General features: G+C 66.3%; 115 protein-coding genes and 1 other RNA gene (2 of these 116 cut by a window edge). 56 read left to right on the top strand and 60 right to left on the bottom strand.

What is annotated here, in order from left to right:
* Positions 1-215 carry the 3' end of an ammonium transporter family protein gene (locus FVF75_RS04570; RefSeq protein WP_148376668.1) on the top strand. The gene continues 1,111 nt to the left of window position 1, outside the view, so 215 of the gene's 1,326 nt are visible here — the last part of the coding sequence; its start codon lies beyond the left edge, outside the window; the stop codon is at positions 213-215.
* Positions 216-306: 91 nt separating this feature from the next.
* Here the strand turns inward: FVF75_RS04570 and FVF75_RS04575 are convergent, their stop codons facing one another.
* The 7 genes from FVF75_RS04575 to FVF75_RS04605 form a co-directional block, all read right to left on the bottom strand.
* Positions 307-1,491, bottom strand: coding sequence for an amino acid aminotransferase (locus tag FVF75_RS04575; RefSeq protein WP_148376670.1), 1,185 nt, complete (start codon positions 1,489-1,491; stop codon positions 307-309).
* A gap of 5 nt (positions 1,492-1,496) precedes the next feature.
* Positions 1,497-2,351, bottom strand: coding sequence for a 3-mercaptopyruvate sulfurtransferase (gene sseA / locus FVF75_RS04580; RefSeq protein WP_148376672.1), 855 nt, complete (start codon positions 2,349-2,351; stop codon positions 1,497-1,499).
* A gap of 61 nt (positions 2,352-2,412) precedes the next feature.
* Complete coding sequence (locus tag FVF75_RS04585) at positions 2,413-2,868, bottom strand: YaiI/YqxD family protein (protein WP_148376674.1); 456 nt, start codon at positions 2,866-2,868, stop codon at positions 2,413-2,415.
* The gene (locus FVF75_RS04590) at positions 2,865-3,791 is read right to left on the bottom strand and encodes an AEC family transporter (protein ID WP_148376676.1); all 927 of its coding nucleotides are present in this window, start codon (positions 3,789-3,791) and stop codon (positions 2,865-2,867) included. Before FVF75_RS04590 ends, FVF75_RS04585 begins: the two co-directional genes overlap by 4 nt.
* Positions 3,792-3,847: 56 nt before the next feature.
* Positions 3,848-4,828 (bottom strand): iron exporter MbfA, encoded by a 981-nt coding sequence (mbfA, locus tag FVF75_RS04595; protein WP_148376677.1) that lies wholly within the window; start codon positions 4,826-4,828, stop codon positions 3,848-3,850.
* Positions 4,829-4,915: 87 nt separating this feature from the next.
* A complete protein-coding gene (locus tag FVF75_RS04600; RefSeq protein WP_148376679.1) occupies positions 4,916-5,530 on the bottom strand; it encodes a PDDEXK family nuclease in 615 nt (204 codons plus the stop codon).
* 1 nt (position 5,531) lies between these two features.
* On the bottom strand, positions 5,532-6,236 hold the full coding sequence (locus FVF75_RS04605) for an NYN domain-containing protein (RefSeq protein ID WP_148376681.1): 705 nt from the start codon (positions 6,234-6,236) through the stop codon (positions 5,532-5,534).
* A 159-nt stretch (positions 6,237-6,395) separates the two neighbouring features.
* Here FVF75_RS04605 and FVF75_RS04610 point away from each other — a divergent pair, with 159 nt between their 5' ends.
* The 3 genes from FVF75_RS04610 to FVF75_RS04620 all read left to right on the top strand — a co-directional run bounded on the left by FVF75_RS04610 (position 6,396) and on the right by FVF75_RS04620 (position 9,070).
* Positions 6,396-6,650: an I78 family peptidase inhibitor gene (locus FVF75_RS04610; RefSeq protein ID WP_148376683.1), complete on the top strand. Its 255-nt coding sequence runs from the start codon at positions 6,396-6,398 to the stop codon at positions 6,648-6,650.
* An 80-nt stretch (positions 6,651-6,730) separates the two neighbouring features.
* Complete coding sequence (locus tag FVF75_RS04615; RefSeq protein ID WP_148376685.1) at positions 6,731-8,377, top strand: Y-family DNA polymerase; 1,647 nt, start codon at positions 6,731-6,733, stop codon at positions 8,375-8,377.
* Positions 8,378-8,725: 348 nt separating this feature from the next.
* Positions 8,726-9,070: a DUF2794 domain-containing protein gene (locus FVF75_RS04620; RefSeq protein WP_148376687.1), complete on the top strand. Its 345-nt coding sequence runs from the start codon at positions 8,726-8,728 to the stop codon at positions 9,068-9,070.
* Here the strand turns inward: FVF75_RS04620 and FVF75_RS04625 are convergent.
* The 3 genes from FVF75_RS04625 to FVF75_RS04635 all read right to left on the bottom strand — a co-directional run bounded on the left by FVF75_RS04625 (position 9,051) and on the right by FVF75_RS04635 (position 11,663).
* Entirely contained in the window at positions 9,051-9,941 is an 891-nt protein-coding gene (locus FVF75_RS04625) for a C40 family peptidase (protein WP_246137998.1), read from the bottom strand. The two genes, FVF75_RS04620 and FVF75_RS04625, sit on opposite strands and share 20 nt — an antisense overlap.
* Positions 9,938-11,323 carry a leucyl aminopeptidase family protein gene (locus FVF75_RS04630; RefSeq protein WP_148376688.1) on the bottom strand — a complete coding sequence of 462 codons (1,386 nt, stop codon included), beginning with the start codon at positions 11,321-11,323 and terminating at the stop codon, positions 9,938-9,940. Before FVF75_RS04630 ends, FVF75_RS04625 begins: the two co-directional genes overlap by 4 nt.
* Before the next feature lie 64 nt (positions 11,324-11,387).
* Entirely contained in the window at positions 11,388-11,663 is a 276-nt protein-coding gene (locus FVF75_RS04635; protein ID WP_246137999.1) for a hypothetical protein, read from the bottom strand.
* 250 nt (positions 11,664-11,913) lie between these two features.
* Here FVF75_RS04635 and FVF75_RS04640 point away from each other — a divergent pair, with 250 nt between their 5' ends.
* The 3 genes from FVF75_RS04640 to FVF75_RS04650 are packed head-to-tail and all read left to right on the top strand — an operon-like array spanning position 11,914 to position 14,182.
* Complete coding sequence (locus FVF75_RS04640) at positions 11,914-12,564, top strand: carbonic anhydrase (protein ID WP_148376690.1); 651 nt, start codon at positions 11,914-11,916, stop codon at positions 12,562-12,564.
* A 32-nt stretch (positions 12,565-12,596) separates the two neighbouring features.
* Positions 12,597-13,241 (top strand): lysophospholipid acyltransferase family protein, encoded by a 645-nt coding sequence (locus FVF75_RS04645; RefSeq protein WP_246138000.1) that lies wholly within the window; start codon positions 12,597-12,599, stop codon positions 13,239-13,241.
* On the top strand, positions 13,238-14,182 hold the full coding sequence (locus FVF75_RS04650; RefSeq protein ID WP_187392976.1) for a phosphatidate cytidylyltransferase: 945 nt from the start codon (positions 13,238-13,240) through the stop codon (positions 14,180-14,182). The genes FVF75_RS04645 and FVF75_RS04650 overlap by 4 nt, the downstream gene beginning before the upstream one ends.
* A gap of 63 nt (positions 14,183-14,245) precedes the next feature.
* On the opposite strand, the gene FVF75_RS04655 is transcribed toward FVF75_RS04650, so the two are convergent.
* From FVF75_RS04655 to FVF75_RS04720, 15 genes are all read right to left on the bottom strand, one after another.
* Positions 14,246-14,464 carry a hypothetical protein gene (locus FVF75_RS04655; protein WP_148376694.1) on the bottom strand — a complete coding sequence of 73 codons (219 nt, stop codon included), beginning with the start codon at positions 14,462-14,464 and terminating at the stop codon, positions 14,246-14,248.
* A gap of 49 nt (positions 14,465-14,513) precedes the next feature.
* A complete protein-coding gene (locus tag FVF75_RS04660) occupies positions 14,514-14,708 on the bottom strand; it encodes a hypothetical protein (protein ID WP_148376696.1) in 195 nt (64 codons plus the stop codon).
* An 81-nt stretch (positions 14,709-14,789) separates the two neighbouring features.
* Positions 14,790-14,963 (bottom strand): hypothetical protein, encoded by a 174-nt coding sequence (locus FVF75_RS17495; RefSeq protein WP_187392977.1) that lies wholly within the window; start codon positions 14,961-14,963, stop codon positions 14,790-14,792.
* A gap of 315 nt (positions 14,964-15,278) precedes the next feature.
* A complete protein-coding gene (locus tag FVF75_RS04665) occupies positions 15,279-16,913 on the bottom strand; it encodes a DUF4139 domain-containing protein (protein ID WP_148376698.1) in 1,635 nt (544 codons plus the stop codon).
* A 111-nt stretch (positions 16,914-17,024) separates the two neighbouring features.
* Positions 17,025-17,729, bottom strand: a complete 705-nt coding sequence (locus FVF75_RS04670; RefSeq protein ID WP_148376700.1) for an ABC transporter ATP-binding protein — start codon at positions 17,727-17,729, stop codon at positions 17,025-17,027.
* Positions 17,726-18,535, bottom strand: a complete 810-nt coding sequence (locus FVF75_RS04675; protein ID WP_166129447.1) for an ABC transporter ATP-binding protein — start codon at positions 18,533-18,535, stop codon at positions 17,726-17,728. Before FVF75_RS04675 ends, FVF75_RS04670 begins: the two co-directional genes overlap by 4 nt.
* Positions 18,532-19,503, bottom strand: a complete 972-nt coding sequence (locus FVF75_RS04680; protein ID WP_222861194.1) for a branched-chain amino acid ABC transporter permease — start codon at positions 19,501-19,503, stop codon at positions 18,532-18,534. The genes FVF75_RS04675 and FVF75_RS04680 overlap by 4 nt, the downstream gene beginning before the upstream one ends.
* The gene (locus FVF75_RS04685) at positions 19,500-20,366 is read right to left on the bottom strand and encodes a branched-chain amino acid ABC transporter permease (RefSeq protein ID WP_222861195.1); all 867 of its coding nucleotides are present in this window, start codon (positions 20,364-20,366) and stop codon (positions 19,500-19,502) included. The genes FVF75_RS04680 and FVF75_RS04685 overlap by 4 nt, the downstream gene beginning before the upstream one ends.
* Before the next feature lie 12 nt (positions 20,367-20,378).
* A complete protein-coding gene (locus tag FVF75_RS04690; protein ID WP_148376704.1) occupies positions 20,379-21,617 on the bottom strand; it encodes an ABC transporter substrate-binding protein in 1,239 nt (412 codons plus the stop codon).
* A gap of 74 nt (positions 21,618-21,691) precedes the next feature.
* Positions 21,692-23,185, bottom strand: a complete 1,494-nt coding sequence (locus tag FVF75_RS04695) for a class I adenylate-forming enzyme family protein (RefSeq protein WP_148376706.1) — start codon at positions 23,183-23,185, stop codon at positions 21,692-21,694.
* A 24-nt stretch (positions 23,186-23,209) separates the two neighbouring features.
* On the bottom strand, positions 23,210-24,016 hold the full coding sequence (locus FVF75_RS04700; RefSeq protein ID WP_148376708.1) for a thiamine pyrophosphate-dependent enzyme: 807 nt from the start codon (positions 24,014-24,016) through the stop codon (positions 23,210-23,212).
* Entirely contained in the window at positions 24,013-25,128 is a 1,116-nt protein-coding gene (locus FVF75_RS04705; RefSeq protein WP_148376710.1) for a thiamine pyrophosphate-binding protein, read from the bottom strand. Before FVF75_RS04705 ends, FVF75_RS04700 begins: the two co-directional genes overlap by 4 nt.
* Positions 25,125-25,415, bottom strand: coding sequence for a 4Fe-4S dicluster domain-containing protein (locus tag FVF75_RS04710; RefSeq protein WP_148376712.1), 291 nt, complete (start codon positions 25,413-25,415; stop codon positions 25,125-25,127). Before FVF75_RS04710 ends, FVF75_RS04705 begins: the two co-directional genes overlap by 4 nt.
* A complete protein-coding gene (locus FVF75_RS04715) occupies positions 25,412-26,008 on the bottom strand; it encodes a 2-oxoacid:ferredoxin oxidoreductase subunit gamma family protein (RefSeq protein ID WP_148376714.1) in 597 nt (198 codons plus the stop codon). Before FVF75_RS04715 ends, FVF75_RS04710 begins: the two co-directional genes overlap by 4 nt.
* A 198-nt stretch (positions 26,009-26,206) precedes the next feature.
* Positions 26,207-26,929 carry a TetR/AcrR family transcriptional regulator gene (locus tag FVF75_RS04720; RefSeq protein WP_148376715.1) on the bottom strand — a complete coding sequence of 241 codons (723 nt, stop codon included), beginning with the start codon at positions 26,927-26,929 and terminating at the stop codon, positions 26,207-26,209.
* A 140-nt stretch (positions 26,930-27,069) separates the two neighbouring features.
* On the opposite strand from FVF75_RS04720, the gene FVF75_RS04725 reads away from it, so the two are divergent.
* Together FVF75_RS04725 and FVF75_RS04730 are read left to right on the top strand one after the other, a co-directional pair.
* On the top strand, positions 27,070-27,819 hold the full coding sequence (locus FVF75_RS04725) for an SDR family NAD(P)-dependent oxidoreductase (RefSeq protein ID WP_148376717.1): 750 nt from the start codon (positions 27,070-27,072) through the stop codon (positions 27,817-27,819).
* A 25-nt stretch (positions 27,820-27,844) separates the two neighbouring features.
* On the top strand, positions 27,845-28,627 hold the full coding sequence (locus FVF75_RS04730) for a ferredoxin--NADP reductase (protein ID WP_166129474.1): 783 nt from the start codon (positions 27,845-27,847) through the stop codon (positions 28,625-28,627).
* A 77-nt stretch (positions 28,628-28,704) separates the two neighbouring features.
* Here FVF75_RS04730 and FVF75_RS04735 read toward each other — a convergent pair whose 3' ends face one another.
* Entirely contained in the window at positions 28,705-29,727 is a 1,023-nt protein-coding gene (locus tag FVF75_RS04735) for an aspartate-semialdehyde dehydrogenase (protein WP_148376721.1), read from the bottom strand.
* Between the two features lie 379 nt (positions 29,728-30,106).
* Between FVF75_RS04735 and FVF75_RS04740 the strand changes: the two genes are divergently transcribed.
* Positions 30,107-31,372, top strand: a complete 1,266-nt coding sequence (locus FVF75_RS04740) for a DEAD/DEAH box helicase (protein ID WP_148376724.1) — start codon at positions 30,107-30,109, stop codon at positions 31,370-31,372.
* An 11-nt stretch (positions 31,373-31,383) separates the two neighbouring features.
* On the opposite strand, the gene FVF75_RS04745 is transcribed toward FVF75_RS04740, so the two are convergent.
* The 4 genes from FVF75_RS04745 to ubiA form a co-directional block, all read right to left on the bottom strand.
* The gene (locus FVF75_RS04745; protein WP_148376726.1) at positions 31,384-32,568 is read right to left on the bottom strand and encodes an MFS transporter; all 1,185 of its coding nucleotides are present in this window, start codon (positions 32,566-32,568) and stop codon (positions 31,384-31,386) included.
* Between the two features lie 131 nt (positions 32,569-32,699).
* Positions 32,700-33,026 carry a hypothetical protein gene (locus FVF75_RS04750; RefSeq protein WP_148376728.1) on the bottom strand — a complete coding sequence of 109 codons (327 nt, stop codon included), beginning with the start codon at positions 33,024-33,026 and terminating at the stop codon, positions 32,700-32,702.
* A gap of 15 nt (positions 33,027-33,041) precedes the next feature.
* The gene (locus FVF75_RS04755; RefSeq protein ID WP_148376730.1) at positions 33,042-35,093 is read right to left on the bottom strand and encodes an OmpA family protein; all 2,052 of its coding nucleotides are present in this window, start codon (positions 35,091-35,093) and stop codon (positions 33,042-33,044) included.
* A gap of 65 nt (positions 35,094-35,158) precedes the next feature.
* A complete protein-coding gene (ubiA, locus tag FVF75_RS04760; protein WP_148376732.1) occupies positions 35,159-36,127 on the bottom strand; it encodes a 4-hydroxybenzoate octaprenyltransferase in 969 nt (322 codons plus the stop codon).
* Between the two features lie 14 nt (positions 36,128-36,141).
* Here ubiA and FVF75_RS04765 point away from each other — a divergent pair, with 14 nt between their 5' ends.
* Genes FVF75_RS04765 through FVF75_RS04780 form a run of 4 tightly spaced genes read left to right on the top strand, consistent with a single transcriptional unit; the run spans position 36,142 to position 39,655 of the window.
* Positions 36,142-36,861: a 16S rRNA (uracil(1498)-N(3))-methyltransferase gene (locus FVF75_RS04765; protein WP_148376734.1), complete on the top strand. Its 720-nt coding sequence runs from the start codon at positions 36,142-36,144 to the stop codon at positions 36,859-36,861.
* On the top strand, positions 36,861-37,721 hold the full coding sequence (locus FVF75_RS04770) for a GNAT family N-acetyltransferase (protein ID WP_148376735.1): 861 nt from the start codon (positions 36,861-36,863) through the stop codon (positions 37,719-37,721). Before FVF75_RS04765 ends, FVF75_RS04770 begins: the two co-directional genes overlap by 1 nt.
* Positions 37,718-38,230 (top strand): hypothetical protein, encoded by a 513-nt coding sequence (locus FVF75_RS04775; protein ID WP_148376737.1) that lies wholly within the window; start codon positions 37,718-37,720, stop codon positions 38,228-38,230. The genes FVF75_RS04770 and FVF75_RS04775 overlap by 4 nt, the downstream gene beginning before the upstream one ends.
* Before the next feature lie 54 nt (positions 38,231-38,284).
* On the top strand, positions 38,285-39,655 hold the full coding sequence (locus FVF75_RS04780) for a glutamate--cysteine ligase (RefSeq protein ID WP_148376739.1): 1,371 nt from the start codon (positions 38,285-38,287) through the stop codon (positions 39,653-39,655).
* 49 nt (positions 39,656-39,704) lie between these two features.
* On the opposite strand, the gene FVF75_RS04785 is transcribed toward FVF75_RS04780, so the two are convergent.
* The 7 genes from FVF75_RS04785 to FVF75_RS04815 all read right to left on the bottom strand — a co-directional run bounded on the left by FVF75_RS04785 (position 39,705) and on the right by FVF75_RS04815 (position 44,645).
* Positions 39,705-40,169: a DUF805 domain-containing protein gene (locus FVF75_RS04785; protein WP_148376742.1), complete on the bottom strand. Its 465-nt coding sequence runs from the start codon at positions 40,167-40,169 to the stop codon at positions 39,705-39,707.
* A 95-nt stretch (positions 40,170-40,264) separates the two neighbouring features.
* Positions 40,265-40,870 carry a glycerol-3-phosphate 1-O-acyltransferase PlsY gene (plsY, locus tag FVF75_RS04790; RefSeq protein WP_148376744.1) on the bottom strand — a complete coding sequence of 202 codons (606 nt, stop codon included), beginning with the start codon at positions 40,868-40,870 and terminating at the stop codon, positions 40,265-40,267.
* Between the two features lie 71 nt (positions 40,871-40,941).
* On the bottom strand, positions 40,942-42,204 hold the full coding sequence (gene pyrC / locus FVF75_RS04795; protein ID WP_148376746.1) for a dihydroorotase: 1,263 nt from the start codon (positions 42,202-42,204) through the stop codon (positions 40,942-40,944).
* Positions 42,201-42,734, bottom strand: a complete 534-nt coding sequence (locus FVF75_RS04800) for an aspartate carbamoyltransferase catalytic subunit (protein ID WP_148376748.1) — start codon at positions 42,732-42,734, stop codon at positions 42,201-42,203. Before FVF75_RS04800 ends, pyrC begins: the two co-directional genes overlap by 4 nt.
* Positions 42,731-43,150 (bottom strand): hypothetical protein, encoded by a 420-nt coding sequence (locus FVF75_RS04805; protein WP_148376750.1) that lies wholly within the window; start codon positions 43,148-43,150, stop codon positions 42,731-42,733. The genes FVF75_RS04800 and FVF75_RS04805 overlap by 4 nt, the downstream gene beginning before the upstream one ends.
* Positions 43,147-43,692 carry a hypothetical protein gene (locus FVF75_RS04810; RefSeq protein ID WP_148376752.1) on the bottom strand — a complete coding sequence of 182 codons (546 nt, stop codon included), beginning with the start codon at positions 43,690-43,692 and terminating at the stop codon, positions 43,147-43,149. Before FVF75_RS04810 ends, FVF75_RS04805 begins: the two co-directional genes overlap by 4 nt.
* Entirely contained in the window at positions 43,689-44,645 is a 957-nt protein-coding gene (locus tag FVF75_RS04815; protein ID WP_148376754.1) for an aspartate carbamoyltransferase catalytic subunit, read from the bottom strand. The genes FVF75_RS04810 and FVF75_RS04815 overlap by 4 nt, the downstream gene beginning before the upstream one ends.
* Before the next feature lie 127 nt (positions 44,646-44,772).
* On the opposite strand from FVF75_RS04815, the gene FVF75_RS04820 reads away from it, so the two are divergent.
* The 5 genes from FVF75_RS04820 to FVF75_RS04840 all read left to right on the top strand — a co-directional run bounded on the left by FVF75_RS04820 (position 44,773) and on the right by FVF75_RS04840 (position 51,671).
* The gene (locus tag FVF75_RS04820) at positions 44,773-45,558 is read left to right on the top strand and encodes a uracil-DNA glycosylase (RefSeq protein WP_148376756.1); all 786 of its coding nucleotides are present in this window, start codon (positions 44,773-44,775) and stop codon (positions 45,556-45,558) included.
* Positions 45,555-46,151, top strand: a complete 597-nt coding sequence (locus tag FVF75_RS04825; RefSeq protein ID WP_148376758.1) for a metallophosphoesterase family protein — start codon at positions 45,555-45,557, stop codon at positions 46,149-46,151. Before FVF75_RS04820 ends, FVF75_RS04825 begins: the two co-directional genes overlap by 4 nt.
* 9 nt (positions 46,152-46,160) lie before the next feature.
* Positions 46,161-46,703: a molybdenum cofactor biosynthesis protein B gene (gene moaB, locus FVF75_RS04830; RefSeq protein WP_148376760.1), complete on the top strand. Its 543-nt coding sequence runs from the start codon at positions 46,161-46,163 to the stop codon at positions 46,701-46,703.
* A gap of 104 nt (positions 46,704-46,807) precedes the next feature.
* Positions 46,808-48,280 carry an efflux RND transporter periplasmic adaptor subunit gene (locus FVF75_RS04835; RefSeq protein WP_148376762.1) on the top strand — a complete coding sequence of 491 codons (1,473 nt, stop codon included), beginning with the start codon at positions 46,808-46,810 and terminating at the stop codon, positions 48,278-48,280.
* A 1-nt stretch (position 48,281) separates the two neighbouring features.
* Positions 48,282-51,671, top strand: a complete 3,390-nt coding sequence (locus tag FVF75_RS04840) for an efflux RND transporter permease subunit (protein WP_148376765.1) — start codon at positions 48,282-48,284, stop codon at positions 51,669-51,671.
* On the opposite strand, the gene FVF75_RS04845 is transcribed toward FVF75_RS04840, so the two are convergent.
* Positions 51,668-52,474, bottom strand: a complete 807-nt coding sequence (locus tag FVF75_RS04845) for a protein-disulfide reductase DsbD domain-containing protein (RefSeq protein WP_148376767.1) — start codon at positions 52,472-52,474, stop codon at positions 51,668-51,670. The genes FVF75_RS04840 and FVF75_RS04845 overlap by 4 nt on opposite strands.
* 122 nt (positions 52,475-52,596) lie before the next feature.
* Between FVF75_RS04845 and FVF75_RS04850 the strand changes: the two genes are divergently transcribed.
* Positions 52,597-53,172 carry a YqgE/AlgH family protein gene (locus tag FVF75_RS04850; protein ID WP_148376770.1) on the top strand — a complete coding sequence of 192 codons (576 nt, stop codon included), beginning with the start codon at positions 52,597-52,599 and terminating at the stop codon, positions 53,170-53,172.
* Here FVF75_RS04850 and FVF75_RS04855 read toward each other — a convergent pair.
* Positions 53,169-53,648 (bottom strand): phosphatase domain-containing putative toxin, encoded by a 480-nt coding sequence (locus FVF75_RS04855; protein ID WP_148376772.1) that lies wholly within the window; start codon positions 53,646-53,648, stop codon positions 53,169-53,171. The genes FVF75_RS04850 and FVF75_RS04855 overlap by 4 nt on opposite strands.
* A 70-nt stretch (positions 53,649-53,718) precedes the next feature.
* Between FVF75_RS04855 and FVF75_RS04860 the strand changes: the two genes are divergently transcribed.
* The 13 genes from FVF75_RS04860 to FVF75_RS04920 all read left to right on the top strand — a co-directional run bounded on the left by FVF75_RS04860 (position 53,719) and on the right by FVF75_RS04920 (position 64,724).
* Positions 53,719-55,458, top strand: coding sequence for a DNA polymerase III subunit gamma/tau (locus FVF75_RS04860; protein WP_148376774.1), 1,740 nt, complete (start codon positions 53,719-53,721; stop codon positions 55,456-55,458).
* 78 nt (positions 55,459-55,536) lie between these two features.
* Positions 55,537-55,884, top strand: a complete 348-nt coding sequence (locus FVF75_RS04865; RefSeq protein WP_148376775.1) for a YbaB/EbfC family nucleoid-associated protein — start codon at positions 55,537-55,539, stop codon at positions 55,882-55,884.
* A gap of 7 nt (positions 55,885-55,891) precedes the next feature.
* Positions 55,892-56,488, top strand: coding sequence for a recombination mediator RecR (gene recR, locus FVF75_RS04870; protein ID WP_148376777.1), 597 nt, complete (start codon positions 55,892-55,894; stop codon positions 56,486-56,488).
* A 64-nt stretch (positions 56,489-56,552) separates the two neighbouring features.
* A complete protein-coding gene (locus FVF75_RS04875; RefSeq protein WP_148376779.1) occupies positions 56,553-57,482 on the top strand; it encodes an ABC transporter ATP-binding protein in 930 nt (309 codons plus the stop codon).
* Complete coding sequence (locus tag FVF75_RS04880) at positions 57,479-58,240, top strand: ABC transporter permease (RefSeq protein WP_148376781.1); 762 nt, start codon at positions 57,479-57,481, stop codon at positions 58,238-58,240. Before FVF75_RS04875 ends, FVF75_RS04880 begins: the two co-directional genes overlap by 4 nt.
* Before the next feature lie 73 nt (positions 58,241-58,313).
* Positions 58,314-59,111, top strand: a complete 798-nt coding sequence (locus FVF75_RS04885; RefSeq protein ID WP_148376783.1) for a S49 family peptidase — start codon at positions 58,314-58,316, stop codon at positions 59,109-59,111.
* 1 nt (position 59,112) lies between these two features.
* Positions 59,113-59,280, top strand: coding sequence for a hypothetical protein (locus FVF75_RS04890; protein ID WP_174770097.1), 168 nt, complete (start codon positions 59,113-59,115; stop codon positions 59,278-59,280).
* Between the two features lie 3 nt (positions 59,281-59,283).
* A complete protein-coding gene (locus tag FVF75_RS04895; RefSeq protein WP_148376787.1) occupies positions 59,284-60,315 on the top strand; it encodes a calcium/sodium antiporter in 1,032 nt (343 codons plus the stop codon).
* A 2-nt stretch (positions 60,316-60,317) separates the two neighbouring features.
* A complete protein-coding gene (locus tag FVF75_RS04900) occupies positions 60,318-61,100 on the top strand; it encodes an SDR family oxidoreductase (RefSeq protein ID WP_148376789.1) in 783 nt (260 codons plus the stop codon).
* Between the two features lie 289 nt (positions 61,101-61,389).
* Positions 61,390-63,267 carry an excinuclease ABC subunit UvrC gene (gene uvrC, locus FVF75_RS04905; protein WP_148376791.1) on the top strand — a complete coding sequence of 626 codons (1,878 nt, stop codon included), beginning with the start codon at positions 61,390-61,392 and terminating at the stop codon, positions 63,265-63,267.
* 110 nt (positions 63,268-63,377) lie between these two features.
* Positions 63,378-64,049 (top strand): CDP-diacylglycerol--glycerol-3-phosphate 3-phosphatidyltransferase, encoded by a 672-nt coding sequence (gene pgsA, locus FVF75_RS04910; protein ID WP_148376793.1) that lies wholly within the window; start codon positions 63,378-63,380, stop codon positions 64,047-64,049.
* Positions 64,042-64,290 (top strand): molybdopterin converting factor subunit 1, encoded by a 249-nt coding sequence (gene moaD / locus FVF75_RS04915; protein ID WP_148376795.1) that lies wholly within the window; start codon positions 64,042-64,044, stop codon positions 64,288-64,290. The genes pgsA and moaD overlap by 8 nt, the downstream gene beginning before the upstream one ends.
* Positions 64,290-64,724: a molybdenum cofactor biosynthesis protein MoaE gene (locus FVF75_RS04920; protein ID WP_148376797.1), complete on the top strand. Its 435-nt coding sequence runs from the start codon at positions 64,290-64,292 to the stop codon at positions 64,722-64,724. Before moaD ends, FVF75_RS04920 begins: the two co-directional genes overlap by 1 nt.
* 28 nt (positions 64,725-64,752) lie before the next feature.
* On the opposite strand, the gene rsgA is transcribed toward FVF75_RS04920, so the two are convergent.
* The 3 genes from rsgA to FVF75_RS04935 form a co-directional block, all read right to left on the bottom strand.
* Positions 64,753-65,805, bottom strand: coding sequence for a ribosome small subunit-dependent GTPase A (gene rsgA, locus FVF75_RS04925; protein WP_148376799.1), 1,053 nt, complete (start codon positions 65,803-65,805; stop codon positions 64,753-64,755).
* Between the two features lie 145 nt (positions 65,806-65,950).
* An RNA gene (gene ffs, locus FVF75_RS04930) (signal recognition particle sRNA small type) lies at positions 65,951-66,047 on the bottom strand.
* A gap of 38 nt (positions 66,048-66,085) precedes the next feature.
* Positions 66,086-67,966 carry a metallophosphoesterase gene (locus tag FVF75_RS04935; RefSeq protein ID WP_187392978.1) on the bottom strand — a complete coding sequence of 627 codons (1,881 nt, stop codon included), beginning with the start codon at positions 67,964-67,966 and terminating at the stop codon, positions 66,086-66,088.
* 175 nt (positions 67,967-68,141) lie between these two features.
* Between FVF75_RS04935 and nudC the strand changes: the two genes are divergently transcribed.
* Both nudC and FVF75_RS04945 read left to right on the top strand, forming a co-directional pair.
* A complete protein-coding gene (nudC, locus tag FVF75_RS04940) occupies positions 68,142-69,119 on the top strand; it encodes an NAD(+) diphosphatase (RefSeq protein ID WP_148376803.1) in 978 nt (325 codons plus the stop codon).
* A 49-nt stretch (positions 69,120-69,168) separates the two neighbouring features.
* Entirely contained in the window at positions 69,169-69,639 is a 471-nt protein-coding gene (locus tag FVF75_RS04945; protein ID WP_148376805.1) for an SRPBCC family protein, read from the top strand.
* 2 nt (positions 69,640-69,641) lie between these two features.
* Here the strand turns inward: FVF75_RS04945 and FVF75_RS04950 are convergent, their stop codons facing one another.
* Positions 69,642-70,481: a prephenate dehydratase gene (locus FVF75_RS04950; protein WP_148376807.1), complete on the bottom strand. Its 840-nt coding sequence runs from the start codon at positions 70,479-70,481 to the stop codon at positions 69,642-69,644.
* A 118-nt stretch (positions 70,482-70,599) separates the two neighbouring features.
* Between FVF75_RS04950 and FVF75_RS04955 the strand changes: the two genes are divergently transcribed.
* The 5 genes from FVF75_RS04955 (at position 70,600) to FVF75_RS04975 (ending at position 77,186) form a co-directional block, all read left to right on the top strand.
* On the top strand, positions 70,600-71,133 hold the full coding sequence (locus FVF75_RS04955) for a c-type cytochrome (protein ID WP_148376809.1): 534 nt from the start codon (positions 70,600-70,602) through the stop codon (positions 71,131-71,133).
* Between the two features lie 166 nt (positions 71,134-71,299).
* The gene (locus tag FVF75_RS04960; RefSeq protein WP_246138001.1) at positions 71,300-73,204 is read left to right on the top strand and encodes an extracellular solute-binding protein; all 1,905 of its coding nucleotides are present in this window, start codon (positions 71,300-71,302) and stop codon (positions 73,202-73,204) included.
* 21 nt (positions 73,205-73,225) lie between these two features.
* Positions 73,226-74,380 carry a microcin C ABC transporter permease YejB gene (locus tag FVF75_RS04965; RefSeq protein ID WP_148376812.1) on the top strand — a complete coding sequence of 385 codons (1,155 nt, stop codon included), beginning with the start codon at positions 73,226-73,228 and terminating at the stop codon, positions 74,378-74,380.
* 95 nt (positions 74,381-74,475) lie between these two features.
* Positions 74,476-75,582 carry an ABC transporter permease gene (locus tag FVF75_RS04970; protein WP_148377351.1) on the top strand — a complete coding sequence of 369 codons (1,107 nt, stop codon included), beginning with the start codon at positions 74,476-74,478 and terminating at the stop codon, positions 75,580-75,582.
* On the top strand, positions 75,579-77,186 hold the full coding sequence (locus tag FVF75_RS04975) for an ABC transporter ATP-binding protein (protein WP_148376814.1): 1,608 nt from the start codon (positions 75,579-75,581) through the stop codon (positions 77,184-77,186). Before FVF75_RS04970 ends, FVF75_RS04975 begins: the two co-directional genes overlap by 4 nt.
* A gap of 7 nt (positions 77,187-77,193) precedes the next feature.
* Here the strand turns inward: FVF75_RS04975 and hemF are convergent, their stop codons facing one another.
* Positions 77,194-78,084 carry an oxygen-dependent coproporphyrinogen oxidase gene (gene hemF / locus FVF75_RS04980; RefSeq protein ID WP_148376816.1) on the bottom strand — a complete coding sequence of 297 codons (891 nt, stop codon included), beginning with the start codon at positions 78,082-78,084 and terminating at the stop codon, positions 77,194-77,196.
* A 113-nt stretch (positions 78,085-78,197) separates the two neighbouring features.
* Between hemF and FVF75_RS04985 the strand changes: the two genes are divergently transcribed.
* Positions 78,198-78,563 (top strand): hypothetical protein, encoded by a 366-nt coding sequence (locus FVF75_RS04985; protein WP_148376818.1) that lies wholly within the window; start codon positions 78,198-78,200, stop codon positions 78,561-78,563.
* Between the two features lie 7 nt (positions 78,564-78,570).
* Here the strand turns inward: FVF75_RS04985 and FVF75_RS04990 are convergent, their stop codons facing one another.
* Genes FVF75_RS04990 through clpS form a run of 3 tightly spaced genes read right to left on the bottom strand, consistent with a single transcriptional unit; the run spans position 78,571 to position 80,795 of the window.
* A complete protein-coding gene (locus tag FVF75_RS04990) occupies positions 78,571-79,398 on the bottom strand; it encodes an SDR family NAD(P)-dependent oxidoreductase (RefSeq protein WP_148376819.1) in 828 nt (275 codons plus the stop codon).
* A 41-nt stretch (positions 79,399-79,439) separates the two neighbouring features.
* The gene (locus tag FVF75_RS04995; RefSeq protein WP_148376821.1) at positions 79,440-80,411 is read right to left on the bottom strand and encodes a class I SAM-dependent methyltransferase; all 972 of its coding nucleotides are present in this window, start codon (positions 80,409-80,411) and stop codon (positions 79,440-79,442) included.
* A 39-nt stretch (positions 80,412-80,450) separates the two neighbouring features.
* On the bottom strand, positions 80,451-80,795 hold the full coding sequence (gene clpS, locus FVF75_RS05000) for an ATP-dependent Clp protease adapter ClpS (protein WP_148376829.1): 345 nt from the start codon (positions 80,793-80,795) through the stop codon (positions 80,451-80,453).
* Positions 80,796-80,906: 111 nt separating this feature from the next.
* Between clpS and FVF75_RS05005 the strand changes: the two genes are divergently transcribed.
* Positions 80,907-81,620 (top strand): HAD family hydrolase, encoded by a 714-nt coding sequence (locus FVF75_RS05005; protein WP_148376832.1) that lies wholly within the window; start codon positions 80,907-80,909, stop codon positions 81,618-81,620.
* Positions 81,621-81,837: 217 nt separating this feature from the next.
* A complete protein-coding gene (locus tag FVF75_RS05010) occupies positions 81,838-83,310 on the top strand; it encodes a D-alanyl-D-alanine carboxypeptidase family protein (protein ID WP_148377352.1) in 1,473 nt (490 codons plus the stop codon).
* 7 nt (positions 83,311-83,317) lie between these two features.
* Here FVF75_RS05010 and hemE read toward each other — a convergent pair whose 3' ends face one another.
* A complete protein-coding gene (gene hemE, locus FVF75_RS05015) occupies positions 83,318-84,346 on the bottom strand; it encodes a uroporphyrinogen decarboxylase (protein ID WP_148376834.1) in 1,029 nt (342 codons plus the stop codon).
* Between the two features lie 100 nt (positions 84,347-84,446).
* Between hemE and hemC the strand changes: the two genes are divergently transcribed.
* Positions 84,447-85,403 (top strand): hydroxymethylbilane synthase, encoded by a 957-nt coding sequence (gene hemC / locus FVF75_RS05020; protein ID WP_148376836.1) that lies wholly within the window; start codon positions 84,447-84,449, stop codon positions 85,401-85,403.
* Positions 85,404-85,414: 11 nt separating this feature from the next.
* Here the strand turns inward: hemC and FVF75_RS05025 are convergent, their stop codons facing one another.
* Positions 85,415-86,821 (bottom strand): FAD-binding oxidoreductase, encoded by a 1,407-nt coding sequence (locus tag FVF75_RS05025; protein WP_148376838.1) that lies wholly within the window; start codon positions 86,819-86,821, stop codon positions 85,415-85,417.
* Positions 86,822-86,829: 8 nt separating this feature from the next.
* Positions 86,830-88,185: an oxygen-independent coproporphyrinogen III oxidase gene (gene hemN / locus FVF75_RS05030; RefSeq protein ID WP_148376839.1), complete on the bottom strand. Its 1,356-nt coding sequence runs from the start codon at positions 88,183-88,185 to the stop codon at positions 86,830-86,832.
* Between the two features lie 66 nt (positions 88,186-88,251).
* On the opposite strand from hemN, the gene fnrL reads away from it, so the two are divergent.
* Positions 88,252-88,989: a transcriptional regulator FnrL gene (gene fnrL, locus FVF75_RS05035; RefSeq protein WP_148376841.1), complete on the top strand. Its 738-nt coding sequence runs from the start codon at positions 88,252-88,254 to the stop codon at positions 88,987-88,989.
* Between the two features lie 55 nt (positions 88,990-89,044).
* On the opposite strand, the gene FVF75_RS05040 is transcribed toward fnrL, so the two are convergent.
* Positions 89,045-89,884 (bottom strand): universal stress protein, encoded by an 840-nt coding sequence (locus FVF75_RS05040; RefSeq protein WP_148376843.1) that lies wholly within the window; start codon positions 89,882-89,884, stop codon positions 89,045-89,047.
* Between the two features lie 254 nt (positions 89,885-90,138).
* On the opposite strand from FVF75_RS05040, the gene ccoN reads away from it, so the two are divergent.
* The 8 genes from ccoN to ccoS all read left to right on the top strand — a co-directional run bounded on the left by ccoN (position 90,139) and on the right by ccoS (position 98,352).
* Positions 90,139-91,734: a cytochrome-c oxidase, cbb3-type subunit I gene (gene ccoN, locus FVF75_RS05045; protein ID WP_148376845.1), complete on the top strand. Its 1,596-nt coding sequence runs from the start codon at positions 90,139-90,141 to the stop codon at positions 91,732-91,734.
* 14 nt (positions 91,735-91,748) lie between these two features.
* Positions 91,749-92,492, top strand: a complete 744-nt coding sequence (ccoO, locus tag FVF75_RS05050) for a cytochrome-c oxidase, cbb3-type subunit II (RefSeq protein WP_148376847.1) — start codon at positions 91,749-91,751, stop codon at positions 92,490-92,492.
* An 11-nt stretch (positions 92,493-92,503) separates the two neighbouring features.
* Entirely contained in the window at positions 92,504-92,716 is a 213-nt protein-coding gene (locus tag FVF75_RS05055; RefSeq protein WP_148376849.1) for a cbb3-type cytochrome c oxidase subunit 3, read from the top strand.
* On the top strand, positions 92,713-93,582 hold the full coding sequence (gene ccoP, locus FVF75_RS05060; RefSeq protein ID WP_148376851.1) for a cytochrome-c oxidase, cbb3-type subunit III: 870 nt from the start codon (positions 92,713-92,715) through the stop codon (positions 93,580-93,582). Before FVF75_RS05055 ends, ccoP begins: the two co-directional genes overlap by 4 nt.
* 488 nt (positions 93,583-94,070) lie before the next feature.
* Positions 94,071-95,504, top strand: coding sequence for a cytochrome c oxidase accessory protein CcoG (gene ccoG, locus FVF75_RS05065; RefSeq protein ID WP_148376853.1), 1,434 nt, complete (start codon positions 94,071-94,073; stop codon positions 95,502-95,504).
* The gene (locus FVF75_RS05070) at positions 95,501-95,989 is read left to right on the top strand and encodes a FixH family protein (RefSeq protein ID WP_342779782.1); all 489 of its coding nucleotides are present in this window, start codon (positions 95,501-95,503) and stop codon (positions 95,987-95,989) included. Before ccoG ends, FVF75_RS05070 begins: the two co-directional genes overlap by 4 nt.
* A gap of 15 nt (positions 95,990-96,004) precedes the next feature.
* Positions 96,005-98,194 carry a heavy metal translocating P-type ATPase gene (locus FVF75_RS05075; RefSeq protein ID WP_148377354.1) on the top strand — a complete coding sequence of 730 codons (2,190 nt, stop codon included), beginning with the start codon at positions 96,005-96,007 and terminating at the stop codon, positions 98,192-98,194.
* Positions 98,191-98,352 (top strand): cbb3-type cytochrome oxidase assembly protein CcoS, encoded by a 162-nt coding sequence (ccoS, locus tag FVF75_RS05080; RefSeq protein WP_148376855.1) that lies wholly within the window; start codon positions 98,191-98,193, stop codon positions 98,350-98,352. The genes FVF75_RS05075 and ccoS overlap by 4 nt, the downstream gene beginning before the upstream one ends.
* Positions 98,353-98,355: 3 nt before the next feature.
* Here ccoS and FVF75_RS05085 read toward each other — a convergent pair whose 3' ends face one another.
* Positions 98,356-99,546: a HupE/UreJ family protein gene (locus tag FVF75_RS05085; RefSeq protein ID WP_148376857.1), complete on the bottom strand. Its 1,191-nt coding sequence runs from the start codon at positions 99,544-99,546 to the stop codon at positions 98,356-98,358.
* Between FVF75_RS05085 and FVF75_RS05090 the strand changes: the two genes are divergently transcribed.
* Positions 99,545-100,348: a DUF4198 domain-containing protein gene (locus FVF75_RS05090; RefSeq protein ID WP_148376859.1), complete on the top strand. Its 804-nt coding sequence runs from the start codon at positions 99,545-99,547 to the stop codon at positions 100,346-100,348. The two genes, FVF75_RS05085 and FVF75_RS05090, sit on opposite strands and share 2 nt — an antisense overlap.
* Here the strand turns inward: FVF75_RS05090 and FVF75_RS05095 are convergent.
* Positions 100,326-100,934: an arylesterase gene (locus FVF75_RS05095; protein ID WP_246138002.1), complete on the bottom strand. Its 609-nt coding sequence runs from the start codon at positions 100,932-100,934 to the stop codon at positions 100,326-100,328. The genes FVF75_RS05090 and FVF75_RS05095 overlap by 23 nt on opposite strands.
* 79 nt (positions 100,935-101,013) lie before the next feature.
* On the opposite strand from FVF75_RS05095, the gene FVF75_RS05100 reads away from it, so the two are divergent.
* Together FVF75_RS05100 and FVF75_RS05105 are read left to right on the top strand one after the other, a co-directional pair.
* Positions 101,014-101,685 carry an ABC transporter ATP-binding protein gene (locus FVF75_RS05100; protein ID WP_148376863.1) on the top strand — a complete coding sequence of 224 codons (672 nt, stop codon included), beginning with the start codon at positions 101,014-101,016 and terminating at the stop codon, positions 101,683-101,685.
* Positions 101,682-104,210, top strand: a complete 2,529-nt coding sequence (locus FVF75_RS05105) for an ABC transporter permease (protein WP_148376865.1) — start codon at positions 101,682-101,684, stop codon at positions 104,208-104,210. The genes FVF75_RS05100 and FVF75_RS05105 overlap by 4 nt, the downstream gene beginning before the upstream one ends.
* Positions 104,211-104,217: 7 nt before the next feature.
* Here FVF75_RS05105 and FVF75_RS05110 read toward each other — a convergent pair whose 3' ends face one another.
* The 7 genes from FVF75_RS05110 to FVF75_RS05140 all read right to left on the bottom strand — a co-directional run.
* The gene (locus FVF75_RS05110) at positions 104,218-104,937 is read right to left on the bottom strand and encodes a ZIP family metal transporter (protein ID WP_148376867.1); all 720 of its coding nucleotides are present in this window, start codon (positions 104,935-104,937) and stop codon (positions 104,218-104,220) included.
* 4 nt (positions 104,938-104,941) lie between these two features.
* The gene (locus FVF75_RS05115) at positions 104,942-105,721 is read right to left on the bottom strand and encodes a succinate dehydrogenase iron-sulfur subunit (protein WP_148376870.1); all 780 of its coding nucleotides are present in this window, start codon (positions 105,719-105,721) and stop codon (positions 104,942-104,944) included.
* 10 nt (positions 105,722-105,731) lie between these two features.
* The gene (sdhA, locus tag FVF75_RS05120; protein WP_148376873.1) at positions 105,732-107,537 is read right to left on the bottom strand and encodes a succinate dehydrogenase flavoprotein subunit; all 1,806 of its coding nucleotides are present in this window, start codon (positions 107,535-107,537) and stop codon (positions 105,732-105,734) included.
* A 10-nt stretch (positions 107,538-107,547) separates the two neighbouring features.
* The gene (gene sdhD / locus FVF75_RS05125; protein WP_148376875.1) at positions 107,548-107,925 is read right to left on the bottom strand and encodes a succinate dehydrogenase, hydrophobic membrane anchor protein; all 378 of its coding nucleotides are present in this window, start codon (positions 107,923-107,925) and stop codon (positions 107,548-107,550) included.
* An 11-nt stretch (positions 107,926-107,936) separates the two neighbouring features.
* Complete coding sequence (gene sdhC, locus FVF75_RS05130) at positions 107,937-108,320, bottom strand: succinate dehydrogenase, cytochrome b556 subunit (protein WP_148376877.1); 384 nt, start codon at positions 108,318-108,320, stop codon at positions 107,937-107,939.
* Between the two features lie 212 nt (positions 108,321-108,532).
* Entirely contained in the window at positions 108,533-109,342 is an 810-nt protein-coding gene (locus FVF75_RS05135) for a DUF4344 domain-containing metallopeptidase (RefSeq protein WP_148376879.1), read from the bottom strand.
* A gap of 48 nt (positions 109,343-109,390) precedes the next feature.
* Positions 109,391-110,327: the 3' portion of a MaoC family dehydratase gene (locus FVF75_RS05140; RefSeq protein ID WP_148376880.1), read on the bottom strand. The gene runs 98 nt beyond the window's last position; the window shows 937 of its 1,035 coding nt (coding positions 99-1,035); the start codon falls outside the window, past its right edge; its stop codon occupies positions 109,391-109,393.

Here is a 110,327-nt window from a genome sequence, read left to right on the forward strand (position 1 = left end):
CGCTCGCGGTGCTGTTTTCCAACGACGAAGCCACACTGGTAGGACAGGTGGTTCCGATCCTGATCGTCGGCGCGTTCGTCTTTTCCGTCTCGGGCGCGGTCTGGCTGATCCTGAAGGCGACGCTGGGATTGCGCGTCGATGCCGAGGCCGAGGCCAAGGGGCTGGACCGGGCCGAGCTCGGGATGGAGGCCTATCCCGAGTTCACCAACGGGTGAGGGCTGGGGGCGCTGCCCCCAACGGTCGGTTTGCGGGGCAAACCGACCTCCCCCCGAGGTATTTCGGAAACAAAGAAGCAGGTCGGGGTCGTCAGACCCCGGCGTCGATGATCGCGTCCGCCAGCAGGTCGACCGTCTTGCTGTTCAGCCCGGCGATGTTCATGCGCGAATCACCGATCATGTAGATGCCGTGCTTTTCGCGTATGTGTTCGACCTGTTCGGGGGTCGCGCCAAGGCGCGAGAACATGCCGCGGTGCTGGGCGATAAAGCCGAAGCGGTCCGATCCGCTGCGTGCGCGCAGGGCCTCGGCCAGTTGCGTGCGCAGGCCGAGCATTCCGGTGCGGATCTCTTCCAGTTCCGCCGTCCACTCGGCGCGCAGGGCCTCGTTCTCGAGAATCATCATCACCAGCCGCGCGCCGTGATCGGGCGGGAATGAGAAGTTCTGGCGGTTGAGATGGGTCAGGTTGGCCTGGGTAACACCGCGCGATTTCGCGTCCGGCGTGACTGCCATCAACAGCCCGGTGCGTTCGCGGTAGACGCCGAAGTTCTTGGAACACGACGCCGCGATCAGCGCGCCCGGCAGGCGCTCGCAGATCAACCGCGTGCCGGCGGCGTCGGCCTCGAGCCCGTCGCCGAAACCCTGGTAGGCGATGTCGATGAACGGTGTCGCGCCCTTCTCGCCGATCAGGGTGGCGACCTCGTCCCATTGCGGCAGGGTCAGGTTGGCGCCGGTGGGGTTGTGGCAGCAGCCGTGCAAGAGCACCACGTCGCCGGGTTTCACCCCCGCCAGGTCTTCCATCATGCCCGCGAAATCGACGCCGCGCGTTTCATCGTCGAAATAGCGATACTCGGCGATGGCCAGCTTCAGGTGCCGGATGATCGAGGGGTGGTTGGGCCAGGTCGGGGCGGAAACCCAGATCGTCGCCTCGGGCGTCGCCATCTTGACCAGTTCGAGCGCCTGGTGGATCGCGCCGGTGCCGCCCGGTTGCGCGGCATAGGCGAGGCGGTCGTCGGGGACGGTGTCGCCCAGCACAAGACCGGACAGGGCACGACCGAAGGCGGGATCGCCCGCCAGCCCGGTATAGGCCTTGGTGGTCTCGATCTCCCAAAGCTGCTTTTCGGCCTCTTTTACCGCGCGCATCACCGGGGTGTTGCCGGTGGCATCCTTGTAGACGCCGACGCCGAGGTCGATCTTGTTCTCGCGCGGATCGGCCCGGTACTGCTGCATCAGGGCCATGATCTTGTCTTCGGGCTGCGGCTTGAGATGTTCGAACATGGCGGTCAGTCTCCGGTTGCGATCTTGAGATCGTTGTACATGCCCCATTCCGCCCACGACCCGTCATAGACGGCATGGCGGGGGTGGCCGAGGCGGGTCAGGGCGAGGTCGAGGATGCAGGCGGTCACGCCCGAGCCGCAGGTCGAGATCACGGGCTTTGCCAGGTCGATCCCGGCGGCCTCGAAGGCGGCCTTGAGCTCTTCGGGCGATTTCATCGTGCCGTCTTCGTTCAGGAGGTCGCCGTAGGGCAGGTTGCGCGAATTCGGGATATGGCCCTTGCGCAGCCCCTCGCGCGGCTCCGGTTCTTCGCCGCGGAAACGCCCGGCAGAGCGGGCGTCGACGATCTGCCAGTCGCCAAGCTTGGAGGCCGCGGCCACCTGCGTCACGTCCTTGACCAGGTCGGACTGGCGGCTGACCGTCATGTGCCGATCGCGCACGATCGGCGGCATGTCCTCGGTCGCACGGCCTTCGGCGACCCATTTCGGCAGACCCCCGTCCAGCACCGCGATGTCCATCTTGCCCATCAGGCGAAACAGCCACCAGACCCGCGCCGCCGACATGAGCCCGGCGCCGTCATAGACCACCACCTGATGCCCGTCGCCGATGCCCATGGCGCGCATCCGGCTCATGAACTTGTCGACCGGCGGCACCATGTGCGGCAGGTCCGATCGCAGATCGGCAATCTCGTCGATGTCGAAAAAACGCGCGCCGGGGATATGGGCCGCCTCGTATTCCGCCCTCGGGTCGCGGCCATTGTCGGGCAGATACCATGACGCGTCGATCAGTCGAAGGTCGGGGTCGGCCAGGTGCCGGGCCAGCCAGTCGGTCGAGACCAGAGTTTTCGGATCGCTGTGCGGCATCGGCGCCCCCATCATGTGTCCGTCACTGCCTACAAAGCAGGGGGGCGACGTGCAAGGGGCGTCAGGCGCGCGGGGTTTGCGCGGCGATGCGCAGCGCACGTTCCAGCGCATCGCGAAACCGGGCGCGGTCGGCCTTGGAGAAGGGTCGCCCGCCGCCCTGCCGGAACGGGTCGCTGGCGCGCAGGTCGGCCATCAGGTCGCGGCTGGCAAGCTGGTTGCCGATGTTGGCGGGGGTGAACGCCTCGCCGTTGTGGCGAATCACCTGCGCGCCCGCGGCCACGCATTTGGCGGCCAGCGGCACGTCGCCGGTGACAACCACATCGCCCGGCCCTGCGCGCTCGGCGATCCAGATGTCGGCAACGTCCGGCCCGTCGGGGACATAGACCATTTCGACCAGCGGATTGGCCGAGGGGCGCAAGCCGCCGTTCGACACCACCGCCACGCGCACCTTGTGACGGGTGGCGATCTGTTCGACCTCGGCCTTGACCGGGCAGGCATCGGCATCGACGTAGATCACAGGCTCACCCAGGCAATCACCGCCGAAACGGTCAGGATCGACACCGCCGTCGACACCAGGATCGAGGCGGAGACCCGTTGCGGCGCGACGCCGTAATGTTGCGCCAGGATATAGACGTTGCCGGCCACCGGCAGCGCGGCTGCGGCGATCATCACGCTGGCCGCGAACGGCTCGACCGGGAAGACCAAGAGCGCCATTACCGCCACCGCCGCCGGGTGCAGCACCAGTTTCGCGGTCGAGAGCCAGGCGGCGACCGACAGCCGCTCGGCCGATTTGGTCGCCAGCGACGCACCGATGGCAAAAAGCGCGCCGGGCGTGGCGGCGGCGCCGAGGATGACCATGAACTGGTTGACCGGGCCGGGCAGCGGCATGCCGGTGGCCGACCATGTGAACCCCAACACGATGGACACGATCATCGGGTTGGTCATCAGCCCCTTGCCGATCGTGACCAGCGCCCGCGGCGAGATCCGCCCGTCGCGGTGCCCGGTGATCAGGATCACGATCAGGCTGCCGAACACCACCAGATCGACCGCCAGCACCATCATCACCGGGCCAATCGCCGCCTCGCCCATCAGCATGGCCAGAAGCGGGATGCCGAGAAAGCCGGAATTGCCGATCACGCCGCATTGCGCCTCGACCGCCGCTTCCTCGATGCCGCGCCCCCGGATCAGCGCAACCGCGGTGACCAGCAGGTAGACCGCGCCGGTGCCGGCCAGGTAGGCCCAGACGAAGGACCAGTCGAACACATCGCCCAGTTGCAGGTTGGCAGAGAACCGAAACAGCATCGCCGACAGCGCGAAATAGAACACGAACCGGGTCAGCGCCGCCGTTGCCGACGGGCTGAAAAACCCCGTGCGCCCGGCGCCATAGCCAAGGCCGATCAGGGCGAAAAACGGAGCGGTCTGGGTCAACACGGCAAACATGGCCGCCGCCTAGCACGGCGGCGGGACAAGAGCCATGGGCAAGGCGGCGTGCGGTTTCAGCCGCCGCCGATCAGCACACCGGCCGCGAACACCAGCGCGCCGCCCAGAACAACCTGGAACGTGGCGCGCATGAACGGTGTCTGCATATAGCGGTTCTGAATCCAGACGATCGCCCACAACTCGACGAAAACCACGATCATCGCGATGGTGGTGGCGGTCCAGAAATCCGTGATCAGGTAGGGCAGGGCGTGACCCAGACCGCCCAGCGTGGTCATCACCCCCGAGGCGGCGCCGCGTTTCACCGGGCTGCCGCGCCCCGAAAGCTCGCCATCGTCCGACGCGGCCTCGGTGAAGCCCATCGAGATACCGGCGCCGATGCTGGCGGCGAGGCCGACCAGGAAGGTCGTGTGGGTGTCCTGGGTCGCGAAGGCGGTGGCGAAGATCGGCGCCAGCGTCGAGACCGACCCGTCCATCAGCCCGGCCAGACCGGGCTGCACCCAGGTCAACACGAACTGGCGATGCGCGGCGCGGTCTTCGGACGACCGGGCATCGTCGCCGAGATGCTCGGCCTCGAGCTCTCCGGCCATCTCGGTGTGTCCGGCCTCGGCGGCGGCAAGGTCGCCCAACAGCTTGCGGGTGTCGGCATCGGTCGACCGGTCGGCGGCCTTGCGATAGAATTTCTCGGCCTGGCGCTCCATCTCGCTGGCCTCGGCGCGCATCCGCTCCAGCCCCAGGTTCTCGATCAGCCAGACCGGGTTGCGGGCGTAGAAGCCCGAGACATGCTCGCGCCGGATCAGCGGGATGACATCGCCGAACCGACGCTTGTGCGCCTCGATCAGGAGGCGGCGATGCTCGTCCTCTTCAAGCGCCATCTCCTCGAACACTTTGGCCGACGCGGGAAAATCCGTGCGCAGCCGTTCGGCATATTGCCGGTAGATGCGCGCGTCGTCCTCTTCGTTCGAGATCGCGAGCGCGAGGACTTCCTGTTCGCTCAGATCAGAGAACCTGCGCCGTCCGCTGGTGATTCCGGGGATCATCTGAAACCTCTTGTTTGGAATTGTTCCAAACTAGCCGAATTGCAGCCAGGTTCAAGCCGTGCGTTTCTCGAACGCGAGGGGACGAAATCATTTCGTTTCCAGAGACGCAACGTGAGACCCCGATTTCAATTCAAACAAGTCCTTTTCATCAAGAACCCAAACCCGTTGAAAGCGGGTATTTCGCGGAATCGCTCCATCCAGCCAACTTAATACGTTCTGCGCATCTTCGAATAGCGTCGCGCTGGTGTTCAAATACATCAAGAGCGCGTCAGTAGCCGGGCTGCATTGCGCTATCTTTCTTGTATGTGCAGACCGAACTGCTGTGTGCGCCATTTGAGATCGGCCCGGCGTATCGATGTCCATTCCTCTTACTATCAATTCTTTGGAGGTTCGGGCGTCGCGGGCCTCTTGTGTCCATTGCGCCTGTTCCTCCGGGTCGACCGCCTCTGTGACTTCTATTCCCAATCGAGCCTGGCCCGCGGAGAAGAAGAAATCCGGGTTCTCACCCTCTTGAACGATTATGGGGAACTCAAATTCGCCAGTTGGCACGATTGCGCGCAAGAACCTGTTGAAAACCCAGCGCTCCAGTTCCTTTTGATGCCCGCGCGCGTCCAGTCTGTCGGGTGCCAGCTTACCCCATGATGTCAACTCTTGCCGAAGGTCTTCATGACGATCGGCTCTCAGAGTCGTTTTGTAACCCACCTCAGTCCAGCCGCCGCACAAGCACGTGGTTGCCCTCGCGCTTGGTCTCGAAGCGCTTCAATTCGCGGATCAGGTCCGACAGCTTGGCCTTGCCATAGCTGCGCGTGTCGAAGTCGCGGTGGTCGGCCTGGATCGACTGGCCGATCTGGCCGAGCTGATACCACTCGCCCTCCTGGTCTATTTTTTCCATCGCCGCCAGGATCAGTGGCATCGCCTCTTGCGGCGCGCGTTTCGTGGGCTTGGCGGCGGTCTCTTCGGGGCGGGTTTCGGTGATGTTCTCGATCATCACGAACCGGGTGCAGACGTTCTTGAGGCTCTCGGGCGTCTTGCTCTCGCCGATCCCGATCACGTCCAGTCCCTGTTCGCGGATGCGGTTGGCGAGCGCGGTGAAATCGCTGTCGGAACTGACCAGAACGAAGCCGTTGAACCGGCCGGTATGCAAAAGGTCCATCGCGTCGATCACCAGCCCGATGTCGGTGGCGTTCTTGCCCTTGGTATTGGCCGATTCCTGGTGCGCGACCAAGCCCAGCGCCTGCACCTTCTTGGCCCAGGCGTTCATGCCCGACGACGACCAGTCGCCATAGACCCGCCGCAGCGCCGGTTCCCCATAGGTCGTGATCTCGCTCAGGATCGCCTCGGCGTGTTTTGCCGCGATGTTGTCGCCGTCGATCAGGACCGCCAGAAGTTTGGTGCCGTCGTTTGCCATGTGCTACCTTTCCAGAAAACGCCGGCCGGGCCGGTGCCGCCACCTTGGCCCGCGGCGGGGCCAAGGTAAACCACCCGCGGAGTCTTGCCGGTGCCCGGCGCGCGTCTTGCCCGGGCAGTCCGTCTGCGGCTTCATGGCTTTGGTCAAAAGGAGGGAGTCATGCGAAATTTCCTTGTCATTCTGTCCCTGCTCGCCGTGGCGGGTTGCGAAAACGCCAGCATCGGGACAAAGACCTGCCCGGCTGCGGACCTGCAGCATCTGATCGGAGCGCCACAGGGGGCGCTTGACCCGGTCGGGTATGATCCGACGCGCATCGCCGGGCCCGACGATGTGGTGACGATGGACTACAATCCCCAAAGGCTCGATGTGCGGGTGGATGCCGGGGGCAGGATCGTGTCGATAACCTGCGGCTGATGCGTCGGGAGATGCTGCGCTCTCGACTCTTTCGGGCCGGTATGAGAACATAGTGCGAACATCAGCAGTTCTGCCAGCCCATGCCCCGGAAGCGATATCTCAGCCTGTGGTTTCCCCGCCTTGCCGCCGAACGGCTGTTGCGGCAGGATCGTGGCGCGTCGCCGGGGCCGCTGGCGGTGGTTGCCGACCGGCGCGGCGCGCAGGTGCTGGCCTCGCTCTCGGCCGAGGCCGAGGCCCTGGGGCTGACGCTGGGCCAGCCGCTGCGCGATGCCCGCGCGATCTGTCCCGACCTGGTGTCGCAGCCCGAGAACCCGGTGGCCGAGGCGGCGTTTCTGACCACGCTCCGGCGCTGGGCGGGCAGGTTCACGCCCTGGGTCTCGGAGGAGCCGCCGGCGGCGCTGGTCCTCGACATCACCGGCTGTGCGCATCTGTTCGGCGGCGAAGACGGGCTGGTGGCCGAGGTCGAGCGCGATTGCGCCCGGCTGGGGCTGAGCCTGCGGCTGGGGCTGGCCGATACCGTCGGCGCGGCCTGGGCGCTGGCCCGGTTCGCGGCCGGACCCGCGGCTGTGACCCATGCCGGCGATGCGATCGACCAGGAGGCGCGCGCCACCCGATCGCGCGCGGCCAAACGGCGGCACTGGACCCGCGGCGGCCAGCCGCCGCGCCCGCTGCCCGCAGCCAGTGCGGCCCGCATCGCCCCGGTGGGTGGCAGCCGCAGCGCCATCGCGCCCTTGCCGGTGGCGGCGTTGCGCCTGCCGGGCGAGACCGTCGAGGCGCTGACCCGGCTGGGGCTTCGGCGCATCGACGACATTCTCGGCACGCCGCGCGCCGGGCTGGCCCGGCGGTTCGGCACCGGGCTGGTGCGCCGGCTGGATCAGGCGCTTGGGGTCGAGCCCGAGCCGGTTTCGCCGGCCCGCCCGTCGGTGCGTTTTGCCGTGCGCCTTGGCCTGCCCGAGCCGATCGGGCTGGCCGAGGACATCACCGCCGCGCTCGACCGGCTGTTGCCGGAGCTGGCCGAGCGCCTGGCCCGCGCCGGACGCGGTGCGCGCCGGGTGCGCATCGAGTTCAGCCGCGCCGACCACACCATGCAGGCGTTGGAGGTCGGGCTGGCCCGCCCCAGCGCCGCCGCCGAACGCATCCGCCCGCTCTTGATGATGAAGCTGGGCGAGGTCGAGCCGGGCTTTGGCATCGACCAGCTGCGCCTGTCGGCGCCGCTGCACGAACCGGTGCATCCCGAGCAGCATCGCGGCCATGTCGAGGCCGGGCGGCGGGCGGATATACCGGGCGACAGCCGCGAGGTCGAGGACCTGATGGGCCGGATCGGCGCCCGGCTGGGGCTTGAGGCGCTGACCCGGCTGCATCCGGCCGAAAGCCATGTTCCCGAGAAAGCCGCGCTGGTGATGGCCGCGGCCTTCGCGCCACCGGCCCGGGACTGGGTTGCCGGGGCCGAGCGTCCGCTGAGACTGTGGCCGCCGGAGCCGGTGACCATGCCCGACCGGCCGGACCCGGCGGACAGCTTTCGCTGGCGCGGCCGCGATCACGAGGTGGTGGCGCGCCGTGGCCCTGAACGGATCTCGCCGGAATGGTGGCTGGACGAACCCGGCTGGCGCTCGGGCCAGCGCGACTACTGGCGGGTGACGACGCACCGGGGCGAGCGGCTGTGGCTCTATTTTGCCCATGGCGCGGCCCTGTCGGCCGGCTGGTTCTGCCACGGCATGTTTGCCTGAAGGGGGCTGTCAAACGGAGCGCCTGCGGCGCGCACGACAGCAAGACGGGGGTTCCACCCCCGAAACCCCCGGAGTGTATCGGCCAAGATGAAGACAGGATCGCCTGTCGCGGTCCGGGGGTCTGGTGCGATGATCGGGAAAGAAAAATCCCCGGTGCCGCGAACTGGGTGGGGGCTGTTAAGTGCGGCACCGGGGTCGGGTCACCGACCCGATAACAAGGCGATCATCCCGGGCAACAGCGGCGGGACAAAGAAGGAAACGGGGAAACTTCGGGGCGATACGGTGTTCAATTTGGCACCGGGACACGCGGGGATTGATTTGCGCGCCGGTTGGCCCCATCCTCAGATCATGAACATGCAGGCCCCGACCCCTTTTCCCCGAAAACATGCCGATGATCGGGTCGCTTTCGACCGGCGAGAGCTTGGCGCGATCCTCGGGCTGTATGGCCGGATGGTGGCAGCCGGAGAATGGCGCGATTACGGCATGAGTTTTCTAAAGGATGTCGCCGTGTTCTCGGTGTTCCGGCGCACCGCCGAGCATCCGATCTACCGGATCGAGAAGCGGCCCAAGCTGCGCGGGCGGCAGGGGCAATATGCGGTGATCGGCATGGATGGGCGCATCCTGAAACGCGGGCACGACCTCGGCGCGGTTCTGCGCGTGTTCGACCGCAAGTTCATCCGCGCGGTGGAGTGATCCGCCGCCGGGCGATGATCGGCCCGTCGCCCTGTGCCGCGATCCGCGCGGCGGCGGCCTCTATGCCTTCCTGAACGACCGCCATCCGGTGCGCGCTGGCATGGATCATCACCTGCTCGTCCAGTGCCATCGCGACGTGACCTTTCCAGAAAATCAGATCGCCACGCCGGGTGGGGCCGGTGGCCGCCTCGCCCAGCGTGATCTGCTGATCGCTGTCACGCGGGCAGGCGATGCCGCAGGCGATCAGCGCCGCTTGCACCAGGCCGGAGCAATCGATGCCGAAGCCGCTGTCGCCGCCCCAATGGTAAGGCGTGCCGAGAAACCGCTCCGCCACCGCCACCGGGTCGGGTTCGTGCTGGTCGAGCGGGCGCAGATGCGCCAGCGGAAGGTAGCCGCCGGTCGTTGTCTTGTGCGCGTCGCGGTCGTCGAAGGTGAAAGGGATCAGCACCGAGGCGAAGTCATCGACGGACTCCAGCACCTCGACACGGGTGCCGAAGGACAGCGGCAGGGGTTCGTCGGCGTTCCTGATGCGGGGATGGTCGATGAGAAGCGATTGCCGCGCGGCGATCACGTGGGTCGCGGTGACGGTCGGCTCCACCAGTGCCGCGCGCACGACATAGCCGACATAGCCGTCGCGGGCGCATTGACCGAAGGCCCAGGTGCCGTCGTCCTCGAGCATGTCGAAGGTCTCGCCCAGGATCAGCTCTTTCTGGCGCGGTGCGCCGATGTCATGGGGCTGGGCGCGCAGCGGCGTGGTCACATGCCCGACCGTCATCGGTGTAGGCGTGACGTAGCGGTCGGCCTCGACGGTGCCGCGCAGCGCCTCATTCGCGACACGGCCGTTTGCCGGGACCAGGCGCGGATCGCTCACGATGGCAGCAGGTCGGGCAGGGCGGCCAGAAGCGCGCGTGCGCCCTGGCCGACGCCGCCCTTGGGCCGGGCGGGCGCGTCCTTGGGCTGCCAGCCGTAGATGTCGAAATGCATGTAGCGTGGCGTGTCGGTGACGAAGCGGCGCAGGAACAGGGCGGCGGTAATCGAACCGGCCATGCCGCCGGACGGCGCGTTGTCGAGGTCGGCGATGCCGGGTTCGATCAGCGCGTCGTAGGGGGGCCAGAACGGCATCTCCCAGACCGGATCGGCGACCCGGGCGGCGGCGGATTTCACGGCAGTCGCGTCTGTCTCATCGGTCGAATAGAACGGCGCGAGATCGGGGCCGACCGCGACCCGTGCCGCCCCGGTCAGCGTGGCCATCGACACCACCAGGTCGGGCGTTTCCTCATCCGCCAGCGCCAGCGCGTCGGCCAGAACCAACCGCCCCTCGGCATCGGTGTTGTTGATCTCGACCGTCAGCCCCTTGCGGCTGGTCAGGATGTCGCTGGGCCGGAAGGCATTGCCGCTGACGGCGTTCTCCACCGCCGGGATCAACACCCGGAGCCGCAGCCCGAGGCCCAGCGCCATGATCATCCGCGCCAGCCCCAGCACGGTCGCCGCGCCGCCCATGTCCTTTTTCATCAGCCCCATCGAGGCCGCGGGCTTCAGGTTCAGCCCGCCGGTGTCGAAACACACCCCCTTGCCGACGAGTGTGAGTGTCGGCCCGGTGTCGCCCCAGCGCAGGTCGATCAGGCGCGGCGTGCGGGTTGAAGCGCGGCCGACCGCGTGGATCATCGGCAGATTCTCGGACAGGAGCGCCTCGCCGGTGATGACCGAGACGGTGGCACCGAAGTCTTCGGCCAGCGCGCGGGCGGCGGCTTCAAGTTCGTCCGGCCCCATGTCGGACGATGGCGTGTTGATCAGGTCGCGGGTCAGCGCCTCGCCCGCGGCGATCGCCTCGAGCCGCGCTGGAACGACGCCAGCCGGTGCGACAAGCTGTGCCTTCGGCGCCGGTGCGTCGTGGTAGCGGGTGAAGCGGTAGCCGGCCAGAAGCCAGCCAAGCGCCGCCTCCTCCAGCGCCGGACCGTCAAGGTCGGACACCAGGTGGAAGGTTGCCTTGGGCAGCTTGGCGCGGGCCGCCGCCAGGCCGAACCGGCTGCGGCGGCGCGCGGTGTCGTCGCCGTGGCCGATCAGGCCAAGTGCATGGTCGCCGGCATGGCCGGGCACCATCAGCACGTCGCCCAGCCCGGCGTCAAATCCGCTGGCCTCGACCCAGGCGCGCTGGGCCGGGTCGAGCCGGTCGACAACCGCCGCCAGCCCCCCCTTTTCGACGAGGAAGAGCGGCAGGGAATCGTCGGTAGCGGCGGCGAAGGTCAGGGGCATGGCGGTCCGGTCCAGGTTTGCGTTGGCGTCAGACTACGCCTTGCGCGCCGGGCCGCAAGACCGGTCAGATCGAAAGATCCTGCAAGTCCCAGATCGCGATCAACGAGCTTTCCCCGATCCGTTCAAGCCGGGCAATCGTGGCCGCGAGGGCGGCTGCATCGGTGCTGTCCGACAGGTCGAGCACATCGCGCGCAACCCGTGCGGTCGAGGTCAGCCCAAGCTGGCGCGATATCGCGATCAGCGCCCTGAGCGTGGCGCGCATCTGGTCGAATCGGTGGGCACGGTATTGCTTGCCGGCCCGCGACAACCCTGCGGCCAGTTCCTCTAGCGCCTGATTCACGACGGTATCCGCCCCGGTCGGCCCGAGATTTCGATACATCGCTTCAAGCTGATCCCGGTCCAGCCGGACCGGTTCTTCATGGCGTAGTCTCAATACGGCAGTCACGTTCACACCCCAATTTCCCCCGGCACCCGCCGCACCATCGCAATCCGAGGTCAAGAAAAGGTTTCCCGCGATGCCATAAATCGCTCGAATTTCATGTAAAACCCGCATAGAAACCGATCAGGGTTCAAGGCCTACAGGGGAGACCATGAAACACGCACGCCCGCTTCCGAATTATCTCGTCCAGCGCTATCATGGCTGGAAGGCGACATCCTTTGCCGAAAACAAGTCGTGGTACCGCCGGCTTGCGTCCGAAGGACAGCACCCGCGTGCGATGATCATTTCCTGCTGCGACAGCCGCGTGCATGTCACCTCGATCTTCGGGGCCGACCAGGGTGAATTCTTCATCCACCGCAACATCGCCAACCTGGTGCCGCCCTACGAGCCGGACGGGCAGAAACACGGCACCTCGGCGACGATCGAATACGCGGTGGCGGCGCTGAAGGTGGCGCATATCATCGTGATCGGGCATTCGAGCTGTGGCGGGGTGCGTGGCTTTTATGACATGACCACCGGGGCCGCGCCGGAACTGACCGAGGACACCAGCTTCATCGGGCGCTGGATGGATACGCTCAAACCCGGATATGACCGCGTCAAGGACAGTTGCTCCGGCGATGACTGCGTCGCGGCGCTGGAGCGTCAGGCGGTGATGGTCTCGCTCGACAACCTCATGACATTCCCCTTCGTCAAGGAAGCCGTGGATGACGAGGTCTTGACCTTGCACGGCTTGTGGCACGACATCGGCGAAGGCGCCTTGTTGTGCTATGACCCCGAAAGCGGGGATTTCCAGCCGGTCTGACCGTCACGACCGGCACGGTGGGGAGGACCGCCGTGATCAAATCGGCCGCAGCCGTGATCGTGGGGCACGCGATCACGCTGTTCATTCGCCTTGTCACCGCGCCGCGGGCGATCTGGGCGGGGACAGAACCCGTGCCGCGCCAGCGGGTCTATTTCGCCAACCACACGTCGAATGCGGATTTCGTGCTGATCTGGGCGGTACTGCCGGGTTTCCTGCGCCGCAACACCCGGCCCGTGGCGGCCTCGGATTACTGGCTCAAGAACCGGCTGCGCGCCTTTGCCGGGCGCGATGTGTTCAAGGCGGTGCTGATCAACCGCGACCCCGAGGCGCGGGCCGAGGACGAAGACCCGGTGGCCCGGATGATCGCGGCGCTCGACGCCGGCGCCAGCCTGATCCTGTTTCCCGAGGGCAAGCGCAACCTGACCGACACGCCGCTGCTGGAATTCAAGTCCGGCCTCTATCACCTCGCCCGCAAGCGGCCCGATGTCGACCTGGTGCCGACCTGGATCGACAACCTCAACTCGGTGTTGCCCAAGGGCGAGGTGGTGCCGGTGCCGCTGATCTGCACCGTGACCTTCGGCCCGCCGGTGCATATCGCGCGCGGCGAGGACAAGGCGAGCTTTCTGGGCCGGGCCCATGACGCGCTCGAAGCGCTGGCGAAGGGGGGCGAGGGATGATTCACGCCGACTTTTCGTCGCTCGTGACCGGGCTGATCCTGGCGCTGACCGCGGCGACGCTGATCGCCGGCGGGCTTCGGCGCTGGGGGGTGCCCGAGGGCACCAGCATACTGGTCGAAACCCTGTTCACTCGGATCAATACCTGGTGGGCGATGGTGGTGCTGCTGTCGCTGGCCGCGTTTTTCGGCCGCGGCGGGGTGGTGGTGCTGTTCGCGATCCTGTCCTTCGCGGCCCTGCGCGAGTTCCTGACCCTGACCGCCAAGCGCCGCGCCGATCACTGGGTTCTCATGTTCTCGTTTTTCGTGGCGTTGCCCCTGCAATACATCTTTGTCGCGGCCGGCTGGATCGGGCTGATGACGATCTTCATTCCGGTCTATGCCTTCCTGTTCCTGCCGGTGCTCGCGGTCCTGCGCGGGGATACGTCCGGGTTTCTGACCCGGGTGGCGGAAACCCAGTGGGGCCTGATGCTGTGCATCTTCGCCGCCTCGCATGCGCCGGCGCTGTTGTGGCTGGAGATACCGGACTATTCGCACAAGGCAATCCTGCTGATCGCCTGGCTGACCATCGTGGTGCAGGCCGCCGACGTGGCCCATTTCGTCGCCCCCCGGATCATGGGCCGGCACCGCATTGCGCCCGCCGTGCCGCATTCGCGCACCTGGGAGGGCCTGGTGGGTGCGGTCCTGATCGGAACCGCGCTGGGCACGCTTTTGTGGTGGATCACGCCGTTCAACACCTGGCAGGCCATGCTGATGTCGGCCACGGTGTCACTGGTCGGCTATGGCGGCGGCATGGTTATGGGGGCGATCAAGCGCGACAAGGGCGTGCGCGACTGGGGCCATCTGATACCGGGACAGGGCGGGTTCATAGACCGGCTCGACTCGGTGGTGTTCTCGGCCCCGGTGCTGTTTCACCTGGTGCGGTTTTTCTGGGCCGCGGGCTAGTGGCCTGCTCGCCTTTCGGGCGAGTGAGGCGGGCAGGCGCGCCGGGCGCCTGCCGTCGCGAAGTCAGGCGGCAAGGCGACGCGGCGCGGCCATCGCGGTGCGCGTCGAGCGGAACTCGACCACGTTGGTCGGCGTCGGGGCTTCCGACCGGCTGCGCGGCGCGTCAAAGGCGCTCTCGAAGATCGAAACCACATTGTCGCCGCGGGTCTGATTGCCGTTCAGCGAAGCAATGGCGGCCTCGCGTCCGCGGCGGGCTTTGTCAAGAAGGGTCACGTTGGTCATCTCGGTATCTCCCGGGGTAAATTTGGGATGAAGGTTCGGTTGCGGACGCTCAGGCGACGCTGCCGAAAGTGCACAGAACGCCGGTGGTGAAGAACACGCCCGAGGCGGTCCGGCGCGGGCGGGTCCGGGTGCGGTAGTCGGCGATCGAGACGACGTTGTCGCGCAATTCGCCGACGGCGGCCCTGGCAGCGGCGCGGCGGGTGGCGAAGCGGGTGCGATCGAAGGCGATGACGTTGTTTTTCATGGTTCTTCCCCAGTATTGTGGCCGATTGGCCGGTGAGTGAGTGGCAAGCTCGTGAGTGGGTTTCGCAGGGCGATCTGTCGGTCAGACCGCTCGGCGGCGGGTATTCTTCTCCAGCGCGTGATCGAAGATGCTCTCGACCTCGGCGCTGCTGATCGGCGGCAGACGACGCTTGCTGTCAGTCTGGTCGACGCCCTTGCAGGGGCGCGTGAAGACCAGAATTTCGGCGGTGTTCTTGGTGTCTATGGTGGCAGCCATAATTTTGTCTTCCGTCGTCTCATTTCTGTTCCGATATGAACAAGATCACCCCTGAATCAGGCGGGAATTCTGCCGAATTGGGGCAAGAAGGTGGCGATTCACCATTTTGACACCTTTTTTCCCTTTCCCGAGCGCCAGAAGACCGCATCGCTGCCACGTTTCGCCGATTTTCGCCACAGATGTGGCACGACGAATCGGGGTGTGATTCTCGCCCGGAACGCCGGATTCGCGACCGTCCAGAACGGAACCGGGCCACAACGCGAAGTTGTGGTCCGGAAAAAACCGATTGGACGCGGCCTGCGAAAAGGGGCGCCGTTACGGATACCAGTTCAGCATCTTGCCTTCGGGCCAATCCAGCTTGACGGTGATCGAAACCGCCTTGGTCTCGCCCGGCGCCAGCGACAGATCCCAGGCTGATACGCCACGCTTGTCGTCGATGTCCCGCTCGTCCGGCGCGGGCTGGGCCGTGACCTTCACCCGCAGATCCTCCTGTTCGGAATAGGTCAGCGGGAACAGCGCGCGCACCTGCTGGGTCTCTTCGGTCAGGTTCTCGACGGTAAAGGTGATCTGCTGCTCGCGGGTGTTGGAGCGCGTGATGATGCCGGCGTCACCCTCGGCATTGCGCGCGAAGATGGTGTCGAGCCGGATGCCCTCGATCGGACCGAACGGCAGCGTGGTCTCGGCACCGGCGGGGATCAGCGAAATCTGTTCACGCCCGACAAGGTGCCCGTCGCGCAGGATATTTGCCATGCCGGGCAGGATCGGCTCGCCGGTCGTGTTGGTCAGGGTCGCCATAACGAAGGCGGTGTCGTCATAGCGCGGTGCGGCCTCGATCGTCGGGTCGGCCTCGACGGTCAGGGTATCGAGCGCGAGCTCGGCCGCCTCGCCCGAGGCAATGGTGACCGGGTCGGGATAGACATAGGACAGCGACAGCCCGTCCACCTGCAACGCGGCCGTGGTCATCTTGGGGTCTTCGACAAACAATTCCGCAACCTCGGCACCCATCTCGCGTTCCACCATAGGGGCCGGCGCCGCGTCACCGCGCATCAGTGTGATTTCGTCGTGGATGCGGGCCTGATCGGGGTCGACGGGCGATGGTCCGACCGCCTCGCCCGGTCGCGCCGTCGAAAGGGTCAGGTCGGCCTCCGACCACACCCGGCCGGTTTCCTGCACCACGATCAACTTGCGCGCGATATCGAGGCTGCCGGCGTCCCGGTCCAGGTCGAGGTCGTAATCCACCTCCCACTTGGCATCGCGGGTCAACTCGGTCAGTTCCAGCGTGACCGGCCCGGCGGTCGCAACCGTCACGTCAACCACCAGCATGTCGTTGACCGCGGCGGGCGGGGCCAGACGGTCGAAGGCGCGCTGGGCGGCCTTTCGTTCGCCCTGCAACTCCTCCAGCGCGTCGAGCAGCGGCCGGAGCGCCGCACTGGCGGCCACCTTGTCGGCCTGGGCGGCGCCAGTCTCGTTCGTTATGGTGTCGAGCAGGGCCAGCATGGTCTCGGCGTCCACGTCCTCGCCGGGTTTCGCAGCCGCGAGAAACGCCAGCCGCGCATCCAGCGCCTGCACCCTGGACCGCGCGGCGGCGATCTCGTCCTCTTGCACCGCGACCGCATCATCGAGCGCCTCGAGCCGGTCGAAGGCAGCGGCCTGCGCCTCGGTGAACAGGGCCTCGCGGTCGACGCTCATGGCCCGGCGGAACCCAAGCGCGCCGATGGCCACGCCCGGCGAGGTCCTGACGCGTGGCAGCGCGGTCAGATCGTCGACGCCGGCATAGGGCAGAAATACCCGGTGCTCGCCCGCCGGCAGATCGACGGTGGCGCGCAGGGTCATCTCGGCGCCCTGCGGATAGACCGTGACCGCCGAGACCGGCGCTTGCGAGAACACCTCGTCGGCCAGCGCGGGGGTGGCGGCAATCAGGGCGATGAGGGAAACGGTTGCGAGACGCATGGGCTTGGACCTTTCGAATTGACACTCGCCGACACGCTAACCGGACGCGGGTCCGGCGCATAGCGTTCGCATGTCGCATCGGCAAAACCCGGCGCGGCCGGTGGCACTGGCTCAGAGCGCGAGGTGAGTTTCCTTGATCTCGGGCCGCGCCGCGAATTCCTGCCATGTGCCGTCAAAGGCAATCCGGCCGGTGTCCATCACCACGATCCGGTCGGTCAGCTTACGGGCGAACCACAGGTTCTGCTCGCACAACAGCAGCCCCATCCCGGTGCTGTCGCACATGTCGCGGATGGTGCCGACCATGTCCTCGACAATCGCCGGGGCGACGCCCTCGGTCGGTTCATCCAGCAGCATCACGGTCGGGTGCGCGGCCACCGCCCGGGCGATCGCTAGGATCTGCTGTTGCCCGCCGGACAGCTGGAACCCCATCCGGTCGCGCAGCGGCTCGAGCATCGGGAACTGCGCCAGCACCGCATCAGGGTCGAGGCGCGGGGCCGAGGAAGGGCGGGCGTGCCCGGCGATCCTGACGTTCTCGCGCACCGTGAGGTGATGATAGATTCGCCGGTCCTCCGGCACCATCTGCAGGCCCAGCCGGGCGCGTTTATAGGCGGCGCTGCGGCCAAGGCTCCGGCCCTGCCAGCTGACCTTGCCCTCGACACGCGGGCCGGCGTTCATCAGCGATTTCAGCAGCGTCGACTTGCCCGCGCCGTTGCGCCCCACCACCGCGACGCGTTCCGTCGCGGCCATGCTGAACGACAGGTCGAACAGGATGTGGCTGGGGCCGTAGAAGGCATTGATGTCCTCGGCGGCGATCATGCGTCCAACTCCTCGTGCTGGTCTTCCTTGCCGAGATAGACCTCGCGCACATGCGGGTCGTTGCGGATGTCCTCGACCGGGCCGAGCGCGATGCGCTTGCCCTGGTTCATCACCATAATCCGCGAGGCCAGTCCGAAGATCACCGACATGTCGTGTTCGGTCATGATGACGGTCAGTTTCTGCCCGGGGGCAGACAATCCGCCCTCGGTCTCGGGCTTCATCACGCGCCGGATCAGGTGGCTGACCTGCTCGCGGTCGACCGGCGACATGCCGGCGGTGGGTTCGTCCATCATCAGCACACGGGGCCGCCCCGCCAGTGTCACCGCCAGTTCCAGCCGCTTGCGGTCGCCGTGCGACAGGTCGGCGGCCTGCATCTTCGCCTTGCCCGCCAGCGTCACGCCCTCGAGCAGCCCCATCGCCTCGTCGCGGGTGGGGGCAGAGGGGCGGATCGCCCACCAGGCGTGATCGGTCCTGCCCTGTGCACGCTTTCGCGCCTCGATCGCGGTCACGACGTTGTCGAGCGCGGTCAGCGGATTGAACACCCGCGCCACCTGAAAGGTGCGCCCCATGCCGGCACGAATGCGCAGATGCGGCGGCATCCGGGTCACGTCCTGCCCGTCGAACCGCACCGTTCCGGCATTGGCAAGCGACTCACCGGTCATCACCTTGAACAGCGTGGTCTTGCCCGCACCGTTCGGGCCGATGATGGCAAAGACCTCGCCCTCGTCCACCCGTGCGTCGATGCCGTGCAGCACCTCGATCGGGCCATAGCTCTTGGTGATGCGGTCAAGTTCGATGATGCTCATTTGTCCGCCCGCCTTTCGGTCAGCCGGTCGATCAGCGCGTTCCAGCTGCCGGCGATCCCGGCCCGGAAGGCGAGGATGACGGCGAGAAGGATCGCCCCGGTGATGATTTCCTGAATGCCGACCAAGGTGCGGGTGGCGTATTCGATGACCATGAAGACGAAGGCCCCGATCATCGGTCCCCAGAACGATTGGAGGCCGCCCAGCAGCGTGAACAGGATCGGCTGGGTCGAGCGGACCATGCCGGACAGTTCCGGCGTGACGATCTGCGCCCAGGGGGCATAGATCGCGCCCGCGCAGCCGGCCACCGCCCCCGAGATCACCAGCGCGGCGAGGCGGCTGCGATGCACGTCGATGCCGATGAAACCCGCGCGTTCGATATCATGACGCACTGCCAGCAGGCGGCGCCCGAACGGCCCGTGCGTCAGCCACCAGCACAGTCCCAGGATGACCGCTGCGGAAACGCAGATGAACCAGTAGTAGGTCGGCCCCGAGGTCAGGTCGATCTCCACCACCCCCAGCGACAGCACCGGCCGGGTGATGTTGGACAGCCCGTCCTCGGACCCGAGCGATCGCGTGTGCATCAGGGTGTGACGCAGAAGCTCTGACAGCGACAGCGTGAGGATGGCGAAAAAGATGCCGGTGGTGCGCCGGAGCGCCACCAGCCCGACCAGCATCGCGACCAGCGCCCCGGCCCCGGCCCCGGCCAGAACGATCAGCAGGAAAAACTGGTCATAACCTGCCCGGATCGCTGCCGCCGACACATAGGCCCCGATGGCGAACAGCCCGCCCGAGCCGAACGAGGCCAGCCCCGCCCAGCTGAACAGAAGGTTCCAGCCGACCGAATAGACCCCCAGCACCAGGGTCGTTCCGACCAGGTAGAGCAGGCCGGAATTGGTCAGGAACGGCATCGCCAGCAAGGTGAGCGTGGCGAGCGCGATCAGCGTGTTGTTGATGCCCGGCCGGGTCAAAGCCGGCTTTCGCCGAGAATCCCGTTCGGCCAGAGAAGAAGACATGTGACCATCCCCACGTAGATCAAGACGCCCGGAAAGCCGGGCAGGAACAGGATGTTGAGACCGTCGATCACCGCCAGGATGATCGCGGCGATGAAGGCGCCCCGGATGTTGCCAAGCCCGCCGATCACGATGGTGATGAAGGCCATGAGCAGAAAGGTGTCGCCGAGCGCCGGCGACAGCGTCTGGTTGGGCAGCAACAGCCCCCCGGCCAGACCCGCCAGCGCGAAGGACGCGCCGACCACCATCCTGACCCCGAGCGGCCCGTTGACGCCCATCAGGTTGCTCATCCAGCCGTCACGGGCGATGGCCACGGCCAGCTTGCCGCTCCACGAACAGTGGATGACATGGTCGAGCACCAGAAACACCGCCACGCCCGCCCCGATGATGAACAGCGAGAAGCTGGGCACGAAGGTTCCGAAGATCACGACGCCCAGGTCCAGCCCAGGCGGTGGATCGACCGAGTGGAATTCGAGCCCCCAGGTCATCTTGATGGCGCCGACGCACAGCAGCATCACTGCGTAGGTGGCAATCAGCATGAAGTGTTCGTCGACATCCTCGAGCTTGCTGAGAACGAAGTGCTGGACCACAAGGCCCAGCACCCCGACCACCAGCCCCGACAGCATCGACGCGCCGATCAGAACCCAGATCGACCCCGGCATGTCGCCGATCAGCGTGCTGGTCAGGTAGGCGCCCAGCATGAAGAAGGCACCATGCGCAAAGTTCAGAATGCGCATGATGCCGAAGATCAGCGTCAGCCCGGCGGCGACCAGAAAGACCGCCATGCCGAGCGTCAGGCTGTTGATGAACGTGAACAGCACGGCCCGGGCCGCCTATTGCAGTTCACGGCCGGGTGTGGCCGGTTCGAGGAAATCGACCCCGGCCATCTGGACGCTTTCGAACACCTCCCAGCCGGTTTCGCTGCTCTCGGACTTGCCGAAGCGGATATAGGTCAGGTCGCCCGCGAACGAATGGTCCTCGGTGCGGAAGGCGACGGTGCCGGTCGCGCCCTGGAAGCTCTGCGCCTCGATCGCCGGGATCAGGTCGGCGGCGGCGGTCGATCCGGTGGACCCGATCGCCTCGGCCAGCGTCGCGATACAGTCGTGAGCGACGCCGACGAACCAGTTGGGATAGGGATCGTCGCGCTTCTCGATATAGGCGGCCAGCAGCGCATCCGAGGTCGGGTTGTTTTCGGCCGCCTGCGGATACCAGCCGGTCCAGCTCCACAGCGAGTCGAGCATCTTGTTGCCCAGCGCCTTTGCCACCGTCAGCTCGTTGGCGCTGTCGCACATCAGCTTGAACTGCTTGTCCATCTGGAAGCTGCGCGCCTGCTTGTAATAGGTGATCGCATCGGCGCCCTGAAGGCAGTTGAACAGCCCTTCGGCGCCTGAATTGGTCACCTGCGAGATCTGATTGCGGAAATCGGCGCCGTTGTAGGGCACCAGGATCGGCTCCTGCATGTTGACCTCGCGCCCGTCGGCGGCGGCCTTGGCGCGCATCCCGGCTTCGAAGGCGTCGGTGATGTCCTTCAGAGATTGCACATCCGAGCGCACCATCGCCCAGTTGCTGATCTCGGGGAAGCGTTCGGCCATCAGGTGGCCGTAGCCGCCGAAACACATCGGCGAGGAATAACCCAGCCGGAACATGTTGCGCGTGTAGTTCTGGTGCGTGATCGCCAGCGACGAGGTGCCGACCACCATCATCGTGACATCGTTCTGCTCGAGCAGCGGCAGCGTCGCCAGCACGTTGGCGGTAAAGGTGCCCTGCGCGAACAGCTTGACGCCGTCGCCGGCCAGTTCGCGGAAAGCCACCAGCGCGCCGTCGGGCGAGTTGCGGTCGTCGCGCACGATCAGCTCGATCGGCTGACCGTTGACGCCGCCCCTGGCGTTGATCAGGTCGACGGCAAGCTCGCAGCCGTCCTGAATATACTGGCCATAGATCTGGCCCGGTCCGCTCAACGTGGTGATCAGGCCGATCCTGATCGGCTCCGATTGCGCGCGCAGGAACTTCGGCGCGGCGGCGGTTCCCAGAACGGCGGTCGTGCCGAGCATGAAATGGCGTCTGTCCAACATTTTGTCTCCTCCCGTGAGTGTTGTTCTTCAGTGTTGTGCCGCCCCGTTCTTCCTCCCCGGGGCGGGCCGATGTGTCAGGCCATGTCGGCCTGCACGATCTGCTTGATGCGCGCGCGCATGATCTGCCCGGTCGCCGGCGTTCGCGGCAGTTCGGGCAATGCGATGATGCGGCGCGGATGCTTGTAGGGGGCGATGCGCCCCTCAAGATATGAGCGGATGGCCGAGACCGGCGGGCAGGGCGTGCCGTTTTCCAGTTCGGTCACCATGCAGACGATTTCGCCCCAGGTGCTGTCGTCCAGCCCGACCACGGCCACGCCCCGGATGCCGGGAAACCCCTGCAGGGCCAGTTCGACCTCGGCGGGCGCGATGGCCTCACCGCCCGAGCGGATCACTTCGCGGGCGCGGCCGGTGATGGTGATGAACCCGTCGGCATCGCACTCGGCCAGATCGCCTGTCCGATACCAGCCGTCCTGAAACACCTCGGTGCTCTGCTCCGGAAGGTCGAAATAGCCCGACATCACCGTCGGCCCGCGCAACTGCAACTCGCCGTCACAGATGCGCGCCTCGATGCCCGGACCCGGCATCCCGACCGAGCCGGGGCGGCGCGAGATTTCGTCGTCGTGCAGCGAGCAGGCACCGCCGAATTCGGTCGAGCCATAGAAAACGCCCCGGCTGGCATTGGGAAACCGTTCGGCCAGCCGAACCATCAACGCCGGATCAAAGCGGGACGTGCCCGAGCCGATGGCACGCAACCGGGTGCCGTCGAAGGCGACGGGGCTGGCGAGGATACGCTCCCACACCGCCGGGATGGCATAGAGGAAGGCCGGATCGTGCCGCGCGATGGCCTCGGCGATGCCGTCGCCGCTGGCCTCGGGCACGAAATGGATCGGGCGTTTGTGCGCCCAGTTCTCAAGCAGGTAGTTCCATCCGGCCCAGTGAAACATCGGAAAGGTCAGAAGTTCGCCCCGCCCGCCGGCGGACACGAACCGCGAGGCCCCGAGATGCGAGCGCAGCCAGCTTGCCCGGTGCGACAGAACCACCCCCTTGGGTCGACCGGTCGAGCCGGAGGTGAGAAAGATCGCGTGCGCATCGTCTTCCCGGGTCGGCGAGGGAGCATCGACCTGTGCGGGCGCGGCCTCAAGTCGTGGGCCGAGTGCGTCCGAGCCGTCCGGTGCCGTATCGCCCAAGGTCGCATGGCGCGGCACGGCGGTGTGCAGAGCAGCCGTCATTTCCGCCCCGCGGGTCTGGTCCTGCACCAGCACCGCCGGGCGCAGGTAGGCGACGATCTCGGCAACTTCGGCCAGGTTGCAGGCGGGGTTGATCGGGGTAAAGGCCGCGCCGATGTGCTGGCTGGCGAAGAACAACGCGATCTGCTCCAGCGTGAATTCGGCCTGCACCGCAACCCGGTCGCCATGCCCGAGGCCCAGATCGCCCAGCACCTTGACATAGCGCCCGGTCAACGACCTGACATCGTCGAACCGCATCGCCTCGTCGCCCAGTGTCGCGGCCAGCGCATCGGGCGCGGTGTTGGCCGCGACGGTCAGGATGGAATGGACAAGCTGGGTCATGGCTGATGGTCTCCGCGTTACCGATCAGTCGTCACTGTCGTCATCGGATGCCGCGCCGGCATCCTTCAATTCGCCTAGGCCATAGACCTTTCCCAGCGATTCCATCATGTATTCGGCGCCTTCGCCGGGCGGCACGAACCAGCCGGTGGGACACATCGTGAGAATCTCCATCAGCGCCAGCCCATGCCCGTCCATCGGGCGCTGAAACGCCTTGCGGATCATCTTGCGCGTCGCGTTGATCGAGGCGGCATTGTGGACAGAGCCGCGCGCGACATAGCCGGCGCCGGGCATCTGCGACAGGATCTCGGCCAGTTGGATGGGGTTGCCGTGATAGCCCGCATCGCGCCCCTCGATGGTGTTCTTGGTGCGTTGCCCGATCACCGACGAGGCCGTCATCTGCCCGCCGGTGTCGCCGAACACGCCATTGTTCAGCATGAAACAGGTGACATCCTCGCCGCGTGCGGCGGTCTGCATGATTTCGGCCAACCCTTCACTGGTCATGTCGCCGTCGCCTTGAAGCGTCCAGATCGCCACGCCGGGCCGCATCCGCTTCATCCCGGTGGCAACCGCAGGCGCGCGCCCGTGCAGGCACAGTGTCGAGTCCACATCCATCAGCATGATGAACGAGCCGTAGCAGCCGTGCCCGAGGATGCAGACGTTGTTTTGCGTCAGTTCAAGCTCCTCGATCACCTCGAGGATCAGACGGATCGCCACCGGCTCGCCGCAACCGGCGCACAGGTGGTGGTCTTCCTTCAACAGCAGCGACGGCTTGAACTCGGCGGTCTTCGTCGCGGGGCGCTGGGGCGGCAGGCTGGTGTCGATGGCTCTCACAGGTATGCTCCCATTCCGGTGTAGGGCAGTTCGGTCAGCGGCTTGCCGGCCAACTGGTCCAGGATGCGGGTGCGGATCACGCGGGCATCCATCAGAGGCCCGATGTTGAGGCCGGAATCGTCGAAACTGATCCCGCCGATCGGCTTGATCCGGTCGCGGCCTTCAACGGCAAGGCGCACGTCGTCGATCATCTGCCCGGCGTTCAATTCGAACACGAGGATATTGCTGGCGTTTTCGGTCGCCGCCTCGAGGGCTTCGGAGGGGAAGGGCCAGAGCGTGACCGGGCGGAAAAACCCGATCTTGTGCCCTTCGGCGCGCAATTCGCGCACCACGTGTTCCACGAACTTGCCGCCGGAGCCGAAGGCTACGACCACGCATTCGGCGTCGTCGCAAAAGCCCTGTTCATGGCGTGCCTCGGCCTTGGCGATCCGGTCGAACTTGTCCGCGATCTGGCGCCAATAGCCGTCGGGCCCGACGCCGGGCCGGTTCGCCTTGCCGCCACCGAAGGTCCAGATCCATCGAGACGCGCCGGTGCCGCCCATGGTGCCGTCCAGCGCCCAGTCTTTCGGGGGCAGCGTTTCAAGCTCCGGCACCGGCAGGGCGGTGCCCATCTGGGTGCGCGCAATCAGGTTGTCGGCCATAAAGATCACCGGCACGCGGTATTTGTCGGCGACGTGAAAGGCGAGGTGCGTGTGCTCGACCGCTTCGTGCAGATCTTTTGGCGCGAAGGTCACGGTGCGATAATCGCCCCAGCCGCCGCCCCGGGTCGCCTGGAAATAATCCTGCTGATTGCGGGCGATGTTGAAGATCACCAGCGGCGTTTCGTTCAGCGCCGCCTCGGCAATCGCCTCCTGCATCAGGGCCAGCCCCTGACCGCAGGAGCCGGTCGCCGCCCGTGCCCCGACCTGGGCCGCGCCCAGCGCCATGTTGACCGCCTGAAGCTCGGAATCGGCATTGATGCAGACCCCGTCGACCCGGGGCAACTTGGCTGCCATATGCTCCAGCAATTCGGTCGCGGGGGCCATGGGATAGCCGGCAAAGAACCGGGCGCCGGCCAGAAGAGCGGCCTCGACGATGGCTTCGGAGCCGTCCAGCAGGCGCATTTCGGTCATCGGATCGTCTCCTCGGTCGCCGTGGTCTCGTCGATGGGGTCGTCATAGCGATAGATTTCGAACACGAAGTCGGGGCAGACCTGCAGGCAGGCCGTGCAGCCGGTGCAGCCCGGCTCCAGGATCGGGTAGAGATACCCGAGGCTGTTGCCCTCGGTTGACATGGTCAGCACCTGCGGCGGGCATGCCGGGATGCACAATTCGCAGCCCTTGCAACGGTCGATGTCGATCACCACGGTGCCGCGCGTGACCGCGCGCGCCGGCGCCTTGTCTTCTGTCCGAGCGGTCATGCCGGGATGCTTTCGGCCAGATACGGCGCCGGGTGGCGGCCCGAGAGACCCTCGGCCCGGATGTGTTCGGCGCCCAGCGCGATGGCGCTGGCGTTGGTTCCGGCATGTTGCTTGCGGTAGGGCGGCAGTTGTTCGGTCATCGCCTCTTCGAGCGACTGAAGCCCGATCGCGCCGGTCAGTTCCGAAAACGCCCCCATCATCGCCATCGAGGCCGACAGCCGGTTGCCCGCCCGGGTGCCCAGCGCAAGGGCGGGGACGCGCACCAGTATGTGCCCTTCGGTGTCGGGCAGCGCGTCCGCGATGGTTTCCTCGGCCAGGATCAGACTGCCGGGACGCAGGCGCGGGCCGACCTTTTCCCAGAACGAATGCGACATCGCGATGGCGGTGCCCGCCGAGGGCAGGTTGGGCAGCGCGCGCACGGGGTCGGGTCCGATCACCACGGTAACGACCGAACTGCCGCCGCGCATGTGCCCGCCGAATTCGCCCGAAAACATGACGTGACGATCCTCGCGCAGCGCGGCCAGCGCGATCGTCTTGCCGATCAGTTGAACGCCCTGACCGCCGATACCGGACACGAATAGATCGAGTTCCAACAGTTCCGCTCCTTGCCGTTTCGACGAGGATAATGCACAGCGATTTCGCATTTCAATGCTTTTTTCATCGTCAGACCGAAATTTCGTCACTGAATAGAAAAACGGTCGAGACGCACAGCAATTCCGACCCGCCGTGGCAGCGGTCAGACCCGCGCAGCGGGCATCGGGATCAATTGGAGGGGTAGAGAATCGGTCGCGTCAGTCGCGCGCCGGTCCGGGTTTTCGTGCGGGCGACGGCTCATCCGTCATGAGGCCGCCGAACAGCATCCTGGTCATTTCCGCGGCGATGTTGTCGGGCGTCCCGATCTCTGGCCGATACCATTCGCGCGACCAGATCACGGTTCCGAGGATCACCTGCGTGGCAATCGAAGGGCTGAGCCCCGGGCGCAATTCGCCGCGCGCGGCGGCTTCGCTGACCAGGTCGCGCCAGATGTCGAGGAACTCGTGCAGCAGCTCGTAATGCTCGTCCTTCACCTCGACCGGCAGTTGATTCACGATATTCCCGTGGGCCGCGATCCCTGCCTTGTTCGCGGCGGACACCCGCATGTAGGTCTGGATCGCGGCGGCGATCTTGTCGCGGCTGCTGGTCTCGGGGCCGAGGTCTTCGAGCGTCTGGCACAGGCTGTCGAGGTTGGTGCGGATCACTCGGTTCACGATCTCGGCGGCGATCACGTCCTTGGTGGTGAAGTGATAGCGCAGGGCGGTCACATGCATCCCCAGCTCGTCCGAGATGTCCGACAGCTTGGTCAGGTAGTAACCCTTGCGCGCGAAGATCTGCGCGGCGGTTTCGAGGATGGCGGCCTGCACGCCCTCGGTCTTGCGGCTGATCTTGCGATTGCTCGCCAGCGGCGAGGCACGATTGACGCGCTTGCTGCCCGTCTTTTTCTGCGGTGCCGCGTCTGAGCGTCGTGAACCTGGCATTGCGTTTCTCTCGTTCCGGGCGGTCGAGCGTTCAGATTAGCAAGGTGTATGCGTCTATGCACCATGCCTTTCAAACTTTTCTGTTGCAACATGAAAAAAACGAAGTTTAAGGTTATCTCGACGCAAAAGGGGAACGTGCCGTGGAACTGTCGTTTGCGGAAAAACGGGTGTTGATCGCCGGGGCAAGTCGCGGTCTGGGGCGTGTGGCGGCGCGGGCGATGGCCTCTGCCGGTGCGCGTGTGGCACTGGGAAGCCGCGACGACGCCGCATTGCAGGCGGTGCTGTCGGGCCTTCCCGGCACGGGCCATTTCGCGGCATCGGCGGATCTTGCCACGGCGGCCGGGTGCGCGGATTGGGCCGGGCGGGCGCAGGCGGCGCTGGGCGGTGTGGATGTTCTGCTTGTGACCGTCACGGCGGGCGCGACCGGGCGATCCGATGATGACTTCCGCACGAGCTTCGAAACCGACCTGATGGCGCCGGTCCGGCTGGTCGAGGCCTGCCGCGACGCCCTTGTCGCCAGTCAGGGCGCGGTGCTTGTGTGCTCGTCGCGCACCGCGCGCGGGCATGTGCCGCAGACCATGGCCTACGGCGCGGCCAAGCTGGGGCTGGAACATGTCGTGACCTGCCTGGCCGCCGAATTCGCCGACAGGGCCGTGCGGATCAACGCCATCGCCCCCGGCTCGACGCGCTTTGATGGAGGCTTCTGGGACCAGGCCGAGACCGAGCGGCCCGACCTCTACCGGCGCACGCTGGCAAAGCTGCCGGCGGGGCGTCTGGGAACCGCCGCCGACATCCTGCCGAGCGTGCTGTTCCTGTGCTCCGACGCCGCGCGCTGGATCACCGGGCAGACGCTGCTGGTCGATGGTGGCCAGACTCTGGCCACGGATTAACCCACCGCTGCAATTCGGAGAGACCATGCCCGCAAGCGATCTTCAGACCGTGACCGACGTCACCCATTGGGACGACAACCTGTTCTCGTTCCACGTCACCCGACCCGAAAGCCTGCGGTTCCGGTCCGGTGAGTTCGTGATGATCGGACTGCCCGACGACAACGGAAAACCGCTGCTGCGCGCCTATTCCATCGCCGCGCCGTTCTGGGCGGATGAGCTGGAATTCTACTCCATCAAGGTCGAGAACGGCCCCCTGACCTCGCGTCTGCGCCACATCAAGCCCGGCGACGAGATCATCCTGCGCCCCAAGCCCGTCGGCACGCTGGTGCACGACGCGCTCTTGCCCGGCAAGCGCCTCTGGCTGCTGGCCACCGGCACGGGGTTCGCGCCCTTCGCCTCGATCCTGCGCGATGTCGAGACCTATGAGCGTTTCGAACAGGTCATCGTCATGCACGCCTGCCGGACCGCCAGCGAACTGGCATACGGCGCCAGCGTTATCGCCGCGCTGCCGGAGACGCCGCTGGTCGATGAACTGTGCAACGGGCGCGTGCTTTATTATCCGACCACAACCCGGGAGCCGTCGGCGCAGATGGGGCGGATCACAGACACGATTGCCTCGGGGCAGGTGTTTCGCGACCTCGGCGTCGACGCCTTCGATCCGGCGCGGGACCGGGCGATGGTCTGCGGCAGCTATGCCTTCAACGTCGATGCCAAAGCGCTGCTGGAAAGGCTCGGTCTGCGCGAGGGCGCGAACAGCGAGCCGCGTGAGTTCGTGGTGGAAAAGGCGTTTGTCGGGGACGGGGTGTGACCGGGCGAACGAAAACGCCATAAAAAAACCGCCGGACCTGACAGGCCCGGCGGCGATTTCCAGAAACCCGAAGAGATCTAGCCCTTCTTCAGAACCTCGCGGCCCAGAAGTTCGGCGATCTGCACCGCGTTCAGCGCCGCGCCCTTGCGCAGATTGTCGGACACGCACCACAGGTTCAGCCCGTTCTCGATGGTCGAGTCCTGCCGGATACGGCTGATGAAGGTGGCATAATCGCCGGCGCATTCCACCGGGGTGACATAGCCACCGTCCTCGCGCTTGTCGACGACCAGGATGCCCGGCGCCTCGCGCAGGATGTCGCGGGCCTCGTCCTCGTCGAGGAAATCCTCGAACTCGATGTTGATCGCTTCGGAATGACCGACGAACACCGGCACCCGCACGCAGGTGGCCGTGACCTTGATCTTCGGGTCGACGATCTTCTTGGTCTCGGCGACCATTTTCCATTCCTCCTTGGTCGAGCCGTCTTCGAGAAAGACGTCGATATGGGGAATGACGTTGAAGGCGATCTGCTTGGTGAACTTCGACGGCTCGCGTTCCTGACCCGGCACATACATGCCCTTGGTCTGGTCCCAAAGCTCGTCCATGCCTTCCTTGCCCGCGCCCGACACCGATTGATAGGTCGAGACCACGACGCGCTTGATCCGGGCGCGGTCATGCAGCGGTTTCAGCGCCACCACCATCTGCGCGGTCGAACAGTTGGGGTTGGCGATGATGTTCTTCTTGGAATAGCCGTGGATCGCCTCGGGGTTCACCTCGGGCACGATCAGCGGCACCTGCGGGTCGTAGCGGTAGAGCGACGAGTTGTCGATCACCACACAGCCCGCCTTGGCGGCGATGGGCGCATATTTCTTCGTCGCGTCCGAACCGATGGCGAACAGCGCCATGTCCCAGCCGGTGAAGTCGAAGGTATCCAGATCCTTGGTCTTGAGGGTCTCGTCGCCAAAACTCACTTCGGTGCCGAGAGAGCGGCGCGAGGCGAGCGCGACGATCTCGTCGATCGGGAACTGGCGTTCGGCCAGAATGTTCAGCATTTCACGGCCCACGTTGCCCGTGGCGCCGCAGACGACGACCTTGTAGCCCATCTGGCTGTGCTCCTTCGTTGACTTCTTGGCGATCAAGACGCCCGGCTGATACCTGAAACCCCCCGAAGGTAAAAGGGGGGTGCACGCCGATTAACGTTGACTTCATCCCGATATGATGTGATGAGGCCGCAACTTTCTTGCGGCCGCGTGAGCCGCCCGCCGAGACGACCCCGGGTCGCCGGCACGGAAAGACATGAGGCGCGATGAACCGGATCGGTCGGCGTCACACAGGTTCCCACATCACGCAGGGGGGTCAACGGGCCGGACGGTGGCAGGGCAGGGGCCTTGCCGCGAGGCTGGACCGAACCTTTGCACTGACCGGGCGCATTCTGCGCCGCGGACCCGTCATGCGGCCCCTTGGCGCCGCGGAAAGAGATACATGACTACATTCGACACGCTCGGGCTCGACCCGAAGCTGCTCGCCGCCGTGAAGGCCGCGGGCTATGACAAACCGACCCCGATCCAGATCGAGGCCATCCCGGCCGTTCTGGGCGGGCGCGACGTGATGGGCCTGGCCCAGACCGGCACCGGCAAGACGGCGGCGTTCGGCCTGCCCTTGATCCACAAGCTGATGACGTCGCACGACAAGCGCGAGCCGAAGACCACCCGCGCGCTGATCCTGGCGCCGACCCGTGAACTGGTCAGCCAGATCGCCGACCACCTCCGGGTCTACGTCAAGGGCACGCACATGAAGGTCGTCACCGTTGTCGGCGGTGTCTCGATCGGTCGCCAGGCCGAGAATCTGTCGCGCGGCACCGATATCCTTGTGGCGACGCCGGGCCGGCTGATCGACCTGATGGACCGCGGCGCGATCCGACTGGATGCCGCCACCTTCCTGGTGCTGGACGAGGCCGACCACATGCTCGACATGGGCTTCATCCACGCGCTGCGCCGGATCGCGCCGAAGCTGGGCACGCCGCGTCAGACCATGCTGTTCTCGGCCACCATGCCCAAGCAGATGGAAGAGATCGCAGGCGCCTATCTGACCAGCCCGCTGCGGGTGCAGGTCGCCACCCCGGGCCGGGCCGCCGACAAGATCACCCAGGGCGTGCACTGGGCCGATGGCAAGGACCACAAGGTCACCTTGCTCAAGAACTACCTGAACGCCTCGCCCGAGGGTCTCGCGCTGGTCTTCGGGCGCACCAAGCACGGGGCCGAACGTCTGATGAAGCACCTTGTTTCGGAGGGCTACGACGCGGTGTCGATCCACGGCAACAAGTCGCAGGGCCAGCGTGACCGGGCGCTGAAGGCATTTCGTGACGGCCAGGCGCGTATCCTCGTCGCCACCGATGTTGCGGCGCGCGGCATCGACATTCCGGGGGTCAGCCACGTCTACAACTTCGACCTGCCGGAAGTGCCGGAAAACTACGTCCACCGGATCGGGCGCACCGCGCGGGCAGGCGCCGATGGCGATGCCATCGCTTTTGTCGCAGGCGACGAGATCGGGCTTCTGCGCCAGATCGAGAAGACCATGAAGATCGAGATCCCCGTGCTCGGCGGCAACCGGCCCGAAGAGGTCGCACCGGCCAAGCGTGGCGGGCGCGGTGGCGGCGGCGGCGGTGGCCGGCGCTCACAGCCGCATGCCAGTAAGCCGAAACCGCAGGGCGCGAAACGTCGTCGACCGCGCCAACGACGGGCGGCCTGACCGGATCGGGCTCAGTCGGTGCGGTCTTGCGAGAACAGATAGATCGCCAGACCGATCACGACCGGGATGCCGAAGAACAGAAACAGCGTCTGGTAGGCGGCCACCGGGTCGCCTCCGGCGCTGGCGGCAGCAAAGACCGACCCCGAGGCGAACTGGAACACCCCGACGCCCCCGATCCCGAACAGATTGAGCAACGTCACCCCCCGACCCGTCAGATGCGCGGGAAAGAAGCTGCGCGCATGCGCCATGATCGCCGGAAAGGACGCGCCGAACAGACCGGCGGCGGCCAGCAGGATCGTGGCGCTGGCAACCCCGCTTTGCGGCCAGAGCCACAGCCCGAAGATGCACAGGGCCGACAGCGTGTTACCCCAGAAGACCACCCATTTGCGCGTGCCGAACACCCGGTCTAGCGGGCCATAAAGGACGTTGCCGATGATCATCGCGATGCCCATCGCCAGCGTGACGAGCCCGATGCCGCTGGCGTCCAGCCCGTAGATGTCGCTCATGTAGGGGCCGGCCCAAAGCCCGCGCAACCCTGCGGATGGGGCATAGCTGAAGAACTGGATCGGGATGATCAGCCACAGCGCCGGCATTTTCAGCAGCGTCAGCAAAGACCCCTTGGGCTCGCCCTCGGCAGAGGCAACGGGTGGCGGGTCCTGGACCAGGAACCAGACCAGCAGGGCGACGGTGATGGTGATTGCGGTCAGACCCCAAAGCGTCTCGCGCCAGCCGAACGCCTCGACCGCCCAGGCCATCGGCAGGGAGCCCGCGATATTGCCGAACGCGCCGAATCCGATGGTTGCCCCGGCCAGCGTGCCGAACATGTTGGTCGAGAACATGCGCGCGAAGATGAAGAAGGACGCCATCAGGACCGGGGCGCAGGCGATTCCCAGCAGCACCATCGAGGCCTGGATGTGCCAGGGCGCACTGGCCAGCGCGAACAGCGCCGCACCACCGCCGCCACCAACGCCCAGCAGCACCGCCGCCGTGCGGCGTGGCCCGACATGGTCGAGCGCCCAACCCACCGGGATCTGCATCGCCGCGAAGGTCAGGAACCACAGGCCAGATGCGCGTGACAGGGCCTCGGCGCTGGCGCCGAGATCGGTGGACAGCACCGGCGTCATGACCGGCAGGAACGCGCGGTAGAACTGGCTCAGCACATAGGCCACCACCAGGGCTGCAAGTCCTGCGCGCATGTCTGTCCTCCCTGATCCTGCCGGGGTCTGTCCGATTTCCGGCTTAACTGACACCGCTTTGACGGCCGTCGCAAGGGCGATCGTCCGCGCGGGTCAAGGCCGTTGCCGGTCTGGCGCGCAGCGGGCCGCGCCTAGTGTTGGCTGACGCGTTCGATATAGGCGCGCAGTTCCTCGGCTTCCTGCCGGGCCTCGCGAAGCCCGTCCATTGCGGCCCGCAATTCGGCTTCGGTCTGGTGCAACTGGTTGGCCATCTCGGCCTCGCGCTGTTGCAGGTAGATGATCGCCTGATCGCGGGTTTCCTCGGCTTCGTGAAGCGACTGTGCCAGGCGGTCGATCTCGCCCATGTCGGCGCCCGCAACCCGCGTGAACCGATGGATCAGCCAGTGCGCGAACCACCCCAGCGCGAAGGCGACGAACAGGATGATCGCCGTCACGATGATGAACTCGGTTCTGTTCATATCCCTTTTCCTTGTCTAGCCGTCGTCGCCGCTGTCCGGGCGCGGTTTGGGCCGTTTGCCCTCAAGCTCCGGGTCCGCCACAACCGGCGCCTCTGCACCGGCCGCCGTGTCTTCCCCAACGTCCGGTGCTGCCGTGTCGTCCGGCGTTTCTTCCCCATCGCCGGCTTCTGCGTCCGGCGTGTCGCCGTCACCGACTTCGCCTTCTTCGGGCGTGTCGGTCGGTGCGGCCTCTTCGGGTTCCCCGTTCCCGGTGCCGATCAGCCGGAATTCGATCCGGCGATTGGCCTCGCGTCCCTCTTCGGTGTCGTTGTCCGCGATCGGGTTTTCCTCGCCATAGCCATGCGCGGTCAGGTTCGAGGTCAGCACCCGGCGCGCCAGAAGCGCGTTCACCACCGCGTCGGCCCGGCGTTGCGACAGGGCCTTGTTCATCTCTTCGCGGCCCTGGCTGTCGGTGTATCCGCCGATTTCCATTGCCACGTCGGGGCAAGCTTTCAGGATGCCGGCGATCTCGTCCAGCGACGCGGCCGAAGAGGCCTCGATATCGGCGGAGCCGGGCGGAAAGGTGATCTTGTCGGTCGCCATCACCTTGTTGATGCTGGTGACGCATTCCTCCGGCGTGGGCAGAGCGGCGATCGGGTCAAAGCGTTCTTCGTAGGTGACGTTCACCCTGAAATCCTGCGCCTCGCCCAGTTTCTCCGACAGGATGCGCGATATCTCGGCGCTGGCGTTCTTGTCGCCGGTGACACCGCTGAGGTCCACGACCTCGGGCTGCACCACGGCGGCGCCGTTGGCCAGATGCGACAACGCCTCGACCGCGGCCAGTGCGCGCACCGACCAGCCGCGCGGCAGGGTCGGGTCGATGCGCATCGCGGCATAGACGTTCTCGACCCCGAAATGGGCGCGCGCAAAGCTCTCGGTGATGGCGCGCTCCTGCTCGTCCGCGATCCGGCCGCGCAGTTGCACCAGCCCCTCGGGGCTGAGGGTGGCGACGAACTCGGGCGGGCCGTCGCTGTCGCCGGTGCCCGAGATCGACACCGGATCGGGCAGCACGGCATGAAGCGAGAACACATCCGGCAGATCGGCCTCAAGCTCGCCGATGACACGGTCGAACAGGGCCTGCGGCGTATCGGCGGCGGCCACCAGGGTAACGTCGGCGTCGGAAAAGGTCAGCGAGCCGCCGCCCAGCTCGGACACCGCCCGGATGCCGCGCGCCACCGCGTCGGGCCATTGCGGCGACGGCACGCCCAGCCCGATGGTGCAGTCGGGCCGCCCGGACACGCCGGCTGCAATCCCCGCCGACACGATCGTGCCGCGCCCCCGCTCGGTATGGGCGGTGCAGGCGTCGAAGCGTGCCCCGGCGGCGTCGAGGGTAAAACGCAGCGTGAACGGCGTGATGACCGGACGCGGTGCCGAGATATGCAGCGCCACCCGCATCCCGCCCGGCGCCCGGCGCGACAGGTCCAGTTCCCACTGTTTCTTCTGTTCGGGCGAATCCGCCACCGCCTCGATCTCGACACGCTCTGCGTCCATCGAGATCTTGGCGCGGGGCAAGGTGGCAAGCGCTGCAAGCGCATAGTCCAGCGCCTCGGTCCAGCGGTCGGGCATCGGGTAGTCGGCGGTTTCCAGCAGGTCCGTCACATCGGTCTTGGCGGCGATCGCGGCCAGCGTGTCCGCCAGCGCCTCGCGGTCGACCGCGGCGGGGATCAGCCCGATCATCGACACGCCGCTTTCGTTGCGCAACATCTCGACCGAAAAGCGCGGCGGCGTGATCGCCTCTGCCGCCGGCACGTCCATCTCGTCGATCACCCGGCCGGAATCGACCACGCCGCCGGCGACCGACAGGGCCTTGAACCGGGTGGTCTCGTTCGGGGCGGTGCCGGACAAAATGACCTGAAGCCCGGTGGTCTCGACCTTGGCCCAGTCCTGCCCCTCGAGCAGCAAGGCCCGTTCCACGCCTGACCGCGACGCCGATTCAATCGCGTTCACAGCGGTCAGAGCCGCCAGCAGCGAGACCCCGAAGGCCACGACGAAGATCGCTGGCGTCAGCACGAACTTGGACAGGCGCATCTTGGCTATGGTCCCGGGTTGTCCCTAAACTCCGCTTCCTTACGGCGGTTGCCGAGCGGTGGCAATCAAAGGAGCGCGGCAGCGGCAAGAAACAGCACAGGGATCAACCCGGCATCGCGGTTGGAGCGAAACAGGCGCAGGCAGGTTTCCGGCGCCTCGGTGTCAAGCTGGTTGAGCTGCCAGGCCATGTGCCAGCCCATGAACCACGCCCCGCCCAGCGCCACCACCAACGCCAGCACCGAGCGGTCGGGGGTAAAGGCCAGCACGATCGCCAGCGTCATCAAAAGGACCGTCGCCACAAGGAACCCGCGCAGCCACGGCACGGTGCGGTCGCCGAACAGGCGCGCGGTGGACTTCACTCCGATCAGCGCGTCGTCCTCCTTGTCCTGGTGCGCATAGATGGTGTCGTAGAACAGCGTCCAGGCCATGCCCGCCGCATAGAGCGCCACCGCGGGCCAGCCCAGCGCGCCGGTATGGGCGGTGTAGGCGAGAAGCGCGCCCCAGTTGAACGCGATGCCGAGAAAGACCTGCGGCCACCAGGTGAACCGCTTGGCGAACGGGTAGATCGCGACCGGGACCAGCGCGATCAGCCCCAGCAGGATCGCGTTGGGGTGGAAGGTGATCAGGATCAGGAAGGCGACAAGCGCCTGCGCCACGAGATAGCTCAGCGCCTGCCGCACGCTGACCTGCCCCGAGGGGATCGGGCGCGAGCGGGTGCGCTCGACCGCGCCGTCGATGTTGCGGTCGGTGATGTCGTTCCAGGTGCAGCCCGCGCCGCGCATCAGCCAGGCACCGATGCCGCAGCCCGCGAAGATCCACAGATCCTGCCAGCCCGCCGAATTGGTCTGGCCGATGCCCAGGAGCAGCCCCCACCAGCACGGCAGCAGCAACAGCCATGTGCCGATCGGCCGGTCTGCGCGCGACAGACGCAGATAGGGTCGGGCCCAAAGCGGCGCCAGCCGGTCGACCCAGTTGCCCCGCACCGCGTCGGCAACCTGCCCTTTCGCCTCTGGCATCCCCGGTTGTGCCGCCATAGTTTGCCCCCATGATGGACCGCGCAAAAATCCGCCTCTTTGTAGACGCGCCCTTGGGTCAGGGGCAATCCGTCGATCTGAACCGCGACCAGGCGCACTACCTTTTCGGGGTGATGCGGCTGAAACCCGGCGCGTGCGTGGCGCTGTTCAACGGGCATGAGGGCGAGTGGACCGCCGAGGTGGCCGAGGCCGGCAAGCGCGCCGGGCGGCTGGTCTGTCTCGGGCAGGCGGCACCGCAGCTCGATCCGCCCGACCTTTGGCTGATGTTCGCCCCGATCAAGAAGGCACGCACCGATTTCATCGTCGAGAAGGCCGCCGAAATGGGTGCGGCGCGGATCGTACCGGTGCTGACCGAATACACCAATTCCGAACGGGTCCGGGTCGACCGGCTGCAAGCCCACGCGGTCGAGGCCGCCGAGCAATGCGGCGGCACCTTCGTGCCGGAGGTGGCCGAACCGCTCACGTTCGACCGGTTGCTGGAGGACTGGCCCGAGGACCGGCACATCATGTTCTGTGACGAGGGGCTGGCCGGCGCGTCGCGGGGACTGGCTGTGCATGATGGAAAATGGGCGATCCTGATCGGTCCCGAAGGCGGCTTTTCCGGGCGTGAGCGCGAGCGCCTGCGCGCCATGCCGAACGCCCATCCGGTCAGCCTCGGCCCGCGCATCCTGCGCGCCGATACCGCGGCGGTGGCGGCGCTGACCCTGTGGCAAACCACGATGGGGGACTGGTGATGCTGCGTGCCGCCCGCGCGGGTGATGAACCGGCGATAGAGGCCTTTCTTGCCGCCCAAGCCGAGACCAGCATGTTCCTGCGCGCCAATCTCGAACACCTCGGCCTGTTCGACCGGGTCAGCCCGACCGGAACCGCCTTTCATGTGCTCGAAACGGCGAACGGCATCAGCGGCGTGTTCGGCCTGTCCAACGCGGGCTTTGTGCTGTGCCAGGCCCCGCATGCGACCGATGACGACTGGTCGGGCCTGGTGCGGGCGCTGGCGGGGCGGGCCGTTTCCGGCATCGCCGGCGAGGCGGCTCAGGTGGAGCGTGCGAAAGATGTCCTGGGTCTGCGCCGGGCGGCTTACAGCCTCGACGACCCCGAACCGCTCTATCGCCTCGACCTTGCAACGCTGACGGTTCCAGAAGGGCCGGGAAAGTTGCGAAAACCGGACACCACCGACCGCGATCTCCTGTTTCGCTGGACCCGCGCCTATTCCGCCGAACTCCATATGAGTTCGGCCCGGATGCTCGACGAGGAAGCCCACGGGCGAACCGACCGGGCCATCGCCTCGGGCGATGCGCGCCTGCTGATCATCGACGGAACGCCGGTGGCGATGACGGCCCTGAACGCGCGCGCGGCGGACATGGTGCAGATCGGCGGCGTGTTCACCCCGCCCGACCTGCGCGGGCGCGGCCACGCGCGCCGTGCCGTCGCCTTGCACCTGCACGAAGTGCGGCAAGGCGGGGTCAGGACCGCGATCCTGTTTGCCTCCGGCCCGGCGGCCTGCCGCGCCTATGAGGCCATCGGCTTTGAACGGATCGGGCGCTACACCCTGGCGATCCTGACATCTCCGGTGACACTCGGGAGGGCACCATGAGCTTCATCCGACCCGAAGCCATCGCCGGGCTGAAACGCTGGCGCGGCGTGATCGCGGCCGGGTTCGTGCTGGCGCTGGGCCTGTGGTGGGGGCTGACCTCGCTGGGCCTGATCCGCTGGATCGGCTGGGTTCTGGCCATCTTCGGCGGCGCGGCGGTCTGGACCGGCATCCAGCGGGCGCGGTTTCGCGGCGGTCATGGCGGGGTCGGCGTGGTCGCGGTCGATGAACGCCAGATCGCCTATCTCGCGCCGGTGGGCGGCGGCTTTGCCTCGATCGAGGCACTGACCGAGGTGGCCATTGCGCCCGACCGATCGGGCCTGCCGGTCTGGCGGTTTCGCTCCGGCATGGAGCTTTTGACGATCCCGGCGGCGGCGGAAGGGACCGAGGCGCTGTTCGACGCGCTCACAGCGCTTCCGGGTGTCGACATCGAGGCGGCGATCCGCGCCAGCCGCACCCGGCCGGATCGCACCGTCGTGATCTGGTCCAAGCCGCGCCCGCGGCTGCATTGACACGCCCGGCGCATTGGCCCACCAACGATCCCCAGACGTAGCGAAGGAACAGACATGTCGATCCCACAATCCGGCGGCGGCCCGATCGAACGGCCCGAACAACTGGCCGAGTATCTCGAAAGCGGGTGCAAGCCCAAGGAAGACTGGCGCATCGGCACCGAGCACGAGAAGTTCGGCTACTGCAAGGACACGCTGATGCCCTTGCCCTATGACGGGCCGCGCTCGATCAAGGCGATGCTTGAGGGGTTGCGCGACACCTATGGCTGGAACCCGATCTACGAAGGCGAGCATATCATCGGGCTGGAGCTGAAAGGCGCCAACATCAGCCTGGAGCCGGGCGGGCAGTTGGAACTGTCCGGCGCACCCCTGGGCTCGATCCACCAGACCTGCGACGAGGTGAACGAGCACCTGCGCGAAGTGCGCTCGGTCGCCGACCGGATCGGCGCGCGGTTCATCGGGCTGGGGGCAGCGCCCGAGTGGACGCACGAAGACATGCCGATGATGCCCAAGGGCCGTTACCGGCTGATGACCGACTACATGGACACGGTCGGAAACCTCGGCAAGCAGATGATGTATCGCACCTGCACGGTGCAGGTGAACCTCGATTTCGCCTCCGAGACGGACATGGTGAAGAAGTTCCGCGTCGGGCTGGCGCTGCAGCCGGTGGCGACGGCGTTGTTCGCCAGTTCGCCGTTCCTCGAAGGCAAGCCCAACGGCCACAAATCCTGGCGCTCGCGCATCTGGCGCGATCTCGATCCGGCGCGAACCGGGATGCTGCCTTTCGTGTTCGAAGAGGGGATGGGGTTCCAGCGCTATGTCGATTACGCACTCGATGTGCCGATGTATTTCGTCTATCGCGACGGCAAGTATATCGACGCGTTGGGCCAGTCGTTCCGCGACTTCATGGTGGGCAAACTGCCGGCGCTGCCGGGCGAAGTGCCGACGTTGTCGGATTGGGCAGATCATCTGACCACGATCTTCCCCGAGGTGCGTATCAAGAAGTTTATGGAAATGCGCGGCGCCGATGGCGGTCCGTGGCGGAGGATCTGTGCGCTGCCGGCCTTCTGGGTCGGCCTGATGTATGACCAGGAGGCGCTGGACGCCGCCTGGGATCTGGTCAAGGGCTGGGATGCCGAAACCCGCGAGGCGCTGCGCGTGGCCGCCAGTGTCGACGCGCTGGATGCCCAGGTCGGCAAGATCAACATGCGGGTGCTGGCCGAAAACGTGCTCGACATCTCACGCGCCGGGCTGAGGCGCCGGGCCAAGCCCGGATTCAGCGGCATGGTGCCGGATGAGCGGCATTTCCTCAACACGCTGGAGGACAGCGTCGAGGACGGAAAGACGCTGGCCGACGAATTGCTCGAACATTACCACGGCGACTGGAACGGTGATGTGAGCCGGGTCTACGCCGAATACAGCTATTGAAAGGTCGGCAAGGCGGCATGGGCCGCCTTGCCTGATCTCGCACCGGGGATCAGTGACCCGAGACCGGCGGCACGCGCGAGCGGCTGAAATCGCCGCCGTCACCGTCCCCCGGCCCGGCATGGCCCAGCGGATCGGGGCCGAACCGGTTCGCGCCGCGTGTGCCCTGGGTCGCGAAGAAGACGATCAGCACGATGAAGCCGATCAGCGGGATCAGCCCGATCAGCAGCCACCAGCCCGAGCGGTTGGTGTCATGCAGACGCCGCGCGCCGACCGCGAGGTTCGGAAGCAGCATCGCCAGCGAGAAGATGCCGCTGAAGATCGGCGTGTTGGTCGAGGCCGAAAAGCCGGTGTCGGTCACAACGGTGGTGCCGAACAGTGTCGAATCGACAATCGACAGCGCGATGCTGACCAGCCAGACGAAGAGGATGAACCACCAGAATTCGGACCGCTGCGCGCGACCGGAAAAGGTGGCATACTTTGATAAACAGGTTCTGATTGATTGTCCGAACGTCAATTCCGTCTCCTCCCATGGTTGGCATCCCCAATCAGATGGTGCGCTGTTTTCGGCCCTGAATCAATGGTTTCCGGCCGGCGGATAGCGGACCACCCTCACTTCTTGCCGATTTTCGGCTCGTGCCCCGTGAGCAGCCGGGCGATGTTCTGGTGGTGGCGGATGAAGATCAGCACCGCCAGCGCAATTGTCAGGATAAGAACGCCGGGATATCCCAGCGCAAAGGCCCAGACCGGGGTCAGCGCCGCTGCCGCCAGACCGGCCAGCGAGGAGATGCGAAACAGCGCCGCAACCGCCAGCCAGGTCAGGGCAGCCGCCAGCCCGACCGGCCAGGCGATCGCCAGAACCGTGCCCAGCCAGGTCGCCACCCCCTTGCCGCCCTTGAAGCCGAGATAGACCGGAAAGCAATGCCCGAGATAGGCCGCGAAACCTGCCAGTTGTGCCGCATCCTCGGCCAGCAGGGTCCGGGCAAGGATGACCGCGAAGGCGCCCTTGCCGACGTCACCGATCAGGGTCAGGGCCGCCGCCGGTTTGTTGCCGGTGCGCAGCACGTTGGTTGCCCCGATGTTGCCCGACCCGATCTTGCGCAGATCGCCCAGCCCGAACAGCCGCGCAAAGACGATTCCGAAGGGCACCGACCCAAGCAGGTAGCCGAGCACCGCGGTCAGGGCGAGAAGGGGCAGGGAGGTGACGAGGTCGGGCATGATGTTCTATCTCGCGGCGCGGTGGTTCGGGTAAGGGGAAAGGGGGCTTTATGGGGAAGTGCGCTGGCCGGTCACGGGCCGAACACGCGCTCGCCGCCCACCCATGTGCCCAAAACCTTGCCCTCCATCCGGGCTTCGTCGAACGGCGTGTTCTTGGATTTCGAGCGCAGCTTGAAGCGGTTCAGAACGAACGGTGCGTCGGGGTCGAACAGCACCAGGTCGGCAGGAGCGCCATCTGCCAGCGATCCGCCGGGCAGGCCGAACCGCCGCGCCGGGTTGGTCGACAGCGCCCGCCACAGCGTCGGCAGATCGACCGCGCCCGCGTGAACCAGCCGCATCGCGGCGGGCAGCAGCGTTTCCAGCGCCACAGCGCCCGAAGCGGCCTCTTCGAACGGCAGGCGCTTGGTTTCTTCGTCCTGCGGCGTGTGCATTGAACTGATGATGTCGATCAGGCCGGACGCCACCGCCTCGACCATCGCAAGGCGGTCGTCCTCGGACCTGAGCGGCGGCTTCAACTTGAAGAAGGTGCGGTAGTCGCCCACGTCCAGCTCGTTCAGCGTCAGGTGGTGGATGTTGATGCCTGCGGTCACATCCAGCCCGGCGGCCTTGGCGCGCTCGAGCGGTCCCAGCGACACGGCTGCGGACAGGTTGTCGGCGTGGTAGCGCGCGCCGGTCATCTCGACCAGCGCCAGGTCACGCTCCAGCCCCATGCGCTCGGCCATCGGCGACACGGCGGGCAGGCCGCGCAGCGTGGCGAACTTGCCCGAGGTCACGGCGGCACCGTTGCTCAGCCCCGGTTCCTGCGGATGCGCGATGACCAGCGCGCCGAGGCTGCGGGCATAGGTCAGCGCGCGCGAAAACACCTTGGTGTCGGCGATCACCCGGTCGCAATCGGTGAAGGCAACCGCGCCCGCGTCCATCAGAAAGCCGATCTCGACCATCTCGTGCCCGGCGCGGCCCTTGGTCAGCGCCGCCATGGTGTGGATGCGCACCGGCGTCAGTTCGCGCGCCCGGCGGGTGACGAATTGCAGCGTCTCGGGCGTGTCGATGGCGGGCGTGGTGTCGGGGCGGGTGACCATCGTGGTGACACCGCCCGCCGCCGCCGCGGCCCCGGCGGTGCGAAAGCTTTCCTTGTGACGCTCGCCCGGCTCGCCGATCTTGACGCCGATATCGACGATCCCCGGCGCAAGGCACTTGCCGGCGCAGTCGATCACCTCGCCTTCGGGCGCAAGGTCGCGCCCGGCGATCACGCCATCGCGGACCGTCAGGCTGCCGCGTGTCTCGGCCCCGGTTTCCGGGTCGATCAGGCGGGCGTTGGTGAATGTCGTGGTCATGCCGCCGATCCTTCCTGCACCTTGCGAAACAGCCGGTAGACGGCGTCGCCATCCGCGATCCGCTCGAACCCGACCGGCACGGTATAGCGGCGCCCCTTGTTGCCGCGCCGTTCCTCGCGGGCGAAATGGATCGTGGCCCATGGCCCGGCGGTGAAGTCGAGCGCGGTTTCCGCGGTGATCGGATAGCTTTGCAGCCGTTTGCCCTTGAAGGGCAGGTTGGTGGCGATGAAGGCGCGCCGGTCGGTCAGCGTGTACCAGGTGCCGCGCCGGCGCAGCGTGTCCCAGTAGGTGCCGAAGAAGATGATCCCGACACCGGCCGAGAAATGGATCAGCCCGAACATCCAGAACACGCCGCCCGCGCGCGATGCCATCACCATCCAGAACAGCGCAAAGCCCGCGAAGAACAGCCCGAACACGGCGATGAAGACCGTGCCGATACTGAGATGGAACGAAGGGTCGGGGCGCCCCTGCCAGACGATCCGCTCGCCCTCGTCGAGGATGCCGTCCCAGCCCGCCGGTGCCGTGCTCATGCCGTCGCCCCTTCGATGACCGCCTTGGTTCCGGCCGGGTCGGCCTGATACTTGAGCATGAACTTGTCGCCCGCGCGCGTCACCACCTGGGCCGCCGAGAAGATCGTGCGCACCTTGACGATGTCGCCGCGCGCAAGGCTCACCCCGGCGGGCGAGATCAGCCGCCGGTCGGTCAGGTGCCAGGTCATGCCGATCTGCTCTGACGCCACATAGACACCGCGCACCGCGATCGCCAGGACCGCGCCGACCACGCCGGTCCAGGGGTGGGGGTTGCCGATCGCCATCAGGATCGCCACCGCCCCGACCGAGCCGATGGCCGCCAGCATCACGTGTTCCTTGATGTAGGTCGCGCGGCTGCCGGTGAAACTGGCGATCAGGGTTTCGCCCTCGGCGAGCGGCGGCGCAGTCGCGGTCATGCAAGCCCCCAGACGAGGATTGCCAGCAGCGCCAGCCCGAGCACGGTCAGGATCAGCGCGCGCCGCATCGCGGGGGTGTAGGACGACGGCCCGGACGGGCCGGTGACGATGCCGGAGGTGCTTTCGAAACCCGGCAGGGGGATTGCCGGGGTGAGGGAATAGGGTGCCTCGTAGCGGCCAACGAAGGTCAGCGGCGGCTTGGGGTCAAACCGGCCCTGCCTGCCGGACAGGGCCTGCGAATAGACCAGCACCACCGGTTTGCTGAGCGCGCCGAGCTTTTCGGTGTCGGCGGCGACCTGGTCGGGGTCCATGCCGTTGGCCTCGGTCAGGTAACGCGCAAGGCCGTATTCGGCGATATCCGCGGGGGCGAAGACCTCGACGAAATCCGGGTTCAGCCAGTCGGCGCCCAGGGCCTCGCCCAGCGGCCAGCCTGCTTCGGTGCGGGCCTTGAACTCGTCGAGCGCCTCGATGGGCAGGTCGGCGGTGAACAGCCACACCGCGCGGGTATCGGCGCGTTCGGGAAATTGCATCGGGTCGGTCATGCCATGACTCCTTTGTCCGTCCGGGCCGCGCGCAGGTTGCGCGCCAGCAGGTCCATCGCCGCCATGCGCACCGCCACGCCCATCTCGACCTGTTCCTGGATCACCGAGCGATTGATGTCGTCGGCCAGGGTTCCGTCGATCTCGACGCCACGATTCATCGGGCCGGGGTGCATCACGATGGCGTCGTCTTTCGCATAGGACAGCTTTTCCGCGTCCAGCCCGAAGCGGTGGTAGTATTCCCGCTCCGACGGGATGAAGCCGCCGTCCATTCGTTCGCGTTGCAGCCTGAGCATCATTACCACATCCGCGCCCTCAAGCCCCGCGCGCATGTCGTCGAACACCTCGACACCGAACTGGTCGATCTGCGACGGCATCAGCGTCGGCGGGCCGACAAGGCGCACGCGGTTTTCCATCTTGCCCAGAAGGATCAGGTTCGAGCGCGCCACCCGGCTGTGCGCGATGTCGCCGCAGATCGCGATGGTCAGCCGGTGTAGCCGGCCCTTCTCGCGCCGGATCGTCAGCGCGTCGAGCAAGGCCTGTGTCGGGTGCTCGTGGCGGCCGTCGCCGGCGTTCAGCACCGCGCAATTCACCTTGTCAGCCAACAGGTTGACCGCCCCCGAGCTTGGATGACGCACGACCAGAAGGTCGGGGTGCATGGCGTTCAGGGTCATCGCCGTGTCGATCAGGGTTTCGCCCTTTTTGATCGAGGATGCCTGCATCGCCATGTTCATCACGTCGGCACCAAGGCGCTTGCCCGCGATCTCGAAACTCGCCTGGGTGCGGGTCGAGGCCTCGAAGAACATGTTGATCTGGGTCAGCCCCTCCAGCGCGTTGGCGCGTTTCAGGGCCGAACGGTTCAGATCGGCATAGCGGTCGGCCAGATCGAGAATGGTGGTGATTTCCGTGGGGTGAAGCGGCTCGATCCCCAGAAGATGGCGGTGACGGAAGCTCATGTGCGGGCCCTCGTTTTCCCGGTGTATAAGAAGCGCGGGCGGTTCGGGCAAGGCGCGTCGGGGCGCAAGAGCCTGCGCGCACCGCCCGCCATTGCCCCGGGTCGCGGCGCGCCATAGCTTGGGGGTCATGGAATCGACGCTGGACTGGCACGGCGCCAAGGCGCTTCTGGAATGGTATATCGAACTCGGCGCGGTGGACGCGATCGGGGATGAGCCCGTCAACCGTTACAACCTCGCCGAGACCGCGCCCAAACCGAGACGAGCCGAGGCTGCGCCCGCCCCTGACCCGGTGCCCCAGGTGCGCGTCGATCCTGTTGCCGAGGCCAAGCAGCGCGCGGCGGCGGCGCAGAGCCTGGGCGAACTGGCCGAGAGCATGGCGGCCTTCGACGGCTGCGAGCTGAAGAAAGGTGCGCGCAATTTCGTGTTCGCCGATGGCAACCCGGCGGCGCGGGTGATGATCGTGGGCGAGGCGCCGGGGCGCGATGAGGATATCGAAGGCAAGCCCTTCGTCGGGCGCGCCGGGCAGCTTCTCGACCGGATGCTGGCGGCAATCGGCCTGTCGCGCGCCAGCCCGGATGCCGAGGCGGCGGTCTATATCACCAACCTTTTGCCCTGGCGTCCGCCGCAGAACCGCGAGCCGACGCCAGAGGAAATGGCCATGCTGACGCCGTTTCTGGAGCGTCACATCCAGCTTGCCGACCCCGATGTGCTGATCCTGATGGGCAACACGCCGTGTTCGGCGCTGCTGGGTCGGCGAGGTATTCTCAGGATGCGCGGCACCTGGGCCGAGGCGATGGGCAAGCCGGCGATGCCGATGACCCACCCGGCCTATCTCTTGCGCAACCCGGCGGCCAAGCGCGAGGCCTGGGCCGACCTTCTGGACATCCGCGCGAAACTCAGGGGCGAGGCATGAGAATACTGGCGTTTTCCGATCTGCATCTGGCCCGGGGCCGCGCCGCCGATCTGGTCGCGGCCAGCGCCAGTGCCGACCTAGTGATCGGGGCGGGCGATTTCTGCACCATGCGCAAGGGGCTGGACGAGGCGATGGCGATGCTGTCGGGGATCGCCGCGCCCTTCGTGATGGTGCCGGGCAACAGCGAAAGCATCGACGAACTCAACGCCGCTGCGCCCGCCCGCGCGCACGTGTTGCATGGCGCCGGGGTCGAGATCGAGGGGCTGCGCCTGTTCGGGCTGGGCTACGGCGTGCCGGTGACGCCGTTCGGAGACTGGTCCTGCGACCTGACCGAGGTTGACGCGGCGGCGATGCTGGCGGCTTGCGAGGCCGCCGATATCCTGATCACCCATTCGCCGCCCAAGGGCGTGGCCGACCGGATGACCGGCGGCGTCTCGCTCGGCTCGACCGCGATCCGCAAGGCGGTGGAGCGGGTGCAGCCGCACTGGAACCTGTGCGGCCATATCCACGACTCGTGGGGCGAGCGCGGCTGGATCGGCAAAACCGAGGTCTGGAACCTGGGGCCGACGGTGAACTGGATCGAAACGGACTAGGGGCAAGACATGGGCAAGATCGACGAGACTCGGGATTTCATTCCCGTCCGCATTGCGGTGCTGACGGTCTCCGACAGCCGCACGCTGGCCGAGGATCGGTCCGGCGATACCCTCGTCGCGCGCCTGGAGGCGGCGGGGCACCTGCTGGCCGACCGCATGATCCTGCCCGATGAGCGCGGCCAGATCGCCGACCAGTTGCGCGCCTGGAGCCTCGATCCCGAGATCGACGTGATCATCTCGACCGGCGGCACCGGGCTGACCGGCCGCGATGTGACGGTCGAGGCCCACCGCGATGTCTACGAGAAGGAAATCGAGGCCTTCGCCACCGTCTTCACCATCGTCAGCATGAAAAAGATCGGCACCAGCGCCGTGCAGTCGCGCGCGACCGGCGGTGTCGCCAACGGCACCTACCTGTTCGCGTTGCCCGGGTCGACCGGGGCCTGCAAGGATGCCTGGGACGAGATCCTGCAATATCAGCTCGACTATCGCCACATGCCCTGCAACTTTGTCGAAATTTTTCCGCGTCTGGACGAACACAAGCGACGGAAATGATCCTCACGCCCGTTTGACCCCGTAACGGGTGCGCCTCTTTGCCAATTGCGCCGCTTGCGGCGGGGCGGCAAGGTTGGGTCGCGCGATACACGAGGGGCACGACGATGCGATTTTTCCGCCGCAGCCTGACCGGGCTTTTCCTGCTGGCCGTCACCGTTGCCGTGCTGGCGCTGGCCGGGCAGATGTTGCGCAGCGCGATCGAGGAGCGGATGGCGCGCGAAACCCGCTCGATGCCATCGCGCGAACGGGTGTTTGCCGTCAACGCGGTGACCATCACCCCCGAAGAGGTGGTGCCGATGCTCGAAGCGTTCGGCGAGGTGCGGTCGCGCCGGGCGCTGGAAATCCGGGTGCAGACGGGCGGACGTGTCATCGAACTGGCGGACGGGTTCGAAGAAGGCGGCAGGGTCGAGGCGGGCCAGATGCTGCTGCGCGTCGATCCGACCGATCTCGAGGATGCGCTGGCGCTGGCGCGGACCGATCTGGCCGAGGCCGAGGCGGAACGTGCGGACGCAAAGGCGGCGCTGGAGATCGCCCGCGACGACCTGGACAGTGCCGAGCGGCAGGCGGCGCTGCGCGAGCAGGCCCTGGCGCGGCAACGTGACCTGGCCGATCGCGGCGTGGTGACCGAGGCAACGGTCGAGGCGGCGGCGCTTCAGGCGGCGACGGCGGGGCAGGCGGTGCTGTCCAAACGCTCGGCGCTGGCCAATGCCGGTGCGCGGGTTGCGCAGGCCGAGAACACGCTGGCACGGCGCAAGATCGCGCTGGACGAGGCCGCGCGGCGGCTGGCGGAGACCGAGATCACCGCCGCCTATTCCGGCGTGTTGTCCGGGGTCAGCGTGGCCGAGGGCCGGGTGGTGACCGCCAACGAACAGATCGCGACGCTGATTGATCCCGATGCGCTCGAGGTCTCGTTCCGGGTCTCGACGGCGCAGTATGCGCGGCTGATCGACGAGGCCGGCAGCCTGATGAAGTCGGACGTGACCGCGCGGCTTGATGTTTCGGGCGTGGACCTGATCGCCGAGGGCCGGATCGACCGGGAAAGCGCCGAGGTCGGGGCGGGTCTGACCGGGCGGCTTCTGTTCGCGCGTCTGGATGGCGCGCGCGGGTTCCGGCCCGGCGATTTTGTCACCGTCGCGGTGCGCGAGCCGAAACTCACCGGCGTCGCGGTTCTGCCGGCAACGGCGGTGGATGCGGCCGGAACGGTGCTGGTGATCGGTGAGGGCGAGCGGCTGGAGGTCGCGCCGGTCGAGATACTGCGGCGGCAGGGCGACAACGTTCTGGTGCGCGCACCCGATCTTCATGGCCGCGCGGTGGTGGCCGAACGCTCGCCGGTTCTGGGCGCGGGCATTCGCGTGCGCATCCTGAAGCGGGGGCCGGACGAGGCCGGGGCGGCAGCCCCGCCCGCCGAACCCGAGATGATCGCGCTGGACGATGATCGCCGGGCGCGGCTGATCGCTTTTGTCGAAAGTAACCAGTCGATGCCCGCCGACGCCAAGGAACGTATCCTGACCCAGTTGCGCGCCCCCGAGGTGCCAGCCGAGACCATCGAGCGGCTCGAACGCCGGATGGGGGGCTGAGATGGCAACGCACCCCCGCGACATGGCTGGCGGCATCCTCAGTTATTTCACCCGCCACCGCACCGCGGCCAACCTGCTGTTGGTGGTGCTGATCGCGGTCGGGCTGTTCAGCCTGCCCAGAATGCGGGCGCAGTTCTTTCCCGATATCGTCATCGACAGCGTGACGGTCTCAGTCGGCTGGCAGGGCGCCGGGGCCGAGGACGTGGACCGCGCCATCGTGCAGGTGCTGGAGCCCGCGCTTCTGGCCGTCGAAGGGGTCGAATCGACCAGCGCACGCTCGTCCGAGGGATCTGCGCGCATCCGGCTTGAGTTCGAGCCGGACTGGGACATGGCGCGCGCCGCCGACGATGTGCAGGCGGCGGTCGACGCGGTCGCGACCCTGCCCTCGGATGCCGACGACCCCAACGTGCGGCGCGGCAACTGGCGCGATCCGGTGACCGATGTGGTCATCACCGGCCCGGTCGGGATCGACCAGTTGGCTCGGTTCGGCGACGAAATGATCGCGCGGCTGTTTGCCGTCGGGGTGACGCGGACCTCGATCCAGGGCGTCGTGGCGCCCGAGACGGTGGTGGAGGTCACGTCGGCCTCGCTGGTGCGCAACGATGTCAGCCTGTCCGAGATCGCCGCCGCGATTGCCGAAGAGGCCGCCACCGCGCCCGCCGGCGATGTCTCGTCGGGGGCCGCGAGGGTGCGCACCGGGGTCGAGAAGCGCAGCGTCGAGGATATTGCCTCGGTGGTGCTGCGCTCGAACCCGGATGGCTCCAAGCTGACGGTGGGCGATGTTGCAGAGGTGCGCGTCGAGGGCATCGACCGCAACGCGGCCTATTTCGTCGGCACCGACCCGGCGGTCACCATTTCGGTCAGCCGCTCGGCGCAGGGCGATGCCATCTCGATGCAGGCAAGCGTCGAGGAGGTGGCCGCCGCGATGCTGCCGACCCTGCCCGAAGGCGTGGCCATCGACCTGATCCGCACCCGTGCCGAAGTGATCACCGGGCGGCTGCAGATCCTGCTTCAGAACGGGCTGCTGGGGCTTGGGCTGGTGCTGGTCCTGTTGTTTCTGTTTCTCAACAGCCGCACCGCCTTCTGGGTGGCCGCCGGCATTCCGGTGTCGATGCTGACGGCGATCACGCTGATGTACATGGCCGGGCTGACCTTCAACATGATCTCGATCTTCGCGCTGATCATCACGCTGGGGATCGTGGTGGACGATGCCATCGTGGTGGGCGAGCACGCCGATTTCCGGGCAAGGCGGCGCGGCGAAGACCCGACCACCGCCGCCGAGAACGCCGCCCGCAAGATGTTTCCGCCGGTGTTTTCCGCCACCCTGACCACGATCATCGCGTTCTTCGGCCTGACCGCGATCAGCGGGCGGTTCGGCGAGATGATCGCCGATATCCCCTTTACCGTGATCGCGGTGCTGGGCGCGTCGCTGGTGGAATGTTTCGTGATCCTGCCCAACCACATGCGCCACGCGCTGGTGCATTCGGCGCGCGACCATTGGTATGACTGGCCGTCGCGGCAGGTGAACAAGGGCTTTCGGGTGGTGCGCGACGGGCTTTTCCGCCCGTTGATCGGCTGGGTGATCCGGCTGCGTTACCCGGTCCTGGCGGGCGCGCTGCTGCTGCTGGCCAGCCAGGTTGTGCTGTTCATCCGGGGCGACGTGCAGTTTCGCTTTTTCGACGCGCCGGAGCAGGGCACCGTCACCGCCAACTACGCGATGGCGCCGGGTGCGACCAGGGACGATACGCTGGAGATGATGCGGCTTTTGCAGGCTGCCATCGACGACTACGGCGATGCGCTGGCCGCCGAGGGGGGTATCGACCCCATCGACTATGTGCTGGCGCAGGTCGGCGGCTCGGCCGGGCGCGGTCTGGCTTCGGCCGAGGGCAAGTCGGCGGAACTTCTTGGCGCGGTCAGCATCGAGTTGATCGACGCCGACGCCCGGCCGATGTCGTCCTTCGCCTTCGTGTCCGGCCTGCAGGACCGGGTGCCGAAACATCCCATGCTCGAGGAACTCAGTTTCCGGGGCGGCCGCTTCGGCCCCGGCGGCGATGCGCTGGATGTCGAGTTGACGGGCGCCGACGCCGAGGTGCTCAAGGCGGCGGCGGAAGATCTCAAGACAGCCGTGGGCCGCTATCCCGAGGTGTCGGCGGTCGAGGACAGCCTGGCCTATGACAAGGAAGAGCTTGTGCTGGAACTGACGCCGCAAGGGCAGGCGCTGGGCTTCACCATCGACACGCTGGGCCGGGTGCTGCGCGACCGGCTGAACGGGATCGAGGCGGCGACATTCCCCGACGGGATGCGCTCGTCCGCGATCCGGGTCGAACTGCCGCCGGACGAGTTGACCGCCGATTTCCTCGACCGCACACGGATGCGCACCAATGCGGGGCAATACGTCAGCCTTGCCGATATCGTCACCGTCACGTCGCGCACCGGGTTTTCCACCGTGGTGCGCGAGAACGGCCAGCGCGTCGTGTCGGTGACCGGCGACATCGACGAAAGCAATCCCGACCGCGCCGCCGAGATCCAGCGGGCGCTGGAGACCGACATCCTGCCGACCCTGGCCGAGGAGCACGGCATTTCCTACCGCATCTCGGGGCTGTCAGAACAGCAGGACACCTTCCTGTCGGATGCACGCCTTGGCCTGATCCTGACGCTGATCGGCATCTTCCTGACGCTGGCCTGGATCTTTTCAAGCTGGACCCGCCCCATCGTGGTTATGGCGATCATCCCCTTCGGTTTGATCGGTGCGATCTGGGGGCACAATGTCTGGGGGGTGCCGATGTCGATGTTCTCGATTGTCGGGCTGATCGGCATGGTGGGGATCATCATCAACGATTCCATCGTGCTGGTCGCCACGATCGACGAATATGGCCGCGACCGGGGCGTGATCCCGGCAATCATCGACGCGGTGGCCGACCGTCTGCGCCCGGTGTTCCTGACCACCGCGACGACCGTGCTGGGGCTGGCGCCCCTGCTCTATGAGCCGTCGAGCCAGGCGCAGTTCCTCAAGCCGACCGTGGTGACACTGGTGTTCGGGCTGGGGTTCGGCTTTTTCCTCGTGCTCCTGATCGTGCCGGCCATTGTCGCGGTGCAGGAGGACGTGGGCAAGCAGGTCCGGGCCCTGCGCCGCCTGCTGCGCGGCGGCCATCGGCGCGCACGCGGTGCGGCGGTTGCGCTGGGCGGGCTGGCGGTGCTGATCGCGGCGCTGTTCGTGGCGACGATGGGCTGGGTGCTGGCGTTCGGTGCCTTGCCCGGCGGGCTGTTTCCCGGCGGCACCCCGATCCTGATCGCGACGGCGGTGTTTGTCACGGGCAGTGCGCTGATCCTGGTGCTGGCGTGGCTGGTGGCGGCGGTGGTGCACCTGGTTGTCCGGCGACGGCTGGTCTAGGGCGCGGGATCGCAACCCCGGATATCGACCGCGCGCCCGGCGGCCAGAACCGTCAGACGCAGGCTTTGCGTGTCGAGGTCGAAGGGCTTGCCCGCAGCCGGCACAAGATCGACCGAGGCCGAGAGAATCCCGCCATCGCGCCCGGTGATCGCTTCCGAGGCCCATGTTTCGGGGTTGGCGGGTTCGATCACCACGTGCTCATCGTCGCCGAGGCGGGGCAGATCGAGACTGGCGATGACGCGCACGCCATCGGCAATCGGCGCGACCGCGCAGCGCGCGGCGACCAGCCCGGCCTCATCCGCGCTGTCGGGCTGACGCGCCAGCGCCAGGGTGATGCGGCTGTCCTCGCCGCCACCTGTCGGTAACGCGCCGGTGAACGAGGCATCGAACGGCACGCAGATCTCGTGGCAGACGCCCATGCGCACCTCGGCCACCAGTCCCACCGGGGCGGCGGGATCGAGCGGGATCACCTCCATCGGGATCACGACCTCGTCGCTGTAGACCAGCGTGGTCATGCCGTTGGTGTGCATCACCTCGGGCACCGGCCAGTGAAACCGCACCTCGGCCAGGTTTTCCGACCCGGCCCAGTCGAACATCGGCGGAATCCCGGCCTCGCCCGGTGCGCGCCAGTAGGTCTTCCAGCCGTCCGCAAGGGTGATCCTGAGCGCGGCCATGTGATGCCCGCCGTCCTCGCGCCAGCCCGGCAACACCTCGAGCACGGCAGGCGTGCCGATCGGCGCGTCGGCATGCGCGGGGGTCGCCAACAGCGCGGCGGAAAGGATGGCGGTCAGGCTGCGGATCATGCGATCCGATATAGACCAGGTTCGCGCCAGGGGAAGTCACATTCGCGCCAGACGGGCGGTGGGGCGCCGAGCGCGCCGTGTCGCACTTGCAAAACCGCAACGCGCGGGCACATCTATTGGTCATGACCCGGACCGACACGCCCGATGACCTGAGCGGCAAGCTCCTGATCGCCATGCCCGGCATGGGCGATCCGCGTTTTTCGAACGCGGTTGTGCTGATCTGCGCCCAGTCCGACGAGGGCGCAATGGGGATCATCATCAACAAGCGGGTGCCCGATCTGTCGCTCGACGATCTGCTGGAACAACTCGAGATCGACCGTGGCGCGGGCAGCGCCGGGGTCGGTGTGTTCTTTGGCGGTCCGGTCGAAGGCGGGCGCGGTTTCGTGCTGCATTCGGCGGACTATGACGGAAACCCCTCGACCCTGCGGGTCGACGACAAGATCGCGATGACCGCGACCAAGGATATCCTGGTCGATATTGCCAGGGGCAGCGGCCCCGCCGAAGTGCTTCCGGCGCTGGGCTATTCCGGCTGGGGGCCGGGGCAGCTTGAAGGTGAATTGCAGCAAAACGCCTGGCTGATGGTCGACGCCGACGCCGCCATCGTGTTCGACCCGGACGACAGCGGCAAATGGGCACGGTCGCTGCGCAAGCTCGGGATCGACCCCTCGATGCTCTCCTCCGGCGGCGGAAGGGCCTAACGGGGTGCTGCCTCGCACGCCCAGCGAAACTGTGCATCGGTTTCCACCGCGCAGGGGCGTGCGGCACGCAGACGATTGAGCGCCGGATAGGGCGCCTCTCCCGCTTCGATCATCAGCCGCAGTGCCACCGCACCGGACCGCCCGCACCCGGCATAGCATTGCACCAGCACCCGCCCGCCCGCCTCAAGCACGCGGTGCAAACGGTCGGACACGTCATCCCATTCCGCCATGAATGCCGCCCCCGGTGCGCCCATGTCGGGGACCGGCAGGTGAACGTGGCCAATGCCCCTGCGGGACAGATCGCTTAGGTAGGGGCCGTGAAGCTCCGCGTCTTCCGACAGCACCAGCACCACGTCCGGTCGCCAACCGAGCGCCGCCGCGACGTCGCCGGAATAGAAACTGCCGCCGCCGGGAATCGGGCAGAGGCCGACGACGCCCGCCGCCAGGGTCAGTTCCGTTATCTGAAATCCGGCCATGATGCCTCCGGCGGTGGACGCGCAGCCCGGCACGGACTAGGTTTGCCCGGCAACCAGCGCAGGGGAAATCATGTCCGAATCCGGCCCGCAAGCCTATCAGGTTCTGGCGCGCAAATACCGCCCGGAAACCTTTGCCGACCTTGTCGGGCAGGATGCGATGGTGCGCACCCTGAAAAACGCCTTCGAATCGGACCGGATCGCGCAGGCCTTCATCATGACCGGCATTCGCGGCGTCGGAAAGACAACCACCGCGCGGATCATTGCCAAGGGGATGAATTGTATCGGCGCCGATGGCACCGGCGGGCCGACGGTCGAGCCATGCGGCACGTGCGAGCATTGCGTGGCGATCTCCGAGGGCCGGCATGTCGACGTGATGGAGATGGACGCGGCCTCGCGCACGGGCGTCGGGGACATCCGCGAGTTGATCGACAGCGTGCATTACCGGGCGGCCTCGGCGCGCTACAAGATCTACATCATCGACGAAGTGCACATGCTGTCGAAAAGCGCCTTCAACGCGCTGTTGAAGACGCTCGAGGAACCGCCGGCGCATGTGAAATTCATCTTTGCCACCACCGAGATCCGGCAGGTGCCGGTGACCGTGCTGTCGCGCTGCCAGCGTTTCGATCTGCGCCGGATCGAACCCGAGGACATGATCGCGCTGCTGCGCCGGGTCGCCGATGCGGAAGGTGCCGGGATCACCGACGAGGCGCTGGCGCTGATCACCCGCGCCGCCGAAGGCTCGGCCCGCGATGCGCAGAGCCTTCTGGATCAGGCGATTTCGCATGGCGCGGGCGAGACCACCGCCGATCAGGTGCGCGCGATGCTGGGGCTGGCCGACCGGGGCCGGGTGATGGACCTGTTCGACATGATCCTCAAGGGCGACGCCGCCGGAGCGCTGTCGGAACTGTCGGCGCAATATGCCGATGGCGCCGATCCGATGGTGGTGCTGCGCGATCTGGCCGAGGTCAGCCACTGGATCAGCGTCGTCAAGATCACCCCCGAGGCGGTCGAAGACCCGACCATCAGCCCGGACGAACGCACCCGCGGGCAGGCGCTGGCGGGGGCGGTGCCGCTTCGGGTGCTCAGCCGGATGTGGCAGATGCTGCTCAAGGCGCTTGAAGAGGTGGCTCTGGCCCCCAACGCGATGATGGCGGCCGAAATGGCGGTGATCCGGCTGACCCATGTGGCCGACCTGCCTTCGCCGGAAGACCTGGTGCGCCGCTTGCAGGACAGCCCGCCGCCACCCGCACCCGGCGGTGGCGGGAGCGCACCGGCCGGCAACGGCGCGAACGGGACTTCGGCGCGCGGCGGCAATGGTGGCGGGGCATCGGGAGGCGGCGTCACCGCGCTGGCGGTGCAGGAAGAAACCGCGCTGGCCCGGTTCATGCAGTTCGACGACGTGGTCGGCCTGATCCGCGCCAACCGCGACGTGCAATTGCTGATCGAGGTCGAAACCGGCCTGCGGCTGGCGGCCTATCAACCGGGGCGGATCGAATTCACCCCGACCGAAAAGGCACCCAGCGACCTGGCGACGCGGCTTGCCCAGCGTTTGCAGGGCTGGACCGGCGTGCGCTGGGGCGTCACGCTGGTGAACGGCTGCACCGCGCCCACCATCGCCGAAATCCGCGATGCCGAACGGCTGGAGCTTGAGCGTGCGGCGATGGAGCACCCTATGGTCAAGGCGGTCTTCGCGGCGTTTCCGAAGGCGGAAATCACCGCCATCCGAACCCCCGACGACATCGCCGCCCGGGCCGCCCAGGAGGCCCTGCCCGAGGTCGAGGACGAATGGGACCCGTTCGAGGAAGAGTGACGCGAACCGGGCGCACCCTTGTGGCCACGGTCCGCCAACCGTATCTAGCACCCGAAACCACCCCGATGGGAGAGATTTATGATCAAGGGATTGGGCAATCTCGGCGACATGGCCAAGATGATGAAGGCCGCGCAGGAGATGCAGACGAAGATGACCGAGGCGCAGGCGGCGCTGGACACGATCATCGTGACCGGCGAAAGCGGTGCCGGACTGGTCAAGGCCGCCGCCACGGCCAAGGGCGAGTTGACCGGGCTGGACATCGACCCGTCGATCTTTGACCCGAACGAGAAAGAGGTCGTCGAGGACCTGATCCTCGCCGCGATCAAGGACGCGCAGGCCAAGGCCAGCGCGCGGATGGAAAGCGAGATGGCCAAGATCACCGAGGGGCTGGGCCTGCCCGCCGGCATGAAAAACCCGTTCGGCTGACCCCGGCATGACGACCGCCCCGCGCGAGATCGAAGAGCTGATCGAGCTGATGGCCAAGCTGCCCGGCCTCGGCCCGCGCTCGGCCCGGCGCGCGGTGCTTTACCTGATCCGCAAGCGCGGCATCCTTCTGCACCCGCTGGCCGACGCGATGCACGCGGTCGCCGCGACGGCGCGAGAATGCATCACTTGCGGCAATGTCACCACCACCGAGGTGTGCGAGATCTGTTCATCGCAAAAGCGCGCCATCGGCGAGATCTGCGTCGTCGAGGATGTCGCCGATCTCTGGGCGATGGAGCGCGCGGGCATGTTCAAGGGCCGCTATCACGTCCTCGGCGGCACGCTGTCGGCGCTCGATGCCATCGGCCCCGACGATCTGCGCATCCCCCGTCTGGTGCGGCGGGTGGCGGATGAGGGCATCACCGAAGTGATCCTTGCGCTCAACGCCACCATCGACGGCCAGACCACCGCGCATTACATCGCCGAGGAACTGGAGGGCCGTTGCGCCGTCACCTCGCTGGCGCAAGGCGTGCCGGTCGGGGGTGAACTGGATTACCTCGACGACGGCACCATTTCCGCCGCGCTCAGGGCACGCAAGGCACTGTGATCCACCGGCACTGGTAGCGCTCGCGGAAATCCACTAGAGAACCCCGACTGACAGGGAGAATGACGTGGCATCCATGGTATCGGTGCAGGGTCTGAGCAAGATCTATGACGACGGTTTCAAAGCCCTCGATTCGGTCGACCTCGAAATCGAGGAAGGCGAGGTGCTGGCGCTTCTTGGGCCGAACGGCGCCGGCAAGACGACGCTGATCTCGGCGATCTGCGGCATCGCAACGGCGACCAGCGGCACGGTCACCGTGGGCGGGCATGACAACGTGCGCGACTTTCGCGCCGCGCGCAGCATGATCGGGCTGGTGCCGCAGGAACTGACCATCGAGAACTTCGAGACCGTCTTCAACACGGTGCGCTTCACCCGTGGCCTGTTCGGCAAGCCGCGTGACGATGCCTATCTGGAAAAGCTGCTGCGCCAGCTCACCCTGTGGGACAAGAAGGACAACCGCCTTCTGACCCTCTCGGGCGGCATGAAGCGCCGTGTGATGATCGCCAAGGCACTGAGCCACGAGCCGCGCGTCCTGTTCCTCGATGAGCCGACCGCGGGCGTCGATGTCGAACTGCGCAAGGAGATGTGGGACGTGATGCGCGACCTCAAGGGCTCGGGCGTCACCATCATCCTGACCACCCATTACATCGAAGAGGCCGAGGCGATGGCCGACCGGGTGGCGGTGATCAACAAGGGCGAGATCCTGCTGGTTCAGGACAAGGCCGAACTGATGAAGCAGATGGGCAAGAAGACCCTGACCGTCGATCTGGATGCGCCGGTCGACAGCCTGCCCGACAGCCTCGCGCAACGCGGCGTCGAACTGGGCGCGGACCGCAAGAGCCTGATCTACACCTATGACACCGCCGCCAGGAAAACCGGCATTACCGACCTTCTGGCCGATATCCGCAAGGCGGGGCTGCACCTGACCGATGTGCACACGAAACAAAGCTCGCTCGAAGATATCTTCGTCGGGCTGGTGACGGAGGACGCAGCATGAATTTCCAGGCGATCCGCGCGATCTATATCTTCGAAATGAACCGCACCTTCCGCACCATCTGGCAGTCGATCGTGTCGCCGGTGGTCTCGACCTCGCTCTACTTCGTGGTATTCGGCGCCGCCATCGGCAGCCGCATCCAGGAGGTCGAGGGCGTAAGCTACGGCGCCTTCATCGTGCCCGGGCTGATGATGCTGACGGTGCTGATGCAATCGGTCTCGAACGCAGGCTTCGGCATCTTCTTTCCCAAGTTCACCGGCACGATCTACGAAATCCTGTCGGCCCCGATCAGCGTGCTCGAGATCATCATCGGCTATGTCGGGGCAGCGGCGACCAAGGCGCTGATGATCGGGCTGATCATCCTGGGCACCGCCACGTTTTTCGTCGACCTTGAAATCCAGCACCCGTTCTGGATGATCGGGTTCCTCGTCATCACCTGTTTCAGCTTCGCGATGCTGGGGTTCATCCTCGGCATCTGGGCCAACAATTTCGAACAGCTTCAACTTGTGCCGATGCTTCTGATCACGCCGCTGGTGTTTCTCGGCGGCTCTTTTTACTCGGTCAGCATGCTGCCGGAGGCCTGGCAGAAGGTGGCGATGTTCAACCCGGTGCTCTACCTGATCTCGGGATTTCGCTGGGCGTTCTTCGGCATGGCCGACGTGCCGGTCGGCTGGTCGCTCGCCGCCATTGGCGTGTTCTGCGCGATCTGCGTGGTGGCGATCTGGACGATCTTCAGGACGGGCTGGCGGCTTCGGGCGTGACGCGGTGCAACAGGCGCGGGGAAAGCGTGCGCGCACCTTGTGGTCGCCGGATGGGGGTTCTACATCAGGCGCTATGAAACGCTGGATCCCTTTCGTGCCGTCCGACCCCATGGTCGCGGTCATTCGCCTGCACGGCACCATCTCGACCGGCGCGCGCGGTCAGCTTAACGACATCACGCTGGCGCCGCAGATCGAAAAAGCCTTCCGGCGCGGCAAACCCAAGGCGGTTGCACTGTCGATCAACTCGCCGGGCGGCTCGCCGGTGCAGTCGTCGCTGATTGCCGCGCGCATCCGCCGCCTGGCCGACGAAAAGGAAATCCCGGTCTTTGCCTTCGTCGAGGACGCGGCCGCCTCCGGTGGCTACTGGCTGGCCTGCGCGGGAGACCGGATCTTTGCCGACCGAAGCTCGATCATCGGCTCGATCGGGGTGGTGATGGCCTATTTCGGCTTTCAGGATTTCATTCGAAAATACGGGATCGAGCGGCGCATCCACACGGCCGGCGACAACAAGTCACAACTCGATCCGTTTCGTCCCGAAGATCCCGAGGATGTCGCGCGGATCACGGCGATCAGCAACGATATCCACAAGACCTTCATCGACCACGTCCGAACCGCGCGCGGCGACCGTCTGGCCGAGGATGAGCGGCTGTTCAACGGCGAATTCTGGACGGCCGACACCGCGCGGGACCTTGGCCTGATCGACGGGATCGGCCACCTGGTGCCGGTGATGAAGGCCGAATACGGTGACAAGGTGCGGTTTGCCGTCTATGGCCCGCGCAAATCGCTGTTCCAGAGGTTTGGCGCGCGGGTCGCGCTCGATGCGCTCGACGCCGTCGAGGAACGTGCGCACTGGGCACGGCTCGGGCTTTGACATGATTTTCAAGATCATCACCGGCTTTCTGGTCTTTCTTGTCGTGCTGGCACTGTTCGGGCGGTTTCGGTTCCCGGGGCAGGACCGGCTGGCCAATGCCACCTGTCCGAAATGCGGCCGCTACCGTATCGGCAAGGGCCCATGCCCGTGCGAGAAGAAGAAAGGCTGATCCTTGGACTTCTTCTACGCGACCCTCGGCCTCGTGATCCTGTTGCTTGCCGGTGACAGCCTGGTGCGCGGCGCGGTGAACCTGTCGCTGCGCCTGGGCGTGCCGGCGTTGATCGTATCCCTTACGGTCGTGGCCTTCGGCACTTCGGCGCCGGAGCTCCTGATCGGCATCAAGGCCGTCCTCGACAAGGTGCCAGGACTTGCGATGGGCAACGTGGTCGGGTCCAACACCGCGAACGTGCTGCTGGTGCTGGGGGTGCCTGCCCTGATCACCGGGCTTCACACCGCCGATTGCGACACGCGGCGCAACTATCTCTCGATGCTGGCGGCGACCGTGCTGTTCATGGTGCTGGCGACCGGCGGGGTGTTCGGCTTCTGGCAGGGGCTGACTCTTCTGGCCGGGCTCGGGCTGATGCTGACCTCGGCCTTCCAGGAGGCTCTGAGCCATCGCCGCAAGCTGGCCACCGAACGACGGGCCGCGCTGGAGGCGGCGGGTGCCATCGTCGACCCCGAGGCGCTCGAGGCCGAGGCAGAAGCCGAAGCCGAAGCCGAGGAAGAAGGCGAGGTCGAAGGTGCCGACCCGGACATGCCCTGGGCCAAGGTGATCCTGTTCCTGGTGCTCGGCATGATCGGGCTGCCGCTGGGCGCCGATATCCTTGTAGATGCCTCGACCAGCATCGCGCGCGATTTCGGCATGTCCGAGACCGTGATCGGGCTGACGCTGGTGGCGCTGGGCACCTCGCTGCCGGAACTGGCCACGACGGTGATGGCGGCGATGCGCCGACAGGCCGACGTGGCGTTGGGCAACGTGATCGGGTCGAACATGTTCAACCTGCTCGCGATCATCGGCATTTCCGCGCTGGTCGGGCCGATCCCGGTCGAACCCGGGATGCTGCGCTTTGACCTGTGGGTGATGCTGGCATCGTCGCTTCTGTTGGCGCCTTTCGTGTTCCGGGGCTGGCACATGGGGCGAAGCTGGGGCATCGTCTTTTGCGGGCTGTATCTGGTCTACGTGGTGGTGTTGTTGGGAGGCTGATGATGGGCAAGCGTGCCTTGGTGACCGGCGCGGGGGCGCGGCTGGGGCAGGCGATGGCGATCTGCCTTGCCGGGCGAGGCCACGACGTTGCCGTGCATTATGCCGGGTCCGAAGACGGTGCCGCCGAAACGGTGCGGCTGTGCCGGGCCAAGGGCGTGCGCGCCGTGGCGCTGCAGGCCGATCTGCTGGACATGGCAGCAACTGAGGCGCTGGTGCCGCGCGCCGTCGAGGCTCTGGGCGGGCCGCTGTCGGTGCTGGTCAACAACGCCTCGGTGTTCGAATACGACACCCTCGCCAGCGCCACGCCCGAAAGCTGGGACAGGCACCTGAACTCGAACCTGCGCGCGCCGCTGTTTCTGACCCAGGCCTTCGCGGCACAGGCGCCCGGCGCCACCACCGACGACAACGGCGAGCCGCTGGCCCAGGCGCTGGTGGTCAACATGATCGACCAGCGGGTGCACAAGCTGACACCGGAATTCATGACCTACACGCTGGCCAAGATGGGGCTGTGGGCGCTGACCCGCACCGCCGCGCAGGCGCTGGCCCCCGACATCCGGGTCAACGCGATCGGCCCGGGGCCGACCCTGATCGGCGCCCGCCAGAGCGAGGCGCATTTCGCCCTCCAACGCGCCAACACGGTGCTGGGGCGGGGCGCGAACCCGCAGGACGTGACCGGCGCGCTGGCCTATTTCCTGGATGCCACCGCGGTCACCGGGCAATTGCTCTCGGTCGATGGCGGGCAGCATCTGGGCTGGCGAACGCCGGATGTTGTCGGCGTCGAATAGCCTGCCTTGCGACAACTTGTGCACTTGAGCCAAAACTTGCCTATTTCCCACCAACTTCTCGCAATGAATTCATTAGTTTACCAATTGGCAATCTTTTTTTAGAGAAAAAACAACAACTTGGTGGCCTGCCTAAAAATTAGGCACGGCTACGAAGCCAGCCGTTTGCAAAGGGAAATCCGGGGTCGATAAAACCTGTCCCCGGAGTTATCCACAGAATCTGTGGGCATGTTTCCTCTTGTGCGCGGCGCGTTAAGATTGCAGCGAGACCGGGAATCAGCGGACGGGCAGGATGAGCGACGGCAGCAACAGCACCGAGGCGGCACCGGCTCTGCGCGGCCACGCGTTGATTGCCGATGAAGTCAAGCGGCTGGACAACTCGCCGGGTGTCTACCGGATGCTCGACGACAAGGGGCGGGTGCTCTACGTCGGCAAGGCAAAGAGCCTGAAAAAGCGTGTCTCGAACTATGCCAAGCCGACCGGGCATTCCGCCCGGATCGCACGGATGATCTCGCAGACCGCCGGCATGATGTTCCTGACCACGCGGTCGGAAACCGAGGCGCTGCTGCTGGAACAGAACCTGATCAAGCAACTCAAACCGCATTTCAACGTGCTGTTGCGCGATGACAAGTCGTTCCCGAACATCCTGGTCACCGACCACGCATACCCGCAGATCGCAAAGCACCGGGGCGCGAAAAAGGCTAAGGGCGCCTATTTCGGCCCCTTCGCCAGCGCCGATGCGGTGAACCGGACGTTGAACCAGTTGCAGAAGGTGTTTCTGCTGCGCAACTGCTCGGACGCGATGTTCGACAGCCGCACGCGGCCCTGCCTGCTCTACCAGATCAAGCGCTGCTCGGCCCCCTGCGTCGGCAAGATCAGCGAGGCCGACTATGCCGGGCTGGTGCGCGATGCCGAGCGTTTCCTGTCCGGGCGCACCACCAAGGTGCAGGAAGATCTTGCCGAACAGATGCAGGCGGCCAGCGAGGCGATGGAGTTCGAGCGCGCGGCGGCGCTGCGCGACCGTATCCGCGCGCTGACGCAGGTGCAGTCGAGCCAGGGCATCAATCCGCGCGGCGTGACCGAGGCCGACGTGATCGCGCTGCACATGGAAGGTGGGCAGGCCTGCGTTCAGGTCTTTTTCATCCGCGCCAACCAGAGCTGGGGCAACCGCGATTTCTTTCCGCGCACCGGGGCCGGGGCGGGCGAGGCCGAGGTGTTGCAGGCATTCGTCGGGCAGTTCTACGACCAGAAACAGCCGCCGCGAATGATCCTGCTCAGCCACCCGATCGAAGACCCCGAACTGATGGCCCTGGCCCTGACGGAGAAAGCCGGGCGCAAGGTCGAGCTTGCGGTGCCCTTGCGCGGGGAAAAGGCCGAGCTGGTCGCGAACGCCGCCCGAAACGCCCGCGAAAGCCTGGGCCGGAAGATGGCCGAGACCGCGACGCAGGCGAAACTGCTGGACGGTCTGGCCGAGGCCTTCGGGCTGGAGGGGCCGCCGGGCCGGATCGAGGTCTATGACAACTCGCACATCCAGGGCGCGCATGCGGTCGGGGCGATGATTGTGGCGGGGCCGGACGGCTACATGAAAAGCCAGTATCGCAAGTTCAACATCAAGGACGAGACACTGACCCCCGGCGACGATTTCGCGATGATGGCAGAGGTTCTGACGCGCCGTTTCAAGCGGCTGCTGAAAGAAGACCCGGACCGCGAGACCGAGGCCTGGCCGGACCTGTTGCTGATCGACGGTGGCGCCGGTCAGGTCAGCGCCGTCAACCGGATCATGGAGGATCTGGGGGTCGAGGACATCGCCATGATCGGTGTCGCCAAGGGCGTCGACCGCGACGCCGGCAAGGAGGAATTCCACCGCATCGGCAAGCGCCCGATAGCCCTGCGGCGCAACGATCCGGTGCTCTATTTCATCCAGCGCCTGCGCGACGAGGCGCACCGTTTCGCCATCGGCACGCACCGCGCCAAGCGGGCCAAGGCGGTGGGGGCGACGCCGCTCGACGATATTCCCGGCGTCGGCGCAACGCGAAAGCGCGCGCTCTTGATGCATTTCGGATCGGCCAAGGCGGTGGGGCGGGCCTCGCTTGCCGACCTTCAGGCGGTGCCTGGTATTTCTGCGGCGATGGCGGAGACGATCCATGGTTTCCTGAATGAAAAGGGCTGAGGGGGCCGAACGACGGAACCGGGGCGCGGCTGCGTTGAAATGGCGTCGGGTGCGCGGGACGGATCGCCGCATGGCTTTCCCCGACTGACCAGACCGGCTATGGATCAGCAATGAAGTGGACGCTGCCAAATATCCTGACTATCGCCCGGCTGATCGCGGTGCCGATCCTGCCGATCATGTTCCTGTTCTTTGCCCGGCCCTGGGCGGACTGGTATGCGATGGTGCTGTTCATCATCGCCGCGACCACCGACTATATCGACGGCTACCTTGCCCGCGCGTGGAAGCTGGAAACGCTGTTCGGCGCGGCGATGGACCCGATTGCCGACAAGGCGCTGGTGATCATCGCGCTTCTGGTCATCAACGGCTATTCCGGTCTGACGCCCTGGATCCTGCTGCCCTCGGCCCTGATCATCTACCGCGAGATTTTCGTGTCCGGCCTGCGCGAGACACTGGGCGCAAAGGCGCGGGCGCTGAAGGTCACCAACCTGGCCAAGTGGAAAACCACCGCCCAGATGGTGGCGATCACGCTGATCTTTGCAAAAGGGCTGTTCGAACATTACGTGGTGATGCAGACCTTCGGCATGGACGACGCGATGATCGGTGCGGTCCTGTCGGGCGACGAGATCGACCATTTCGGGCTGCGCTGGAAGGCGGCGGCGATGACTTGGTCGGGCAATGCCGGCATCATCCTGCTGTGGGGGGCCGCGGTTCTGACCGTGGTGACCGGGTGGGACTATTTCCGCAAGTCCATGCCGTTTCTGAAGGAGAGGCCTGATGCTTGATGTTCTCTATTTCGCCTGGGTGCGCGAACGTATCGGCGAGCCGCGCGAGACGGTCGAGACCGGGGCGACAACCGTGGCCGGGCTGGTCGATGAGTTGAAGGCGCGCGAAGAGCGCTACGCGCTGGCCTTCTCGGACCTTTCCGCGCTGCGCGTGGCGGTCGACCAGGAACTTGCCGATTTCGACGCGCCGCTGGCAGGTGCACGCGAAGTCGCGTTCTTCCCGCCGATGACGGGCGGCTGATGCGTATCCGGGTGCAAGAGGAGCCGTTCGATCCGGGGGCCGAACTAGACGGATTCGGCGCCGGGGCAGATGTTGGCGCGGTGGTCAGTTTCACGGGCATGGTGCGCGGTGACGGCGGCCTGAGCCGGATGGAGATCGAGCATTATCCCGGCATGACCGAAAAGGCGATTGCCGCGATCGCGGGCGAGGCGGTGGCGCGCTGGAATCTCGCCGATTGCCTTGTCATCCACCGTCACGGGCCGATGCGGCCCGGCGAGCGGATCATGATGGTCGCCACCGCCAGCCGCCATCGGGCGTCGGCCTTCGAGGCGGCGGAATTCCTGATGGATTACCTTAAGTCGCGCGCGCCCTTCTGGAAAAAGGAATACGGGGCCGATGGCGCCGAATGGGTGGCGGCGCGCGACGAGGACGAGGACGCGCTGGGCCGCTGGTAGCCGTGCGCGGTGCTTCGGCCTTTCCGCCTCACTCCCGATAGCGCGGTTTGGCCCGCTTGATCTCTTTCACGATCTTGCCGAACCGTTTGCCCCGCGCATTCGCCTGCGCCAGGCTTTCGGAATGGCGAGCCTCTTCCAGTTTGAGCTTTTGCCAGCGCGCCAGCCGGTCCGGGTCCAGGTCGCCGGCCTCGATCGCCGCCTGAACCGCGCACCCCGGCTCGGTGTCGTGCTGGCAGTCGGTGAAGCGGCAGCCAGCGGCCAGTTCCGCGACATCGGCAAACACCGCGTCGATGCCTTCCTCGACACCCGCCAGCCGAACCGCCCGCATCCCCGGCGTGTCGATCAGCCAGCCGCCATCCTTCAGCCGGTGAAAACTGCGCGCGGTGGTGGTGTGGCGGCCCTTGGCGTCGTCGTCGCGGATGTCCTGCGTGACGATGTCATCGCCGGTCAGCGTTGCCGCCAGCGTCGATTTCCCGACCCCGGACGACCCCAGCAGGGCCACGGTCTGCACCGGCCCGCACCAATCGGCCAGTTGCGCCGCCGCATCGCTATCGCGCGCATCAAGCGCCACGACCGGCACCGACGGGGCCAGATCGCGCAGGGCGTCGAGATAGGGGTCGAGGTCGTCGCACAGGTCGGCCTTGGTCATGACGAAAACCGGCTGCACCCCGGCTGCCAGCGCCAGCGCCAGGAACCGCTCCAGCCGCGCCGGGTTGAAATCCTCGTTGAAGGACGAGGTGATGAACAGGGTGTCGACATTGGCCGCGATCAACTGGTCGCGCACATCGGTCCCGGCGGCGCGGCGATGCAGCAGCGATTTGCGGTCAAGCACCCGGTCGATGCGATCCGCCTCTGGGTCGCTTGCGGTGTCGGCCAGCACCCAGTCGCCCACCGCGACCTCGCCGGTGGTCAGGCCGGGTGGCAACAGCAGGGTGCGCGGCCCGTCCTCGCCCAGCGCCTCTACCCGGTCGCGATGAACGGAGGTTAGGCGGACCGGGGTCAGGCGGCCGATTTCGTCGATGTCGAGCTGACGCAGGAATTCCGCGTTCCAGCCAAGCTCTTTCAGGTTTGGATATGTCAAGGAAGTGCCCTTGTGTGAACCACGTTGCGCCTTTGGCGCCGGATCAGGGGGCGGATTGCCCCGGTTCTATGCGACAGGCATCAACACTCCACTTGGTCGCCTTGCATCGCAAGGCACATTCGCACCTCGCTGCGCGAGGCACTCAGGTGAGAGGCTGGACAACGACCCAAGCGGGGCTCGTTACGGCTGCTTCCTTCCGGATCTGACCGGGTTGGCGAGGCGCTTGCCCGCGCCAACCTCTCGATCCGCGATATAATGCGGCAGACGCGCCGTTGCAAGTTCAGAGCGTGACCCGAAAGCGCTGAAACCCGTCGGCGCCGATCGGGCCGTGCGCGAGGTTGGGGAGGGGTGCGTCCCCGACGATCCCGGCAGCCTTCGGTGCCGATAGCACCTCGATTCGCGCGCCAAGCGGGGCCGTCAGGCGCCACGTGGCCAAGGGCGCGTGGTCATAGGGCCCCTCGGCGGTCAGCCATTCCGCGATCACGTCGCGCATCGGTGTCTCGGGCGAGATGACGACCTGTTCGGGGTTGAACCCCGGATACAGGCCGCTGCGGTTCAGGCGAAAGGAATTGGTGACCAGCACCGCGCGCGCGCCGGGGGCCAGCGCCAGTCCGCTGACCCTCCGCGCCGAAGGGTCGGCCAGACGGCCGTCGGGCGCGAAGCGTGCCGGTTGGCCCAGGTTGATCCGGTAGTCCACCCCGGCAACCCCTTCGGCGGCATAGGCCGGCAGGGCGGGGTGCATCAGGCGGGTGGTCTTGCCGGGGGCGGCGCGGTTGAACACCGAGGCGGCGCGCTCCAGCCATTCCGCCAGCGCGGCGCCGGTCAGGACCACGGCGCTCAGCGTGTTGGGATAGGGATACAATTCGGCCAGCCCTGCGCGGGTGATCGGCCCGGCGGGGAGGTCGGTGAAAAGGCCCGGCCCGGCCAGCCCGCCGCATTTGAACGGCGCGGCGGATGCAAGGATCGGAAGTCCGGCCAGCGGGGTTCCGGCCAGCGCCCGGGCGGCGAACCAGGCCGATGCGCGTTGCACCACGTCGACAGCCGGCGCGGGGGCCAGCGTGGCGAAATAGCTGTGCAGCCGATGGCGGCTTGCGCCGACCGGTTGGCGCAGGGTGTCGCGCGTCCTCGCATGGGCGCGCTGCAGGGAACGGGCGATGTCCGGCGCGGGTGTGGGCGGCCCGTCCCCGGTGCGTGTGACCGAGCGGACATGCGCGCTCGACCGTGCAACCTGCCACTGGCCCGGCGCCGTTTCGGTCAAACGCAGGTCGATCACCCCGAGGTGCGACCCCCAGAAGCCCGGCGAGACCACCGGAGTCCCGTGAATTTTCCCCCGCTGGGTATCGGCAGCACCAGACGGGGCGCGCGGGTCGGGAAAAACGCCATGGTCGTGCCCGGCAATGATCGCGTCGATCCCCGCGACCCCGGCCAGCGGCACCACCGCGTTTTCCATGCCGGGCCGATGCGTCGCCGCACCGATGCCGGAATGCGCCAGCACGATGACCAGGTCGGCCTCCATCGCGCGCAGGTATGGCACCATCTGGCGAGCGGTCTCGACGATGTCGCGCACCTCGTGGTCGGTATCGGCCAGCCCGGGCAGTTGGCCCGGCGGCAGAAACCCGAGCACCCCGACACAGATGTCGCGGCTGACACCCCCCGGCCCGGTGAGCTTGCGCCGCAGCAGGGCGAACGGCGCCGCGAAAGCCATCGCCGGGCGGTCGGCGGCGGTGTTGAGCGTGAGGTTCGAGCACACCACCGGAAACGGCGCCTTGCGCAGAACCTCGCCGAGAAAGCCGGTGCCGTGGTCGAAATCATGGTTGCCCAACGTCACCGCGTCGTAATCCAGCGCCCGCATCGCCGCGATGATTGGATGCACCCCGCGCATCGGGTCCGCACCGTTCGCCTGCGCCAGCACGTCACCGACCGGCGAGCCGTGCAGGAAATCGCCGTTGTCCAGAAGAAGCGTGTTCGCCGCCTCGGCGCGGGCCTGGTGGATCAGTCGCGCGGTATGGGCGAATCCCTGCCGGGGCGAGGGCGTGTCGGCGACGTAGTCATAGGGCAGGATGTTCATGTGCAGATCGGTCGTTGCCAGAATGCGCAACCCGATCTCGTCGTTGACCGGCTGGACGGCGCCGGCCGGCAGGGAAAGGAATGGGCGGCTCATCCGCGCGAACATCCTTGTGAACAGCCAGAAAACGCTAACCAGCGGAAAAACCGATTTCCAGTTAAGGGCGTGATGCTCGGCAATAAAACACCTTCAAGATGTATAAAGGTCACGCCCCCTTCGCATGGCGGGGACAATCGGGGTAGGCTCTGCGAAAACAGCGCATGAGGCTTTCATGGACATCGCGGACAACGTGACCTTCGGTGGCGGCGGGCTGGACCGGCAGGCGCATCGGCGCGGGGAAAGCGGGTTGATCCTGACCGACCCGGCGACGCGGATGCTGGGGTTCTGGCGCGGCCGGCCCCTGATCACCGGCGACCGCACCTCGGGACGTGCTGCGCCCGTGCTGCTGCCGTCCGATCACGCCTTGTTCGCCCATGCCTCCGAGTTGCGGGTGTTTCTTGGCGGGGCGACCGGGCAGTCGCTGTTTGCCGCCGATCTGTCCGGGTGGGAGCCTGCCGACCGGGTCGCAGCCGACCTTGGCCCCGGACGCGCCGGCGACGATGTGCCGGCGCCGCCCTTGCCCGATCTGCCGGAGGACGCGCGCTTTGCCGACATGCGCGGATTGCTTGCCGTGCTCGACCCGCTGGGGGCCGAGATCGCGGCGACCGCCAAGGGCATCCTGGAATGGCACCGGGGGCATCGGTTCTGCGCCAATTGCGGCGCCCCGACCGCACCGATAGCCGGCGGCTGGCAACGCGGCTGCCCCGAGTGCGGCCGGCCGCATTTCCCGCGCACCGATCCGGTGGTGATCATGCTGGTGACGCATGGCAATTCCCTGCTGCTCGGCCGCTCGCCGGGCTGGCCCGAGGGGATGTATTCGCTGCTGGCGGGTTTCATGGAGCCGGGCGAGACCATCTCGATGGCGGTGCGCCGCGAGGTGGCCGAGGAAACCGGCGTGCCGGTAACCGCGGTCAAACCGCTGGCCAGCCAGCCCTGGCCCTGGCCGACGACCCTGATGATCGGGTGCACGGCAGAGGCGGTCGGGCGCGACATCACGCTGGACCCGACCGAGCTCGAGGACGCGATCTGGGTCACGCGCGAGGATCTGGCGGAGATTTTCGCGGCCCGGCATCCGGTCATCCGCCCGGCCCGAAAAGGCGCCATCGCGCATTTCCTGATGCAGTTGTGGCTTGCGGACCGGCTGGAATGAGGCAAGACTCGCGCCCGAAAACCAAGAACCGGAACGGGGAGCGGCTGGCATGAAAATCGCGACGCGCGAGGACATCGCAGCGCCGATAGAGGTGGTATTCGCGCAGCTTGCGGATTTCGACGGATACGAACGCGCGGCGCTCCGGCGCGGGGCCGAGGTCACCCGGACGGACGACCTGAGCGTGCCGGGGATCGGCATGTCGTGGAATGCCGCTTTCGATTACCGGGGCAAGGAACGCAAGGTCAGGATCGAGCTGACCGACTATGACCCGCCGAACGCGATGATCCTGGCGACCCACAGCACCGGGGCCGATATCGTGATCGTGATCGACCTTGTCGCGATGTCGAAAACCCGCACCCGGATGAACCTGTCGGTCGACACCCGCCCCCGGTCGCTGCCGGCCAAGGTGTTCGTCCAGTCGCTGAAACTGGCGCGTTCAAGCGTGCTGAAACGGTTTCGCAAGCGGGTGGCCGATTTCGCGGGCGACCTCGAGGACCGGTGCAAGCGCCGGATGGCCTGACGTCAGCTTGCGTGGCGTCGCGGATCGGCGGGATACACTCCGAGAATGTCCAGGTGATTGGTGAAATAGTCCAACTCTTCCAGCGCACGCCGGACCGGCGCGTCGTCCGGGTGCCCTTCGATGTCGGCATAGAACTGCGTCGCGGTGAATGACCCGTCGACCATGTAGCTTTCCAGCTTGGTCATGTTCACACCGTTGGTCGCGAACCCGCCCATCGCCTTGTAGAGCGCGGCGGGAATGTTGCGGACCTGGAAGACGAAGGTCGTCATCATCCCGTCCATGCCGCGCCGGGTGAGGTCGATCTCGCGCCCCATGATCACGAAACGGGTGGTGTTGTGGCCGTGATCCTCGATGTCGCGGGCCAGAACGTCTAGGCCGTAGATCTCGGCGGCCAGTTCCGAGGCCAGCACGCCTTCACCTGGCGTGCGGTGATGCGCCAGCTCGGCCGCCGCGCCGGCGCTGTCGGCGGCGGCATGACCCTTGATGCCATGCAGGCGCAGGAATTGCGCCGATTGCGGCAGCAACACGAGGTGCGCGCGCACATCGGTGATGTCGGACAGCTTGGCACCGGGCAGACCCAGCAGACAGATGCGCACCCGCACGAAGGCCTCGTCAAGGATGTGCAGCCCGCTTTCGGGCAGCAACCGGTGAATGTCGGCAACCCGTCCGTAGGTCGAATTCTCGACCGGCAGCATCGCCTGGTCGGCGGCCCCGTCGCGCACCGCCGCGATCACCTCTTCGAAGGTGGCGCAAGGCAGCGCCTCCATGTCGGGACGGGCCTCGCGGCAGGCATCGTGGGAATAGGCTCCGGGCTCTCCCTGAAAGGCAATTCGGCCGGTCATGACGGAGGTCTTTCGCTGTTGCGGACAGGATGCGCGTTTCGTCGCGCCTCATATCGCTTGAAAACCGCCAAGGGAAGCGGATAGAAGGCGATGACTCAGGGATAGCACGGATCGCGACATGTTCGACACAATGACCATCACCAAGGTGCTCGCCAGCCTCGCCGGCGCACTTCTGATCTTTCTGTTCGCCAATTGGGCGGCAAGCTCGCTCTACCACGTCGGCGCCGAAGCGCATGGCGACGAGGAGGGGCCGGTCCAGGGTTACGTGATCGCCCAGCCGGAAGAGGAAGAGGAGGAAGCCGAGGAGGAAGAAGTCGCCGAAGTCACCTTCGAGGACGTCTTTGCCGAGGCCGATGTCGCCGCCGGCGAAAAGGCCTTCAACAAGTGCAAGTCCTGCCACTCGATCGAGGAAGGCAAGAATGGCACCGGCCCGTCGCTCTATGGTGTGGTCGGCGCCGATATCGCGCATCTGGATGATTACAACTACTCCGACGCGGTGGCCGGGCTTGAGGGCGAATGGACGCCGGAGCGCCTGAACGACTGGCTCGCCGACCCGCGCGGCTTTGCCCCCGGCACCAAGATGACGCTGGCCACCAAGAAGCTCGAGGACCGTGCCAACGTGATCGCCTATCTCGCGACCATCGGCGGTTGATCCGCCCCGACCTGACATCAGGGGCCGCCCGGGAAACCGGCGCGGCCCTTTTCTTTTTTCTCCGCCCACGCGGCGTTCACGAATTCTCGCCTTGAACAGCAGGACCGGCGCGCCTTAGCTTGTTGCACGGCCCCCGGCCCGGCCCCGACACGATGGAGGAATGCCCATGCGACCCGAGACCGACCGCCCCCGTGCCCAAAGCGCGACCCGTGCCGAGAATCCCGCCGCCCGGTTCCTGCTCTGGCCGCTGTCGGCGCTGGTTCTGGTGCTGTCGGCTCTGTCGGCTCTGGCTCAGGACACCACCACGTCGCATGCGTTCTCGTATTTCGGCACCCCGAAGTATGACGCGGATTTCGCGAACCTCGACTACGTCAATCCCGACGCGCCCAAGGGCGGCGAGATCGCGATCTGGACGATGGGCACCTTCGACAGCTTCAACCCCTACACCCGCAAGGGTGTGGCCGGTGCGCTGGCCTCGATCAACATCGAGCGGATCATGACCGAGACCGCCGACGAGATCGGCGTGTCCTACTGCCTGCTGTGCGAAACGCTGGAATACCCCGAGGATCATTCCTGGGTGATCTTCACCCTGCGCCCCGAAGCGGCCTTTGCCGACGGCTCGCCGGTCACCGCCGAGGATGTCGCCTTTACCCACGACCTTTTCATGGAGCAGGGCCTGCCCAGCTTCCGTGAGGGCGTGGCGCGGATCATCGCCGGCGTCGAGGTGTTGGACGAGTCCCGGGTGAAGTTCACCTTTACCGAAGACAGCCCGAAACGCGACCGCATCAGCCAGGCCGGGGCCAGCCCGGTGATGTCGAAGGCGTGGTATGAGGAAAATGGCGCCCGGCTGGACGAAAGCCGCCTGGAGATGGCGCTGGGCACCGGCGCCTACATGCTCGACCGTTACGACATCAACCAGCGCATCGTCTATCGCCGCAACCCGGACTACTGGGCCGCCGATCTGCCGATCATGCGCGGGCGCAACAATTTCGACACCATCCGCGTCGAGTATTTCGCCGACAGCGATGCCGCCTTCGAAGCCTTCAAGGCCGGCGCCTATACCTTCCGCATCGAGAACAGCTCGAAACAATGGGCCACAGGCTATGATTTCGACGCGCTCGAGGCGGGCCATGTGATCAAGGCCGAACTGCCCGACGGAACGCAGGCATCCGGGCAAGCCTTCGTGTTCAACCTGCGCCGCGACAAGTTCAAGGATGTGCGGGTGCGCGAGGCGATCAGCCGGATGTTCAACTTCGAATGGTCGAACGAAACCCTGTTCTACGGGCTTTACGAGCGGATCACCGGATTTGCCACCAACAGCTACAACGAGGCGACAGGGCTGCCCTCGCCCGAGGAACTGGCCGTGCTGGAGCCGATTGCCGACCTTCTGCCCGAGGGCGTGCTGACTGACGAAGTCTACATGCCGCCGGTGTCTGGCAATCGCCAGCTTGACCGGGGGCAGTTGCGGATCGCCTCGGCCCTTTTGGACGAGGCCGGCTGGGCGGTCGGCGACGACGGCATCCGCCGCAATGCCGCCGGTGAAACCCTTTCCGTCGAGTTCCTCGAATACTCACCGGCCTTCGACCGGGTGGTGCAGCCCTTTGTCGCCAACCTCGAGGCGCTGGGCGTCGCGGCCACCCTGAACCGCGTCGACAACGCGCAATACGTCGAGCGCACCCGCAACATGGACTTCGACATCATCACTGACCACCTGGCATTGGGGTATGAGCCGGGGTCCGGGCTGGAGCAGAAATTCGGCTCGAAAGAGGCGAACAACAGCGTCTTCAATACCCCCGGCCTGGCCGATCCCGCGGTCGATGCCCTGATCGACGTGATCCGCAACGCTGAGACGCGCGAGGAAATGGTGCCCGCGGTGCAGGCGCTGGACCGGGTGATGCGGGCAATGAAGATCGTGACGCCGCAATGGTACAAGGACGTTCATACCGTCGCCTATTTCAACATGTTCGAACACCCCGAGAACCTGCCGCCCTATGATCTCGGCTATCTCGACTTCTGGTGGTTCGACGCCGACAAGCATGCGGCGCTGAAACAGGCCGGCGCGCTGCGCTAAGCGAAGGACACAGCAACCGGCATGGGTGCCTATATCCTCCGGCGACTTCTGCTGATCATACCGACGCTGTTCGGAATCATGGTCATCAACTTCGCCCTGACCCAGTTCGTGCCCGGCGGGCCGATCGAGCAGATCATCGCCCAGATGCAGGGCGAGGGGGACGTGTTCGAGGCGATCTCGGGCGGCGGCCAGGAGGCTGCCGATAGCTCCGGCGGCGGCGATGAGAAATACCTCGGCGCGCGCGGCTTGCCGCAGGATTTCCTCGACGAGTTGGAAATCGAGATGGGCTTTGCCCGCGTCGTCTGCGGCCCCGATCACGTCGGAGAGCCCGACATCCGGGCGCCCGATTGCGTGAAGGAGGAAATCCCGGCGCTGGAACGCTTCGTCAACATGATGTGGCGCTACCTGCAGTTCGATTTCGGCGAAAGCTATTTCCGCTCGATCGGGGTGTTCGAACTGATTGCCGAGAAACTGCCGGTGTCGGTCACGCTGGGGCTGTGGTCGACGGTGATCGCCTATATCGTCTCGATCCCGCTGGGCATCAAGAAGGCGGTGCGCGACGGCTCGCGCTTCGACACCGCGACATCGGCCATCATCATCGTGGCCTATGCCATCCCCGGTTTCCTGTTCGCGATCCTGCTGCTGGTGCTGTTCGCGGGGGGGTCATACTGGCAGATATTCCCCTTGCGCGGCCTGACCTCGGACAATTGGGATGAACTCAGCATGGTTGGCAAGGTGCTGGACTATTTCTGGCACATCACCCTGCCGGTGCTGGCCTCGACCATCGCCAGTTTCGCGACCCTGACGCTTCTGACCAAGAACAGCTTTCTCGACGAGATCAAGAAGCAATACGTCATCACCGCCCGCGCCAAGGGGCTGTCGGAGCGCCGCGTGCTCTATGGCCATGTGTTCCGCAACGCCATGCTGATCGTGATTTCCGGCTTTCCGGCGCTGTTCATCGGCGTGTTCTTCGGCGGCTCGCTGATCATCGAGACGATCTTTTCGCTCGATGGGCTGGGCCGGCTGGGGTTCGAGGCGGCGGTGGCGCGGGATTATCCGATCATCTTCGGCACCCTCTTTGTCTTCGGGCTGGTCGGGCTGATCGTCGGCATCCTGTCGGACCTGATGTATGTCTTCGTCGACCCGCGCATCGACTTTGAAAGGCGTGAGGCATGAGGCGGGCCGGAATGCCGCGGGCCAAGGCACCGGCGGACCACGCCCCGGCGCGCACCGGGGCAGATGCGCCGCGTGGTTCCGAGCGGCGCCGCATCATGAAGCTCTCGCCGCTCAACCAGCGCCGCTGGCGCAATTTCCGCCGCAACCGACGCGCCTTCTGGTCGCTGATCGTCTTTTCCGTGCTGTTCGGCCTGACGCTCGCCGCCGAGTTCATCGCCAACGACAAGCCCATCCTCGTCAGCTACCACGGTGAATTGCGCGCACCGATCTTCCGGTTCTACCCGGAAACCGCCTTCGGCGGCGACTTTCGCACCGAGGCGGTCTATGGCGATATCGAGGTGCAATGCCTGATCGTCTCGGGCGGGCTGACGGAGTGTTTCGACGACCCCGAAGCGATCCTCGAAGACGCCCGGGACGGCATCGTCGCGGGTGTGGAGATCGACAAGGGCTGGCTGCTCTGGCCGCCGATCCCCTACAGCTACGACACCATAAACGACATCGGCGGCGCCGCGCCTTCGGCGCCGGACGGCGATCATTGGCTGGGCACCGACGACACCGCCCGTGACGTGCTGGCGCGGGTGATCTACGGCTTTCGCCTGTCTGTCATCTTCACCCTGATCGTGACGGTCCTGACCTCGTTGATCGGCATCGCGGCGGGGGCGGTGCAGGGCTATTTCGGTGGCTGGGTCGACCTTGTCTTTCAGCGGATGCTGGAAATCTGGGGGTCCACCCCGTCGCTTTACGTCATCATCATCCTGTTCGCGATCCTGGGGCGAAGCTTCTGGCTTCTGGTCTTCGTCACGGTCCTGTTCGGCTGGCCGGCGCTGGTCGGCGTGGTGCGCGCCGAATTCCTGCGCGCGCGCAATTTCGAATACGTGCGCGCCGCCAAGGCGCTGGGGGTCTCGAACCGGGTGATCATGTTCCGCCACATGCTGCCCAACGCGATGGTGGCGACCCTGACCATGCTGCCCTTCATCATCACCGGCACCATCGGCACGCTGGCCGCGCTGGACTTCCTCGGCTACGGGTTGCCTTCCTCGGCCCCAAGCCTTGGTGAACTCACGCGGCAGGCCAAGCAGAACCTGCAAGCGCCGTGGCTGGGCTTCACCGCCTTCGTGACCTTCACCATCCTGCTGTCGCTTCTGGTCTTCATCTTCGAAGGCGTGCGCGATGCCTTCGATCCGCGAAAGACGTTTCAATGAGGGTGCTGGAGGTCAAGGGCCTGGGCGTCACGTTTCGGCAGGACGGGCAGGAGATACCAGCCGTCCGGGACGTGTCGTTTCACATCGACAAGGGCGAGACCGTGGCGCTGGTGGGCGAATCCGGCTCGGGCAAATCCGTCACCGCGCTCTCCACGGTCTCGCTTCTGCCCGACAGCGCCACGATATCCGGCAGCGTCCGCTATGAAGGGCGCGAGATGGTGGGCGCCTCGGCGGCGGACCTGCGCGCGGCGCGGGGCAACGACATCAGCTTCATCTTTCAGGAGCCGATGACCTCGCTCAACCCGCTGCACACCATCGAGAAGCAGTTGACCGAAACGATCATGCTGCACCAGGGCCTGACCGGGGCGGCGGTGCGCGACAAGATCATCGAGCTTCTGACCAAGGTCGGTATCCGCGACCCCGAAACCCGGCTGAACGCCTATCCGCACCAGTTGTCCGGCGGCCAGCGTCAGCGGGTGATGATCGCCATGGCGCTATCGAACGGACCCGACCTTCTGATCGCGGATGAACCGACCACCGCGCTCGACGTGACGATCCAGGCGCAGATCCTCGATCTTCTGGCCAAGCTCAAGGCCGACGAGGGCATGAGCCTTCTGTTCATCACCCACGACCTCGGCATCGTGCGCCGGATCGCGGATCGGGTCTGCGTGATGAAGGATGGCGAGATCGTCGAGACCGGGCCGACCGACGAGATCTTCGCCAACCCCCGGCATCCTTACACGCAAATGCTGCTATCGGCGGCGGCCACGGGCCGGCCGGACCCGGTGCCCGAAGGCGCCGAGGAAATCGCCAGCACCAAGGACCTGCGGGTGTGGTTTCCGATCACCCGTGGCCTGATGCGCCGCACCGTCGGCCACATCAAGGCGGTCAACGCCGCGACCTTCACGGTGCGGGCGGGCGAGACGCTGGGGATCGTCGGTGAAAGCGGGTCGGGCAAGACCACGCTGGCGCTGGCGGTAATGCGGCTGATTTCATCGCAAGGCCCGGTGGTATTTCTGGGCGAGAACATCCAGGGCCGCCCCGCGCGCGCCTTGCGCGGGCTGAGGCGCGACATGCAGATCGTGTTCCAGGACCCCTACGGCTCGCTCTCGCCGCGCATGACGGCCGAGGAGATCATCGCCGAGGGGCTGGGTGTGCACGGGCTGGAACCGGGGCGAAACCGGCGCGAGATGGTGGCCGAGATCATGGCTGAGGTCGGGCTGGAGCCGGGCACCATGCACCGCTATCCGCACGAGTTTTCCGGCGGCCAGCGCCAGCGCATCGCCATCGCCCGCGCCATGATCCTGCGCCCGCGCCTATTGGTGCTGGACGAGCCGACATCGGCGCTGGACATGACGGTGCAGGTCCAGATTGTCCGCCTTCTGCGCGATCTGCAGCGGCGGCACGGGCTGGCCTACCTGTTCATCTCGCACGACCTGCGCGTGGTGCGGGCATTGGCGCACAAGGTGATCGTGATGAAGGCGGGCGATATCGTCGAGGCCGGAACGGCAGACGTGATCTTCGACGCGCCCGAGACCGACTACACCCGCGCGCTTATGGCGGCGGCGTTCGATCTGAAGGTCGAAAAGGGCGCGTCGCAGTAGCCCTGCCTCAGACCCATTTCGCCAGCGGCGGCAGGCTCATCAACACCGCGTCCGGGTCGTGCCCGGTGGCCAGCCCGAACTTGGTGCCCCGGTCATAGACCAGGTTGTATTCGGCATAGAGGCCGCGATGGATCAGTTGCGTGTCCTTGTCGGCCTCGCTCCAGGCCATGTCGCGTCGGCGTTCGGTCACCGGCAGGAAGGCGGGCAGGAAGGCGCGGCCAACGGCCTGGGTGAAGGCGAAATCGGCCTCCCAATCGCCGGAATTCAGATCGTCGTAAAAGATGCCGCCGACGCCGCGCGCACGCTTGCGGTGCGGGATGTAGAAATACTCGTCGGCCCAGGCCTTGAAGCGGTCGTAAGTGTCGGGGCTGCGGGTGTCGCAGGCCGATTTCAGCGCGGCGTGAAAGCTGGCCGTGTCCTCGTCATACTCGATGCAGGGGTTCAGATCGGCGCCGCCGCCGAACCACCACGCGCCCGGCGTCCAGAACATCCGGGTGTTCATGTGCACCGCTGGGCTGTGCGGGTTCTGCATGTGGGCGACCAGCGAAATCCCCGAGGCCCAGAACCGCGGGTCGGCCTCGATCCCCGGCACGCCGCGCGCCGCCATCGCCGATTGCGCCGCCGCGCCGAGGGTGCCGTGCACCGTCGAGATGTTGACGCCGACCTTCTCGAACAGCCGCCCGCCGCGCATCACCGACATCAGCCCGCCGCCCGCGTCCGACCCGTCGTCCGCGGTGCGCCTGGTCTCGGAGAAGGCGAATCGGCCCGCCGGCTCGCTCGCGAAAGGGCCGGTGGTCTGGCTGTCTTCCAGGGCCTCGAACGCCGTCACGATCTCGTCGCGCAGGTCATGGAACCAGATCGCAGCGCGGTTTTTCTGGTCTTTCATCATGTCGGTCATCACATCCTCCGGTCCTGCGCCCGGTTCTGCCGCAAAGACCGGGCGGCGGAAAGGGAAGATTTGCACCGGCGCCGGGTTGCGTTAGGCTGGGGGCAGCAACCGGAGAACCGATGATGCGCACGATCTTGGCCGTTCTGGCCCTGCCGATCCTGCTGGCCGCCTGCGAGCTGACGCCGCGCCAGCAATGCGAAGCGCCCTACCGGGCCGAGTTGCGCACCGTGCGCGCCGAGATCGACGCCACCGAAGCCAACATCCGGCGCGGCTACCGTCTGGTGCCGGCTCGGTTCGATTTCGGGATGCGCTATTGCCTCGATCCGTTCGGCGATGCCGAGCTTTGCACCGCCGACGAGGGCCGCCCGATGTATGACAAGCAGCCGATCAACCGCGCCGCTGAACGCGCCAAGCTGGCCACGCTCTATGCCGAGCGCGAGCGTCTGGGCCGGGCGCTGGCCCGATGCGCGGTGCAGTTCCCCGAATAGCCTGCAGTCAGTGCGCCGGTGCGCCGACCGCATCGACCAGCGTGCGCCCGCCGTCGACAGTCAGGATCTGGCCGGTCATGAACCCCGAGCCGTCCGAGGTCAGGAACCGCGCCGTCTCGGCCACTTCGGTGGCCTTGGCGATCCGGCCCAGCGGCGTGCCCTCGACGATCATGCCGCGCAGCGCGCGGTCCTCGCGCAAGGTGTCCATCAGGCTCGCGCTCATCACGCTGCCAAAGCTGATCGCGTTGACCCTGATGCGGTGCGGCGCCAGGGCCACGGCCAGCGCGCGTGTCATCTGTTCCAGCGCCGCGGCGGCGATGGAAAAGGCCATCAGGCCGGGCTGGGTGCGGGTGGCCGCAATCGACGACAGGTTCACGATCGATCCCAGCGGCGCATCGCTGTCCTCGGGCAGATCCTCGCCCTGCTGAATCATCCGCCGGGCGATCAGCTGCGACAGTTTCAACGCGGTCATCAGGTTCTGGTCCAGCAGGCAGGATACCGTCTTGTCGTCGACATCCAGCGGGTCCGAGGTCATCACCTGCCGCGAGGCGTTGACCAGGATATCCACCCGGTCGAACGCGTCGATGGTGGCCGACAGCAGGTTGGCCAGCGTCAGCTTTTCGCGCAGGTCGCCGGCGAAGATGCGGGTGGTCTTTTCTTCGCTGTCGTCACAGGCCTCGGGGTTCTCTCCGAATTCCTCGATCAGCTTGGCCTCGTTCATGTCGGCGCAGACGACATTGGCGCCCTGGTCGGCGAAATGCCGGGCGATGGCCAGGCCGACACCATTGGCCGCCCCTGTCACGATGGCGGTCTTGCCGGCGATGGAAAAGGACATGGATATTTCTCCTGATTCCCCTCGTGTGAGCCTAGCCGGTCCTAGCGCCTGCGGCGACGGGGACGTGAGGCGCGGATCACCTTGAAGCCGGGCGTGCCGCCGACCTCGTCGATCTCGTGGAAATGCTGCGAAAGCTCGGTCTCGTAGGGCAGGTGGCGGTTGGCCACCATCCAGAACTGGCCCGACGGCGTCAGCATCCCGGCGGCGGCGCGGATGAAGGCGCGGCCAAGCTCGGGCGCGCCGCTGCGGCCGGTGTGAAAGGGCGGGTTGGAGACCACGACATCATAGGGGGTCTCGGGCGTGAACGCGTTGGCGTCGGCCCATTGGAAGGTCGCGCGAGGGTCGCTGACGTTGATCCGCGCGCAGTCGAGCGCGGTGGCGTCGGCCTCGATCAGGTCGAGCCGGGTCACCGCCTCGGACATCAGGACGTGGCGCGCGAGATAGCCCCAGCCGGCGCCAAGATCGGCCACCCGGCCCTCGAGGGGCGGCAAAGCCTCGATCAGGGCGCGCGATCCCTTGTCCGGCCCATCTGCCGAGAACACGCCCGGGCGGGTGATGAACCCGTCGACCTCGGTGTCGGTCGCCGCCCAGTCGGAAAAATCGCCGCCCTCGATCCAGAACAGCTTGCCATGCGCCTTCGACATCACGCCCAGCGGCGTGACACGTGCCTTCACCGCCTTCAGGATCGAATCGATCCCGTCGTGCTTCTGCCCGTCGACCAGGAGCAGCGGGGCCAGTGCCGCCGCCTCGGCGATCAGGGCCTTGGCCGCCGCCTTGGCGCGCGGCAGGACCACCAGCGCAGCCGCGAAGCGGCCCGACGCCGACTGCACCACCTCGTAGCCCGCGCGCTGCCAGGCCTCGGCATCGGGAAAGAACCGCGACACAACCGTCACCCGGTCGCGCGCCAGCGCCGACAGGTCGAACCCGGCGGGCGGGCCGAACACGGCCACTGGCCCCTCGGGCAGCTCAAGCGCGCCATCGTCGAGCGCGAGTGTCAGGCGGGAATGTGTCATGGGGTCAGACAACGCGGGCAGGGTGCGCCGGGCGCGGCCTTATTCCTTTTCCATCGTGCATTGCAGCGGATGCTGATGCTGGCGGGCGGCGTCCATCACCTGGTTCACCTTGGTTTCGGCGATCTCGTAGGCGAAGACACCGACCACGGCCAGCCCTTTCTTGTGCACGGTCAGCATCAGCTCGAACGCCTGCGCGTGGTTCATGCCGAAGAAACGCTCCAGCACCATCACCACGAATTCCATCGGCGTATAGTCGTCGTTGAGCAGCAGAACCTTGTACATCGGCGGTTTGCGCGTGCGAATCTTGGTCTGGACCGCGACATCGCTGTCGCCGTCCAGCGGTTCGTCGTCCTTGCCTGCCAGCCTGATCTGGTCTTGCCGCACGTTCGCACCTATGACTCGGGTCTGTTCCGACGCATTCGGAATGCACTATATAGCGCCAATCCGCGCATTGAAAAAGGGGCGGTGAAGCGGCTGTGAACCGGGAATGGCAACTTGTCCGAAAAACTGACGACAATCGGTTTCGATGCCGACGACACGCTCTGGCAGAACGAACAGTTCTTCCAGATGACGCAGCAGCGATTCGGTGAGCTTCTGGCCGACTACGCCGCGCCCGATCACCTGTCCGAACGTCTGCTTGCCGCCGAGCGTCGCAATCTCGGCCACTACGGTTTCGGCATCAAGGGGTTCGTGCTGTCGATGATCGAAACCGCCATCGAAGTCACCGATGAGCGGGTGCCGGCAAGCGTGATCCGCCAGATCGTCGAGGCCGGGCAGGAGATGCTGCGCCACCCGATCGAGCTTTTGCCGCATGTCGAGACGACCATCGCGGCGCTGGCGCCGGATTTCACCCTGGTCCTGATCACCAAGGGCGACCTTCTGGACCAGGAGCGCAAGCTGGCCCAATCCGGGCTTGGCGAGATGTTCGATGCGGTCGAGATCGTGTCGGACAAGACCCCCACAACCTATGCCACCGCCTTCGCGCGCCACGGCAGCGGGGCGGGTGAGGCGATGATGGTGGGCAATTCCCTGAAGTCCGACGTGATCCCGGCAATTGATGCGGGTGCATGGGGTGTCTACGTGCCGCACGATCTGACCTCGGTGATCGAGCACGCGACGCCACCGGAAACCGCCAGCCGGTTTCGGGCCGTGGACGACTTTTCGGCGCTGCCCGTCCTGATCGAACGATTGACCGAGCCCCGGGGCTGATTTCAGCATCTAGCGGAGCCGGGCGAGACACCCACCATATGTGCCCGTGACAGTTGAGCGCAGGCCGAAAACACATTGATTATTAGGTGTTTTCGCCCCGTCCCCATTTTGCTATGCTGGCCGAACAAGTCGGGCGAAAAGACTCCGACGACGAGAGGCAGTGATAGGTGATGGCGTGAAACCACGTCTTGGGCAGATGGTCCGTTTCGGGCTGTTCATGGCAGTTGTGCTGGTGTTCGCCGCGCGCGCCGTCGCGGCGCCCTACGCGGCGATGGTGATGGATATGCGCACCGGCGAAGTGCTGCATTCCGCCAATGCCGACACCCAGCTTCACCCGGCCTCGCTGACCAAGATGATGACGCTCTACATCGCCTTCGAGGCCATCGAGCATGGCGAAATCACGCTCGATACCATGGTCACGATTTCCGCCAATGCCGCCGCCGAGCCGCCCTCGCGGCTGGGCCTGCGCGCGGGCCAGAAGATCGCCCTGCGCTACCTGATCCGCGCAGCCGCGGTAAAGTCGGCCAACGATGCAGCCACCGCGATCGGTGAAGCGATCTCGGGGTCCGAGGCCGCCTTTGCCCGGCGGATGAACCGGACCGCGCAGGCGATGGGCATGACCCGGACGCATTTCAAGAACGCCAACGGGCTGACCGAAGTCGGACACATGTCGACGGCTCGCGACATGACGATCCTCGGGCGGCACGTGTTTTTCGACTACCCGGCCTATTACAACCTGTTTTCCCGCCGTTCCGCCGACGCCGGCGGGCACACCGTCTATAACACCAACCGCCGCTTTCTGAACGACTATGCCGGCGCCGACGGAATCAAGACCGGCTACACCCGCGCCGCCGGTTTCAACCTTGTCGCCTCGGCCCAGCGTGGCAGCGAGCGGATCATCGCGACGGTGTTCGGCGGCCAGTCGACCGCATCGCGCAACAACAAGGTGGCCGAACTTCTGGATCTGGGATTCCGCAAGGCGCCCACCCGGACAGCTCTGCGCAAACCGGCCAAGCCGCCGTATCGCGGCAATCCCGAAGGCGTGGCCGGTATCGTGGTCGCGTCGGGTGACGAACCGGGCGGGGCGGGCAAGACCATTCGCATGGTCATGGCGCCTGTCCGTTCGATTCGACCGATGCCGCGGCCGGGCCCGGAGGCGCCGCCAGAGGAGCTTTTGCTGGCAATCGAGAGCGGTATCGACGAGGTCGTCGAAGAAATCGTGACCGCAGCCGTCGACGCGGCGGTGCCCGCGGTGACGCCGCCGCCCCGCCCCGAAGTGCCAGCCGAAGCGGTTGCGGCGGTCACGGTGCCAGCCCCGACCCCGGACCCGGCCCCGACACCCGCACCCAGCCCGGAACCGCAGGCCGAGATCATCCTGGCCGAGTTGCAGCCGGAAATCGCCCCGCCACCGGCGCGGCCCGAGATCGTCACGCGACTGTCCACATCGGGCGGGCGGCACTGGGGCATCACCATCGGGCGCTACAGCAGCGAATACGAGGCCGAACGCGTGCTTCTGAAAACCGCGCTGGCCGAGCTTGCCACGCTGGGCGAGGCGCTGCGCAAAGTGGTGCGCGGGCCGCGCGGGTTCGATGCGAACTTCGTCGGCCTGACCCAGGAGGGTGCCGAACTGGCCTGCCGCCGTCTTGCGGCCCGCAGCGCCGGATGTACCGTGATCGGCCCGGCCAGCTGACGCGCGCTCAGGCGCCGCGAACGGTGTCGATCATCAGTTGCACGTTGTCCGGGTTCGCGTCGGGCGTGATGCCGTGGCCGAGGTTGAAGATGTGCGGCCCGCCCCGGAAGGCCTCGACGATCCGACGTGTCTCGTCCACCAAGGCCTGCCCGCCGGTCACCATGTGCGAGGGCGCAAGGTTGCCCTGCACGCAACCGTCAACCTGGACATTGGCCGCCGCCCAATCCGCATCGACCGAATTGTCCAACGCGACGCAATCCGCGCCGGTCGCCTTGCCGAAGCCGATATAGCGCTCTCCCGCTTCGCGCGGGAAGGCGATGATCGGCAGGTCCGGATGGCGCGCCTTCAGCGCAGCGATGATTTTTTTCGCCGGCTCCAACGCATAGCGGTCGAAATCCGCGCCCTTGAGCGATCCGGCCCACGAATCGAACAGCTTGACTACTTCGGCCCCGGCGTCGACCTGCATCGACAGGTAGTCGATGGTCGCCTCGGTGATCCGGTCGATCAGGCGGTCGAACACATCGGGGTTCTCGTCCTTGAGCCTGTGCGCCGGGCCCTGGTCCGGCGTGCCGCGCCCGGCGATCATGTAGGTCGCGACCGTCCACGGCGCCCCGGCAAAGCCGATCAGCGTTGTCTCGGCGGGCAGTTCGCGCGACAGGATGTGCACCGTCTCGTAGACCGGTGACAGGGTGTTGTGGATCGCGTCAGCCGGCTTCAGCGCCTCGAATTCCGCCTTTGTCGTGATGGTCGACAGGCGCGGCCCCTCGCCGGTGACGAACCACAGATCGGCCCCCAGCGCCTGCGGCACCAAGAGGATGTCGGCAAACAGGATCGCCGCGTCGAACCCGAACCGGCGGATCGGCTGCAATGTCACCTCGGCGGCCAGATCGGGATTGTAGCACAGGCTGAGGAAATCGCCCGCCTCACCGCGGGTGGCGCGGTATTCGGGCAGGTAGCGTCCGGCCTGACGCATCATCCAGATCGGCGGGGTGGGCAGGGTTTCGCCCGCGAGCGCGCTGAGAAGTGTCTTGGTCATCCGGGGGTCCTTTCGCTTTGACCGCTGGTTCGGCAATGCGCGTCACGATGTCAAGCGAAGGGGCGTTGTCACGTCACTATGCCGCGATTAAACGGGGGGCATGACACAGGATTTCCCCACCCCCGCCAAGACCCTCAAGATCGGCACGCGCGGCTCTCCGCTGGCGCTAGCCCAGGCGCATGAAACCCGCGCCCGGCTGATGGCCGCGTTCGATCTGCCCGAGGCCGCCTTCGAGGTGGTGGTGATCAAGACCACAGGCGACGACGCGGCGCTGATCGCTGCCGACCGACCCTTGAAGGAGATCGGCAACAAGGGGCTGTTCACCAAGGAAATCGAGGATGCGCTGCTGTCCGGTGCAATCGACATCGCGGTGCATTCGATGAAGGACATGCCGGTCGAGCAACCCGATGGTCTGGTGCTCGATTGCTACCTGCCGCGCGAAGACCCGGCGGATGCCTTCGTGTCGCTGAAATACCGCTCGATCGACGACCTGCCCGAGGGCGCCACGGTCGGCACCTCGTCGTTGCGCCGCAAGGCGCAGCTTCTGAACCGCAGGCCCGACCTCCAGGTCGTCGAGTTTCGCGGCAACGTGCAGACCCGGTTGAGGAAACTTGCCGATGGCGTGGCCGAGGCGACGTTCCTGGCGATGGCGGGCCTCAACCGGCTGGCGATGGCCGAGGTGCCGCGGGTGCCGGTTGCGGCGGAGGACATGCTGTCGGCGGTTGCACAAGGCGCCATCGGGATTGAACGCCGCGCGGACGATGCGACGACCGCGAAACTGCTGGCCGCGATCCATGACGTGCCGACCGGCGAGCGGCTGGCGGCGGAACGCGCCTTCCTCGCGGCGCTGGACGGGTCGTGCGAAACGCCGATTGCCGCGCTGGCCGAACTGGATGGCACCACCCTGCGACTGCGCGGCGAGATCCTGCGCACCGATGGCTCCGAGGCATTGGCCGACGATGTCAGCGGCCCGGTCGCGGACGGCCCCGAGATGGGCCGCGCGATGGCCGCGCGCCTGCTTGCCCGGGCCGGGGACGGATTCTTCGACTGGAAATAGGCCCGCCGCGTTCAGGGCAGCGTCTTGCCCGGGTTCATGATCCCGTTGGGGTCGAGCGCGGCCTTGATCGCCTGCATCGCCCGAAGCGCGGCGGCATTCTTGCGCCGCCGCATCGACGGCAGTTTCGTCAGCCCGATCCCGTGTTCGGCTGAAAACGAGCCGCCCAGTTCGGCCACCACATCCTCAACCCGCTCCATCAGCCGGTCCTGCAATGCGGCCTCGTCCGACGACGGATAGACGATGTAGTGGATGTTGCCATCGCCCAGGTGGGCCACGCAGGTATCGTCGGCGCCGGGGTCGACCGTTGGCAGGATTTGCCGCATCCGCTCCAGGAAGGTCTCGACCTTGTCCAGCGGCACCGCGATGTCGTTGTTGATCTGCGGCGCGCGCGCCAGCGAGACCTCGGCGGTCGCCTCGCGCCGCGCCCACATCTCGGCCCGCTGCGCCTGGTTCTGCGCGATCACGGCATCTAGGACGCGCCCGGCCGCAAGCTCTTCTTCCAGCACCGCCTCGAGGTGGCTGGCGAGTGGCACACGGCCATCCGGCCCCGGCGTCGTGTCGCGCGGCGCGGTGGCGCCGATCTCGATCATCAGGTTGATATCGTGGCGCGCGTCGAAGGGCGGGCGGGCATCGGGGAAATGGGCCAGATGGGCGTCGATGTAGCTGCCCGGCATGAATTCAAAGGCCTCGACCATGCCCCCGGTGGCCTCCTGAAGCCGATTGAGCAGACCCAGCGCATCGCCCAACGCCGGCACCGCCACCATCGCGGTGGCATAGGCGCGGGGCAGGGGAACGAGCTTGAGGACAGCCGCGGTGATCACGCCCAATGTGCCTTCGGCCCCGATCATCAGGTCGCGCAGGTCATAGCCGGAATTGTCCTTGTGCAGTTCCGACATCAGGTCGACCACCTCGCCCGAGGCCAGCACGACCTCAAGCCCGAGACACAGCGCGCGGGCATTGCCATAGCGCAGCACGTTGGAACCGCCGGCATTGGTGGACAGCGCGCCCCCGATCATCGCCGAGCCGCGCGCACCGAAGGTCAGCGGGAAATTCAGCCCCTTTGCCTGCACCGCCTCATGCAGCACCGACAGAACCACGCCCGCCTCGACAATGGCAATCCGCGCGTCTTCGCGGATGTCGCGGATCTGGTTCATCCGCGCCAGCGAAAGCATCGCGGCCCCCTCGGCATAGGTGCCGCCGGATAGGCCGGTGTTGCCGGAGATCGGCACGATGGGCGTGCGGCTGTCATTGGCGGCGGCCAGCAGCGTCGAGACCTCGGCGGTCGAACCGGGCCGCAGCACGCAGAGCGGTGCCGCGACATACTTGCCCATGAAATCGCGGCCATAGCCGGATGCGTCAGGCCCGGTCAGGACATGCGCCTCACCCAGAATGCCGCGCGCCGTGTCTATGAACCCCATGGCCCGGCTCAAACCGCCTGGCTGTGGCCGGCCGCCGACATCTCGTAGGCGTCGAAATGCCGGGCGATGAGGCGGGCGAGCACGTGCGAATCGTCGCGGATGGTCAGAACCCCGCCTTCCAGCGTCGTGGTGCCGGGCAAGGCGGCGTCCAGCCCGTCGACCATGGCGATGGCCGTGTCCGCCGCGACGCCGTGTTCGGCGGCGATGGCGTTCAGGTCGGCGCGAAAATCGCACAGCAGTTTCTCGATGATCCGCGCGCGCAGGGTGTCTTCGCCGGCATAGGCGTGACCCTTGGCAATTGCCAGTTCGCCCGCGCGCACCCGGCCCTGGTATTTCGCCGTGGCCGGTTCGTTTTGCGCAAAACCCTGCGGATAGCGCGAGATCGACGAGGCGCCGAAACCGATCAGCACCTTGGACTTGTCCTCGGTGTAGCCCTGGAAGTTGCGCTGCATCGTGCCCGCCTGGTGTGCGATCTCCAGCCCGTCCTCGGGCTTGGCGAAATGGTCGATGCCGATCACCGCATAGCCTGCGCCGGTGAAAAGCTCGGTGGCGGTGTTGAACAGGTCCAGCCGATCTTCCGGCGAGGGCAGGGCGTCGGTCGGGATCAGCTTCTGCCGCTTCGATACCCAGGGCACATGGGCATAACCGAACAGCGCGATTCGGTCAGGGCCGAGCGAGATGACCTTATTCACCGAATCGGTGATTCGCGCCTTGGTCTGGTGCGGCAGGCCATAAAGCAGATCGACGTTCAGCGACCGGATGCCGCGCGCGCGCAGCGCCTCGACCGCGTCGCGGGTGATTTCATAGCTTTGCGGCCGCCCGATGGTCTCCTGGATCATCGGGTCGAAGTCCTGCACCCCGATCGAGGCGCGGGTCAGCCCGGCATCGGCAAAGGCGGCGATGCGCGCCTCGTCGACCTCGGTCGGGTCGATCTCGACGGAAAACTGAGCGTCCTCGGCCAGCGGCGCCATGTCGAAGATCGCCGCCGTGAGGTCCGAAATCATCTCAGGCTGCAAGAGCGTCGGCGTTCCTCCGCCGAAATGCAGGTGCTCGATTTCCACGCCGGGCGCGAGCAGCGGCTTCACCAGCGCAAGCTCCTGCTTCAGCGTTTCGACATAGGCCGCGACCGGCTCGGCGGTGGCGGTGCCCTGGGTGCGGCAGGCGCAGAACCAGCACAGACGGCGGCAGAACGGCACATGCACATAGACCGACACCGACCCGCCCGCCGGAATCGCCTTGATCCAGGGGGTTACCGTGTCGTTTCCCACCTCGGTTTTGAAGTGCGGCGCGGTCGGGTAACTGGTATAGCGCGGCACTCGTGCGTCAAAGAGCCCGAGACCGCGAAGTTGCGCGAGTGATTTCATTCGACTACCCTCTAGCGTGGAAGACGCGCTTAACATTGATCAGGATCAAAGAAAATCCGACACAGCATGGATATGCCTCTCGACGCCAAGACGTGTTGGAACTGCCCGATCAAGCATCAGGCGGTTTGTTCGCGATGTGAACCCGACGAACTGACGCAGCTTGAAGATATCAAGTATTACCGCAGTTACGAGGCCGGGCAGCCGGTTATCTGGGCTGGCGACCACATGGAATTCGTAGCCTCGGTGGTGACCGGGATCGCCTCGCTAAGCCAGACGATGGAGGATGGGCGCACCCAGATGGTGGGCCTTTTGCTGCCGGCGGACTTCATCGGGCGGCCGGGTCGTGATTCGGCGCCGTTCGATGTCGTGGCCGTGTCGGACCTCACGATCTGCTGTTTTCGCAAGCGCCCGTTCGAGGGGCTGATGACCACGACGCCGCGCATTGCCGCGCGGCTTCTGGAAATGACGCTGGACGAGCTTGATTCGGCGCGTGAGTGGATGCTGGTGCTGGGTCGCAAGACCGCGCGGGAAAAGATCGCGAGCCTGCTGGCGATCATCGCCCGGCGCGATGCCGCGTTGAAACAGCTCTCGGCCAGGGACGGCATGGTGTTCGAACTGCCGCTGACGCGCGAATCGATGGCGGACTACCTCGGCCTGACACTCGAAACCGTGAGTCGGCAGATATCGGCCCTGCGCAAGGGCGGGATCATCGAGCTTGATGGCAAGCGGCGGGTCGTCGTGCCGTCGCTCGACGCCTTGCTGGCCGAAACCGGCGACGATTTCGACGAAAGCGTGAGGGCCTGAACCGACCCGGCCGGAGCGCCGGGCCCCGGCCGAACCGTGTTTTCCCCGACCAGCGTCAATGCGCCATGAACACCGGTATTTCCGCGAGTTCCAGCATGTTGCGCGTCGCCCCGCCCAGGATCGATTCGCGAAAGCGCGAATGCCCGTAGGCGCCCATCACCAAAAGATCGGCGTCGATGTCGCGGGCGTGGCGGGTCAGGATGTCGCAAATCCGCGGCATGGTCTTGGACAGCACCGAAACCTCGGCCCGCACCCCGTGCCGGCTGAGCATCTGGCTTAGCCCGCCGCCGGGGTCCGAGCGTTCGGGGCCATGCTGCGGCGGGTCGACGATGGTGATGTTGACGTTCTCGGCACGCCGCAGGATCGGCAGCGCCATCTTGACCGCGCGCAGGGCCTCGGCGCTTTCGTTCCAGGCCACCAGCACGTTGCGAACGGTGTCGGGATACTCGGTGTCGTCGGGCTGGATCAGAACCGGCACGTCGCCGTTGAACATCGCCGCCTCGACGATCGCCTCGGTATCGTGGCCGCGCCCGGGGCCGTAGGGGCGGGGCAGCACGACGAGGTCGGAAAACCTGGTCCGATGCGCGATCAGCCCGTTCAGCGCCACCATCTGCGCCGCCAACCCTGTCGCGGACCAGTTGAAGTCGGACCCGGCCAGCATGTCGCGCGCCGTGGCCTCGAGCTGTTCGGAATCATTGCGGGCCTGCGTCAGATTGTCCTGCACCACCATCGCGTTGGCGCCGGCATAGTAGAAACCGGGCTGTGTCCGGTCGAGCCCAAGGCAGAGGACTTCGAGATGTGCCTCTTCACGCCGGGCGATCTCGATCGCCGCCTTCATCGAAGCGGCATTGATTTTAGGATCCGTCAGGACAGTCGTGATCGTCCTAAAAGCCATCGTGATTCCTCGCTTTTTCGGTCGCGCCCGTTCGCCGGGCGTATCGCCGAGACTGCCGCTTCCCCGACCCTTTCGCTTTGATTTGGGTCAATCGCCCCAGTTGTTCGCAAGGCCAGCGTCAAATTGACATGGATCAAGGTTTTGTCGTTGCGAAAGCGCCATTTCCCGTCCAGTCAAAGAGAGTCTCCGTGCCAAAATGACGTTCGTCATGTAATCGGCGCCGGGAACGACCGAGCAAGACAAAGGGACGCAAAATGTGGGATTACCTCAAACTGGTGATTTACGGGCTGATCGCGGTGCTGGCATTGTATGCCGCCGGCGAAGCCCGCGATCTCGCCTACCTGTTGCACGCGGTGCTGGTGGCGCTGATAGCCGCCGGCCTGTTCATCTTCACGCTTCGGCGGATGGGCGGCGGCACCGCCGATAGAGCGGGCTATCTGGATGGACCGATCCGGGTCGGGGTGATCCTGACAGTCGTCTGGGGTGTGACCGGGTTCCTCGTCGGAACCTGGATCGCCTTTGTCCTCGCCTTTCCCGAGCTCAACTACGAGTGGGCCCAGGGCTACATGAACTTCGGGCGCCTGCGTCCCCTGCACACCTCCGCGGTGATCTTCGCCTTCGGCGGCACCGCGCTGATCACCTCGTCCTTCTACGTGGTGCAACGCACCTCGGGCGCGCGTCTGTGGAACGACGGGCTGGCCTGGTTCGTGTTCTGGGGCTACCAGATCGTGATCCTGCTGGCCGCGACCGGCTACCTGTTCGGCTCGACCCAGTCCAAGGAATACGCCGAGCCCGAGTGGTATGTGGACATCTGGCTGACCATCGTCTGGGTCGGCTACCTGATCCTCTACATGGGCACGCTGATGAAGCGCAAAGAGCCGCACATCTACGTGGCCAACTGGTTTTTCCTGTCCTTCATCATCACCATCGCCATGCTGCACGTGGTCAACAACCTGTCGGTCCCGGTCTCGATCTTCGGCTCCAAGTCGGTGCAGGTCTTTGCCGGTGTGCAGGATGCGATGACGCAGTGGTGGTATGGCCATAACGCCGTCGGCTTCTTCCTCACCGCGGGTTTCCTGGGCATGATGTATTACTTCGTGCCGAAACAGGCCGAACGCCCGGTGTTCAGCTACAAGCTGTCGATCATCCACTTCTGGGCGCTGATCTTCCTCTATATCTGGGCCGGTCCGCACCACTTGCACTACACCGCGCTGCCCGACTGGGCCTCGACGCTGGGCATGGTGTTCTCGGTGATCCTGTGGATGCCCTCGTGGGGCGGCATGATCAACGGCCTGATGACCCTGTCGGGCGCCTGGGACAAGCTGCGCACCGACCCGGTGATTCGCATGATGGTGGTCTCGGTCGGCTTTTACGGCATGTCGACCTTCGAAGGGCCGATGATGTCGATCCGCGCGGTCAACTCGCTCAGCCACTACACCGACTGGACCATCGGCCACGTGCACTCCGGTGCGCTGGGCTGGAACGGCATGATCACCTTCGGGATGCTCTACTTCCTGTTCCCCAAACTCTGGGGCAAGGCCGGGCTCTATTCGCTCCGGCTGGTCAGCTGGCACTTCTGGCTCGCCACCATCGGCATCGTGCTCTACGCCGCGTCGATGTGGGTGACGGGCATCATGGAAGGTCTGATGTGGCGTGAAGTCGACGCCCAGGGCTTCCTTGTGAACTCGTTCGCCGACACCGTGGCTGCCAAGTTCCCGATGTATGTGGTTCGCGGCACGGGTGGACTTCTGTTCCTCACCGGTTCGCTGATCATGGCTTACAACCTTTGGATGACCGTCAAGCGGGCGCCCCTGGCGCAACCCACCGCTGCCGCGGCTCCGGCTGAATAAGGAGGGCCGGACCAATGGCACTTATCGAAAAACACGCCATCCTCGAGCGCAACGCGACGCTGCTCCTGATCTTCTCGCTGCTGGTGGTGAGCATCGGTGGCATCGTCGAGATCGCGCCGCTGTTCTATCTCGAGAACACGATCGAGGAAGTCGACGGCATGCGCCCCTACTCTCCGCTCGAGCTGGAGGGACGCAACATCTATGTCCGCGAGGGCTGCTATGTCTGCCACAGCCAGATGATCCGGCCGATGCGCGACGAGGTGGAACGATACGGGCACTACTCGCTGGCGGCCGAGTCGATGTATGACCATCCGTTCCAATGGGGCTCCAAGCGGACCGGGCCGGACCTGGCCCGCGTCGGCGGCCGCTATTCGGACGAATGGCATGTCGACCACATGATGGACCCGCAAAGCGTGGTGCCGGAATCGGTGATGCCGAAATACGCCTTCCTGATGAACAATGTGATCGACGGCAAGTATATCGAGGACATGGTGCGCACCAACCGGTTTGTGGGAGTGCCATACACCGATGAACAGGTCGAACTGGCGGTGCAGGACTTCCGCTCGCAGGCCGATCCCGATGGCGTCGTCTACGGAGATTCGGACCCCGACGGCGTGGTCGAGCGTTATCCCGGCGCGCAGGTCCGCAACTTCGACGGTCAGCCCGAACTGACCGAGATGGACGCGCTGATCGCCTACATGCAGATGCTCGGAACGCTGGTCGATTTCTCGACCTTCACGCCCGACGAGAGCCGGTAAAGGAGGCGAAGATGACGGACACCTATTCGGTCTTTCGCGAAATCGCGGATAGCTGGGTGCTCCTGGCCATGTTCCTGTTCTTCCTTGCGGTCGTGGCCTGGGTGTTTCGTCCCGGCAGCCGCAAGATCCACCAGGACACCGCCGACATCCCGTTCCGCCACGAAGACAAACCTGCCGGTGACGGGGACACCCCCGGCGCTCATCTGAAGGAGGCCCGGCAATGAGCAAAGATAAAGAAAAGGACGAGGTGCAGACCACCGGCCACGAGTGGGACGGCATCCAGGAGTTCAACAATCCCCTGCCGCGCTGGTGGCTCTGGGTCTTCTACGCCACGATCGTCTGGGGGATCGGCTATTTCATCGCCTACCCGGCGTGGCCGATGATCACCAAGGCGACGCCCGGTCTGATCGGCTTTTCCACGCGTGCCAACGTTCAGGAAGAGATCGACCGCTTCGCCGAGATGAACGCCGAAGTGCGCGCCCAGCTTGCCTCTGCCGACCTGACGACGCTGGCCGACGACACCGAGGTCTACAACTTCGCGATCCAGTCCGGCCGCGCCACCTTCGCGACCTTCTGTTCGCAATGTCACGGCTCGGGCGCCGCGGGGGCCAAGGGCTATCCCAACCTGCTCGACAACGACTGGATCTGGGGTGGCGAGATCGAGGACATCGCCTATTCGATTCGCCACGGCATCCGGAACCTCGAAGACGACGACGCCCGCTATTCCGAGATGCCCGCCTTTGGCGACGACTATCTCAGCGACGAGGAAATCTCGCAGGTGGTCGCCTATGTGATGTCGCTTTCGCCGGTCACCAGGGATGCCGCCGACATGACCCTTGCAGCGGAGGGCGAGACGGTGTTTGCTGACAACTGCGCGTCCTGCCACATGGAAGACGGCACGGGCGACCGGGCGCAGGGCGCACCCAACCTGACCGACGCCATCTGGCTTTACGGCTCGGACCAGGCAGAGATCGAAGCCAGCGTCCGCAACGGCCCTTTCGGTGTGATGCCGGCATGGGGTTCGCGACTGGACGAAGCGGAAGTCAAGGCCGTGGCGGCCTATGTTCACCAGCTGGGCGGCGGCGAGTAGCCGGCCAGCGACCGAGGTTCCGGGGCCTCACTCCCCGGACAAGGCACCGATCCCAGATCCTGTTCGCGCGTTTCTCCGGGGTCGGTGCCACCTAATTCAGGGCCGGGGGAAACCCCGGCCTTTTTCCTGAATCCCGGACTCGGAAAAAAGAACCGCCCGCCGATATGGGGGCGGGCGGTGAAACACAGGACGTCTTGGGGACCACCGACCGCCTGTCCTGTTCGCGCGTTTCTCCGGGGTCGGTGCCTTAGTGTCGTGTCAGAATGTCGCAGACGCAAGTGGCACAAGGACATTGGCCGTCGTGCGAGACGCGCGCGGGTGCTCGGAAGGTCAAGAAAACAAGGGAAACTTGTATCTGAGATACAGGAAAAAATTTTTCCGGATGCGGCCCGCGGGCCGGGGTGCGACCCATTGATCCATGTCAATGCTGGCGTAAAAGGCGAATCTTAAAAGGAAGTTCAACGAGAAGGCCAGGATTGGATTCCGTAATGCCAGCCGATTCCCCCCACGCCCCGGACAAGCTCTACGCGGCGCGCGAACCCGTCTTTCCCAAACAGGTGAAAGGCCTGTTTCGCTCGCTCAAGTGGTGGATCATGGGCATCACGCTGGGTATCTACTACCTGACTCCTTGGATCCGCTGGGACCGGGGGCCGAACCTGCCCGATCAGGCGGTGCTGGTCGACCTCGCCAACCGGCGCTTTTTCTTTTTCTGGATCGAGATCTGGCCGCACGAATTCTATTTCATCGCCGGCCTGCTGATCATGGCCGGGCTGGGGCTGTTCCTGTTCACCTCGGCGCTGGGCCGGGTATGGTGCGGCTATGCCTGCCCACAGACGGTCTGGACCGACCTGTTCGTCATCGTCGAACGCTGGATCGAGGGCGACCGCAACGCCCGTGTGCGCCTGTGGAAGGCCAAGTGGGACGCGCGCAAGGTGCGGCTGCGGCTCACCAAATGGGCGATCTGGCTGCTGATCGCGCTGGCGACAGGCGGGGCCTGGGTGTTCTACTTCACCGACGCGCCGTCGCTGCTGGCCGATCTGGTGCGCTTCCAGGCGCATCCGATCGCTTATACCACCATCGCGATCCTGACCTTCACCACCTTCTTTTTCGGCGGCTTCGCCCGCGAACAGATCTGCATCTATGCCTGTCCCTGGCCGCGTATCCAGGCCGCGATGATGGACGAGGACACCATCACCATCGGCTATCGCGAATGGCGCGGCGAGCCGCGCGGCAAGCACCGCAAGGGCCCCGATGCCGACAAGCTGGGCGATTGCATCGACTGCATGGCCTGCGTCAACGTCTGCCCGATGGGCATCGACATCCGCGATGGCCAGCAGATGGCCTGCATCACCTGCGGCCTGTGCATCGACGCCTGCAACGAGATGATGGACAAGGTCGGCAAGCCGCGCGGGCTGATCGACTACATGGCGCTGAAGGATGAGGCCAGCGAACGCGCCGGCCAGACGGTGACCCACGTCAGCAAGCACATCCTGCGCCCCCGCACCATTCTCTATACCGTGCTCTGGGCGGCGGTGGGCGTCGGCCTGACGGTGGCGCTGTTCGTGCGGCCCGACATGCAGGTCACCCTGCACCCGGTGCGCAATCCCACCTATGTCACGCTGTCGGACGGGGCCATCCGCAACACCTACGAGGTCGGCGTGCGCAACATGCACGGCGATGAGCGCGCGTTCACGTTCTCGTTGCCCGAGGACAGCCCGCTGTCGATCGCGCTGGAAGGACGGGACGATCTTGTGCTACTGGCTCCGGCAGATGCCGAGGCCAAGGTGCGCGTCTATGTGACCGCGCCCGCCGGCTCCGAGGCGGCGACGTCGGATCGCACCGACATTCGCATCTGGGTCGAGGATGAAGCCTCCGGCGACCGCGCCGCGCGCGACACCGTCTTTAACGGCAGGGGACAATGACAATGACTGAGGGCACCGCACCGGGCAAGGAACTGACCGGACGCAAGGTCTTGATCATCGCGGTCTCCGCGTTCTCGGTGATCATCGGCGTCAACCTGTTCATGGCCTATTCCTCGATCAGCACCTTTCCGGGTCTGGAGGTTGCCAATTCCTACGTCGCTAGCCAGACCTTCGACGAGGATCGCGCCGCGCAGGAGGCGTTGGGCTGGAACGCGCTGGCCTCGGCCAGTGGCGACACGCTGCGCGTCGAGATCACGGACGCGGACGGTCTGCCCGCCGCCGTTGCCGAAATCGGCGGCCTGGTCGGCCGGACCACCGAACGCCAGCACGATCAGCCCCTGACCTTCACCCGCGCCCCCAGCGGTGCCCATGTCGCCGAGATCGAACCGCTCGCGCCGGGCAAATGGGAAGTCCGGCTCGAGGCCAGGGCCACCGACGGCACCCTGTTCCGGCAACGACTGATCCTGCGCCTGACCGAGGGATGAGCCGTGACCACGTCGATGTCCGCCTGCCCGGCCTGTGCCGCCGCACCGCTGGCTGAACTTCAGTCCGGCGCGGGGTATCGCGGCAACGGGCGGGAGGCGCGCAAGATCATGCTGTCGCTGCCCACGGCGCACTGCGCCGCCTGCATCGTCGCGGTCGAGCAGGGGCTGGCGACCCGGCCCGGCGTGCGCTCGGCGCGGGTCAACCTGACCCTGAAACGCGCCACCGTCGAAGCCGACGCCGACATCGAGCCCAAGGCACTCGCCGACTACCTCGGCAGCATCGGGTTCGAAGCCTATGAACTCGACGCCGGTGCGCTGTCCTCGACCACCACCGAGCGGCGCTCGCGCGACCTGATGATGCGCATGGGTGTGGCAGGGTTTGGCATGATGAACGTCATGCTCCTGTCGGTCGCGGTCTGGTCGGGGGCGTCGGACGCCACCCGCGACCTGTTCCACTGGGTGTCTGCCGGTATCGCCCTTCCGATCATCGCGTTCTCGGCCCAGCCCTTTTTCAAGAACGCATGGGCCGCGCTGCGCGTCGGGCGGCTCAACATGGATGTGCCGATCTCGCTGGCGATCCTGCTGGCCGCCGGCATGTCGGTTTACGAGACCGCGCATTCCGGGGAACACGCCTATTTCGACGCCGCGCTGTCGCTCACCTTCTTCCTGCTCGCGGGCCGCTTTCTCGATCACCGCACCCGTGCCGTGGCGCGCTCTGCCGCCGAGGAACTGACCGCGCTCGAGGTGCCGCGCGCCCATCGCCTGACTGTGGACGGAGGCGAAGAGGTCGTGGCGGTCAGCAAGATTGCGGTCGGTGACCTGGTGCGCGTCGTGCCCGGCGCGCGGGTGCCGGTCGACGGCATGGTCGAGGAGGGCGAGAGCGAGATCGACCGCTCGCTCCTGACCGGCGAAAGCCTGCCCGCCTTTGCCGGTCCCGGCGCGATGGTCTCTGCCGGTGAGGTCAACCTGACCGGCCCGCTGACGCTGCGCGTCTCGGCGGCGGGTCAGGACACCGCGCTGCACCGCATGGCCGACCTTGTCGCCATCGCCGAGACCTCGCGCAACCGCTACACCTCGCTGGCCGACCGGGCGGCGCGGATCTATGCCCCCGCCGTGCACCTGCTGGCGGCGGTGGCCTTCCTGGTCTGGCTCTGGATTTCCGGCGGCGATGTGCGCCTTTCGCTCAACATCGCCGTGGCGGTCCTGATCATCACCTGCCCCTGCGCGCTGGGCCTCGCCGTGCCCGCCGTCACCACCGCCGCGTCGGGGCGGATGTTCCGGCAGGGGATGCTGCTCAAGTCCGCCACCGCGATGGAGCGGCTGGCCGAGGTCGATCACGTTGTGTTCGACAAGACCGGCACGCTGACCGAGGGCAAGCCGGAAGTCGAGAACCGGGGCGATTTCGGCAAGCGCGAGCTTGAGGTGGCGCAGGCGCTGGCCCAAGGCTCGTCGCATCCTCTGGCCCAGGCGATCGCCCAGACCGGGGCCGAGGCCGGCATTCGGGCCGCCCGGATCGGCAAGGTCCGCGAAGTGCCGGGCCACGGGATCGAGGCGGATTGGCAGGGCCAGACCGTGCGTCTTGGCCGCGCCGAGTGGCTGGGGGCGACCCCGCTGGACAAGACCGCTACCTGGCTCAGGATCGGTGATGCCCCGGCGCAGGCGTTCACCTTCCACGACGCCCTGCGCGACGGCGCCGCCGAAGCGGTCGCCGCATTGAAGGCGCAGGGTCTGCCGGTGACGCTGATCTCCGGCGACGTGCCCGCCGCCGTGGCTGACATTGCCGACCGGCTGGGCATCGAGGACGCCCGCGCCGGGATGCTGCCCGAGGACAAGGTGGCGGTGATCGAGGGGCTGCGCGACGCGGGCCACAAGGTGCTGATGGTCGGTGACGGATTGAACGACACCGCCGCCCTTGCCGCCGCTCACGTCTCGATCTCGCCCGCCTCGGCGCTCGAGGCAACGCGGGTGGTGTCCGACATCGTGCTGCTGGGCCAGACACTGGCGCCGCTTGGCGGATCGGTCAAGCTGGCGCGCGCGGCCACGCGCCGGATCAAGGAAAACTTCGGCATCGCCGCCGCCTATAACGCGGTGGCGATTCCGGTGGCACTTCTGGGCTTCGCCACGCCGCTGGCCGCAGCACTGGCGATGTCGTTCTCGTCGATCACGGTGTCACTCAATGCGCTGCGGCTGAGGGGGCGGACATGAACGTCTTGGTCTATCTCATCCCGGTGTCGCTGCTCTTGGGCGGTCTGGGGCTGGCGTTCTTTTTCTGGACGCTGAAATCCAGCCAGTATGACGACCCCGAGGGCGATGCCCGCCGCATCCTGACCGACCGTTACGACGACGCGCCGCCCGAGGACTGAGCGTCAGAGAAACGTCCGCTCGACAAACCACCACACCCCCATCACCGCGATGCCCGCCGAGGCGGGCACCGCGATGCGCGCGCGATACCAGGGCTTTTGCCCGAACCATAGGCCGACCGACAGGAAGGCCACGAGGATGATGGTGAGTTGCCCAAGTTCCACGCCGATGTTGAAGGCGATCAGGCTGGCCAGGAAATGACCGGGGCTTAGGCCGATATCGCCCAGCACCGAGGCAAACCCCAGCCCGTGCAGCAGCCCGAAACCGAACACCACCGCCACCCGCAAGCGGCTGATCCTTCGGTGAAAGATGTTCTCGACCGCGACATAGGCAATCGACAAGGCGATCAGCGGTTCGACGATGCCGGCGGGCACCGAGACGATGCCCAACGTCGCCAGCGCCAGTGTCAGCGTATGCGCGGCGGTAAAGGCGGTGACCTGATAGAGCAGCGGGCGCAGCTTGAGCGAAAAGAAGAACAGCCCCAGCACGAACAGGATATGGTCGAGCCCCTTGGGCAGGATGTGCTGAAACCCGGTCCAGACATACTTCGCGAAACTCGCCAGCGCGGTTTCCTGCGCCGCACCTGTCCGGGGCATCGGCGCCGAGATCGCGCCGCCATCGAGAAAGGCCGAATAGGGGTCTTCCCCCTCGGCCAGCACCGCCCCTTGCTGGCGCAGGATCAGCGGGCCGTAATGCGCCACCCAGCCGACCGTGACCGGCGTGTCATCGGGTGGAAGGTCAGCCACCACGACAAGCCGGGTCTGGCGCGGCAGGCTGGCGTCCTCTGCGTCGGCCACGCTTGCCGTGACGAGCGCCGGGACAAGCGCGGTGTCGCCGACCGCAATACGAAACCCCGTCGCCAGCCGGTTCCATTCCGCCTGAACCAGCGCCTCAACCTCATCCGGCGGCAGCGCCCGCAACTTGTCGTAGTCCTCTGCGCGCGGCGAGGCGTTGGTGTCGGTGACCGACGACAGATCGACCCCGGCCAGCCACGCCTCCGCAGGCACGGTGGCGACGATTTCGACCCGCTCCGGCGTGACCGTCACATCGGCAATCGCCGGGTTCACCTCGTGCGCCAGTGCACCCCGTGCGAAGGCGCCCAGCAGGATCACAAAGGCGGCAACCCTCCGGGCCAGCCTTGACAGGCGGCGCACCTGTGACAGGCTCGCGCCGCCCGCAGCTTCAGGATGGCCCATGCGTCTTCTCCTTGCCCTCGCCGCCAGCCTTGGCCTTGCCGCGCCCGCCGCCGCGCATGAATTCTGGATCGCGCCGAAGGCATTTCAGGTCGCCCCCGGCGGCCCCGTCATCGCCGATCTGCGCGTCGGGTCGGAGTTCGTGGGCACGGCGCAGAGCTATTTTCCCCAACGTTTTGAACGCTTCGAGGTCAGGATGGGGGAAACCACGATCCCTGTCGAGGGCCGCCTGGGTGACATTCCCGCGATGGACATGGCGCTGGCGGGCGAAGGGCTGGCAGTGATCGTGCACCAGACCGCCCCCCTGACCCTGCAATACGCAACTCGCGCCCTGTTCGAGGGCTTCGTGGCCCACAAGGATCTGGGCGACGTTCTGGCACGCCATGCCGCGCGCGGGCTGCCGGAGCTTGAGTTCCGCGAGGCCTACACGCGCTATGCCAAGGCGCTGGTGGCGGTGGGTGACGGGCAGGGGGCGGATGCCGAGGTCGGGTTGCTGACCGAGATCGTGGCGCTGGCCAATCCCTATACTGATGATCCGTCAGGCGGCTTTCCGGTGCGTGTGCTCTATCAGGGCGCGCCGCGCGGCGACGCGCAGGTGGAACTCTTCGCCCGCGATGCTGCAGGCGCGGTCACGATCACCTATCACCGCACCGACGACACCGGCGAGGTGATCCTGCCGGTCGCCCCGGCGACGGACTACCTTGTCGATGCGGTGGTGATGGAAGACACCGGCAATGATGACCCGAAAGCCGGACCGGTGTGGCATTCGGCCTGGGCCTCGCTCACATTCCGGACGCCCGGTTGATGAGGTCCAGCACCGCCGGCCCCATCCGGTCCACGATCAGCGTTACGCCCTCGGCATTCGGATGAATTCCGTCGTCTTGCAGATAGTCGCGCAACGCCTGCGCCCGATCGTCGAGTTCCACCAGCCCTTGCAGGAATTGCGGAAAGTAGCCGACGCCATGCGCCTCGGCCAATTCCCCATAGAGCCGGTCGAACTCGTCCTTGTAGCTGGTGCCGAAATTTCCCGTCGCCTCCATCCCGACCAGAAGCGCCGGCAACCCGGCCTCACCGATCACCGTCAGGATGGTGTCGAGGTTGGCGTGCGTCTCGGCCGGGTCGATGCCGCGCAACAGGTCATTGCCGCCAAGCGCCACGATCACCGCGTCGATGTCGTCGGTCAGCGACCACGCGATCCGCGCCGCACCGCCCGCCGTGGTGTCGCCCGAGACGCCGCCGTTGATCACCTCGACCTCCGCCCCTTCCGCCTCGAGCCAGCTTTCCAGTTGCGAAACAAATCCATCCTCGGGGTCCAGCCCGTAGCCTTGGGTAAGGCTGTCGCCAAAGGCCAGCAGCGTCACCGGCTCGGCCATCACCGGCAACGCCAGCAAACTGATTGCCGCAGCCGTCTTGGATAGACGCCCAAACCGCCTAGATGCTGATGACACAATCGAAAAGAAAGCCCCGCCCATGACCGATACGATCCTCGCGCTCGACGATGTCCGCCTGTCGCTCATGGGCAATGCCGGGCCGGTCGAGATCCTGCGCGGCATCTCGCTGGACGTTGAACGCGGTGAGACGCTGGGGCTTACGGGGCCGTCGGGGTCGGGCAAGTCAAGCCTCCTCATGCTCATGGGCGGGCTGGAACGCGCCACCGGTGGCAGTGTCACCGCGCTGGGCCGCGATCTGGGTGCGATGGGCGAGGACGATCTTGCCCGCTTCCGCCGCGATCATATGGGGGTCGTGTTCCAGTCTTTCCACCTCATCCCCACCATGACGGCGCTGGAAAACGTTGCAACCCCGCTGGAACTGGCGGGCGCAAGCGACGCCTTCGAACGCGCGGCGGAAGAACTGGACGCGATGGGGCTGGGCACCCGCAAGGATCACTATCCGGCGCAACTGTCCGGCGGCGAACAGCAGCGCGTGGCACTGGCGCGTGCCGCCGTCACCCGGCCCGAGATCCTGCTGGCGGATGAGCCCACCGGCAACCTCGACGGCACCACCGGACAGGCGATCATGGACCTGCTTTTCGGGCTGCGCGACCGACACGGCGCGACCCTGGTGCTGGTCACCCATGCGCCGGAACTGGCCGAGCGCTGCGACCGCATCCTGCACCTGACCGACGGGCGGCTGGACGCATGAGCTTGTCCGTCGCAGCCCGCATCGCCCGGCGCGAATTGCGCGGTGGCCTCAAGGGCTTTCGCATCTTCCTCGCCTGCCTCGCGCTGGGCGTCGCGGCCATCGCGGCGGTCGGCAGCGTGCGCACCGCGATCGAGGCCGGTCTGGCAGCGCAGGGGGCCGAGATTCTGGGCGGCGATGCGGCGATCGAACTGACCTATCGGCGCGCCAGCGACGACGAGCGCGCCTTCTTCGACGGGCTGGCCGATGCGGTGTCCGAAGTGATCGACTTTCGCTCGATGGCGCAACTGCCGGATGGCTCCGACCGGGCGCTGACGCAGGTCAAGGCGGTGGATGACAACTGGCCGCTCTACGGCGCGCCGGTTCTGTCGCCAGACATGCCGCTGGATCGGGCGCTGGACGGGCAGGGGGGCACGCCCGGCGCGGTGATGGACCCGCTGCTGATCGCCCGGCTGGACCTGACCATCGGCGACATTTTCACGCTGGGCGATCAGAGCTTCATCCTGACCGCGGCACTGGAACACGAACCCGACAACGCCACCGCCGGTTTCGGCTTTGGCCCGCGCACGCTGGTGCGCACCGAGGCGCTGGCGGCCTCGGGACTGATCCGCGAAGGCACCTTGTTTGATGCCGAGTACCGCCTGCGCCTGCCGCCCGGCACCGATCTGGATGCGACCGAACAGGCGGTGAAAACCCGGCTGGAAGGTTCCGGCCCGCGCTGGCGCGATTCGCGCAAGGGTGCTCCGGGGATCAGTCAGGCGGTCGAGCGGTTGGGCAGCTTTCTGGTGCTGGTCGGGCTTGCCGGGCTGGCGGTCGGTGGCGTCGGCATCTCGGCGGCGGTGCGCGCCTATCTCGACGAGAAAACCGCGACAATCGCCACGCTCAAGACCCTCGGCGCGACCTCGCGCACCATATTCCTCAGCTACGCGATGCAGATCGGCGCGCTGACGCTGCTCGGCATCGTCCTCGGCCTCGCGCTGGGCGCGGCGCTGCCCATCGCATTCGGCCCGTTGATCGCGAACGCCCTGCCTGTTCCCGCCCGGATCGGGCTCTATCCCGCACCGCTGGCCCAGGCCGCGCTCTATGGCCTGATCGCCGCAGCACTCTTCACGCTCTGGCCGCTGGCCCGCACCGAGGACGTGCGCGCTGCGGCCCTGTTTCGCGATGGTGTCACCGCCACCCGCCCCTGGCCCGCGCCGCGCTACCTGACCGCCACCGCCGTCCTGCTGGCCGCGCTGGTCGGTCTTGCGGCGTGGTTCGCGGCGGTCGCGGCGCTGGCGCTCTGGGCGGCGGCGGGCATCTTCGCGGCCTTCCTCATGCTGGTCGTGGCCGGCATCGCCGTGCGCCGGTTGTCGCGCCGCCTTGCCCGCGCCAGGGTGTTGCGCGGGCGGCCAACGCTGCGCATGGCGCTGGCCTCGGTCGGCGGGCCGGGCAACGAGGCCGCTTCGGTGGTGCTGTCGCTGGGCCTTGGCCTGTCGGTCCTGGCCGCCGTCGGGCAGATCGACACCAACCTGCGCGGTGCCATCGCCCGCGAACTTCCCGCCATCGCGCCAAGTTTTTTCGTGCTCGACATCCAGTCCGACCAGATCGACGCGGTGCGCGAACGTGTCACCACCGACCCCGGCGTGACCCGGATGGATGCGGCGCCAATGCTGCGCGGCGTCATCACCAAGATCAACGGCCGCCCGGCATCCGAGGTCGGCGGCAATCACTGGGCGCTGCGCGGCGACCGGGGCGTGACCTATTCCGACAGCCTGCCGGAACGTACCAAACTGACCGAAGGCGAATGGTGGCCCGTTGACTACACCGGCGACCCGCTCATCAGCTTTTCCGCCAATGAGGCACATGAGATCGGCTTGAAGCTCGGCGACACGATGGCAGTCAACATCCTCGGGCGCGAGATCACCGGCACGATCGCCAGTTTCCGCGAGGTCGATTTCACCACCGCCGGCATGGGGTTCACCATCGCGATGGACCCCGCCGCACTTGCCGGTGCGCCGCATAGCTGGATCGCCACCGTTTACGCAGAACCCGAGGCCGAACCGGCGCTGCTGCGCGACCTGTCGCGCGCCAACCCCAATATCACGGTCATCTCGGTGCGTGATGCCATCGGGCAGGTGACCGACCTGATGGGCCAGGTCGTCGCCGCCATCACCTACGGCGCGCTGGTGACGCTGGTGACCGGCGGCGTGGTCCTGATCGGGGCGGCGGCAGCGGGCGAACGCGCGCGCACCTATGAGGCGGCAGTGCTGAAAACGCTGGGTGCGGCGCGGCGCACCGTGCTGGCCAACTTCGCCCTGCGCTCGGCCATCCTCGGTGCGGCGGCGGGGGTTGTCGCGGTCTTTGCCGGCGGTCTGGCTGGCTGGGCGGTGTCGCATTTCGTGATGGAGACCGATTTCGTCTTCAACCTGCCCTCGGCCCTGATGATCGTGACCGGCGGCGTGCTGGCGACGCTGATCGCCGGGCTGGCCTTCGCGTGGCGGCCGCTGGCGGCCCGCCCGGCGCAGGTGCTTCGGGCGCGGGAATAGCCCCGCCTCATCCCACCGCCAGATCGCCCGCGAACCCCAGCAGAAACCCCGCGACCGCGCCCAGTGGCGGCCCCCAATGGCGTTCGAGTGGCACTTGCGGGGCGATGTCCTGGAAGATCAGGTAGAGGATGCCCCCGGCGGCAAACAGCATGATGCCGCCCAAGACGGCCTGCCCGTCCTGCAGCGCGACCAGCCCGACGACCGCCATCACCGGGCCAAGCGCGGCGGTTGCCACGAACAGCGCCAGGATGCGGCGGCGGGACATCGTGCCGCTTTCGGAAATCTCGCGAAACGCATTGAAGCCCTCGGGCAGGTTCTGCAGCCCGATCAGGATCGCCAGCAGCACCGCGACATGCGGCGCACCCGCCAGGAGCGCCCCCAGCGCGAGGCTTTCGGGCAGGAAATCCAGCATCATCGCCATGAATTGCGCGCCGTGCCCTCCCCTCTGTGCAATCGCGCGGTCGATCAGCAGGAAGACAATGCCGCCTGCGGCGAACAACGCCAGCGCGACGCCCGGATGCACCCGTTCGGCACCTTCCGGGATCAGCACCAAGGCCACGGCGGCCAACAGCGCGCCGCCGCCGAAGGCGATCACGCTGTGGCGAAACTCGGCCTCTATCCAGCGCGGGACGAGGCGTGGAAAACCGGCCAGCCAGCCGCCCAGCGGGATCGTCGCACCGGCGATCGTGGCGAGCAGCAGGGCATGGCCGAGGCTTTCCGCCGCCATCGGATCAGATCGTCCGCTCGACCATCATCTTCTTGATCTCCGCAATCGCGCGCGCCGGGTTCAGGCCCTTGGGGCAGGTCTGGGTGCAGTTCATGATGGTGTGGCAGCGATAGAGCTTGAACGGATCTTCCAGATCGTCCAACCGTTCGCCGGTCGCCTCGTCGCGCGAGTCCACGATCCAGCGGTTGGCATGCAGCAGCGCCGCCGGGCCCAGGTAACGGTCGGGGTTCCACCAGTAGCTTGGGCAGGAGGCCGAGCAGCAGGCGCACATCACGCATTCATAAAGCCCGTCGAGCTTCTTGCGATCCGCGATCGACTGCCGCCATTCCTTCGCCGGCGCGTTGGTCTCAGTCTGAAGCCACGGCTTGATCGAGGCGTGCTGGGCATAGAAATGCGTCAGATCCGGCACCAGGTCCTTGACCACGGGCATGTGCGGCAGCGGATAGATCTTCACGTCGCCCTTGATCTCGTCCATGCCGTAGATGCAGGCGAGGTGGTTCTGCCCGTCTATGTTCATCGAGCACGAACCGCAGATGCCCTCGCGGCAGGACCGGCGGAAGGTCAGGGTCGGGTCGATCTCGGTCTTGATCTTGATCAGCGCGTCCAGAACCATCGGCCCGCAGGTGTCCATGTCGACGAAATAGGTATCGACACGCGGGTTCTGCCCGTCATCGGGATTGTAACGGTAGATCAGGAACTTGCGCACATTGGTGGCACCCGTGGGCTTGGGCCATGTCTTGCCGGTGCGGATGCGCGAGTTCTTGGGGAGCCTGAGTTGAACCATGTCGTCCTCCTTAGAACGTCCGCGCTTTCGGCGCGATTTTCTTGAGGGATATGCCGCCTTCGGCTTCGGTGGTCAGCGGGTCGACAACCACCGGGCGGTAGTCGAGCTTGACCTTGGTGCCGTCGACCCGGGCGATGGTGTGCTTGCGCCATTTCTTGTCGTCACGCTCGGTGAAGTCCTCGTGGGCATGCGCCCCGCGGCTCTCCTTGCGCGCCTCGGCGCCGACGATGGTGGCCAGCGCGTTGGGCATCAGGTTGGTCAGCTCCAGCGTCTCCATCAGGTCGGTGTTCCAGATCATCGACCGGTCGGTGACATGCAGATCGCCCAGCTTGGCGGCGATCTTCGTCATCTTCTCGACCCCTTCGGCCAGCGTCTTGGAGGTGCGGAACACGGCGGCGTCGGCCTGCATGGTCTTTTGCATCTCCAGCCGCAACTCGGCGGTCGGCACACCCCCCTGCGCGTGGCGCAGCCCGTCGAAACGGTCCAGCGCCTTGTCGATGGAGGCCTTGTTGGGTTCGGGGTTGGCCGTGGCCGGATCGACCACTTCGCTGGCGCGGATCGCCGCTGCCCGGCCGAACACCACCAGGTCGATCAGGCTGTTCGACCCCAGGCGGTTGGCGCCGTGCACGCTGGCGCAGCCCGCTTCGCCCACCGCCATCAGGCCCGGCACCGTGGCGTTCGGGTCGTCCTTGGTCGGGTTCAGTGCCTCGCCCCAGTAGTTCGTGGGGATGCCGCCCATGTTGTAATGCACGGTCGGCAGCACCGGGATCGGCTCCTTGGTCACGTCGACGCCAGCGAAGATCTTGGCGCTTTCCGAGATCCCCGGCAGACGCTCGGCCAGCGCCTCGGCGGGCAAGTGGCTGAGGTTCAGGTGGATATGGTCGCCCTCGGCCCCGACACCGCGGCCTTCGCGGATTTCCATCGTCATCGAGCGGCTGACATAGTCGCGCGGCGCCAGATCCTTGTAGGTGGGCGCATAGCGCTCCATGAACCGCTCGCCCTCGGAGTTGGTCAGGTATCCGCCCTCGCCGCGCGCGCCCTCGGTGATCAGGCAGCCGGCGCCGTAGATGCCAGTGGGGTGGAACTGCACGAACTCCATGTCCTGCAGCGGCAACCCAGCCCGCGCCACCATGCCGCCACCGTCGCCGGTGCAGGTATGCGCCGAGGTGGCCGAGAAATAGGCCCGGCCATAGCCGCCGGTCGCCAGCACCACCATCTTGGCGGAGAACACGTGGATGGTGCCATCGTCGAGCTTCCAGCACACCACGCCCTGGCAGACGCCGTCGTCGGACATGATCAGGTCGATGGCGAAATATTCGATGTAGAATTCCGCGTTATGCTTCAGCGACTGGCCGTAAAGCGTGTGCAGGATCGCGTGGCCGGTGCGGTCGGCGGCGGCGCAGGTGCGCTGCACCGGCGGGCCTTCACCGAACTCGGTGGTGTGGCCGCCGAACGGGCGCTGATAGATCTTGCCCTCTTCGGTGCGTGAGAACGGCACGCCGTAATGCTCAAGCTCGTAAACCGCCTTGGGCGCCTCGCGTGCGAGGTATTCCATCGCGTCGGTATCGCCCAGCCAGTCGGACCCCTTGACGGTGTCGTACATGTGCCATTGCCAGTGGTCCTGCCCCATGTTGGACAGACTGGCCGCAATGCCGCCCTGCGCCGCCACGGTGTGCGAGCGGGTCGGGAACACCTTGGTCACACAGGCCGTTTTCAGCCCCTGTTCGGCCATCCCCAGCGTGGCGCGCAGCCCGGCACCGCCGGCGCCCACAACCACCACGTCATATTCATGCGTCTCGTATTGATATTCAGCCATGTATCTTTCCTCAGGCGCCAAGCGCGATCTTCAGGATGGCAAAGACGCCGACCAGCGCGAACAGGGCGGCCAGAAGCCGCATCGCGATGATCAGCACCAGTTCCATCCGGCCATGCACGTAATCCTCGATCACCACCTGGATGCCCTGGAAGAAGTGCAGCCAGGCGGTCGCCAGAAAGGCGATCGCGACGATGGCGTTGATCGGATGGGCATAGGCCGCGCGCACCGCGTCGTAGCCGTCACCGAGATTGTAGGCGAACGGAAAGATGAACATCGGAACGAGGAACAGAAGCGCGATCGCGGTGACGCGCTGATGCCAGAAATGCTGGGTGCCGGCCTTGGCCGACCCGAGACCTTCAGCGCGCTTGCGGTTGGTGATGTAGCTCATGCTGTCCTCCCTCACGCGACGACGATGGTGATAACTACAAGGATCGCCGCCGAGATCAGGCCGATGATGCCCGACTGCCGCACCCGCTTCTTGCCGAACGACGATCCGGTGTCCCAGACCAGGTGGCGGATGCCGTTGACGTAGTGAAACCAGATCGCGATCAGCGACAGAAACAGCGCGAGGTCGCCGAACCACGAGGTCATGACCGCGTTCGCGGTTTCGAAATACTCGGGCGAGGTCGCCAGCGCGAGAAACCACCAGGTGACCAGCACGCCGGTCACGCCAAGCCCTGCCCCGGTGATGCGGTGCAGGATCGACATCGCCATGTTGAGCGGCCATTTATAGATTTGCAGATGGGGGGAAAGCGGGCGGTCGCCCCGGTTCACGTCAGCCATGAAACGTCCTTTCGAACTGTCGGCAATTTGCCCATACCAATATCCCATATTGCCGGCAAGTCACGCCCCAAGCGGACTATTAATCGGCAATATCCTGACTTTGGCGGCACTTTTTGGGATTTGTGATCACGAAAATCCGGGCTGTGATCACGCAATTCCCCGATAGGCGATTCAAATCCTTCAGGCCGGACCTGCCCACGCGGCACGGCCGATCAGCGCACCAGCCCGGCCAGGTGCGGCCCCAACTCGGTGCAGATGATGATCTGCAATTCGCCGGGGTCATAGAAGGCATTGACCTGGTCGCAGGCCTCGACGGTGACACGCAGACGTGCCGGCAGCGACATCCGGTCGTTGACCCGCGCGACCTCGGCGGCCACGAACACTTCCAGGTGGCTGCGTCCGGTGACGGTGGCGTCCAGCACCAGCGAGCGCCCCGGCCCGTTGGCGATCAGCCGGTCGATCACGTCGCCCCAGGCCCGGCTGGTCAGCTCGTATTCTTCCTGGCAGGTCTCGGCACGGGCGTCGGGCAGCCCAAGCTCATAGGCGACCCGGTCACGCGCGTAGGGGTTGGCGCCATACATGTGGCAGGCGAGGTTGAAATAGCGTTGCCGGTCCGACCCGTGCACGTCCCACATCGCCGGACCCGATCCTGCGGTGCTTTCCTTCATCGCGCCCGCGTCATAGGCGGCGGCGATGTCGAAAGCCATCTGCACCGCCGTTTCCTCGTCATGCATCCGGTTGATCATCACGATGGCGAACAGGTCGACGGCGAACTCCTCGGGCCCGAACACCGGCAGGTCGAGCACGTCGATCAGGGCATGCCCCAACTCGTGATAGAAGGTCTCGGCCAGGTTGGATTCCACGAACCGCTCAACCGGGTCCTGCCGCCGCCCGGTTCCCGTGGATCGCCCCGGCCCGACCATGCTGCCACCGTCGCGGGTGGTGACGTAATCGGTCTTGGTTCCCCCGGCAAAGACCGGGGCGGACATCGAAAGGCACAGCAGGATCGCAAGAATACGCATGATCAAATCAGTCGATAAGCGCCACGTTCTGTCAAGTCCGAACAGCAGTCAGAGCGGCATCAGCGCCCAGTAGTCGAGATCCAGCAGCACCTCGGGCAGGTATTTCCCGCCATCGTCCTTCAGCGCGAAGGGCGCGGCGCCATGCTTCACCGCCACCAGCCGCAGCCGGATCGCGCCGACGCCGGGATGCGTGGTCTCGGCCCGGTCCAGCACCTCGGACCAGGCCCGCACCGTATCACCGGCAAAGCAGGGGTTGGCATGGGCGCCCGCGTTCAGCCCGACGATCATCTGGGCGTTGGCCAGCCCATTGAAGCTCAGCGCCCGGGCCAGGCTGATGACATGGCCGCCGTAGATCAGCCGCTTGCCGTCGTTGCGGTTGGTGGCGTCGAAATGCACCTTGGCGGTGTTCTGCCAGAGCCTAGTGGCCATCATGTGCTCGGCCTCGGAGATCGTCACGCCATCGACATGATCGATCTTCTCGCCGATCTCGTAGTCGCCAAGGCGGTGCCGCTCACCCGCCAGCGTGAAATCGTAACGTCCGAAATCCAGCCCCTCGGGGATCGCCAGATCGCCCGCCGCCAGCGCCGGTTTCAGCTCCGGCACCAGCGTATCTGGGGCGGGGACGCCGAGGTCGCGTTTGCGCACCATCACCCAGCGGACAAAGTCGAGCACCGTCTCGTCCCACTGGTTCACACCCTTGGTGCGCACCCAGACCACCCCGGTCTTGCCGTTTGAATTCTGCTTGAGCCCGATCACCTGGCTGGTGGAGGTCAGCGTATCGCCCGGCCACACCGGCCTGAGCCACCGGCCTTCGGCATAGCCAAGGTTGGCGACGGCATTCAGCGAGATGTCCGGCACGGTCTTGCCGAACACGATGTGAAACGCCGCGAGATCGTCAATCGGCGCGCGGTCCAACCCGCAGTCGCGCGCGAACTCGTCGGATGACGCCAGCGCATGACGCGCCGGGTAGAGCGCCTGATACAGC

The sequence above is a fragment of the Maritimibacter fusiformis genome (genome assembly GCF_008086115.1).
Taxonomy (GTDB): Bacteria; Pseudomonadota; Alphaproteobacteria; order Rhodobacterales; family Rhodobacteraceae; genus Muriiphilus; species Muriiphilus fusiformis.

What these genes read in the sequence shown, in the direction of transcription:
- sdhD (WP_148376875.1), bottom strand. Translation starts at nt 107,925, where the DNA reads ATGAGCTACATCACCAACCGCAAGCGCGCTGAAGGTCTCGGGTCGGCC.
- FVF75_RS04620 (WP_148376687.1), top strand. Translation starts at nt 8,726, where the DNA reads ATGAACATGCAGGCCCCGACCCCTTTTCCCCGAAAACATGCCGATGAT.
- FVF75_RS04815 (WP_148376754.1), bottom strand. Translation starts at nt 44,645, where the DNA reads ATGAGCTTCCGTCACCGCCATCTTCTGGGGATCGAGCCGCTTCACCCC.
- FVF75_RS04900 (WP_148376789.1), top strand. Translation starts at nt 60,318, where the DNA reads ATGGGCAAGCGTGCCTTGGTGACCGGCGCGGGGGCGCGGCTGGGGCAG.
- FVF75_RS04880 (WP_148376781.1), top strand. Translation starts at nt 57,479, where the DNA reads ATGAATTTCCAGGCGATCCGCGCGATCTATATCTTCGAAATGAACCGC.
- moaB (WP_148376760.1), top strand. Translation starts at nt 46,161, where the DNA reads ATGGGCAAGATCGACGAGACTCGGGATTTCATTCCCGTCCGCATTGCG.
- FVF75_RS04950 (WP_148376807.1), bottom strand. Translation starts at nt 70,481, where the DNA reads ATGACCGGCCGAATTGCCTTTCAGGGAGAGCCCGGAGCCTATTCCCAC.
- FVF75_RS04575 (WP_148376670.1), bottom strand. Translation starts at nt 1,491, where the DNA reads ATGTTCGAACATCTCAAGCCGCAGCCCGAAGACAAGATCATGGCCCTG.
- FVF75_RS04660 (WP_148376696.1), bottom strand. Translation starts at nt 14,708, where the DNA reads ATGAAAAACAACGTCATCGCCTTCGATCGCACCCGCTTCGCCACCCGC.
- FVF75_RS04985 (WP_148376818.1), top strand. Translation starts at nt 78,198, where the DNA reads ATGCGCACGATCTTGGCCGTTCTGGCCCTGCCGATCCTGCTGGCCGCC.
- FVF75_RS04695 (WP_148376706.1), bottom strand. Translation starts at nt 23,185, where the DNA reads ATGACCCAGCTTGTCCATTCCATCCTGACCGTCGCGGCCAACACCGCG.
- FVF75_RS04690 (WP_148376704.1), bottom strand. Translation starts at nt 21,617, where the DNA reads ATGTTGGACAGACGCCATTTCATGCTCGGCACGACCGCCGTTCTGGGA.
- FVF75_RS04665 (WP_148376698.1), bottom strand. Translation starts at nt 16,913, where the DNA reads ATGCGTCTCGCAACCGTTTCCCTCATCGCCCTGATTGCCGCCACCCCC.
- FVF75_RS04780 (WP_148376739.1), top strand. Translation starts at nt 38,285, where the DNA reads ATGTCGATCCCACAATCCGGCGGCGGCCCGATCGAACGGCCCGAACAA.
- FVF75_RS04975 (WP_148376814.1), top strand. Translation starts at nt 75,579, where the DNA reads ATGAGGGTGCTGGAGGTCAAGGGCCTGGGCGTCACGTTTCGGCAGGAC.
- sdhA (WP_148376873.1), bottom strand. Translation starts at nt 107,537, where the DNA reads ATGGCTGAATATCAATACGAGACGCATGAATATGACGTGGTGGTTGTG.
- ccoS (WP_148376855.1), top strand. Translation starts at nt 98,191, where the DNA reads ATGAACGTCTTGGTCTATCTCATCCCGGTGTCGCTGCTCTTGGGCGGT.
- FVF75_RS05025 (WP_148376838.1), bottom strand. Translation starts at nt 86,821, where the DNA reads ATGGGGTTCATAGACACGGCGCGCGGCATTCTGGGTGAGGCGCATGTC.
- FVF75_RS04835 (WP_148376762.1), top strand. Translation starts at nt 46,808, where the DNA reads ATGCGATTTTTCCGCCGCAGCCTGACCGGGCTTTTCCTGCTGGCCGTC.
- FVF75_RS05070 (WP_342779782.1), top strand. Translation starts at nt 95,501, where the DNA reads ATGACAATGACTGAGGGCACCGCACCGGGCAAGGAACTGACCGGACGC.
- fnrL (WP_148376841.1), top strand. Translation starts at nt 88,252, where the DNA reads ATGGATATGCCTCTCGACGCCAAGACGTGTTGGAACTGCCCGATCAAG.
- FVF75_RS04805 (WP_148376750.1), bottom strand. Translation starts at nt 43,150, where the DNA reads ATGACCGCGACTGCGCCGCCGCTCGCCGAGGGCGAAACCCTGATCGCC.
- FVF75_RS04825 (WP_148376758.1), top strand. Translation starts at nt 45,555, where the DNA reads ATGAGAATACTGGCGTTTTCCGATCTGCATCTGGCCCGGGGCCGCGCC.
- FVF75_RS04840 (WP_148376765.1), top strand. Translation starts at nt 48,282, where the DNA reads ATGGCAACGCACCCCCGCGACATGGCTGGCGGCATCCTCAGTTATTTC.
- nudC (WP_148376803.1), top strand. Translation starts at nt 68,142, where the DNA reads ATGGACATCGCGGACAACGTGACCTTCGGTGGCGGCGGGCTGGACCGG.
- FVF75_RS04710 (WP_148376712.1), bottom strand. Translation starts at nt 25,415, where the DNA reads ATGACCGCTCGGACAGAAGACAAGGCGCCGGCGCGCGCGGTCACGCGC.
- hemN (WP_148376839.1), bottom strand. Translation starts at nt 88,185, where the DNA reads ATGAAATCACTCGCGCAACTTCGCGGTCTCGGGCTCTTTGACGCACGA.
- FVF75_RS04890 (WP_174770097.1), top strand. Translation starts at nt 59,113, where the DNA reads ATGATTTTCAAGATCATCACCGGCTTTCTGGTCTTTCTTGTCGTGCTG.
- FVF75_RS04970 (WP_148377351.1), top strand. Translation starts at nt 74,476, where the DNA reads ATGAAGCTCTCGCCGCTCAACCAGCGCCGCTGGCGCAATTTCCGCCGC.
- FVF75_RS04770 (WP_148376735.1), top strand. Translation starts at nt 36,861, where the DNA reads ATGCTGCGTGCCGCCCGCGCGGGTGATGAACCGGCGATAGAGGCCTTT.
- FVF75_RS05055 (WP_148376849.1), top strand. Translation starts at nt 92,504, where the DNA reads ATGACGGACACCTATTCGGTCTTTCGCGAAATCGCGGATAGCTGGGTG.
- ccoP (WP_148376851.1), top strand. Translation starts at nt 92,713, where the DNA reads ATGAGCAAAGATAAAGAAAAGGACGAGGTGCAGACCACCGGCCACGAG.
- FVF75_RS04920 (WP_148376797.1), top strand. Translation starts at nt 64,290, where the DNA reads ATGCGTATCCGGGTGCAAGAGGAGCCGTTCGATCCGGGGGCCGAACTA.
- pyrC (WP_148376746.1), bottom strand. Translation starts at nt 42,204, where the DNA reads ATGACCACGACATTCACCAACGCCCGCCTGATCGACCCGGAAACCGGG.
- FVF75_RS04945 (WP_148376805.1), top strand. Translation starts at nt 69,169, where the DNA reads ATGAAAATCGCGACGCGCGAGGACATCGCAGCGCCGATAGAGGTGGTA.
- FVF75_RS04845 (WP_148376767.1), bottom strand. Translation starts at nt 52,474, where the DNA reads ATGATCCGCAGCCTGACCGCCATCCTTTCCGCCGCGCTGTTGGCGACC.
- FVF75_RS04990 (WP_148376819.1), bottom strand. Translation starts at nt 79,398, where the DNA reads ATGTCCTTTTCCATCGCCGGCAAGACCGCCATCGTGACAGGGGCGGCC.
- FVF75_RS04640 (WP_148376690.1), top strand. Translation starts at nt 11,914, where the DNA reads ATGAAACACGCACGCCCGCTTCCGAATTATCTCGTCCAGCGCTATCAT.
- FVF75_RS04960 (WP_246138001.1), top strand. Translation starts at nt 71,300, where the DNA reads ATGCGACCCGAGACCGACCGCCCCCGTGCCCAAAGCGCGACCCGTGCC.
- FVF75_RS05115 (WP_148376870.1), bottom strand. Translation starts at nt 105,721, where the DNA reads ATGGTTCAACTCAGGCTCCCCAAGAACTCGCGCATCCGCACCGGCAAG.
- sseA (WP_148376672.1), bottom strand. Translation starts at nt 2,351, where the DNA reads ATGCCGCACAGCGATCCGAAAACTCTGGTCTCGACCGACTGGCTGGCC.
- FVF75_RS04705 (WP_148376710.1), bottom strand. Translation starts at nt 25,128, where the DNA reads ATGACCGAAATGCGCCTGCTGGACGGCTCCGAAGCCATCGTCGAGGCC.
- ccoN (WP_148376845.1), top strand. Translation starts at nt 90,139, where the DNA reads ATGTGGGATTACCTCAAACTGGTGATTTACGGGCTGATCGCGGTGCTG.
- FVF75_RS05110 (WP_148376867.1), bottom strand. Translation starts at nt 104,937, where the DNA reads ATGGCGGCGGAAAGCCTCGGCCATGCCCTGCTGCTCGCCACGATCGCC.
- FVF75_RS05085 (WP_148376857.1), bottom strand. Translation starts at nt 99,546, where the DNA reads ATGGGCCATCCTGAAGCTGCGGGCGGCGCGAGCCTGTCACAGGTGCGC.
- FVF75_RS04820 (WP_148376756.1), top strand. Translation starts at nt 44,773, where the DNA reads ATGGAATCGACGCTGGACTGGCACGGCGCCAAGGCGCTTCTGGAATGG.
- pgsA (WP_148376793.1), top strand. Translation starts at nt 63,378, where the DNA reads ATGAAGTGGACGCTGCCAAATATCCTGACTATCGCCCGGCTGATCGCG.
- FVF75_RS04755 (WP_148376730.1), bottom strand. Translation starts at nt 35,093, where the DNA reads ATGCGCCTGTCCAAGTTCGTGCTGACGCCAGCGATCTTCGTCGTGGCC.
- FVF75_RS04610 (WP_148376683.1), top strand. Translation starts at nt 6,396, where the DNA reads ATGCGAAATTTCCTTGTCATTCTGTCCCTGCTCGCCGTGGCGGGTTGC.
- moaD (WP_148376795.1), top strand. Translation starts at nt 64,042, where the DNA reads ATGCTTGATGTTCTCTATTTCGCCTGGGTGCGCGAACGTATCGGCGAG.
- FVF75_RS05075 (WP_148377354.1), top strand. Translation starts at nt 96,005, where the DNA reads ATGTCCGCCTGCCCGGCCTGTGCCGCCGCACCGCTGGCTGAACTTCAG.
- recR (WP_148376777.1), top strand. Translation starts at nt 55,892, where the DNA reads ATGACGACCGCCCCGCGCGAGATCGAAGAGCTGATCGAGCTGATGGCC.
- FVF75_RS04855 (WP_148376772.1), bottom strand. Translation starts at nt 53,648, where the DNA reads ATGGCCGGATTTCAGATAACGGAACTGACCCTGGCGGCGGGCGTCGTC.
- FVF75_RS04955 (WP_148376809.1), top strand. Translation starts at nt 70,600, where the DNA reads ATGTTCGACACAATGACCATCACCAAGGTGCTCGCCAGCCTCGCCGGC.
- FVF75_RS04995 (WP_148376821.1), bottom strand. Translation starts at nt 80,411, where the DNA reads ATGACACATTCCCGCCTGACACTCGCGCTCGACGATGGCGCGCTTGAG.
- hemC (WP_148376836.1), top strand. Translation starts at nt 84,447, where the DNA reads ATGACACAGGATTTCCCCACCCCCGCCAAGACCCTCAAGATCGGCACG.
- FVF75_RS04735 (WP_148376721.1), bottom strand. Translation starts at nt 29,727, where the DNA reads ATGGGCTACAAGGTCGTCGTCTGCGGCGCCACGGGCAACGTGGGCCGT.
- FVF75_RS04590 (WP_148376676.1), bottom strand. Translation starts at nt 3,791, where the DNA reads ATGTTTGCCGTGTTGACCCAGACCGCTCCGTTTTTCGCCCTGATCGGC.
- FVF75_RS04850 (WP_148376770.1), top strand. Translation starts at nt 52,597, where the DNA reads ATGACCCGGACCGACACGCCCGATGACCTGAGCGGCAAGCTCCTGATC.
- FVF75_RS04865 (WP_148376775.1), top strand. Translation starts at nt 55,537, where the DNA reads ATGATCAAGGGATTGGGCAATCTCGGCGACATGGCCAAGATGATGAAG.
- FVF75_RS17495 (WP_187392977.1), bottom strand. Translation starts at nt 14,963, where the DNA reads ATGGCTGCCACCATAGACACCAAGAACACCGCCGAAATTCTGGTCTTC.
- FVF75_RS04670 (WP_148376700.1), bottom strand. Translation starts at nt 17,729, where the DNA reads ATGATCGCCGCCGAGGACATCAATGCCTTCTACGGCCCCAGCCACATC.
- mbfA (WP_148376677.1), bottom strand. Translation starts at nt 4,828, where the DNA reads ATGATCCCCGGAATCACCAGCGGACGGCGCAGGTTCTCTGATCTGAGC.
- FVF75_RS05090 (WP_148376859.1), top strand. Translation starts at nt 99,545, where the DNA reads ATGCGTCTTCTCCTTGCCCTCGCCGCCAGCCTTGGCCTTGCCGCGCCC.
- FVF75_RS05010 (WP_148377352.1), top strand. Translation starts at nt 81,838, where the DNA reads ATGGCAGTTGTGCTGGTGTTCGCCGCGCGCGCCGTCGCGGCGCCCTAC.
- FVF75_RS04810 (WP_148376752.1), bottom strand. Translation starts at nt 43,692, where the DNA reads ATGACCGACCCGATGCAATTTCCCGAACGCGCCGATACCCGCGCGGTG.
- ubiA (WP_148376732.1), bottom strand. Translation starts at nt 36,127, where the DNA reads ATGGCGGCACAACCGGGGATGCCAGAGGCGAAAGGGCAGGTTGCCGAC.
- FVF75_RS04655 (WP_148376694.1), bottom strand. Translation starts at nt 14,464, where the DNA reads ATGACCAACGTGACCCTTCTTGACAAAGCCCGCCGCGGACGCGAGGCC.
- FVF75_RS04750 (WP_148376728.1), bottom strand. Translation starts at nt 33,026, where the DNA reads ATGAACAGAACCGAGTTCATCATCGTGACGGCGATCATCCTGTTCGTC.
- FVF75_RS04935 (WP_187392978.1), bottom strand. Translation starts at nt 67,966, where the DNA reads ATGAGCCGCCCATTCCTTTCCCTGCCGGCCGGCGCCGTCCAGCCGGTC.
- FVF75_RS04800 (WP_148376748.1), bottom strand. Translation starts at nt 42,734, where the DNA reads ATGAGCACGGCACCGGCGGGCTGGGACGGCATCCTCGACGAGGGCGAG.
- FVF75_RS04765 (WP_148376734.1), top strand. Translation starts at nt 36,142, where the DNA reads ATGGACCGCGCAAAAATCCGCCTCTTTGTAGACGCGCCCTTGGGTCAG.
- FVF75_RS05135 (WP_148376879.1), bottom strand. Translation starts at nt 109,342, where the DNA reads ATGCGTATTCTTGCGATCCTGCTGTGCCTTTCGATGTCCGCCCCGGTC.
- ccoG (WP_148376853.1), top strand. Translation starts at nt 94,071, where the DNA reads ATGCCAGCCGATTCCCCCCACGCCCCGGACAAGCTCTACGCGGCGCGC.
- FVF75_RS05040 (WP_148376843.1), bottom strand. Translation starts at nt 89,884, where the DNA reads ATGGCTTTTAGGACGATCACGACTGTCCTGACGGATCCTAAAATCAAT.
- FVF75_RS04650 (WP_187392976.1), top strand. Translation starts at nt 13,238, where the DNA reads ATGATTCACGCCGACTTTTCGTCGCTCGTGACCGGGCTGATCCTGGCG.
- FVF75_RS04860 (WP_148376774.1), top strand. Translation starts at nt 53,719, where the DNA reads ATGTCCGAATCCGGCCCGCAAGCCTATCAGGTTCTGGCGCGCAAATAC.
- FVF75_RS04745 (WP_148376726.1), bottom strand. Translation starts at nt 32,568, where the DNA reads ATGCGCGCAGGACTTGCAGCCCTGGTGGTGGCCTATGTGCTGAGCCAG.
- uvrC (WP_148376791.1), top strand. Translation starts at nt 61,390, where the DNA reads ATGAGCGACGGCAGCAACAGCACCGAGGCGGCACCGGCTCTGCGCGGC.
- FVF75_RS04775 (WP_148376737.1), top strand. Translation starts at nt 37,718, where the DNA reads ATGAGCTTCATCCGACCCGAAGCCATCGCCGGGCTGAAACGCTGGCGC.
- sdhC (WP_148376877.1), bottom strand. Translation starts at nt 108,320, where the DNA reads ATGGCTGACGTGAACCGGGGCGACCGCCCGCTTTCCCCCCATCTGCAA.
- ccoO (WP_148376847.1), top strand. Translation starts at nt 91,749, where the DNA reads ATGGCACTTATCGAAAAACACGCCATCCTCGAGCGCAACGCGACGCTG.
- hemF (WP_148376816.1), bottom strand. Translation starts at nt 78,084, where the DNA reads ATGACCGACATGATGAAAGACCAGAAAAACCGCGCTGCGATCTGGTTC.
- FVF75_RS04885 (WP_148376783.1), top strand. Translation starts at nt 58,314, where the DNA reads ATGAAACGCTGGATCCCTTTCGTGCCGTCCGACCCCATGGTCGCGGTC.
- FVF75_RS04965 (WP_148376812.1), top strand. Translation starts at nt 73,226, where the DNA reads ATGGGTGCCTATATCCTCCGGCGACTTCTGCTGATCATACCGACGCTG.
- FVF75_RS04615 (WP_148376685.1), top strand. Translation starts at nt 6,731, where the DNA reads ATGCCCCGGAAGCGATATCTCAGCCTGTGGTTTCCCCGCCTTGCCGCC.
- FVF75_RS04675 (WP_166129447.1), bottom strand. Translation starts at nt 18,535, where the DNA reads ATGAGCATCATCGAACTTGACCGCATCACCAAGAGCTATGGCCCGATC.
- FVF75_RS05105 (WP_148376865.1), top strand. Translation starts at nt 101,682, where the DNA reads ATGAGCTTGTCCGTCGCAGCCCGCATCGCCCGGCGCGAATTGCGCGGT.
- plsY (WP_148376744.1), bottom strand. Translation starts at nt 40,870, where the DNA reads ATGCCCGACCTCGTCACCTCCCTGCCCCTTCTCGCCCTGACCGCGGTG.
- FVF75_RS04730 (WP_166129474.1), top strand. Translation starts at nt 27,845, where the DNA reads ATGCCCGCAAGCGATCTTCAGACCGTGACCGACGTCACCCATTGGGAC.
- FVF75_RS04740 (WP_148376724.1), top strand. Translation starts at nt 30,107, where the DNA reads ATGACTACATTCGACACGCTCGGGCTCGACCCGAAGCTGCTCGCCGCC.
- FVF75_RS04605 (WP_148376681.1), bottom strand. Translation starts at nt 6,236, where the DNA reads ATGGCAAACGACGGCACCAAACTTCTGGCGGTCCTGATCGACGGCGAC.
- FVF75_RS04630 (WP_148376688.1), bottom strand. Translation starts at nt 11,323, where the DNA reads ATGCCCCTGACCTTCGCCGCCGCTACCGACGATTCCCTGCCGCTCTTC.
- FVF75_RS05100 (WP_148376863.1), top strand. Translation starts at nt 101,014, where the DNA reads ATGACCGATACGATCCTCGCGCTCGACGATGTCCGCCTGTCGCTCATG.
- FVF75_RS04720 (WP_148376715.1), bottom strand. Translation starts at nt 26,929, where the DNA reads ATGCCAGGTTCACGACGCTCAGACGCGGCACCGCAGAAAAAGACGGGC.
- hemE (WP_148376834.1), bottom strand. Translation starts at nt 84,346, where the DNA reads ATGACCAAGACACTTCTCAGCGCGCTCGCGGGCGAAACCCTGCCCACC.